110 protein-coding genes and 1 CRISPR repeat array are annotated in these 115343 nt (G+C 41.9%); of the genes, 79 read left to right on the top strand and 31 right to left on the bottom strand.

All coding sequences use genetic code 11. The annotated features are described in order from the left end of the window. Positions 1–382 precede the first annotated feature (382 nt). Positions 383–1561, top strand: coding sequence for a sulfate adenylyltransferase (sat, locus tag H6G14_RS12360; RefSeq protein WP_190567689.1), 1179 nt, complete (start codon positions 383–385; stop codon positions 1559–1561). A gap of 140 nt (positions 1562–1701) precedes the next feature. Next, positions 1702–3843 (top strand): caspase family protein, encoded by a 2142-nt coding sequence (locus H6G14_RS12355; protein ID WP_190567688.1) that lies wholly within the window; start codon positions 1702–1704, stop codon positions 3841–3843. Between the two features lie 37 nt (positions 3844–3880). Here H6G14_RS12355 and H6G14_RS34015 read toward each other — a convergent pair whose 3' ends face one another. Further along, on the bottom strand, positions 3881–4012 hold the full coding sequence (locus tag H6G14_RS34015; RefSeq protein WP_277884313.1) for a hypothetical protein: 132 nt from the start codon (positions 4010–4012) through the stop codon (positions 3881–3883). On the opposite strand from H6G14_RS34015, the gene H6G14_RS12350 reads away from it, so the two are divergent. Next, positions 4006–5244, top strand: coding sequence for a molybdopterin molybdotransferase MoeA (locus H6G14_RS12350; protein WP_190567687.1), 1239 nt, complete (start codon positions 4006–4008; stop codon positions 5242–5244). The genes H6G14_RS34015 and H6G14_RS12350 overlap by 7 nt on opposite strands. A gap of 59 nt (positions 5245–5303) precedes the next feature. Here H6G14_RS12350 and H6G14_RS12345 read toward each other — a convergent pair whose 3' ends face one another. The 3 genes from H6G14_RS12345 to H6G14_RS12335 all read right to left on the bottom strand — a co-directional run bounded on the left by H6G14_RS12345 (position 5304) and on the right by H6G14_RS12335 (position 7559). Further along, entirely contained in the window at positions 5304–5606 is a 303-nt protein-coding gene (locus H6G14_RS12345; protein WP_011319163.1) for a TMEM165/GDT1 family protein, read from the bottom strand. 20 nt (positions 5607–5626) lie between these two features. Further along, a complete protein-coding gene (locus tag H6G14_RS12340; protein ID WP_190567686.1) occupies positions 5627–6043 on the bottom strand; it encodes a TMEM165/GDT1 family protein in 417 nt (138 codons plus the stop codon). A gap of 340 nt (positions 6044–6383) precedes the next feature. Continuing rightward, the gene (locus H6G14_RS12335; RefSeq protein ID WP_190567685.1) at positions 6384–7559 is read right to left on the bottom strand and encodes a baeRF7 domain-containing protein; all 1176 of its coding nucleotides are present in this window, start codon (positions 7557–7559) and stop codon (positions 6384–6386) included. A gap of 252 nt (positions 7560–7811) precedes the next feature. Here H6G14_RS12335 and H6G14_RS12330 point away from each other — a divergent pair, with 252 nt between their 5' ends. Both H6G14_RS12330 and H6G14_RS12325 read left to right on the top strand, forming a co-directional pair. Beyond that, positions 7812–8636, top strand: a complete 825-nt coding sequence (locus H6G14_RS12330) for a segregation/condensation protein A (protein ID WP_190567684.1) — start codon at positions 7812–7814, stop codon at positions 8634–8636. A 387-nt stretch (positions 8637–9023) separates the two neighbouring features. Next, the gene (locus tag H6G14_RS12325; RefSeq protein WP_190567683.1) at positions 9024–10193 is read left to right on the top strand and encodes a nucleotidyltransferase family protein; all 1170 of its coding nucleotides are present in this window, start codon (positions 9024–9026) and stop codon (positions 10191–10193) included. A 63-nt stretch (positions 10194–10256) separates the two neighbouring features. Here H6G14_RS12325 and speA read toward each other — a convergent pair whose 3' ends face one another. Continuing rightward, the gene (speA, locus tag H6G14_RS12320; protein ID WP_190567682.1) at positions 10257–12272 is read right to left on the bottom strand and encodes a biosynthetic arginine decarboxylase; all 2016 of its coding nucleotides are present in this window, start codon (positions 12270–12272) and stop codon (positions 10257–10259) included. Positions 12273–12450: 178 nt separating this feature from the next. Between speA and ndk the strand changes: the two genes are divergently transcribed. Then, a complete protein-coding gene (gene ndk, locus H6G14_RS12315) occupies positions 12451–12900 on the top strand; it encodes a nucleoside-diphosphate kinase (RefSeq protein WP_011320146.1) in 450 nt (149 codons plus the stop codon). Positions 12901–13019: 119 nt separating this feature from the next. Here the strand turns inward: ndk and H6G14_RS12310 are convergent, their stop codons facing one another. The 3 genes from H6G14_RS12310 to H6G14_RS12300 all read right to left on the bottom strand — a co-directional run bounded on the left by H6G14_RS12310 (position 13020) and on the right by H6G14_RS12300 (position 14872). Beyond that, on the bottom strand, positions 13020–13742 hold the full coding sequence (locus H6G14_RS12310; protein ID WP_190567681.1) for a TerC family protein: 723 nt from the start codon (positions 13740–13742) through the stop codon (positions 13020–13022). Between the two features lie 359 nt (positions 13743–14101). Next, complete coding sequence (locus H6G14_RS12305; protein WP_199326140.1) at positions 14102–14527, bottom strand: DUF4351 domain-containing protein; 426 nt, start codon at positions 14525–14527, stop codon at positions 14102–14104. 27 nt (positions 14528–14554) lie between these two features. Then, positions 14555–14872, bottom strand: a complete 318-nt coding sequence (locus H6G14_RS12300; RefSeq protein ID WP_190567680.1) for a helix-turn-helix domain-containing protein — start codon at positions 14870–14872, stop codon at positions 14555–14557. 530 nt (positions 14873–15402) lie between these two features. Between H6G14_RS12300 and H6G14_RS12295 the strand changes: the two genes are divergently transcribed. Then, a complete protein-coding gene (locus H6G14_RS12295) occupies positions 15403–16557 on the top strand; it encodes a pentapeptide repeat-containing protein (protein WP_190567679.1) in 1155 nt (384 codons plus the stop codon). 84 nt (positions 16558–16641) lie between these two features. Here H6G14_RS12295 and H6G14_RS12290 read toward each other — a convergent pair whose 3' ends face one another. From H6G14_RS12290 to H6G14_RS12280, 3 genes are read right to left on the bottom strand one after another with little or no spacing between them, the layout of a single operon-like run. Beyond that, positions 16642–18045, bottom strand: a complete 1404-nt coding sequence (locus H6G14_RS12290; RefSeq protein WP_190567678.1) for an NAD(P)(+) transhydrogenase (Re/Si-specific) subunit beta — start codon at positions 18043–18045, stop codon at positions 16642–16644. Continuing rightward, the gene (locus tag H6G14_RS12285; RefSeq protein ID WP_011320151.1) at positions 18042–18335 is read right to left on the bottom strand and encodes an NAD(P) transhydrogenase subunit alpha part 2; all 294 of its coding nucleotides are present in this window, start codon (positions 18333–18335) and stop codon (positions 18042–18044) included. Before H6G14_RS12285 ends, H6G14_RS12290 begins: the two co-directional genes overlap by 4 nt. Before the next feature lie 39 nt (positions 18336–18374). Further along, on the bottom strand, positions 18375–19544 hold the full coding sequence (locus H6G14_RS12280; RefSeq protein WP_190567677.1) for a Re/Si-specific NAD(P)(+) transhydrogenase subunit alpha: 1170 nt from the start codon (positions 19542–19544) through the stop codon (positions 18375–18377). 732 nt (positions 19545–20276) lie between these two features. Between H6G14_RS12280 and H6G14_RS12275 the strand changes: the two genes are divergently transcribed. The 7 genes from H6G14_RS12275 to H6G14_RS12245 all read left to right on the top strand — a co-directional run bounded on the left by H6G14_RS12275 (position 20277) and on the right by H6G14_RS12245 (position 24432). Then, the gene (locus tag H6G14_RS12275; RefSeq protein WP_190567676.1) at positions 20277–20789 is read left to right on the top strand and encodes a DUF2808 domain-containing protein; all 513 of its coding nucleotides are present in this window, start codon (positions 20277–20279) and stop codon (positions 20787–20789) included. A 146-nt stretch (positions 20790–20935) separates the two neighbouring features. Beyond that, positions 20936–21070 (top strand): 50S ribosomal protein L34, encoded by a 135-nt coding sequence (gene rpmH / locus H6G14_RS12270; protein ID WP_010997562.1) that lies wholly within the window; start codon positions 20936–20938, stop codon positions 21068–21070. A gap of 25 nt (positions 21071–21095) precedes the next feature. Further along, positions 21096–21518, top strand: coding sequence for a ribonuclease P protein component (gene rnpA, locus H6G14_RS12265; RefSeq protein WP_190567675.1), 423 nt, complete (start codon positions 21096–21098; stop codon positions 21516–21518). After that, positions 21505–21888: a PH domain-containing protein gene (locus H6G14_RS12260; protein WP_190567674.1), complete on the top strand. Its 384-nt coding sequence runs from the start codon at positions 21505–21507 to the stop codon at positions 21886–21888. Before rnpA ends, H6G14_RS12260 begins: the two co-directional genes overlap by 14 nt. Positions 21889–22094: 206 nt before the next feature. After that, positions 22095–23237, top strand: coding sequence for a membrane protein insertase YidC (yidC, locus tag H6G14_RS12255; RefSeq protein WP_190567673.1), 1143 nt, complete (start codon positions 22095–22097; stop codon positions 23235–23237). A 3-nt stretch (positions 23238–23240) separates the two neighbouring features. Then, the gene (locus tag H6G14_RS12250) at positions 23241–23759 is read left to right on the top strand and encodes a Jag family protein (protein WP_190567672.1); all 519 of its coding nucleotides are present in this window, start codon (positions 23241–23243) and stop codon (positions 23757–23759) included. A 163-nt stretch (positions 23760–23922) separates the two neighbouring features. Continuing rightward, positions 23923–24432 carry a YceD family protein gene (locus tag H6G14_RS12245; protein ID WP_190567671.1) on the top strand — a complete coding sequence of 170 codons (510 nt, stop codon included), beginning with the start codon at positions 23923–23925 and terminating at the stop codon, positions 24430–24432. Positions 24433–24726: 294 nt separating this feature from the next. On the opposite strand, the gene H6G14_RS12240 is transcribed toward H6G14_RS12245, so the two are convergent. After that, a complete protein-coding gene (locus H6G14_RS12240; protein ID WP_190567713.1) occupies positions 24727–26202 on the bottom strand; it encodes a site-2 protease family protein in 1476 nt (491 codons plus the stop codon). A gap of 276 nt (positions 26203–26478) precedes the next feature. Here H6G14_RS12240 and H6G14_RS12235 point away from each other — a divergent pair, with 276 nt between their 5' ends. Next, entirely contained in the window at positions 26479–27165 is a 687-nt protein-coding gene (locus tag H6G14_RS12235; protein WP_190567670.1) for an MBL fold metallo-hydrolase, read from the top strand. A gap of 150 nt (positions 27166–27315) precedes the next feature. On the opposite strand, the gene ctpA is transcribed toward H6G14_RS12235, so the two are convergent. After that, positions 27316–28569 carry a carboxyl-terminal processing protease CtpA gene (gene ctpA / locus H6G14_RS12230; protein ID WP_190567669.1) on the bottom strand — a complete coding sequence of 418 codons (1254 nt, stop codon included), beginning with the start codon at positions 28567–28569 and terminating at the stop codon, positions 27316–27318. A gap of 368 nt (positions 28570–28937) precedes the next feature. Between ctpA and petB the strand changes: the two genes are divergently transcribed. From petB to H6G14_RS12175, 11 genes are all read left to right on the top strand, one after another. Beyond that, positions 28938–29585, top strand: coding sequence for a cytochrome b6 (gene petB / locus H6G14_RS12225; RefSeq protein ID WP_010997571.1), 648 nt, complete (start codon positions 28938–28940; stop codon positions 29583–29585). Positions 29586–29757: 172 nt separating this feature from the next. Next, a complete protein-coding gene (petD, locus tag H6G14_RS12220) occupies positions 29758–30240 on the top strand; it encodes a cytochrome b6-f complex subunit IV (protein ID WP_011320162.1) in 483 nt (160 codons plus the stop codon). A gap of 323 nt (positions 30241–30563) precedes the next feature. Next, entirely contained in the window at positions 30564–31007 is a 444-nt protein-coding gene (locus H6G14_RS12215) for an ATP-binding protein (RefSeq protein WP_190567668.1), read from the top strand. A 455-nt stretch (positions 31008–31462) separates the two neighbouring features. Next, positions 31463–32467: a GDP-mannose 4,6-dehydratase gene (locus H6G14_RS12210; RefSeq protein WP_190567667.1), complete on the top strand. Its 1005-nt coding sequence runs from the start codon at positions 31463–31465 to the stop codon at positions 32465–32467. A 64-nt stretch (positions 32468–32531) separates the two neighbouring features. Beyond that, positions 32532–33701 carry a glycosyltransferase family 4 protein gene (locus H6G14_RS12205; RefSeq protein ID WP_190567666.1) on the top strand — a complete coding sequence of 390 codons (1170 nt, stop codon included), beginning with the start codon at positions 32532–32534 and terminating at the stop codon, positions 33699–33701. A gap of 52 nt (positions 33702–33753) precedes the next feature. Beyond that, positions 33754–34125 carry a hypothetical protein gene (locus H6G14_RS12200; protein ID WP_190567665.1) on the top strand — a complete coding sequence of 124 codons (372 nt, stop codon included), beginning with the start codon at positions 33754–33756 and terminating at the stop codon, positions 34123–34125. Positions 34126–34208: 83 nt separating this feature from the next. Further along, complete coding sequence (gene rpmI, locus H6G14_RS12195) at positions 34209–34406, top strand: 50S ribosomal protein L35 (RefSeq protein ID WP_190567664.1); 198 nt, start codon at positions 34209–34211, stop codon at positions 34404–34406. 26 nt (positions 34407–34432) lie between these two features. After that, complete coding sequence (gene rplT / locus H6G14_RS12190) at positions 34433–34789, top strand: 50S ribosomal protein L20 (RefSeq protein ID WP_190567663.1); 357 nt, start codon at positions 34433–34435, stop codon at positions 34787–34789. Positions 34790–34801: 12 nt separating this feature from the next. Beyond that, complete coding sequence (locus H6G14_RS12185; RefSeq protein WP_242053418.1) at positions 34802–35704, top strand: transporter substrate-binding domain-containing protein; 903 nt, start codon at positions 34802–34804, stop codon at positions 35702–35704. Positions 35705–35764: 60 nt separating this feature from the next. Beyond that, the gene (locus H6G14_RS12180; RefSeq protein ID WP_190567662.1) at positions 35765–36289 is read left to right on the top strand and encodes a tetratricopeptide repeat protein; all 525 of its coding nucleotides are present in this window, start codon (positions 35765–35767) and stop codon (positions 36287–36289) included. A 124-nt stretch (positions 36290–36413) separates the two neighbouring features. Then, positions 36414–38396: a primary-amine oxidase gene (locus tag H6G14_RS12175; RefSeq protein ID WP_190567661.1), complete on the top strand. Its 1983-nt coding sequence runs from the start codon at positions 36414–36416 to the stop codon at positions 38394–38396. Between the two features lie 211 nt (positions 38397–38607). On the opposite strand, the gene H6G14_RS12170 is transcribed toward H6G14_RS12175, so the two are convergent. Together H6G14_RS12170 and H6G14_RS12165 are read right to left on the bottom strand one after the other, a co-directional pair. Further along, on the bottom strand, positions 38608–40080 hold the full coding sequence (locus tag H6G14_RS12170) for an ATP-binding protein (protein ID WP_190567660.1): 1473 nt from the start codon (positions 40078–40080) through the stop codon (positions 38608–38610). After that, positions 40077–40751 carry a winged helix-turn-helix domain-containing protein gene (locus H6G14_RS12165; protein WP_190567659.1) on the bottom strand — a complete coding sequence of 225 codons (675 nt, stop codon included), beginning with the start codon at positions 40749–40751 and terminating at the stop codon, positions 40077–40079. Before H6G14_RS12165 ends, H6G14_RS12170 begins: the two co-directional genes overlap by 4 nt. A 146-nt stretch (positions 40752–40897) precedes the next feature. Between H6G14_RS12165 and H6G14_RS12160 the strand changes: the two genes are divergently transcribed. After that, a complete protein-coding gene (locus H6G14_RS12160; RefSeq protein ID WP_190567658.1) occupies positions 40898–41470 on the top strand; it encodes a hypothetical protein in 573 nt (190 codons plus the stop codon). A 35-nt stretch (positions 41471–41505) separates the two neighbouring features. On the opposite strand, the gene H6G14_RS12155 is transcribed toward H6G14_RS12160, so the two are convergent. The 3 genes from H6G14_RS12155 to H6G14_RS12145 all read right to left on the bottom strand — a co-directional run bounded on the left by H6G14_RS12155 (position 41506) and on the right by H6G14_RS12145 (position 43766). Continuing rightward, a complete protein-coding gene (locus tag H6G14_RS12155; protein WP_190567712.1) occupies positions 41506–42246 on the bottom strand; it encodes an isoprenyl transferase in 741 nt (246 codons plus the stop codon). Between the two features lie 134 nt (positions 42247–42380). Next, the gene (locus tag H6G14_RS12150) at positions 42381–43313 is read right to left on the bottom strand and encodes a ferritin-like domain-containing protein (RefSeq protein ID WP_190567657.1); all 933 of its coding nucleotides are present in this window, start codon (positions 43311–43313) and stop codon (positions 42381–42383) included. Positions 43314–43436: 123 nt separating this feature from the next. Beyond that, the gene (locus H6G14_RS12145; RefSeq protein WP_190567656.1) at positions 43437–43766 is read right to left on the bottom strand and encodes a low molecular weight protein tyrosine phosphatase family protein; all 330 of its coding nucleotides are present in this window, start codon (positions 43764–43766) and stop codon (positions 43437–43439) included. A gap of 125 nt (positions 43767–43891) precedes the next feature. On the opposite strand from H6G14_RS12145, the gene H6G14_RS12140 reads away from it, so the two are divergent. Together H6G14_RS12140 and H6G14_RS12135 are read left to right on the top strand one after the other, a co-directional pair. Beyond that, positions 43892–44161, top strand: coding sequence for a hypothetical protein (locus H6G14_RS12140; RefSeq protein WP_190567655.1), 270 nt, complete (start codon positions 43892–43894; stop codon positions 44159–44161). A gap of 389 nt (positions 44162–44550) precedes the next feature. Beyond that, positions 44551–46926 (top strand): tetratricopeptide repeat protein, encoded by a 2376-nt coding sequence (locus H6G14_RS12135; protein ID WP_190567654.1) that lies wholly within the window; start codon positions 44551–44553, stop codon positions 46924–46926. Positions 46927–46957: 31 nt separating this feature from the next. Here the strand turns inward: H6G14_RS12135 and H6G14_RS12130 are convergent, their stop codons facing one another. From H6G14_RS12130 to H6G14_RS12120, 3 genes are all read right to left on the bottom strand, one after another. Further along, positions 46958–47164, bottom strand: coding sequence for a hypothetical protein (locus H6G14_RS12130; protein WP_190567653.1), 207 nt, complete (start codon positions 47162–47164; stop codon positions 46958–46960). 4 nt (positions 47165–47168) lie between these two features. After that, positions 47169–47546 carry a GIY-YIG nuclease family protein gene (locus H6G14_RS12125; RefSeq protein ID WP_190567652.1) on the bottom strand — a complete coding sequence of 126 codons (378 nt, stop codon included), beginning with the start codon at positions 47544–47546 and terminating at the stop codon, positions 47169–47171. Between the two features lie 120 nt (positions 47547–47666). Continuing rightward, positions 47667–47813 (bottom strand): hypothetical protein, encoded by a 147-nt coding sequence (locus tag H6G14_RS12120; RefSeq protein ID WP_190567651.1) that lies wholly within the window; start codon positions 47811–47813, stop codon positions 47667–47669. 69 nt (positions 47814–47882) lie between these two features. Between H6G14_RS12120 and bchB the strand changes: the two genes are divergently transcribed. The 5 genes from bchB (at position 47883) to H6G14_RS12095 (ending at position 56319) form a co-directional block, all read left to right on the top strand. Next, positions 47883–49409 (top strand): ferredoxin:protochlorophyllide reductase (ATP-dependent) subunit B, encoded by a 1527-nt coding sequence (bchB, locus tag H6G14_RS12115; protein ID WP_190567650.1) that lies wholly within the window; start codon positions 47883–47885, stop codon positions 49407–49409. A gap of 366 nt (positions 49410–49775) precedes the next feature. Continuing rightward, positions 49776–52373, top strand: coding sequence for a PAS domain-containing hybrid sensor histidine kinase/response regulator (locus H6G14_RS12110; protein ID WP_190567649.1), 2598 nt, complete (start codon positions 49776–49778; stop codon positions 52371–52373). Positions 52374–52542: 169 nt separating this feature from the next. Further along, the gene (gene pabB / locus H6G14_RS12105) at positions 52543–54687 is read left to right on the top strand and encodes an aminodeoxychorismate synthase component I (RefSeq protein WP_190567648.1); all 2145 of its coding nucleotides are present in this window, start codon (positions 52543–52545) and stop codon (positions 54685–54687) included. A 69-nt stretch (positions 54688–54756) separates the two neighbouring features. After that, positions 54757–55746, top strand: coding sequence for a DNA polymerase III subunit delta (holA, locus tag H6G14_RS12100; RefSeq protein WP_190567647.1), 990 nt, complete (start codon positions 54757–54759; stop codon positions 55744–55746). Positions 55747–55845: 99 nt separating this feature from the next. Then, positions 55846–56319 carry a DUF4168 domain-containing protein gene (locus H6G14_RS12095; protein WP_190567646.1) on the top strand — a complete coding sequence of 158 codons (474 nt, stop codon included), beginning with the start codon at positions 55846–55848 and terminating at the stop codon, positions 56317–56319. A 141-nt stretch (positions 56320–56460) separates the two neighbouring features. Here H6G14_RS12095 and H6G14_RS12090 read toward each other — a convergent pair whose 3' ends face one another. Then, positions 56461–56844, bottom strand: coding sequence for a nuclear transport factor 2 family protein (locus tag H6G14_RS12090; RefSeq protein WP_190567645.1), 384 nt, complete (start codon positions 56842–56844; stop codon positions 56461–56463). A 140-nt stretch (positions 56845–56984) separates the two neighbouring features. After that, positions 56985–57572 (bottom strand): helix-turn-helix transcriptional regulator, encoded by a 588-nt coding sequence (locus tag H6G14_RS12085; RefSeq protein ID WP_190567644.1) that lies wholly within the window; start codon positions 57570–57572, stop codon positions 56985–56987. 431 nt (positions 57573–58003) lie between these two features. Between H6G14_RS12085 and H6G14_RS12080 the strand changes: the two genes are divergently transcribed. From H6G14_RS12080 to minE, 8 genes are all read left to right on the top strand, one after another. Then, positions 58004–58960: a homogentisate phytyltransferase gene (locus H6G14_RS12080; protein WP_190567643.1), complete on the top strand. Its 957-nt coding sequence runs from the start codon at positions 58004–58006 to the stop codon at positions 58958–58960. A gap of 4 nt (positions 58961–58964) precedes the next feature. After that, positions 58965–59432 (top strand): tetratricopeptide repeat protein, encoded by a 468-nt coding sequence (locus H6G14_RS12075; RefSeq protein ID WP_190567642.1) that lies wholly within the window; start codon positions 58965–58967, stop codon positions 59430–59432. Between the two features lie 53 nt (positions 59433–59485). Continuing rightward, positions 59486–61039, top strand: a complete 1554-nt coding sequence (cobA, locus tag H6G14_RS12070; protein ID WP_190567641.1) for a uroporphyrinogen-III C-methyltransferase — start codon at positions 59486–59488, stop codon at positions 61037–61039. 140 nt (positions 61040–61179) lie between these two features. Beyond that, positions 61180–61845, top strand: a complete 666-nt coding sequence (locus H6G14_RS12065) for a hypothetical protein (protein ID WP_190567640.1) — start codon at positions 61180–61182, stop codon at positions 61843–61845. A gap of 131 nt (positions 61846–61976) precedes the next feature. Continuing rightward, positions 61977–63302 (top strand): four-carbon acid sugar kinase family protein, encoded by a 1326-nt coding sequence (locus tag H6G14_RS12060; RefSeq protein WP_190567639.1) that lies wholly within the window; start codon positions 61977–61979, stop codon positions 63300–63302. 80 nt (positions 63303–63382) lie between these two features. Further along, on the top strand, positions 63383–64483 hold the full coding sequence (gene minC / locus H6G14_RS12055) for a septum site-determining protein MinC (RefSeq protein ID WP_190567638.1): 1101 nt from the start codon (positions 63383–63385) through the stop codon (positions 64481–64483). Between the two features lie 45 nt (positions 64484–64528). Then, a complete protein-coding gene (minD, locus tag H6G14_RS12050) occupies positions 64529–65335 on the top strand; it encodes a septum site-determining protein MinD (RefSeq protein WP_010997606.1) in 807 nt (268 codons plus the stop codon). Between the two features lie 32 nt (positions 65336–65367). Then, a complete protein-coding gene (gene minE, locus H6G14_RS12045; RefSeq protein WP_190567637.1) occupies positions 65368–65661 on the top strand; it encodes a cell division topological specificity factor MinE in 294 nt (97 codons plus the stop codon). Between the two features lie 226 nt (positions 65662–65887). Here minE and H6G14_RS12040 read toward each other — a convergent pair whose 3' ends face one another. Continuing rightward, the gene (locus H6G14_RS12040; RefSeq protein WP_190567636.1) at positions 65888–67162 is read right to left on the bottom strand and encodes a hypothetical protein; all 1275 of its coding nucleotides are present in this window, start codon (positions 67160–67162) and stop codon (positions 65888–65890) included. Positions 67163–68063: 901 nt separating this feature from the next. Here H6G14_RS12040 and fmt point away from each other — a divergent pair. Further along, positions 68064–69068, top strand: a complete 1005-nt coding sequence (gene fmt / locus H6G14_RS12035; protein WP_190567635.1) for a methionyl-tRNA formyltransferase — start codon at positions 68064–68066, stop codon at positions 69066–69068. On the opposite strand, the gene H6G14_RS12030 is transcribed toward fmt, so the two are convergent. Together H6G14_RS12030 and H6G14_RS12025 are read right to left on the bottom strand one after the other, a co-directional pair. Further along, a complete protein-coding gene (locus tag H6G14_RS12030; protein WP_010997611.1) occupies positions 69051–69419 on the bottom strand; it encodes a DUF6464 family protein in 369 nt (122 codons plus the stop codon). The two genes, fmt and H6G14_RS12030, sit on opposite strands and share 18 nt — an antisense overlap. Before the next feature lie 218 nt (positions 69420–69637). Continuing rightward, on the bottom strand, positions 69638–70384 hold the full coding sequence (locus H6G14_RS12025; RefSeq protein WP_190567634.1) for a DUF6683 family protein: 747 nt from the start codon (positions 70382–70384) through the stop codon (positions 69638–69640). 394 nt (positions 70385–70778) lie between these two features. On the opposite strand from H6G14_RS12025, the gene psaC reads away from it, so the two are divergent. The 10 genes from psaC to cas5 all read left to right on the top strand — a co-directional run bounded on the left by psaC (position 70779) and on the right by cas5 (position 83136). Then, positions 70779–71024: a photosystem I iron-sulfur center protein PsaC gene (psaC, locus tag H6G14_RS12020; protein WP_010997613.1), complete on the top strand. Its 246-nt coding sequence runs from the start codon at positions 70779–70781 to the stop codon at positions 71022–71024. 310 nt (positions 71025–71334) lie between these two features. Beyond that, entirely contained in the window at positions 71335–73236 is a 1902-nt protein-coding gene (gene glmS / locus H6G14_RS12015) for a glutamine--fructose-6-phosphate transaminase (isomerizing) (protein WP_190567633.1), read from the top strand. Between the two features lie 110 nt (positions 73237–73346). Next, positions 73347–74189 (top strand): TnsA endonuclease C-terminal domain-containing protein, encoded by an 843-nt coding sequence (locus tag H6G14_RS12010; protein ID WP_242053417.1) that lies wholly within the window; start codon positions 73347–73349, stop codon positions 74187–74189. A gap of 22 nt (positions 74190–74211) precedes the next feature. Beyond that, complete coding sequence (locus H6G14_RS12005) at positions 74212–76446, top strand: Mu transposase C-terminal domain-containing protein (RefSeq protein ID WP_190567632.1); 2235 nt, start codon at positions 74212–74214, stop codon at positions 76444–76446. Continuing rightward, entirely contained in the window at positions 76433–78103 is a 1671-nt protein-coding gene (locus H6G14_RS12000) for an AAA family ATPase (RefSeq protein ID WP_190567631.1), read from the top strand. Before H6G14_RS12005 ends, H6G14_RS12000 begins: the two co-directional genes overlap by 14 nt. Then, positions 78081–79061 (top strand): TnsD family Tn7-like transposition protein, encoded by a 981-nt coding sequence (locus H6G14_RS11995; protein ID WP_190567630.1) that lies wholly within the window; start codon positions 78081–78083, stop codon positions 79059–79061. The genes H6G14_RS12000 and H6G14_RS11995 overlap by 23 nt, the downstream gene beginning before the upstream one ends. 237 nt (positions 79062–79298) lie before the next feature. Further along, on the top strand, positions 79299–79913 hold the full coding sequence (cas6, locus tag H6G14_RS11990; protein WP_190567629.1) for a type I-MYXAN CRISPR-associated protein Cas6/Cmx6: 615 nt from the start codon (positions 79299–79301) through the stop codon (positions 79911–79913). Positions 79914–79933: 20 nt separating this feature from the next. Further along, positions 79934–81469, top strand: a complete 1536-nt coding sequence (gene cas8a1, locus H6G14_RS11985) for a type I-MYXAN CRISPR-associated Cas8a1/Cmx1 (RefSeq protein WP_190567628.1) — start codon at positions 79934–79936, stop codon at positions 81467–81469. Positions 81470–81527: 58 nt separating this feature from the next. Continuing rightward, positions 81528–82502 carry a DevR family CRISPR-associated autoregulator gene (locus H6G14_RS11980; protein ID WP_190567627.1) on the top strand — a complete coding sequence of 325 codons (975 nt, stop codon included), beginning with the start codon at positions 81528–81530 and terminating at the stop codon, positions 82500–82502. Position 82503: 1 nt separating this feature from the next. Next, positions 82504–83136 carry a type I-MYXAN CRISPR-associated protein Cas5/Cmx5/DevS gene (gene cas5, locus H6G14_RS11975; protein ID WP_190567626.1) on the top strand — a complete coding sequence of 211 codons (633 nt, stop codon included), beginning with the start codon at positions 82504–82506 and terminating at the stop codon, positions 83134–83136. Between the two features lie 276 nt (positions 83137–83412). Next, positions 83413–84094: direct repeats of the CRISPR family, unit length 36 nt; unit sequence GTGCTTTAACATTAGATGTCGTTAGGCGTTGAGCAG. Positions 84095–84142: 48 nt separating this feature from the next. Here the strand turns inward: cas5 and H6G14_RS34010 are convergent. Beyond that, on the bottom strand, positions 84143–84277 hold the full coding sequence (locus H6G14_RS34010) for a hypothetical protein (RefSeq protein WP_277884312.1): 135 nt from the start codon (positions 84275–84277) through the stop codon (positions 84143–84145). Positions 84278–84321: 44 nt separating this feature from the next. Next, positions 84322–84558, bottom strand: coding sequence for a hypothetical protein (locus H6G14_RS11970; RefSeq protein WP_199326138.1), 237 nt, complete (start codon positions 84556–84558; stop codon positions 84322–84324). A gap of 179 nt (positions 84559–84737) precedes the next feature. Between H6G14_RS11970 and H6G14_RS11965 the strand changes: the two genes are divergently transcribed. After that, positions 84738–86756 carry a TnsD family Tn7-like transposition protein gene (locus H6G14_RS11965; RefSeq protein WP_242053416.1) on the top strand — a complete coding sequence of 673 codons (2019 nt, stop codon included), beginning with the start codon at positions 84738–84740 and terminating at the stop codon, positions 86754–86756. A gap of 42 nt (positions 86757–86798) precedes the next feature. On the opposite strand, the gene H6G14_RS11960 is transcribed toward H6G14_RS11965, so the two are convergent. Both H6G14_RS11960 and H6G14_RS11955 read right to left on the bottom strand, forming a co-directional pair. Next, a complete protein-coding gene (locus tag H6G14_RS11960) occupies positions 86799–87101 on the bottom strand; it encodes a hypothetical protein (RefSeq protein ID WP_190567625.1) in 303 nt (100 codons plus the stop codon). A 132-nt stretch (positions 87102–87233) separates the two neighbouring features. After that, the gene (locus tag H6G14_RS11955) at positions 87234–87497 is read right to left on the bottom strand and encodes a helix-turn-helix domain-containing protein (RefSeq protein WP_242053415.1); all 264 of its coding nucleotides are present in this window, start codon (positions 87495–87497) and stop codon (positions 87234–87236) included. 350 nt (positions 87498–87847) lie between these two features. Between H6G14_RS11955 and H6G14_RS11950 the strand changes: the two genes are divergently transcribed. From H6G14_RS11950 to H6G14_RS11835, 25 genes are all read left to right on the top strand, one after another. Beyond that, entirely contained in the window at positions 87848–89479 is a 1632-nt protein-coding gene (locus H6G14_RS11950; RefSeq protein WP_190567623.1) for an SAM-dependent methyltransferase, read from the top strand. Positions 89480–89608: 129 nt separating this feature from the next. Next, complete coding sequence (locus tag H6G14_RS11945; protein WP_190567622.1) at positions 89609–91945, top strand: eCIS core domain-containing protein; 2337 nt, start codon at positions 89609–89611, stop codon at positions 91943–91945. Positions 91946–92130: 185 nt separating this feature from the next. Then, entirely contained in the window at positions 92131–92421 is a 291-nt protein-coding gene (locus tag H6G14_RS11940) for a hypothetical protein (RefSeq protein WP_190567621.1), read from the top strand. Next, positions 92411–92794 carry a toxin-antitoxin system TumE family protein gene (locus H6G14_RS11935; RefSeq protein WP_190567620.1) on the top strand — a complete coding sequence of 128 codons (384 nt, stop codon included), beginning with the start codon at positions 92411–92413 and terminating at the stop codon, positions 92792–92794. Before H6G14_RS11940 ends, H6G14_RS11935 begins: the two co-directional genes overlap by 11 nt. A 290-nt stretch (positions 92795–93084) precedes the next feature. Then, on the top strand, positions 93085–95190 hold the full coding sequence (locus H6G14_RS11930; RefSeq protein WP_190567619.1) for an AAA family ATPase: 2106 nt from the start codon (positions 93085–93087) through the stop codon (positions 95188–95190). A gap of 659 nt (positions 95191–95849) precedes the next feature. After that, positions 95850–96509 carry a Pvc16 family protein gene (locus H6G14_RS11925; RefSeq protein ID WP_190567618.1) on the top strand — a complete coding sequence of 220 codons (660 nt, stop codon included), beginning with the start codon at positions 95850–95852 and terminating at the stop codon, positions 96507–96509. A gap of 4 nt (positions 96510–96513) precedes the next feature. Then, the gene (locus tag H6G14_RS11920; protein ID WP_190567617.1) at positions 96514–96852 is read left to right on the top strand and encodes a hypothetical protein; all 339 of its coding nucleotides are present in this window, start codon (positions 96514–96516) and stop codon (positions 96850–96852) included. Positions 96853–96965: 113 nt separating this feature from the next. Then, a complete protein-coding gene (locus tag H6G14_RS11915; protein ID WP_242053414.1) occupies positions 96966–98654 on the top strand; it encodes a phage tail sheath family protein in 1689 nt (562 codons plus the stop codon). A gap of 129 nt (positions 98655–98783) precedes the next feature. Further along, positions 98784–99857 carry a phage tail sheath family protein gene (locus tag H6G14_RS11910; protein WP_242053413.1) on the top strand — a complete coding sequence of 358 codons (1074 nt, stop codon included), beginning with the start codon at positions 98784–98786 and terminating at the stop codon, positions 99855–99857. A 22-nt stretch (positions 99858–99879) separates the two neighbouring features. After that, a complete protein-coding gene (locus H6G14_RS11905; protein WP_190567615.1) occupies positions 99880–100332 on the top strand; it encodes a phage tail protein in 453 nt (150 codons plus the stop codon). 17 nt (positions 100333–100349) lie between these two features. Further along, positions 100350–100712, top strand: a complete 363-nt coding sequence (locus tag H6G14_RS11900; protein WP_190567614.1) for a phage tail assembly protein — start codon at positions 100350–100352, stop codon at positions 100710–100712. A gap of 20 nt (positions 100713–100732) precedes the next feature. Continuing rightward, positions 100733–100885 carry a DUF6760 family protein gene (locus H6G14_RS34215; RefSeq protein WP_338421191.1) on the top strand — a complete coding sequence of 51 codons (153 nt, stop codon included), beginning with the start codon at positions 100733–100735 and terminating at the stop codon, positions 100883–100885. Positions 100886–100887: 2 nt separating this feature from the next. Continuing rightward, positions 100888–101376 carry a phage tail protein gene (locus H6G14_RS11895; RefSeq protein WP_190567613.1) on the top strand — a complete coding sequence of 163 codons (489 nt, stop codon included), beginning with the start codon at positions 100888–100890 and terminating at the stop codon, positions 101374–101376. 39 nt (positions 101377–101415) lie between these two features. Beyond that, on the top strand, positions 101416–103161 hold the full coding sequence (locus tag H6G14_RS11890; protein ID WP_190567612.1) for a hypothetical protein: 1746 nt from the start codon (positions 101416–101418) through the stop codon (positions 103159–103161). Beyond that, positions 103158–103838 carry a CIS tube protein gene (locus H6G14_RS11885; RefSeq protein WP_190567611.1) on the top strand — a complete coding sequence of 227 codons (681 nt, stop codon included), beginning with the start codon at positions 103158–103160 and terminating at the stop codon, positions 103836–103838. The genes H6G14_RS11890 and H6G14_RS11885 overlap by 4 nt, the downstream gene beginning before the upstream one ends. An 8-nt stretch (positions 103839–103846) precedes the next feature. Next, a complete protein-coding gene (locus tag H6G14_RS11880; RefSeq protein ID WP_190567610.1) occupies positions 103847–104917 on the top strand; it encodes a phage late control D family protein in 1071 nt (356 codons plus the stop codon). Continuing rightward, positions 104914–105597 carry a phage baseplate assembly protein V gene (locus H6G14_RS11875; protein WP_190567609.1) on the top strand — a complete coding sequence of 228 codons (684 nt, stop codon included), beginning with the start codon at positions 104914–104916 and terminating at the stop codon, positions 105595–105597. The genes H6G14_RS11880 and H6G14_RS11875 overlap by 4 nt, the downstream gene beginning before the upstream one ends. A 92-nt stretch (positions 105598–105689) precedes the next feature. Then, on the top strand, positions 105690–105917 hold the full coding sequence (locus tag H6G14_RS11870; RefSeq protein WP_242053412.1) for a hypothetical protein: 228 nt from the start codon (positions 105690–105692) through the stop codon (positions 105915–105917). A gap of 22 nt (positions 105918–105939) precedes the next feature. Further along, complete coding sequence (locus H6G14_RS11865; protein ID WP_190567607.1) at positions 105940–106323, top strand: GPW/gp25 family protein; 384 nt, start codon at positions 105940–105942, stop codon at positions 106321–106323. Between the two features lie 8 nt (positions 106324–106331). Continuing rightward, a complete protein-coding gene (locus tag H6G14_RS11860) occupies positions 106332–109709 on the top strand; it encodes a putative baseplate assembly protein (protein WP_190567606.1) in 3378 nt (1125 codons plus the stop codon). 14 nt (positions 109710–109723) lie between these two features. Then, entirely contained in the window at positions 109724–110692 is a 969-nt protein-coding gene (locus H6G14_RS11855) for a baseplate J/gp47 family protein (protein ID WP_190567605.1), read from the top strand. Continuing rightward, positions 110685–111404 carry a phage tail protein I gene (locus H6G14_RS11850; protein WP_199326137.1) on the top strand — a complete coding sequence of 240 codons (720 nt, stop codon included), beginning with the start codon at positions 110685–110687 and terminating at the stop codon, positions 111402–111404. Before H6G14_RS11855 ends, H6G14_RS11850 begins: the two co-directional genes overlap by 8 nt. A gap of 43 nt (positions 111405–111447) precedes the next feature. After that, complete coding sequence (locus tag H6G14_RS11845; protein ID WP_190567603.1) at positions 111448–113334, top strand: hypothetical protein; 1887 nt, start codon at positions 111448–111450, stop codon at positions 113332–113334. An 85-nt stretch (positions 113335–113419) separates the two neighbouring features. Next, on the top strand, positions 113420–113791 hold the full coding sequence (locus tag H6G14_RS11840) for an endonuclease domain-containing protein (protein ID WP_190567602.1): 372 nt from the start codon (positions 113420–113422) through the stop codon (positions 113789–113791). Positions 113792–114025: 234 nt separating this feature from the next. Next, a complete protein-coding gene (locus tag H6G14_RS11835) occupies positions 114026–114265 on the top strand; it encodes a hypothetical protein (RefSeq protein WP_190567601.1) in 240 nt (79 codons plus the stop codon). Between the two features lie 377 nt (positions 114266–114642). Here H6G14_RS11835 and H6G14_RS11830 read toward each other — a convergent pair whose 3' ends face one another. Beyond that, the gene (locus H6G14_RS11830) at positions 114643–115203 is read right to left on the bottom strand and encodes a hypothetical protein (RefSeq protein ID WP_242053411.1); all 561 of its coding nucleotides are present in this window, start codon (positions 115201–115203) and stop codon (positions 114643–114645) included. Positions 115204–115343: the final 140 nt, after the last annotated feature.

The raw sequence follows: 115343 nt of genomic DNA, 5'->3' as shown, positions 1-115343 counted from the left end.
TATAATTCACGAAAAAACTAAGGTAGAATAATGCTAATTGAATAATTATTTTTAGTAGATAAATTCTGTACAACTGACTGTTTTAACAAAATCATACATGGTAGATTTCTACGTATAACAAACTTTTTTCCATAAACAAAACAGGAAGACTCCTGAAAAATACATAAAAAATTTCCTAATCACAGCACAACACGTTTCAGTTAGAACTAAAAAGCTAATTTTGTGTGGGTTGCTTTCAGGAACGAAACTTAAACTATGATTCGAGTTGGAAAACACGCTGTCATTTCCCAAGGAGACAAACTTTTTTTTCTCTGTACCAGCATTTTGATAAGTTAGTACATAGTTTGCAACAATTGTAGTTATCGCTAAGAGGGGATTGAAGTTGAGTCAGCATCCAGATGCCATTGCCGCGCACGGTGGACAGTTGGTTAATCGCGTAGCCACACCAGCACAAAGAGAAGATTTTGTTTCCAAAGCTGAGTTTCTGCCCCGCGTACAACTTGACGAACGGGCAGTTTCCGATTTAGAAATGATTGCGATCGGTGGTTTTAGCCCACTCACAGGGTTTATGAACCAAGAAGACTACGATCGCGTGGTTTCGGAAATGCGCTTGGCTAACGGTCTTGTATGGTCGATACCAATTACACTATCTGTCAGCGAAGAAGTGGCTTCCTCTTTACAGGAAGGTAGCCTAATTCGTCTGGATAATCCCGCAGGTGACTACATCGGGGTTTTGCAACTCACGCAAAAGTATCGCTACGATAAAACCCGTGAAGCCATCAACGTCTACCGCACAGATGATGCCAAACACCCAGGTGTGCAAGTGCTTTATAACCAAGGCGCTGTAAATCTGGCAGGTGATATATGGTTACTGGAACGCAGTTCTCATCCTCTATTCCCTGACTATCAAATTGACCCAGTTGCTTCACGGCAGATGTTTAGAGACAAGGGTTGGAAAACCATAGTCGGCTTTCAAACTCGTAATCCCATTCACCGCGCCCATGAATACATTCAAAAGTGTGCCTTAGAAACCGTGGACGGTTTATTTTTACATCCCTTGGTAGGCGCAACCAAAGAAGATGATATTGCTGCGGATGTGCGGATGCGTTGTTATGAAATTTTGCTAGAACACTATTACCCCGAAGATAGGGTGATATTGGCAATTAATCCTGCTGCTATGCGTTACGCTGGCCCCCGCGAAGCGATTTTCCATGCTTTAGTTCGCAAAAACTACGGCTGTACCCACTTTATTGTTGGGCGAGATCACGCGGGAGTTGGTGACTACTACGGAACTTATGATGCTCAATATATCTTCGATGAGTTTGAGCCTGGTGAGTTAGGCATTGTGCCAATGAAATTTGAACACGCCTTCTACTGTACCCGCACAAAACAAATGGCGACCACCAAAACCAGCCCCAGCAGACCAGAAGAACGGGTTCACCTGTCGGGAACTAAAGTTAGAGAAATGCTGCGTCGCGGTGAATTACCACCACCAGAATTTTCTCGCCCTGAAGTAGCAGCCGAATTGGCGCGGGCTATGCGAGTACAGGTATTAGCGTAGAAATTAGGGACTGGGGAGTGGGGATTGGGGACTGGGTGATAACAACTGTCAACTGTCAACTGTCAACCGTCAACTGTCTTTACACTCCAGTCCTCAGCCCTATAAGCTGTTAGCTGACGAGCTGAGGACTGATTGTTTTTATGAAACGTCGGACTTTTGTACAACGGATTGGCTCAATACTGGCGGTGTTGGGTGTTGCTGAAACTGAGTGGTTAACGATGAATAATCACTATTATCAAGCCTTAGCACAACCTACACCACGAAAATTAGCATTATTAATCGGTATCAATCAATATCGGAAAAGTTCTTCACTGAGTGGTTGTCTGACCGATGTGGAATTGCAAAAAGAACTTTTAGTGCATCGGTTTGGCTTTCAAGCTGCGGATATTCTGACGTTAACAGAGGAACAAGCAAGTAGAGAATTTATTGAAGCAGCTTTTTTAGATCACCTGGTCAAGCAAGCTAAACCTGGCGATGTGGTGGTTTTTCACTTTAGCGGCTACGGTACTCAGTTACCAGTGGAATCGGATACGCTACAAAATGCTTTAGTGACAACTGATGAAAATCAAGAACCACAGGATTCTCAGATAGCTAATTATTTATTAGAAGATACATTATTATTGTTGTTGCGATCGCTCCCTACAGATCATGTCATAGCAGTGCTGGATACTAGCTACACTGTTCCTGCTATCAACCAGCCAGCAGGTTTAAAAATCCGCGCCCGTCAAGAGTCACCTGGAACGCGGTTAACAGCCACAGAACTCGATTTCCGCCGACAAATCAAACCCCAAAATCCTGAATTTAGCCCGGCTGTTATCCTATCTGCCACATCAGACCCCCAGCAGTCGGCTAGGGAAATATTAATGTCTGGGTTTAATGCAGGTTTATTCACTTATGCTTTAACACGACAACTTTGGCAGTCAACACCAGCAACAACAATTAGAGTCAGTCTCTCCCATGTGGCAAGTTCTATCCACCAATTGGGAAGTAAACAGCAACCCAAGTTATTAACTAAGAAGAATCAACAAGGAGTAGTGACTGTTGAAAATTTACTATTAGATAGCCATGCTGGTGCAGAAGGAACGATTCTGGCTATAGAAGAAGATGGAAAAACAGTGCAAGTATGGCTAGGTGGATTACCTGCACAAGTTTTAGAAAATTACGGGGCTAATTCTAGATTTACTCTAGCAACTGGAGAGCAGTTAACATTGCGATCGCTTATGGGATTAACAGCTAAAGCCCAATTCTCTAAAGTGACGGAGACAATTCCCCTACAAGTAGGGCAACTTATTCAAGAGACTGTACGCGTATTGCCCCACAATCTTAATTTGATATTAGCCTTAGATACTAAACTAGAAAGAATTGAGCGAGTAGATGCTACCAGCGCATTTGCTAGCGTTGGTCATATTTCCACTGTAGTTGCAGGAGAACAACCAGCCGATTATTTGTTTGGGAAACTGCCACAAACCCCCAGCCGCTACGGTCTGTTTACTTTGGATGGTGAACTAATTCCCAATACAGATGGGGGAGTTGGGGAAGCTGTGAAAGTAGCAGCCCAGCGATTATCATCAAAATTATCCACTCTTCTGGCAGCTAAGTTATGGCGACTAACAGAAAATCAAGGATCTTCCAGATTGCCCGTCAAGGTAAACTTAGAGGTTGTTAATAGCATATCGTCACAGGCAGTACTGCAAAGAGGAACCACAAGGACAAACACTAGTGAAACCGCTACAAAAAAATCACTCCCCACTCCCAACCCCCCACTACCAATTCCCATCATCCCTATTGGTAGCCGGATACAATACCGCATCCAAAACTTAGGCGATCGCCCCATATATTTTATGCTGTTGGGATTAAAGAATAATCGTAGTGCGATCGCTTTTTATCCTTGGCAAACTCCCCAAGAACCCAACAATCCAGAAAATCAACCCCAACTTAAACAAGTAGTTATTGCCCCACACGAAACCGTAACTCTACCGCAAACAACACCAACATCAGGCTGGGTAACTTCCGGCCCTGCTTACGAATGCGAACACCAACTGATTTTTAGCACAGCACCCTTTAACGCCACCCTAGAAATCTTAGATAATGCCAAATATTCCACAGCCGACCAACAACCGATAGCTACATTAATCAATCCTTTAGAAGTGGGACAAGCGCTACTAAAAGATTTACATAACAGTAGTGCAGTCAAAACAGAAACAACCACCACAGCTACAGATTCTTATGTATTAGATATAAATAACTGGGCAAGTCTCAACTTTAGTTTTCAAATAGCGTAAATCAATTCAAAATTCAAAATCAATTGATATCAATTCTCTATGAGGTTGCGCCAAATAAACCATCTGTAGAGACGCGATTTATCGCGTCTTCACCCAATGATGTATTGCAATCATTAATTGAATTGGTATAAGTTAAGAAAAACCCCAACACCCCTACACCCCATGCCATCAGTCAGGGATGCAGCAGATATTATTTTCAATCTAGTACCAACCCTAAATAGTCAACAGGACACAGAAATTGTCGATTTATGGGCAGCAAATGGACGCATTTTGGCAACGCCTGTAAATAGCCCCCTAGATTTTCCTCATTGGGACAATTCCGCGATGGATGGCTACGCGGTACGTTATGAAGATGTACAAAACTCCAACGCCGAACAGCCAGTTAGCCTAGAAGTTGTTGCAGAAATTCCCGCAGGCTATCAACCCAAATTTACCCTACAACCAGGACAAGCAGCCCGAATCTTTACTGGCGCAGTTATGCCCAGTGGTGGGGATACTGTAGTTATGCAAGAGAAGACACGCCCAGAGAATAACCGCGTGTTTATCCTCACAACACCAAAACCAGGGGAATTTGTCAGACTGAAAGCAGCTTATTACCAAGCCGGGACACAATTATTACCAGCCAATACTCAATTAAATGCAGCCGAAATTGCTATATTAGCGGCTTCTCAATGCCCACAGGTAAAAGTTTACCGCCGTCCTCGTGTAGCAATTTTTTCTACTGGGGATGAATTAGTAACACCTGACCAGCCATTACAACCAGGACAAATTGTTGATTCTAATCAGTATGCCCTAGCAGCTTTAGTCAAGCAAAGTGGTGCAGAACCTATATTATTAGGCATTGTTAAAGACAACCCAACAGCCCTTGAAGAAACCATCACCAAAGCCATAGTCAACGCCGATATAGTCATTTCCTCCGGCGGCGTTTCCGTAGGTGATTATGACTACGTTGACCAAATTCTAGCTTCCTTAGGGGCTAAAATTCACATCCGTTCTGTGGAAATGCGCCCAGGCAAACCCCTCACAGTCGCCACTTTCTCTACACCCCAAGCCCCCATTTATTTCGGTTTACCAGGAAACCCTGCGGCTGTTTTGGTAACATTTTGGCGATTTGTGCAGCCAGTAATTCGGAAATTAGGGGGATTAGCTAAAGGTTGGGAACCAGTATTTGTAAAAGTGCGATCGCATGATGAGTTACGCTCAGACGGTAAGCGCGAAACTTATATTTGGGGAAGTCTGCATCTAATCGATGGATTATACGAGTTTCACAAAGCTGGTGGTAGCCATAGTTCTGGTAATTTGATCAATCTAGCTCAAACTAACGCTTTAGCTGTTTTACCACCAGGTGAAACATTCATTTCATCAGGAAAAGATGTATTAGTTTTACAACTACCAATTTAAAGACAAAAACAGACTGTATAGTCCAATTACCAGTTACCAAAATCCCTTGATCCTAAAAACTATAGCGTCTGTTCAGAATCTGATGTTTCTTCATTATTGAAAAACAACAGCCGGGCAGCGAGAATGGCAAATCCTACAGCAGCGATCGCTTTTAATATTCGGGTAGGTAATAATTCTGACACTGCACCCCCTGCTAACGCGCCTAATAAACTAGTTAATAAAAGTGCGCTAGCAGTGCCGAAAAATACAGCTTTTACAGACTGACCACGACCAGAAAGAGCGATCGCTGCTAGTTGGCTTTTGTCACCTAATTCCGACAACAAAACCGTAATAAAACTGAGTCCTAAAAGATGCCAATCCATAATATTAGGGGTATTTATAATTATCCGTGAAAGATATCCCAAAACAAAGTGAGGGAGATAAATAGCAGCATGATTCCGGCTGATTTATCCAAGGTTTTGGGGCTGAAGCGTTTAGAGACCCAACTACCCAGGAGTACACCTAACAAACTTGTAGTAATTAATGCTGCTCCCGAACCAAGAAACACTACCCAAGGTGAATGAGACTCTGCACTCATCAACAAAGTTGATAACTGGGTTTTATCACCAATTTCTGCCAGAAAAATAGTCACAAACGTAGTAGCAAATACAGCCAAAGCTGGTTCCTGCTTTTTAGGACTATCCTCAACTGGCTCAATAATTGCGGTAGCCAGATGGGACTGAATGCTTTCTTCTATTTCTGGCTGGCTGATAGTCGGATTTACGCCAGTAAGGGCAACAGGTACAGAGTCGAGTTTCACAGGCAGTAGATTTATTACTAGATGTTTTTCATATTCTTCTCATTTTCTCAGATTGTTGTAATAAATTGCAACTGTACCAAAAAAAAATGCAGCTTTTTCGTGATTCGGTTAACTGATTGTATTCACTACGGTTAACAATACTAATTCCCAAACTTAAAGACATTCTGGAACAAGATATGGGTTAACGATCGCCACTTGATGCGATCGCTAGCCAAAAATTTTGGCGTTATGGTACTATCTGCAAAATCTGTTGGCAATTTTGCAGAGAAGCAAGCTGCTCATTCTCAATGAAATTACTGCAATACCACCAAAGATATTTTATACAACACCACAACGCTGATTAATATCGGAAAATAGCTGCTATTGCTTTACCATCAGGCATTTGTTCCAGTTCAACTGCATACACCGTACCACCATTCAATAGTGTATGAATTGCTGCAAAATCTAAAATGTCTCCATCTTCTGGCTGTGGTTCTGGATGTAACTCTACAGTCAGTGTCTCTGGGTCAAATTTACCCCAAATTTGTTGCCCTACTGGGACAATTAATGAATCAACTCTCTGGTAATAAGCGGCGGAAATGATTTCTTTAATATCACTAGAGGCCGTACCAGTTTCCTCTCCGGCTAGTTGTTGGTAAAGTTCTATCGCTTCTTGTTCTGACTGATGAAACAGAGGCTCCACAATTTCCCAAGCTTGGGCGTGTAATTCTTCTGCTTGAAAAAGTTCTGGTCTTTTAGTAATGGCTTGTTCCTGGAGATAAGGATAAGTATTTGCCTCTCGATAAATAGGATGGAGATATTCAACACCCGCCAAAATTAAAGGTGCTGTTTCATTGTTTAGTTTTTCATGTAATGCGGCATCAACAGCGTGGAAGTATTGCAGAATGCCTTCTTGGGGCTGGTCTTGGTCTGGACTACCTTGCCCGTGAAATGCCCCTGGTTGCGATCGCGTAAAAGGATTATTGCTGCTACCTTTAGATGTAGCAATGCGAAATTGCCCTTCCTTCTCGGTTTCGTCGTACATCAAAACTTCATCAACGCTCTTAGGCATATTTTCCACTTCTACCTCATTGAGGCCAGAACGTGTTCCCTCAAAAAATTTGATATCCTTTTGACTAAGAGCGAGGATGTAGAATTTCCCATCACTGTTAATTAAATGCAGTAACGGCTTGAGATGAAATTGATTGCTCACAACTACCAATTCTTGACACTCTATCGGCAGACTGTAATAACGAAATATCTGCGGCGAAATAAAAATTGCTAATCCGTGGTCTTGATTTTCCCAAAATTCTGCCTGATCTAGTTCCTGAATTTGTTGCAGTAAATTTTTAACTTCACTAGGGGAAATCTCCAATTCTTGCAAACGTTCTTCAGCCTCACGGACTAAATTTTTAAATCGGATAGGATTTTGGCGAATCTCCGGCCCAGCTTTCTGCATAGGCATATAAAGAGATACACATGGTGTTTGAGATTTTTCAATTAAAGTTCTTAACTCATCAATAGATAGTAGAGTCATATGGTGAAATTCCTATCGTCGGTAATTAAAGCTCAACAATGTATATTTATTTCAAAGCTTTAAACCCGAAAGTTCATCTTTCTTTTGATGAAAAATTAGCTATCATATACACCATTCTGTAGGCGGAGAAAAAAGTTCTTCTCTGTACTTATATTTAAAAAGTACTTTTTACTACAGATACCCAGAGGCACAAACAGAGACATTTTCTTCTCTGTAAACCTGAGAGCAAAAATTACACCATCGGAAATCAGAATGGATGCTTCCGAGCTATTAGAAACGATTACTCTCTTAATTGAGCAAGCAGAACAAGGAGAAATAGATCCTTGGGATGTCAAAGTTATTGAAGTGATTGACCGTTATTTAGAATTAATGACACCAAAGACCACTGCCAGAGGTTATGAATCTGACTTGTCTCAATCTGGACAGGCTTTTTTATCAGCCTCCATGCTGGTATTATTCAAGGCCAATACCTTAATGCAATTATCAACAGCAGAAGATTTAGAAGATATTGAGGATGGTCTATTAGCAGAGAATGGAGATAGCTTATTCCATCAAACCCATCGTTTACCCTTAGAGCGAGTTTTACGACGGCGACCCGCCGCCATGCCGCCACCAAAACGCCGTGTCACCTTGCAAGAGTTGATCGCCCAATTGCAAATCATGGCGAACCAACTCAAACTAGTACAAAAAGTTAGTAAACCGGAACGTCCCAAACGTCAGCCTACTGTCAAAGCTATGCGGGAAGCGCTAGAGTTAGCGCACCAAGAAAATTTGACGGAGGTAGCTGGTGAACTGGAACAAGTACTGCATTTTTCTGCCAAAGAACTGTTGTTAGAACAAAATTACTTAAATTTAGAACAACTCGTACAATTGTGGACTCAGACAAAGCAATCACACCAATTATCAGCCCATGAGTCCGTAAACAGTCATCTAGTTAGCGTATTCTGGGCTTTATTGCTATTATCGGCACAATCGAAAGTAGAACTAGTTCAAGAGGAATTTTATCAAGAAGTGAGAATTCGCTTGCTTTCAGATTCTGCAAACACCTATCAATCTTTGGAGCAACCAATAAACTGAACCAATTGGGAAAGTTTATATAGAAGCTTCTGTGAATTTACAGACTGTTGCATCAGTAAACCCAAAAATCCGATTAAATTAAAAAGATAACTGATTGCTTGTCATCTAACCGTACTAGGACTTACGTATGGAGAAGAAAAATCAAAGCTTTGGGCAAGAGGTGCAGAGGTATAGGGGTTCAAAATCCTCACACCCTCACACCTCTATACCCTCACACCCTTCCAAGGTGAAAAGTCTTATTGCCTAAGTCCTAAATACTTCTGGTTGCAATAAACTGTAAATTCCTGTTATCCCTGTTGTCAGGGGTTACTTAGAGCAGAATAAAAAACTGATGATTAAGTATCAAACAATGAAAGTAAACTGGCTTGTGGTTGAGGAATAAACTTTATGAAAGCGATGATTCTCGCAGCAGGTAAGGGTACTCGCGTTCGTCCGATTACCTATACCATTCCCAAACCGATGATTCCCATCCTGCAAAAGCCAGTGATGGAATTTTTACTGGAACTTTTACGTCAACATGGTTTCGACCAGATTATGGTCAACGTCAGTCATTTGGCTGAGGAAATTGAAAACTATTTTCGTGACGGTCAACGGTTTGGTGTACAGATTGCCTATTCTTTTGAAGGCAAAATTGATGATGAAGGTAAGTTGGTAGGGGAAGCAATAGGTTCTGCTGGAGGGATGCGTCGCATCCAAGATTTTTCACCATTTTTTGATGACACCTTTGTGGTGTTGTGTGGCGATGCTTTGATTGATTTAGATTTGACGGCAGCAGTAAAGTGGCATAAATCCAAAGGCTCCATTGCTACTATCATTACCAAAACTGTCCCCGCAGAAGAAGTTTCTAGTTATGGTGTGGTCGTCACCGATGAGAATAGTCGGGTTAAAGCTTTCCAAGAAAAACCGTCGATAGAAGAAGCACTCAGTACTAATATCAACACAGGTATTTACATTTTTGAGCCAGAGGTGTTTAATTACATACCTTCTGGTGTGGAATATGACATCGGTGGTCAACTATTCCCCAAACTGGTAGAAATTGGTGCGCCCTTCTATGCGATCGCAATGGATTTTGAATGGGTAGATATTGGTAAAGTACCAGACTACTGGCGGGCGATTCGTGGCGTGTTACAAGGGGAAATCAAGAATGTGCAGATCCCCGGTCATGAGGTTGCCCCTGGTATCTACACTGGCTTAAATGTGGCGGTGAATTGGGACAAAGTAGATATCACTGGCCCGGTTTACATTGGTGGTATGACTCGCATCGAAGATGGGGCGAAAATTGTCGGCCCGGCGATGATTGGCCCCAATTGCTGGATATGTGGTGAAGCCACTGTTGATAATAGTGTCATCTTTGAATGGTCACGATTAGGTCATGGAGCCAGGTTAGTAGATAAACTGGTGTTCGGGCGTTACTGTGTTGATAAAACAGGCGCTGCTATTGATGTACAAGCTGCCGCGTTAGATTGGCTGATTACCGATGCCCGGCAAACACCGCCAGAACATACCCCAGTGGAACGGCAAGCGATCGCCGAATTGTTGGGAACAAATGCAACTTAGTCAATAGTCAATAGTCAATAGTCAATAGTCAACGATGGACTTTAGACTATTGACTATTGATTTTTAACTATTTAAGTATGTGTATCTTCTGAGACTTTGTTCGTAAGTCTGGAGTAAGCGCTGGGATTCGGCTAAGGTAATGCGCTTTTCTTCTAACGCCCGCTCGCAACGTTGGCGGATATTTTCTACCATGTCCTCGGAGTCATATTGGACGTAGCTCACCACTTCACTCATGGTATCGCCTTTGACTACGTGTTCAATTTGGTAGCCTTTGGGTGTTAATTGGATATGAACGGCGTTGGTATCACCGAATAAGTTATGTAAGTTCCCCATAATTTCCTGGTAAGCACCATTGAGGAACATTCCCATATAATAGGGTTCTCCCGGTTGGAAGGGATGCAGCTCTAGCACAGATTTGACATCCCGTAGATCGATAAAGCGATCAATTTTGCCATCACTATCGCAGGTGAGGTCTGCTAAAATTCCTCGCTGCGTTGGTTCTTCATCTAGGCGATGGATGGGCATAATTGGGAACAGTTGATCGATCGCCCAGCAATCTGGTGCTGATTGAAACACTGAAAGATTAATGTAGTAGATGGAAGCCATGATTTTTTCTAGGTCTTCCAACTCATCAGGTACGTAATCGTGCTGACGAATAATGTCTAAAATTTTTTGACAACAAGCCCAGTAAAGACGTTCAGCTTTGGCTCGTTCACGCAGGCGTAAAATTCCCAAGTTAAAGCGGCTAATGGCTTCTTCCTTGAATTGGGTAGCGTCGTGGTAGAACTCTTGATAGTTCTCTTTGTTGATGGATTGATAAGTTTCCCACAGGTAATTAATAACTGGGGATTCACCTTCTTTTGGTGGTTCTGGGTTATCGCGGGGGACATCACTAGTACTGAGAACATCGAAAATGAGTACTGATTGATGGGAGGCGATCGCTCTACCACTTTCACTAATCAGTGTTGGTACGGGAATTTGTTTCTCTGCACAGGTATCTTTTAACTCTGCCACGATGTCGTTGGCATAGTTCTGCATATTGTAGTTCTTGGAGGCGTAGAAGTTAGTCTGAGAACCGTCATAATCCACACCCAAGCCGCCGCCAACATCCAGGTATTTCATATTAGCCCCCAAAGATGCTAATTCTACGTAAATCCGGCTAGCTTCTTGGATGGCATCTTTAATCACATTGATGGCGGAGATTTGCGAACCAATATGGAAGTGCATTAATTGCAAAGAATCCAGCAAGTCAGCATCACGTAACTTATCAACTGCTTGGATAATTTCGGGAATTGTCAAGCCAAATTTAGCGCGATCGCCTGTGGATGTACCCCAGCGTCCCATTCCCTGGGTGCTTAATTTTGCCCGTACTCCCAAAATCGGCTTAATACCTAATTGGTGACTAGCCGCAATCACTAAATCGACCTCTTCTACCTGTTCTAGGACGATAATTGGTGTTTGGCCTAGTCTTTGGGATAACATGGCCGTTTCCACATACTCCCGGTCTTTGTAGCCGTTGCAAACTAGCAAAGATCCAGGGGTATCTAATAAAGCCAAAGCAATCATTAACTCCGGCTTGGAACCAGCTTCTAAACCAAACTGATGTGGCTTGCCAAATCTCACTAAATCTTCAATCAAATGCCGTTGCTGGTTGCACTTGACAGGAAATACGCCACGATATACACCAGGGTAATTGTAGCGAGCGATCGCCTTGGCAAAACAAGCGTTTAAACGTTCAATACGATCCTCTAAAATATCCGAAAAACGAATCAGTAAGGGTAAACCCAAACTGCGTTGTTTCAAAGCATTGACCAATTCAAACAAGTCCAAAGAACCGCCGCGATCGCCTTTGGGAGAAACAGTAACGTGACCAGCCGCATTAATCGAGAAATAAGGCTGTCCCCAACCTTCAATCCGGTATAAAGCTTCGCTGTCTTCAATCTTCCAAGCGCGAGATACATCTCCTGGCGCATTCGTTGGTAGCAGCTTTTTCTGCTTGTGATTTTTCCCCTCCAACTTGTTTGCGTTGGCTGGTACTTTTACCACCTCGTCAGATGTAGCAGTTGACTCAACACCCATTTCTTCCTGACCTCTGTGTTTCACCCACGAATAAACAATTTAACGCATTCGTATAAGAACTGATATGCACTCAGAGATAATTTCTGAGATAAACTCTGATTGGTCAGTAGTTAATTGTTGACTGTTGACTGTTGACTGCTGACCAAATAAAAATTTTATTAAGTTTTGGGAGATAGTTTTGGAACGCACATTCTTAGCAATTAAGCCTGATGGCGTACAGCGTGGACTGGTTGGAGAAATTATCCGTCGCTTTGAAACAAAAGGTTTTACCCTTGTGGGTTTGAAGTTCCTCCAAGTCAGTAAAGAATTGGCTGAACAACATTATGGCGTACACCGCGAAAGACCATTCTTTCCTAGCTTAGTGGAATTCATTACCTCTGGCCCGGTGGTAGCGATGGTTTGGGAAGGTGATGGCGTGATTGCTTCTGCGAGAAAAATTATTGGTGCGACCAATCCTCTGACAGCAGAACCCGGAACAATTCGGGGCGATTTTGGCATTAACATCGGTCGCAATCTCATCCACGGTTCTGATGCGCCAGAAACCGCACAAAAAGAAGTAAGCCTATGGTTTACAGATGCAGAATTAGTCAATTGGCAACCCCATTTAACACCTTGGTTGCACGAGTAATTAGTTAGAGAGTGGGGAGTACTGAGTAGTGAATTCGGTAAGGAGCCATTAATTCTTAGTTCTTAGTTCTTAATTTTGAATTTTGAATTTTGAATTTTGAATTGGCTCCCCCAGTCCCCTTACTTCGATACTTCACTTTTTTCCACTTCTACTTGTGGTGATTCAATGACAGTTCGCTTGGAAAAGCCCCAGGTAAATATTAGGGCGATCGCCGCAATCATTAACCATTCTGGTGGGACAAAATCATCGTTGACGACCTTCAATAACAGACGCAAACCTACTAACGCTACAGTGATATAACCTGCGTCTTCTAGATTTTCAAATTCATCTAACCAACGAATAAATAATCCTGCCATAAATCGCAGGGTGAAAATACCAATAGTTGTCCCAGTGATTACTAGCCAAGTTTCTTGAGATACGGCGATCGCTGTTGTTACGCTATCCAAGGAAAAGGCTAAGTCGGTAAATGCAATCACAGGTATCGCTTGCCACAAGTTAGCAAAACGCGGGCCGTGGTGATGGTCGTCTTCAGTTTCTTCTGAGGTAAAGTGTTGAAATACAAGCCATAGCAGGTAAGCCGCACCCAGAAGTTCAAATTGCCAGAACTTTTGTACCTCAGTGGCAGTCAACAACAAGGTTATTCGCAGCACATAGGCGACAACCAAACCAATGTTGAGGGCTTGGCGTTCCAACTTCTTGTCTTCTAACCCTTGGGCGATCGCAGCGAGGGCGATCGCGTTATCTGCTGATAGTACCGCCTCTAGTAATACTAATATCAGCAGGACTATAGAGGCTTCAACGCTGAAATGAAAGTGCAGGTAGTCAAAAATTTGGTCTAGCATTCCAGATTTCTCAAGCAGTGAAAATTAAAAATTAGCAGGGATAGCCAATCTCGTATAAGAAAGTGCAACAAATTGCTACTTTTATCCAGCTTAACCTGTAGGGGGTGAGTTCTGGTAAGTCCAGAATCTAAGCGTTAGTGTGGTTTACCGCAAGTCTCACTTTTTTAGTTCACCCAGAGGCGCGGAGAACACAGAGAAATCATGAATCAATGCAAAATTCAAAATAAATTAGAAAAGCGTTATCAAAAATAAAATAGTTTAAAAATTTTTTTCTTAAACATTAGCCATTATTTTAAATCTGACTCACTCGTCAAATTAGCGATCGCTTTTTCCACAAACTACAGAGAGCGCATAATGAATTAAAAAGAGCGATCGCATGGTGAAATATAATCTGACTGCTGCTGTTGCAACCAAGTTACTAAATCAGCTTCAGTAGAAAAATCTAGTAATGCTTCAGCTAAATCCTCTAACTGAGTTAACGATAATCCCCGCACTCGCTCTTGTAATTCAGGGGTAATATCACCAATTCGTCTTGTTAATTGACGCTGGATTACTTTTAATTCTCCTTGTTGTATTCCTTCCTCCATCCAACTAGTAACGATCTGCATAACTACCTCTTGTTGAGTTGGTTCAAATTGTGCAATTTCAGACTGAAAAATTTCTGTTTCTTGGGCATTTAGGCGTAGGTAGGTGTCAATAAACCCAGAAATTAACTGCATCCGTGCTGCATCTAACTGCAACATAGCTAAAAGACGTAGACACTCAGATTTTACTCTTTGGTGCAATTTGTTAAATTTTTCGAGCCAAAAATTTTAATACAGCAGACTGTTTAACCCACGATTCTTTACCAAGTGCAGTAGCTTAAGAGATGCCCCAGTAGGCCGCTTTTGTCCTATTTCCCATTTTTGAACTGTTGAAGTACTTATATTCAAAATGCGTGCAAAAACAGCTTGACTAACTTGAGATGATTCCCGTATTTCCTTAATTTGTAGTGGTTCTAGAGGCTCAATAGGAGGTAGGCATAGGTGTTCAAATTCGCGCAATGTAGTTTGATTCATTAGTCCAGCTTTGTGTAGGTCTTTCGCTGTCTCATGAACTGCTTCAAGAATTGCTGATTTCTTCTGACGCATTACAAATCACCTCTATTAACGCATTGATACTTTTTGCCTGCTCAAGCTCATCTGATGTATAAGCCAGTAATTGCTTGGATAACATTAGAGTAAAAATAGCATAGACACAGCTGCTCAGTATTGGCTCATTGCTGAATTTAACGTGAGTTCGACGGAACCTAACCTCAACCCCTTCCCTTGTAGGGAAGGGGCTAAAAGTGGAGAATTTATATCTCTGGGAAGAATAAGCCGATGAACTTCCAAAAGAAGGTAGTTAATAGTTTTTTAAACAGGCGACCGTGGTCTATCATGATTAAATTTGTATCATGTCACACCCACGGTAAGCATTGCCGTTTTTAAAGAATTATGGAGACGTAAAGTAAAGAGGGAACATTAAAGGTGATACCTGTAGTAAATTTATGTGCTTAAATTTTACTGCACAACCAATATGTTCAGATGGAATTATGCCAAGATAAATAGTAAGCATAATATCAATGCTTAAAGGATAAATTACTAAACTTTCATATTTAATATAAATCTTGTATATTTCCATGAATAAAATAAAAGATAGTAATAAATCTATATTCTTTCCAAAGCCAGAACTCATATTAGCTCTATTCGCAATTATTTGTATTTTAATAGCGATATTTGTTCCTCGCTGGATAGTTGGCGATGCAAAGCTTACTCGTACAAAGCGTTTTGAAATCGAAAATGCTTATCGTGTCACCATAATCCAGGGTTTCGGAGGATTATTTTTCCTGAGTACAGCTTATTTTACGTGGCGAAACTTAAAAGTTGCCGAGGGGAACTTAACAACCGCACAAAATAAACAAATAGCAGATGCAAAAGTTGCTGAATTAAACCTAAAAGCCATACAAGATAAACAAATAGCAGATGCAAAAGTTGCTGAATTAAACCTAAAAGCTACACAAGATAAACAACTTACAGAACGTTTTGCCAAAGCGGTTGAGATGTTAGGGCATCAAGATATTCATGTTCGCTTAGGTGCAATTTATTTACTAGAAAGAATTTCAAAAGATTCTGCTCAAGATTACTGGCAGATAATGGAAATTCTCACAGCTTATGTGCGAGAAAAGTCTCCTTATCAATACCCTTACAATACAGTAAACAACTTAGAAGACGAACCTTATGTTCCACTACCAACAGATATTCAAGCAGTTCTGACTGTTATTGGTAGACGTGAAGATCCTGAAACAAAAGAGACAATTTCTTTAGATTTGAGTGGCAGTAATCTTAGGGGAGCTAAACTTGGTTCAGCTAACCTAAAAAAAGTGGATTTTAGAAGAGCTAACCTCAGCTATGCTTACCTTGTAGAAGCAGAACTTGAAAATTCTATCTTTTATAAAGCTGTTATTAAAAAGGCTAACTTAGGAAAAGCCAAATTAAGCAATGCTGAACTTGGAGAGTCCAACTTATTTCACAGTATCCTTACTGGAGCCAATCTAACGGGAGCTAATTTAGGTAATGCTGACCTCAGTTACACAAGTCTTAATGAAGTTAATTTCAATGATACTGACTTAGTAGCAGCAAACCTTCTGGAGGCTCACTTATACAAAGCAGAAAACCTTTTTCCAACTCAAATTATCAACAAAGCTATTAATTGGGAGAAAGCCTACTATGACCCTGAATTTTGCAAACAAATAGGTTTAACAGACACAACTGTAATTAGTACAAATAATTTATAGCCTCGAAATAGTCTGTGAAAAAAACTTGCCCCAGAAGCATCACACCTCCAAGGCAAGTAAATCATCCAAATTATTGTTAATTTCCTAAAGTTGCTTCACTTCAGAAACTAACTTCGCCACCATATCTTTCGCACTACCAAAAAGCATCGTAGTTTTATCTTTGTAGAACAACTCATTATCTACACCGGCAAAACCTGCGCTCATTCCGCGCTTAATTACAATAGTGTGCTTCGCTCTATCTACTTCCAAAATTGGCATCCCATAAATTGGGCTAGCGGTATCACTGCGCGCCGCCGGATTGACTACATCATTCGCCCCAATTACTAAAGCCACATCCGCTTGCTCAAATTGGGGGTTAATATCTTCCATGTCATACAACTGGGTGTATGGCACATTTGCCTCGGCTAACAACACGTTCATGTGTCCGGGCATTCTCCCAGCAACGGGGTGAATGGCATACTTAACATCAACGCCCATCCGTTCTAATTGGTCTGCCAACTCTCTCACACTATGTTGTGCTTGAGCTACAGCCATCCCATAACCAGGAACAATCACCACAGAACGGGCATAACCCAACATCATCGCGCCTTCTTCGGGATCGATGCTGTGGACGCTTTGATCTGTTGCACCAGTAGCCCCAACACCACCAGTAGCGCTTCCTGAACCAAAGGCGCTGAATAGGACACTGAACAGGGAACGGTTCATGGCTTTACACATGATTTCCGTCAAAATTAAACCGGAAGCCCCCACCAATGCACCAGCGATGATTAACATATTGTTCATCACCACGAAACCAGCCGCCGCCGCCGCGATACCTGACAAGGAGTTCAACAGCGAAATTACCACCGGCATATCGCCCCCACCAATGGGGATGACGAACATCACACCCAAAACTAGGGAGACTGCAACGACTGCTAAGAATACAGGTAAGCTATCTGGTGTGACGATTAAATAGGCACTTCCTGCTAGATACGCACCCAAAAGCAAAAGGTTAAATGGTTGCTGCAAGGGAAAGGTAATTGGCGAACCGCTAATTAATCCTTGCAATTTGGCGAAGGCGAGGAAACTACCAGTGAAGGTGACACCACCAATCAACACATCCAACAACATGGAAATGTTGACATCTAAGGGTACAGGTGCGCCAGCATCCAGCAACCGCCAAAACTCAGCCACAGCAACTAACGCCGAAGCTGCACCGCCCAAACCGTTGAGTAAACCCACCATTTGGGGCATTTCTGTCATCTGGACTTTGTAGGCAGCGATCGCACCAATACCTGAACCAATCGCTAAACCTAACAAAATCATTTCATAATTGAGGACGTGCTGATCTAACATTGTGGCAACAATTGCCAACAACATCCCCACAGCCGCAACTACATTTCCGTTACGCGCTGTAGCTGGGGAACCTAATTTTTTCAACCCCAGAATAAATAAGGATGCAGCGACTAAGTACGTCAGCTGTATTCCAGTTGGTAAAAAGTCGCTCACGCCTTAATCTCCTTTTTCTTGAACATTTGCAACATTCTATCGGTAACGAGAAACCCACCGACTACGTTGACTGTCGCCAAAATCACGGCAATCAAACCCAGAATTACGGATAAATTGGTGTTTCTTTCTCCGGCTGCTACTATCGCCCCAATCACAGCAATGCCAGAAATTGCATTTGAGCCTGACATTAGGGGTGTATGTAGAGTGGGTGGTATTTTGTTGATGACTTCAAAACCTATGAATGATGCCAACACAAATACAAACAAAGCTGCAATTAATGCCTCTGTCATTTAAAACTCCTTAATTATTGAGAGGCTAGTCTCAAGTCTCTAATCTCTAACTAGTTGAGTAGCCGAAGCTTGTAACGCATCCTTGACGCGTTGATTGCGAATTTCCCCTGCATGGGTAATGCAAGCAGCATCAATGATGTCGTCTGTAAAATCTACTTGTAACGCTTTATCTTTAATTAGTAGTTGCAGTAAAGATGTGAGGTTTTTGGAATACAGTTGGCTGGCATGAACTGGCATTGATGAAGGGAGATTAATCGGGCCGATAATTGTCACCCCATTCCAAACAATATCTTTACCAGGATCAGTACAAGCACAGTTACCACCTTGTTCAGCCGCTAAATCTACAATCACTGAACCGGGTTTCATTTGTGCAACCATTTCTGCTGTAACTAACAGTGGTGCTTTTCTACCTGGGACTTGGGCAGTTGTAATTACTACATCAGAATTTTTGACGTGTTCCGCCACAACTTCCTGAGTGCGCTGTTTGCTGGCTTCAGAAATTTCTTTGGCGTAACCACCTTGGGCTGTGGTTTCTTCTTCGAGTTTGACTTCGACGAATTTTGCCCCCAAGCTTTGCACTTCTTCTTTTACAGCCGGACGAATATCAAAGGCTTCTACGACTGCGCCCAAACGTCTGGCGGTGGCGATCGCTTGCAATCCTGCAACACCAGCACCCATAATAAATACTTTAGCTGGGGCAATTGTCCCTGCGGCTGTTGTCAACATGGGGAAATACTTGGGTAACGCCGCCGCCGCAATTAATACCGCTTTATAACCCGCCAGTGACGCTTGTGAAGATAAAGCATCCATCGATTGCGCCCTTGTAGTTCTGGGGATCAGTTCCATACTCAAGGCTGTGACTTTACGATTCACCAGTTGTTGCGCCACTACAGGATTGCCCAAGGGATTCAGGAAGCTAATTAAAACAGCACCTTCCCTTAATAAATCAATTTCTAAGCGTCCATCTTCGCGTTCTTGCGGTGGGCTAACTTTCAACAAAACATCTGTTTCGCCCCATAATTTACCGGAATCGCTAACAATTGTCGCTCCTGCTGCTACATAGGCAGCATCATCAAAAAATGATCGCTCTCCTGCACCTGCTTCTACCCAAACCTCTAAACCTTGTTTTACCAATCGGGCAACAGTGTCAGGATTTAAGGCTACACGTCGTTCACAAACTTCAATTTCTTTAGCAACTGCTATTCTCATGAAATCTCCTGAAGATAAATACCTAATCTCTGCAAAGTCTGCAACTTTGCTTATGAGGAATGTCACTAAATCATGGCTCTTACTCCGAGCTATGAAAAATTGATTTTCCTTTTTGATTGAAACTTGAGCGTTCCCCTTGACTGTGGTGATGCAACAGACAAAGCTTTTCTGAGCATCTGGCAAATTTCCAATTTGCTGATAGTTGCCAATCGCTTACATATTGCAAATTCTATTTTGATACCCCAAGTTTTATCCTTCTCTTTAGCTTATTTTCGGGATTGCAAAATCTTTATGTCTCTTTTCTCTTACATACCGCAATATTCAGCAAACTTATATTTTTTCTAGCTTGATTATTTTCTAACAAATGTTTAGTTATTTTTTGAATGGTTATTGATATGATGCAAGCTGATTTTTACCAATCTATCTCAACTTAACAGGCGATCGCTAATTAGATAGCTCAATTTTTATAACAAACAACCTAAATTAAGATACACTTGTACATATTTAGAAACAAAATCACTTATTAAGTGTGTTTCTATTTACTTTAAGTACTAGTATTTTTACCAACAGTTGTGATTTCAGAAAAAATGGCACTTTTTGCCTCCACCGAACGTCTAAAGTGTATCACATAAAGCAAAAATGACAGAAACCTTACGTAAAACCTTGATTGAGTGCTTTTATGCGTAAGTCTCGTGATATCTATAAAATTAACTTGGTGGAGGAGCCTTAATTATGAAACGTTTACTTTCAGCTTTAGCCGTGACTAGTTGTGTAATAGCCGGCTTACCAACTATTACCTCGGCACAAAGTCTACCTGGATTTACATTGTTTAGTGGTGTTAAAAGCGAAAATCAGCTACCCTTTCGTTTAGATTTTGGTGGGCAGAGCAATAGCTGGGATAGATATATATTAAGGATTCCTGCCCAGAAAATGAAATTGGCAGCTGCTCAATTTGCCATTACCTACCCAGATTACTATAAAGGAAGTTTTGACACCAAAGATATTGAAATCAGAGTGGGAGGCAAAAAAGTTCCTGTATCCGAAGTGAAATGGGATAGAGAAGGTCGCCTGTTGGAGATTTTCCCCGAAGAGCCAGTACCAGCAGGTAGCAGAGTAGAGTTAGTCCTTTCCAATGTACGTAACCCAGCATTTGGTGGAACTTTTTACTTCAATTGTCAAATTCTCTCACCTGGAGATGTCCCCTTACTACGATACTTGGGAACTTGGATTTTAAGCATCAATTAATTGAGAGGTATAGAGGCAGTTAAGGGAGAAATGCTTACTCAGCAACCACTGCTCCCTAATTACTTCTTTATAGACTATTAGCTATCCACAGTGATAAGATAATAGATTGTGATTTTTTATAAAAAATCGTCTAAGAGGACAAAAGTATGCAGAGAACGCTCGGTGGGACAAACCGTAAGAGAAAAAGAACTTCTGGGTTCCGTGCCAGAATGCGGACTCCAGATGGCAGAAACGTCATCAGAGCCAGAAGAAAGAGAGGTCGTCATCGTTTGAGCGTGTAGGGTATTTTAGGCGCAAAGAATAGCTGTGGCATTGCCCAAAGCAAATCGATTAAAATCCCGGCATGATTTTCAGGCAGTTTTCCGAGAAGGGCTGAGACGAAACAGCTCACATTTCACATTGCGAGCATTAAAACCGTCATCTGCCAGAAAGTCTTCTTTGGATACTGCCACTCAAACCCAACCAGTAGATGAAGTACAAAATATACCTAGTACGCTGATTGGTGTCTCGATTAGTACCAAAGTTAGTAAGCGAGCGGTAGTGCGTAACCGCATAAAACGGCAAATTACGGCTGCTATGCAGCAATTATTGCCTAGATTAGCACCAGGGTGGAAATTAGTAGTAATTGTGAAGCCAACAGCCGCAGAAAGTAAGTGCGGAAGCCAGCAATTTCTGCAAGAATTAGAGCAGTTGTTGGCACAAACTGAGGTATTACATGGGCATTCGTGAAGAAGTTTATTATGAAGGCGGCCCCCACATTGGGGATCTAATTTTGAATATACTAGTTGGGCTAACTGTTGTAGGTATTCCCTTAGCAGTTGGAGCAATTGTGAGAGCATTATGGTTACGCTACCGCATCACCGATCGCAGAATATCTGTGATGGGTGGTTGGATGGGACGCGATCGCTCGGATGTAATTTATTCAGAAATTACCAAGATAGTCAAAGTTCCCCGTGGTCTTGGGATTTGGGGAGATATGGTAGTTACTTTAAGAAACGGTAGTCGTTTAGAATTGCGGGCTGTTCCCAATTTCCGCGAAGTTTATGACTACATTAATGAAAAAATTGCTGCCAGAAATCCTCAATATACTGCGAAGTAGGGAATAGGGAGTGGGGAGTAGGGAATAGAAGATTTGCTTATATAAAATAAAAAATTCAGAAAATTCCCCATTACCAAACACTACTCACTACTCCCCATTTATCATCTTGTGCGGCTATCCGTAGCAGAAGATAGTCGCATAGTCATCCCGATTTAGATAAATTAGATTCAGTTCAGTTTACAGTACCTCAGGTTGAATTCAGAATAATGGATTTTGGTATCGGGTTTCTCTCGAACAACGTAATGTTGCCGATCATAGACTTTTTCTATAGCGTTGTGCCGAGCTATGGATTGGCGATCGTTGCCTTAACATTGATAATCCGCTTTGCGCTCTATCCCCTGAGTGCTGGTCAAATTCGCAATATGCGGAAAATGCGAATTGTGCAACCCCTAATGCAAAAGCGGATGGCAGAAATTAAAGAGCGCTATAAGGATGACCCGCAGAAGCAGCAAGAAGAAATGATGAACGTCCAGAAGGAGTTTGGCAACCCCTTAGCCGGATGTTTACCGTTACTGCTGCAAATGCCAGTCCTGTTAGCTTTGTTTGCCACCTTGCGGGGTTCACCATTTGCTGGAGTTAATTACTCTGTTAACCTGCAAATCTTCCCCTCTGAGCAAATCGAACGCATCCAACCCCAAGCGTTCGCCACTCCCCCCCAAAATATTTACATTGCAGACGGGGAGCATACCAAAGTTACAGCCATCCTCCCTGGTGGTAATAAGTTAGCGGTAGGCGAAAAAACTAAAATTCAATATCAGACCCTTGACGGTAAACCATTCCCAGTTTTATTGGCCGAACACCCAGAGAGTAAACTGTCGCCTGAATGGAAAATTACCAAGGGTGAAGATCGAATTAAAATCGATGCCGAGGGTAATATAGAAGCCTTACAGCCAGGAGATGTCACCATTCAGGGTACAATTCCCGGATTAGCGGCAGATAAAGGATTTTTATTCATTGATGCTTTAGGTAGAGTAGGCGCAATCGACCCCGATAACACCATCCACTGGGATATCGTGGGAATGATCGTCTTCTTTGGTATCAGCCTTTACTTTAGCCAAATGCTTTCTGGGCAAAATTCTAGCGGTGGGAATCCCCAACAGGATACGGTCAACAAAATTACTCCTGTAATCTTTTCTGGGATGTTTTTGTTTTTCCCTCTGCCGGCTGGTGTACTCATGTACATGGTGATTGGTAACGTTTTCCAAACCTTACAAACCTATATCCTCTCCCGTGAACCTTTACCAGAGGAAATACAAAAAATTGTAGAAACTCAGGAAAAACAAGCGGTGGCTGAACAAAAGACATTACCTTTTGAGCCAAAAAGTTCCAAGAAAAAGACCACAGGTTGATAAATGAGCAACAATCCCATGCAGCGAGGTCAGCAGTGGTTACAATCACTGCTGGAACTCACTGGGGTATCAGCTGAGATTCACGGTAGTGTAGAAACTGCTCAATCTCACAACGAAGATTCCCAAGAAACAGATGGCTACTGGTTGACGATTGACGAAACCAATTTAAACCCACAGCAAGTTCAAACTTTAATTGGTGCTGATGGCTCTGTATTAGATGCAATTCAGTATTTAGTTAATTCCACTCTCAATATCAATCAACCCCAGGAAGGACAAGCTTCCTACACAGTAGAATTGAACGGTTATAGGGTTAAAAGACAAGCCGAAATTCAAGAAATCGCAGAAACAGCCGCCGAGCAGGTACGTTCTACAGGTCAAGAAGTGGAGATTAAATCCCTCAGTTCTGCGGAACGGCGTTTAGTACACACTTTCCTAAAAGACTTTGGCGATTTAGAAACCTTTAGCCGTGGTAAAGAACCCCATCGTCATTTAGTTGTGCGTCCGGCTGTGAATGAATTATGAGAGGCTAGAATTTAGAGGCTAGAGGTTAGAAAATACATATTTTACCTAGTCCCCAATCCCCAGTCTGCATATTTATTCTTCCTAAAAGCTAAACTAAAAATGGATTATCAGCAGAATTGCTGATAATTGACATAAATTCTTGTAATGATGTTTTACAGATCCTATGGACGCAATCTTTATTCCGCAGCTAACTAAAGCCCCGGAGCGGACAGAGGAAGTTCAAGTTAAAGAGTTTCTGCCAGGGTTGGAGACTTTGACACCTGTACGTGGCCTCGTCCGCGTACAGCATCATGGTAATTACCTGCAAGTTTCAGCACAGGCCGAAGCAATTATTACTTGTACCTGCAATCGCTGCTTACAGCAGTACAATCAGCGTTTAGCCGTAGATACTCAAGAAGTTATTTGGTTGGATGAGGCTGTCGAGCAAGAGCAAAACTTACCCTTAGAACGGGAAGTAGCGATGGAAGATTTGCTAGAGACCTTATCGCCTAATGGTTATTTTTATCCCAGCGAATGGTTGTATGAACAAATGTGTTTAGCGTTGCCACAACGCCAATTATGTGAAATTAATTGTCCGGGCATTTTAACTGATAATAGCGCTGAAAGTTCAGATCAAGGAATTGATAATCGTTGGTCTGGGTTGAAGGCACTGAAAAAACATTTACCTGGATAGTAATATTTTCCCATAGAAGCGATTAATCGCGTCTGTACAAAAGAGACGCGATTTCTAACAGTCGTCGTGATTGGTTCTGGAAACTAGTATCGGATTGAACCGATAGGTTTGATATTCTCTAGTTTTGAGACTTTAAAACTCATAGGAATGCAATCGCTCTTTGAGCCTAGAATCCCCCAAATCTAGCGTCCGCGCAGCGTCTCGTAGAGAAGTAGATTCGGGGGAGTATGTCAAAAATTAAAGTTCTCACTACTAACTTGCTTTATATGCAAAATAAATTATTCCTTGTGATATTTAGATTTGTAATAAATTAGCGATCGCCTCTGGCATTGGCAACACAATTATCACCAATAAAGCCATTGCCAACAAACCTAAAATATCGCGCTTGGTATCCAGTTCAGTCACATCATTTAAAGCTGGTTCATCGACTAAGGGAATGAACAATAAGATAATTGCCCATACGAAAAATTCAGATTGAACTAAAGATAGCAACAACAGCAACAGGCGGGCAATTTGACCGATAAACATAGCCGTTCTTTGCCCAAACATCGCATGGACAATATGACCACCATCTAATTGTCCCACGGGCATAAGGTTTAATGCTGTGACAATTAATCCCAAAAAACCAGCCACTGCGACTGGGTGTAAGTCAATCGCTAATTTTGCTGTTAAGGCACTTCCTAAAGCTAATTTAGCTAGTAACGCCACAAGAATTGAATATTTAGGATTCAGTGCGTCAGGGTTTAACAAACCAGTGTTTTCAGTCAAGGGAACCAAATCTGAATGAGCCAAACCCCAAATAACTAGGGGTAATGTAGCGATAAACCCAGCTAGAGGCCCAGCAATACCAACATCAAATAAAGCCTTACGGTTGGGAATTGGACTCCGCATTTGAATAAATGCACCAAAAGTTCCCAAGAAAAAAGGTATAGGGATAAAGTAGGGCAGGGTCGAGCGAATTTTATAAAATCTAGCTGTCAGGTAATGACCCATCTCATGGATACCCAAGATAGTCATTAAAGCTAAAGCATAGGGTAATCCCTGTAAAAGTAGTTTCGGGTCAGATTGTAGCCTTGTAGGGTCAATACCGGCGATTTTTACACCTACTAAGGTGGTTGTTACTAAAGTAGCTACTAACAGCAATAAAGCCAATCCTGGGCGTGTTAGTTGTTCAGATTTTCTCGTATTGGCTTTAGCAGCTTGGGTGTTGGGAACCAATACGAAGAACGGCTTACCATTAAAACCTTCTTGAAAGATGAGCAAGAAGCGATCGCCAAATTGAGCTTCAATGTTAGCTCTAATCTGCTGGTAAGCTTGAGTTGGTGTAGTTCGCAACTGCCCTCGGCAAATCACCGCCTGGGGTCTATACTCAATGTTTTGGACGTAGTAAATAGACCAGGGAAAACAGTTTCGCAGCTGGGTTTCTTCCGTGGGTTCAATGGGACGTACAGGCACTGGTTCTGCGGTAGGATGATTAGCCGATTGTGATTCTGTGGATTGGGGTGCAGTTTGTGTCTCCCTTGGCAATTGCCGTCCCCACTGAAACAAGAGCCAGTATAACAAAAGGCAGAGAATTGACGGCCAAAATATCAGTGCTGGCGGCGGCGGTTGTTTTACCCCATAAACTAGTGTCCATCCAGTTAAAACCAACGCAGGTGTCATCAACACCAGCCATAACAGCCAGATGGGTGTCTTGGTGATGTTAGCAACACTGCGCTGCACCATCAAATAAGTAGCTATTCCCAATAGGAGGAGAAACCAGAATGTCATGTTTTCTACAGTAATTTTGAAAGAAGCCGTGCAAGTAGTGTTAGCACCACAGCCACCGCTACAAAGCAAAGCAGACCAGCGACCCCAGATTTTTAGATAAAGCTCAACAAGGTTGATTAACTCTTTGCACGTCAGTTGTTTTTGGATCTGGTTTAATACCTCGTCCCTTGATTGGTTGGTTTTCACATATCGAAAACCACTGACCACTAACTACCGACGAAAACAAATTCAACTCTGTAACTATATTTTCACAACTCCTCAGGTTTGGTTTTTCTTATGTGTCCCTTACCTCAACAGCCTAGTCATATAACTAAGTCACCACGGGATGTCTTGGACGGTATTTTTGCTTTTCCACCAAATCGGGACACATTAGGGGGAACCTCTTATCTCATTGTAGGAAATGAAGGGAATATCCTCATAGATTGTCCCGCCTTAGATCAAACAAATTTAGATTTTTTGCGATCGCATGGTGGCGTAAGATGGTTATTTCTCACCCATCGCGGCGCTATTGGGAGAACAGCAGAAATTCAACAAAATTCTGGCTGTGAAGTTATTATTCAAGAACAAGAAGCCTATTTGTTACCAGGCTTAACTGTCACTACCTTCACTCAAGAACTCTCCATCACCCCCACAGTCCAAGTTATCTGGACACCCGGACACTCTCCCGGCTCCTCTTGCTTGTACTATAACTACCAGGGCGGTGTACTATTTTCCGGTCGCCATTTACTTCCCAACCAACAAGGCGAACCCGTTCCGTTACGCACCGCTAAAACTTTTCATTGGCCCCGACAAATTAAGAGCTTACAAACAATCTTAGAAACTTTTACCCCAGAAACCCTGCAATACATCTGTCCCGGTGCTAACACTGGTTTCCTCAGAGGTAAACGCTCCATAGACACAGCCTACCAGCGCCTAGCCTCTTTGGATTTAAAAGCTTTACTACAAACACAACCGCTAATTTAGCGCGGAGTCAGAGCGGAGGTTTCCTCCGTAGACGCGCAAGCGGCTTGCCGCAGGCATCTGAACTTCATAAGAGAGGGGCTGGAAACCCGGATGGCAGAGGAAATGAGCGAATTTTTCTCCCCTGCCCCCTGCTCCCTGCTCCCCAGCTTCTTAGCCTTTATTCCCAATCCCGGCTACTACAGAATTTTTACTCAACAGATCCAACGCTGCTTGATATTGCAAATCTGTTTCTGTGGCAATTTCATCGCGGGTGAGTATTTGCTGGGTCACAACTGTATCTGGTTTAATGCCTAACTTGTTTATATCTCTGTGATTAGGAGTTTCATACTTAGCAATTGTCACCGCCAAGCCAGAACCATCTGATAATTCAAATAAAGACTGGATTAAGCCCTTGCCAAAGGTAGTTTCACCGACCAACTGAGCGCGGCCATTATCTTGGAGTGCGCCGGCGAGAATTTCGCTAGCACTGGCGGTTCCCTGGTTAACTAAAATTATTAATGGATCTTCTGTCAAGGCCGGCCCAAAAGCTTCAAAGCTACCCTGAATACCTTGGCGATTGACGGTGTAGACAATTGTGCCGGAATCTAACCACTGACGGGCAATCTCAATGCCGGCTTGCAGTAAACCACCTGGATTATTACGCAAATCTAAAATGTAGGCAGCAGCACCTTTTTTCTCTAGACTAGAAATAGCGTGTGCTAATTCCATTGAGGCATTGGCATTGAATTGAGTGAGGCGAAGATAGCCGAAAGGTTTACCTTCTGGGGATGAACGTAATTCTGCCACAACAGGGTTAAGAGCGATGCGATCGCGCACTATTCTGATTTCTTTTTCCCCTTCTCCCTCACGTTCAATTACAAGCGTGACTAAACTACCTATGGGGCCGCGCATCCTGGTGGCTGCTTCGTCAAGAGTCAAATCTGTTGTGGAAATGCCTTCAATTTTCACAATGCGATCGCGTGGTTTAATACCCGCTTGATCTGCCGGCGAACCCGCAATGGGAGAAACTACTTCCAACTTTCCACTCTGGGGATTTAAGGCGATTTGTAAACCCACTCCGGTCAGTTCTCCAGAAGTACTAACCTGTAAGCTGCGGTATTGCTCAGGGTCTAAAAATCTCGTAAAAGGATCACCTAAAGTCTTGAGCATATTCTGAATAGCCCCATAAGCAGCTTTATGGTCTGTCAGGGGCTTTTCCAATGCCTTCTGTCTCACATTCGCCCAATTTTGATGGTTAAACGTCTCATCCAAATAAGAGCGATTGACAATTCGCCACACTTCCGAAACTAGTTTCTGTTCCTCCGTTAATGCTGTGGCTGGTTGAACTAATACTCCTACAGCCAAACTCAAAGCCACTAATAGCGAAAATCCTAGCCGAAAAAACTGTTTTTGCATGAACCCCATTTGCAGTTTTACCTCAACCGAAATTGCCTAGAATTGCCCAGTTGCACGATCAATAATGAAATCTATCTCTCGACTATGTTACTTTTTTTATAGAAGTGGTGCATTATTCTCATCAAGTTGTTAAGGCATCTGATATTAGTGCATCCCCTTTACCAAAAGGATTATGATCTACTTTGTACCCACCAATCGGGTTGGCTTGCAAAGAGAACGCAATATATTCCATATTTACAGAGTGTTAAGTTTGTGAAAACTCTTGACATTCTGCAAGAGTGAAAAACAGACGAAAAACTCCTCTTAAAAGAAAATCCCAAAATTGCCAATTGGGAGATTGAATCAACCGCAACCGATTTTTAGGAACTTGAGATTGTATGGCCAACGTTTACGACTGGTTTGAGGAACGCTTAGAAATCCAAGCAATTGCTGAAGATGTCACAAGCAAATACGTCCCTCCCCATGTCAACATTTTCTACTGCTTGGGTGGTATTACCCTAGTTTGCTTTCTAATCCAGTTCGCCACTGGATTCGCTATGACGTTCTATTACAAGCCAACAGTTGCTGAAGCTTACTCCTCCGTTCAATACATTATGAACGAGGTGAACTTCGGTTGGTTAATTCGCTCCATTCATCGCTGGTCTGCCAGCATGATGGTGTTGATGATGATTCTGCACGTCTTCCGCGTCTACCTAACTGGTGGTTTCAAAAAGCCCCGTGAATTAACCTGGGTAAGTGGTGTGATCCTCGCTGTCATCACCGTTTCTTTCGGTGTTACAGGCTATTCTCTACCTTGGGATCAAGTAGGCTACTGGGCTGTGAAAATCGTTAGCGGTGTACCCGAAGCGATTCCTGTAGTCGGTGTACTCATCTCCGACCTACTGCGTGGTGGCTCCAGTGTTGGTCAAGCAACCCTGACCCGCTACTATAGCGCCCACACCTTTGTACTACCTTGGTTGATTGCAGTATTTATGCTGTTCCACTTCTTGATGATCCGCAAGCAAGGTATTTCCGGGCCTTTGTAATCCAGCAACTAGTTTTCAGAGCCAGTAGTTTGTTTTAAACTGATGAAAAATCAGCAATTAAGACTCATAAGTCAAAAACACTAGTATCTGAAAACTGAGAGCTGTCAAAAAACCTCAATCAAGGTTTGATCAAGGCTTTAACTGAATTTTAAGCAGGAGAGCGCATTCAAAAATGGCTACACAAAAAAAACCCGATCTGAGCGATCCTACGTTAAGAGCTAAACTCGCCAAAGGCATGGGTCACAACTACTATGGTGAACCAGCTTGGCCCAACGACTTGCTGTATGTATTCCCAATTGTAATCATGGGTTCATTCGCTTGTATCGTGGCTCTAGCCGTACTAGACCCCGCTATGACAGGCGAACCAGCAAATCCTTTCGCTACACCACTGGAAATTTTACCAGAGTGGTATTTGTACCCAGTATTCCAAATTTTGCGATCGCTTCCTAACAAATTGTTGGGAGTATTAGCAATGGCTTCCGTACCCTTGGGATTAATCCTCGTTCCCTTCATTGAGAACGTCAACAAGTTCCAAAACCCCTTCCGTCGTCCAGTTGCAACCACAGTGTTCTTGTTTGGAACCTTGGTAACCCTGTGGTTGGGTATTGGTGCTGCGCTACCATTGGACAAATCTTTGACCTTAGGATTGTTCTAAGCTAGTCACCTAGAAGCTTCTTGACACCTGTAGGTTTCAGGAGCGTATATCTGGAAGTTATGATGTCTAATGACAAGTCACCATAAAGGTGTATGTAGTCGAAAATGTCATTCATATCAAGGATATGCGCTCCTGAAAACCCGAAACAGGTGTCAATTTTAGTGATAGGGGTTGCTGAGATAGAGTTCCTAGTGTTGACCAATGACTAATGACCAAATTAAATTTTTAGCTTTGGATGCAAAAAATCATCCCAAAACTAAAATAGACTAAAGACGATAGATTACATAAAATTCTTACTCATAATTACATGAAAGCTACGGTCAATGCTTGGCATCATGCAGCACGACCATCTAACAATTAAGAGCGAACTGAAGCTCCTTAACCAAGTACAACAATGGTTTGAGGACTTTTCCCTCAAATACCTGTTTCAACTCGGCTGGACAGAAGGTCAACTTTATCGCCTCAACTTAGCACTAGCAGAGGGCTTTACCAATGCAGTTCGTCATGCACATCGTGCTTTGCCGCCAGAAACGACTATAGAAATTGAGGTTAGTCTATGGATTAACAAAATAGAAATTAGAATTTGGGATCATGGTAACCCGTTTGATCCGGATGCGATCGCTGAACCAGTACCAGGTACTCTACAAGTGGGAGGCTATGGCTGGTTTCTCCTCCGGCGCTTGGCTGACCGTGTAGTCTACGAACGTAGCGAGGATGGTAGGAATTGTTTAGTCATAGTTAAGTATGCCAAGGAAGGGCAATATTAGGGGAGTGAGGGACGATGAGTAAGAATTTTTACTTAGGCACTTCCAGATAAAAAAATATTAAAAATATGCAAGATTTAGGATGCGCTACTTGCGACAAAACCTAAATACACTCAGAAATTATTCATAAGTAGCGCACCCTACCAAATCATCAATTTCGGAGGATTGATTTTTTGGTGTTTCCTTAAGTTGTCTAACTGATCCTCTTTATTTCGTGACTTCTTCACTTAACCTAAGTAAATAGCTGCAAGTTAAGAGAAATTTTGTATAAAAAATCATACTGATGGTAGTAGAGTTAGCATACGAGTTGCTGTTAATACTTTGTTAAAATTAGGCAAAATTATCGTGGGCGGGAAATTGAACTGAGATGTTAATCGGTAGATATCGTAAATGCTCAGTAATTTTTTCCTAGCCTGCTGTAGCTCTTTAGTGGTCAAAGAGGGGATGGGGAAGAGGATATGACTAAAACAGCCTTAGTTACAGGTATTACTGGTCAAGATGGCTACTATCTCAGCCATTTGCTCCTCAATCAAGGTTATCGAGTAGTGGGATTAGTATCACCACACCGCCAACCGAATTTGGCAAAGTTAGGGGATTTGGCAACCAAGGTAGAAATATATAATGTTGATTTGAGAGATCCTGTAGCATTGTTAAATGCGGTGGAGCAATTGCGTCCCCAAGAAATTTATAATTTGGCTGCGCCTAGTTTTGTTCCTGATTCGTGGAAAGACCCGTTGGGAACTTTGGATTTAATTACTGGGACGGCTACGAGACTGTTAGATGCAGTCCGACAGGTTGGTTTATCTACAAGATTCTATCAAGCTAGTAGTTCCGAAATGTTTGGGGATGTTTTATCTTCTCCCCAGGATGAAGAAACCACCTTTCGTCCCAAAAATCCCTACGCAGCAGCAAAGCTACACGCCCACTGGACGATGGTGCATCACAGACAGCGTTATGGCCTATTTGCCTGTAGCGGTATTTTATATAACCATGAGTCACCTTTACGCCCGCCTCAATTTGTCACGCGTAAAGTTTCTTTGGCTGCTGCATCCATTAAGTTGGGTTTAGTCCAGACTTTGGAAATGGGTAATTTAGATGCTAAACGCGATTGGGGATTTGCTGGCGATTACGTCAAAGCTATGTGGCTGATGTTGCAAGCAGAGGAACCAGAAGAGTATGTTATAGGTACGGGAAAACTACACAGCGTTAAAGAATTAGTGTCTATTGCTTTCGAGTCGGTGGGACTAAATTGGCAAAATCATGTAGTGATTAATACAGATTTGCTCAGACAAGACGAACATTTTCAGCTCGTAGCTAACCCTATCAAAGCTAAAAAGAACCTCGGTTGGGAAACGGAAGTTAGCTTTGAGGGACTTTTAGAGAAAATGGTGCAAACAGATGTAGAAAGATTACAAAGCGGTGCGATCGCCCAAGCACCAGAAGGAAAATTACTGGTAGATTAGGATACCGTAGCGCATTTGCACCCATAACCCTACTACCTCTAAAAATCAATAATAAAGAATCTCAATGCCAATTGATACAGTGGAAGAACAAATAAGTTTAGGCAAAACTTCCAATGAACAAGCCAACCATATCTTCTTGTTCTTAGAGGTTTTTAAGCAGGAAGGGGGAATTCAATCTTATGTCAAGGATATTTTTCGGGCGTATTCAGGCTTGAGTCAAGGTTATCAAGCAGAAGTGTTGTTATTACGGGATAGCCCTGACTGCTCAAACCCTTTTACATCCAATAATTTAAAATTTCATTACTTCCAAAATCAATCACCCCAAATAGGCAGAATCAAAATGGCTGGGGTGCTACTAAAATTTTTATTGCAGAGAAGACCACAGAGGGTCTTTTGTGGGCATATTAAGCTAGCAGTTTTAGTACAGACACTTTGCCAACCGTTAGGTATTCCCTACACTATCCTCACCTATGGCAAAGAATTTTGGGAACCGTTAAAAAATCAAGAACGCCGCGCTTTAGCCGCAGCAGAGGAAATTTGGACGATTAGTCGCTATAGCCGCGATCGCGCCTGTGCCGTTAATGGTATAGATCCTCATAAGGTGAAAATGTTGCCTTGTGCCATAGATGGCAATAAATTTACTCCAGGAGCAAAACAACCAGAATTAATCGAGAAATATGGCTTAACCGATGCCAAAGTATTAATGACCGTAGCACGACTTTGGTCAGGAGATATATATAAAGGCGTGGATGTCACAATTCGGGCATTGCCGAAAATTATCCAGGCGTTTCCAGAAGTAAAATATTTAGTGATTGGTCGTGGTGATGACCAACCGAGGTTGGCACAGTTAGCCCAAGATTTAGGTGTAAGCGATCGCGTGATTTTTGCAGGTTTTGTCCCTACTGAACAACTAATGGCACATTACCGCCTAGCTGATGCCTATATTATGCCTTCACAAGAAGGTTTTGGGATCGTTTATTTAGAAGCAATGGCTTGTGGTGTCCCGGTGCTGTCTGGTGATGATGACGGTTCGGCTGACCCCTTGCAGGATGGTAAACTGGGTTGGCGAGTTCCCCATCGCAACCCGGAAGCCGTAGCCGCAGCTTGTTTAGAAATTCTTCAAGGAGACGATCAGCGTTGTGATGGAGAGTGGTTGCGCGAACAGGCGATCGCACTTTTCGGAATGGATGCTTTACAAAAGCAGCTTTTGTCTTTAGTCCACAGTAAGAACTAATGACTAATGACCAAACTCGCTATCCTAGAAGGAGAGCAAGATAGTATTTAAAATGAGCCTTAACAATTCTCAATTGAATCTTTTAAACTTCCGCCCTTGGCTAACGCTGTTAGCAATTGCTTGGTTACTAGCTTCCTTGGGTTTGGGCTGGTTGGTAAATTCCTTGTTGATTATAGTGGGATTGTTGTTTTTAGCGCCTGTTGTGGCGTTTTTTGGGTTTCGCTGGTGGCTGGAACGCAATTTAGTATCTGATCAATGTCCCGTCTGTAGTTATGAATTTACAGGGTTAAATAATAGCCAGTTGCAATGTCCTAATTGCGGAGAAAACTTAACTGTACAAAAAGGACATTTTCAACGCTTTGCCCCAGAAGGCACAATTGATGTTACCGCCGTTGAAGTTCCATCCCAGCGATTGGAAGATTAAACAGTTGATATATTTGCTTGCCTCTCTAGCCAGAGGAACTTAATAGTATATAATGAGGGATTGTGTCGAATTAGAGCCAATCCATGCCTAAACTAAAAACACGCAAAGCCGCAGCCAAAAGATTCCGTGCCACCGGTACTGGTAAAATCGTGCGCCGCAAAGCTTTCAAAAACCACCTTTTAGAACACAAAACCACCAACAAAAAGCGCCAGTACTCCAAGATGGCAATTGTTAACGAGCGCGACGAAGAAAACGTGCGTTTAATGCTGCCTTATTTGTAAATTTGTAATTTTTTCAGGAATAAAATATGACTCGCGTAAAACGCGGTAACGTTGCTCGTAAACGCCGCAATAAAATTCTCAAACTAGCTAAAGGTTTCCGTGGTTCTCACTCAACTCTGTTTAGAACCGCTAACCAACAGGTAATGAAGGCACTCCGCAGTGCTTACCGCGATCGCAAAAAGAAAAAGCGCGATTTCCGCCGCCTGTGGATTACCCGGATTAACGCTGCTGCCAGACAACATGGACTCAGCTACAGTCAGTTAATCGGTAACTTGAAAAAAGCCGACATCCAACTCAATCGGAAAATGTTGGCACAATTGGCAGTCCTCGATCCTGCTAGCTTCGGCAAAGTGGCACAGTTGGCAATTCAAGCTAAAGGTTAAGGATGGTAACGGATGAATAACGGATGTAACAGATGGCAAATAATTAGTCGGTTACATCTGATATTATCCGCCACCATTATTTGCTTGATGATTTCGGCCACAGGACTTGTTGCATCTGCCGCCGAACTGCCAGAAATTCAGCGCCGAGGCTACATAACTGTAGCCGTGAAGGATAATTTGCCTTTGTTGGGTTTTAAAGACACTCAGGGCAATTTACAAGGCTTAGAAATTGATTTAGCAAAGCGTTTAGCGGCTGATTTGTTAGGTAAAGCCGATGCTGTAAAATTGCAACCCGTAAATAATCGCGATCGCCTATCTGTAGTATTTAATCATCAAGTTGATTTAGCGATCGCCAGAGTCACAGCCACAGAATCACGCTCACGCTTGGTAAGTTTCAGTGTTCCCTACTACATGGATGGCACTTACTTAATTACCAAAGACGCAACTGTACAGCAAATAAATGATTTAGCCAAGCGCAAAATTGCTGTCCTGAATAATTCCAGCACCATCGCCGAAGTACGTTACTACATCCCCAGCGCCGAGTTAGTGGGAGTTAATTCTTACCAAGAAGCGCAAGCAGCAATAGAAAATAATAACGTCGCCGCTTTCGCCGCCGATGGTAGCCTCCTGAGTAGTTGGGTTAGAGAAAATCCTCAATATCGCCTATTACCAACAAAATTATCCACAGCACCCTTGTCTGTAGTCATGCCCAAGGGATTGCAGTACGATGAATTGCGAAGAGAAGTTAACGAAGCGATCGCTCGTTACATCGCTCAAGGTTGGTTAAAAGAACGGATTAAATATTGGGGATTAGTCAATAGTCAGTTGTCAATAGTCAATAGTCATTACTTCCCCTGCTTCCCCTGCTTCCCCTGCACCCCTGCACCCCCCGCTTCCCCTGCCCCCTCCTCTTAAGAGTCCCTAAAAGACCCATAATAGAGATAGAAGACACTTTAATAATTTGATTTGAAGACAATGGATAACAGTCTAGCGGTTGTTTATCTCTCCGTGTTGGTGGGTATACTGGGATTTGCGGTTGTGAGTGTTTTCCGCCAGCTGTTCAAAACTCGTAAGCGTGAAAGTGCTTTATCTCGATTGCGTAGTAAGTTGAGTAAGGACAAGGGTACAGCTCAAGAATATTATGAGTTAGCTTGTATTTATTCAGAGAAGAAAGTGTACACACAAGCTATACCTTTGTTTCAAAAGGCTCTGAAAGCAGCCGAAGAAGAAGGAGAAGAAAATACTGCGCCTATTTACAATGGTTTGGGTTACGCTTACTTTGCTCAAGAGCAGTATGATTTAGCGATTCGTCAGTATAAGGAAGCGCTAAAATTTAAACCCGATTATGTAGTGGCTTTAAATAACTTGGGTCATGCGTATGAGCGCAAAAAATTGACTGCTCAGGCTCTGCAAATGTACGAAGAAGCACTCAAATTTGCACCCAATAACGCTACAGCTAAACGTCGTGCGGAATCTTTGCGGCGCTTAGTGACTGCTTGATGGTTTTAGATCCTAAGATCCCCGACTTCTTTGAGAAGTCGGGGATCTGTTTTAACTTTAATTCGGTTTTATATCTGAATTCTGGGAAATAAATAACTATAAATTTATTGCCAGATTTTCTAGAATGATGAAGCGGCTAAAGCTATTCTTCTTGTTAGCTATTACTATTATTATCTGCTGTGGTATATCACTGATATTAATAAAAACAGTAACAGCACAACAATCAATAATTTCCCATCCTTTGACAGCGTTGACAGAAGCGGAGATTAAAACAGCAGTTGCCTTAATTAGAAAGGAAAAGCCTTTAACTGACATGGCTGCTTTTCCCTTGATTACCTTGGCAGAACCGGATAAAAGCGCAGTTGTGAATTTTACACAAGGTCAATCGTTCGAGCGCAAGGCTTTTTTGGTAGTATATGAGCGATCGCAAAACAAAACCTATGAAGCTGTTATTGACCTGAGAACGCAAAAAATAGCGTCCTGGCAAGAGAAACCCCATGTGCAACCGGCAATTTTTAACTCAGAATATGAACTAGCACGAAATGTAGTGAAATCTGATTCCCGATGGCAAGAAGCCATGAAAAAACGGGGAATTACAGATTTTAATCAAGTACAGGTGAGTTGCTGGGCGGCGGGAATTTTAAGTCAAGAGGAAGCAGCAACAGGGGGGCGTTTGTGTCGGACTTTATTATTTTATCGCGGGGAACGCTGGAATTATTACGGCACTCCTATTGAGGGTGTAATAGCAACGGTTGATTTAAATAAAGGTACAGTCATCAATTTTATCGACCAGGGAATAGTTCCCATGTCCAAGGAAAATTGGAATTATGATTTAGAGACTTTAGGTAAATTACTCTCGCCCCCAAAACTCTTACAAATACTGCAACCGAAAGGAAAGAGTTTCCAAATTCAGGGTAATGAAATTAGTTGGCAAGGTTGGAAGTTTCGGTATGTGATGCACCCCCGTGATGGGTTGGTACTGTATCAAGTAACTTACAATGATGGTGAGAATATCCGACCAGTATTATATCGCGCCAGCTTATCGGAGATGGTTGTACCTTATGGCGATCCTGATCCTACTTGGTCATTTAGAAACGCTTTCGATGTTGGTGAATATAACTTGGGGTTACTAGCCAGCACAATGGAGTTAGGGAAGGAAATTCCCCAAAATGGCGTTTTACTTGATGCTGTGTTTGCCAATGAAGAAGGGGAACCCTATGTTATGCCTGGGGTAGTTGGTGTTTACGAACGGGATAACGGCATACTTTGGAAGCATTATGAGTATAATACCCAACGCAACGATGTGCGACGCGATCGCCAATTAGTCATTACCATCACGGCGGCGGTTGATAACTATGATTACGGTATTAACTGGATTTTCCACCAAGACGGCACTTTAGAAGTAGAGAATGATTTAACAGGTATTGTTTTGGTGCAGGGAACAGAAGCGGAAACCCAGCCTGAAGATAATTCCTATGGAAGGTTACTAGCTAAAAATATTTTTGGTGTCAATCACCAGCACTTTTTTAACTATCGCTTAGATATGGATGTGGATGGTCAAGCTAATAATGTGATGGAAATGAACGTGGAAAGTTTGCCGATAGGGAAGAACAATCCTATCGGTAATGCCATTGTGGTCAAAGATACCCCACTCAACACCGAAAAGGCTGCTGTCCGTGATTTGGATATCAAACACAGTCGGGAATGGATGATTGCGAATGCAGATAAGAAGAATGCTTTAGGGGTTGCCCCTGCATATATGTTAATGCCGGGAGGTAACACAGTGTTTTTCCCGGTGGAGGGGGCAAAAATTCGGCAGAAAGCTGAGTTTGCCACTCATCATGTTTGGGTGACTCAATATAAACCCGGTGAATTATATGCCGGTGGTAATTATCCTAATCAAGCACCACCAGGAAAAGGTTTACCTGAATACATTGCCGATGATGAATCTTTGATGGGTCAAGATATTGTTTTGTGGTACACAATGGGTATTACTCATGTACCTAAGCCAGAAGATTGGCCTGTGATGCCGGTTCATAAGCTTGGCTTTAAACTCTCTCCCAGAGCCTTTTTTAGCCGCAATCCGGCGATTAATTTAGGCGAGTAAGGGACTTTTAGATCAAAAAATCTCCAAATGTAGGGTGCGTGATACCAATTCAAAATTCAAAATTCAAAATTAAGAATCAAGACAGAACAAGCGTTTGAGGCTGTATATCTATCGCATTCTTTTTTCAAATTGGTGTCAGTATGAATAATTTCTTGGTATGGTTAGGTTTTTTTGCACTGACACACCCTACTAACTGAGGTGTGGGAGTATGTCACCGGAGTAAAGTCAGAGTCAACCTCGTTTGACCAGAATTTTCCGCATCTAAGGTTAAGTTACCACGATGGGCGCGGGCAATTTCACGGGACAGGCTGAGTCCTAGCCCGATGCCTTCTACTTTGCGTGTGCGGGCGGGATCACCACGATAGAAACGCTCAAACAGGCGATCGCGATCGCTTGGGGGAATGTCTGGGGATGAGTTGGTAATGGTGATGTGGATGGTAGTTGGTGTTTGATGAGCGTGAATTTTGAGCCAACCTTGGGGGAGATTGTATTTGATTGCATTACTCAACAGATTTTGCAACACTTGGATGAGTAGATCGCGATCGCCTTTTACCCGCAATTTCTCAGGAATCTCGATGTGTACACTCAAGTGGGGGGCGAGTAATTCCACATCCTCAACCATCTCCATTAATAACTCAGACATATCTACTTCCACTAGATACAAACTCATTTGTCCTGCATCGGCTAAGGACAACAGCAAGAGTTTACGCATAATTCCACTCAAGCGGCGGACTTCATCTAATAAATTACTTAAACGCTGTTGTACTTCTGAGCCGGGTTCTACCTGTTGTAGTGTGCGTTCCAGTTCACCTTGGAGAATTGTTAGGGGGGTTTTCAGTTCGTGAGCTGCATCAGCACTGAAGCGAGAGGCTTGGGTAAAACTGCTTTCCAGGCGTTGCAACATTTGGTTAAACACCTGAATTAGTTCCACAAATTCAACATCCGTCGTACCGATGGGAATGCGCTGATCTAGACCTTTGGCGCTCACCTGTTGAATTACAGCCGTTAATTGCCGAACCGGACGCAATGCGCTACCCGATACTAACCAAGCTCCAGAGGTAACTAGTAGCAAGGCGATGGGAATGGAAACAAGATATATATTGCGAATGGCTGCCATCTCTTGATTGACGGTTTGCAGACTGACAGCGATCGCAACCTGAGAACGGGGAAATTTAGTTGCACCAATTCGCCAAGCGCCGCTTGCTGTCTGTTGGGTGACAAATTGCGGTGGACGTGGGGGGCGCAAGGGAAGATTGGGTAAAGGCCGGGGGGGTTGTGGTTGATGCGCTAACTGGAGATTCTGAAGCAACAGGCGACGTAAGTCAGAGTCAGGAGAAGTTTGTGGGGATTCATAAAGTTGGTTGCCTTCTGCATCCAGTACCAACAGTACAATAGGTGTTTTTGCATTTCCACCAAAGGCGGAAGATAATAATTCTTCGTAACGCTGCCAAGGCTCTGGCATAGGTGGACGAAAATTTTCCCTAGTGAAAAATGTAGGGGGTTCTCTGGGTGGAAGTAAGTTTGGTGCTGCCCGCATCAGTTGATTTAACAGTTCTGCATCCAGGCGACTGAGTTTAGCATCGTAAATTTGCAACCAAGAGACTGCACTAAATCCTACTAGTGTAGTGCCAGCCAAAGCGGCAGATAACAGAGCAATTCGCAACCGAAAGGAAGGTAGTTTCATATTGGCTGACGGAAGCGATAACCCACGCCGCGAATACTTTCAATCCAGCCTGCTTCATCAACAGGGTCAATTTTTTTGCGAATTCGCTGAATACAAACATCTACGACGTTGGTATTAGGGTTAAAGTCGTAGCCCCAAACGTGTTCTAGGATTTGGGTACGGGTAAAAACACGCCCAGGCGATCGCATTAAATACTCTAAAAGATTAAATTCCCGGCTGGTGAGTTCGATCACTCGTTGATTGCAAGTCACTTCTCTGGTGATGCGATCAAGCTTGAGTGTCCCTATCACCAATAAATTTTGGCGATCGCCTATACTCCGACGCACCACAGCATGAATCCGCGCCACCAATTCCTCAACAAAAAATGGTTTGGCAATGTAATCATCAGCACCCAAATTCAAACCCGCCAGGCGATCGTCTAACTCATTCCGAGCTGTCAACAAAATCACCGGTGCATTCCGTCCCTTCTGCCGCAGTTGTTTGAGAATCGAGAGTCCATCTTTACCCGGAACCATGATATCCAGGATGATGGCATCATATTCGTTGTCTAATGCCCGCAGATATCCTTCATCACCGTTGTCGCAATAGTCTACGACAAATCCCTGTTCCTTCAGTCCAGCTTGGACGAAGTTAGCAATTTTTGCTTCGTCTTCGACAAAGAGAACGTTCACAAACTTTCATCACTTACTTATTAGTCCATTCTAAATTCGTTGTCGTGTCATGAAAATTACAAAACTGTAATTTAAAACCAGAGTGATCTGTAATTTTGGGTGGTTTAAATCAGAAATATCAACAGCCCATCATTTGGATATCAGTCATGAAAGTTCGTAACATCTTATTCGCCACAGCAATTCCTGTTTTAGTTGGTTTTATTTCCTTACATCAAGTAAACGCCGAAGTCCAACAAATCGCCCAAGCTTCAGAACCACCATCAGGACAACGCCCACCCCGCCCTGATTTCAAAGCGGCGGCGACAAAGTTGGGGGTGACAGAACAGCAGTTAAAAGATGCTTTGGGTGTGCCTGCCAATCCTCCTGGCGAAGGCCAGCGTCCACCCCGTCCTGATTTTAAAGCGGCGGCGGCAAAGTTGGGTGTGACAGAACAGCAGTTAAAAGATGCTTTGGGTGTGCCTGCCAAGCCTCCCGGTGAAGGCCAGCGTCCACCCCGTCCTGATTTTAAAGCGGCGGCGGCAAAGTTGGGTGTGACAGAACAGCAGTTAAAAGATGCTTTGGGTGTGCCTGCCAAGCCTCCCGGTGAAGGCCAGCGTCCACCCCGTCCTGATTTTAAAGCGGCGGCGGCAAAGTTGGGTGTGACAGAACAGCAGTTAAAAGATGCTTTGGGTGTGCCTGCTCATCCACCAGAAGGAAATCGTCCTGATACAACAAGATAGATCCAGTTGGTCTATGCCCTGCTGTGAGTGGTATATTAGGCTGGGATTAAAGCTTTAACTTGACCGAAACGGCGATCGCGTTTTTGGTAACTCAACAAAGCCTGATGAAATGCTGCTCTGTCAAAATCAGGCCACAGAATATCTGTGAAATACATCTCTGTATATGCCATTTGCCATAACAGAAAGTTACTTAATCGCATTTCGCCGCTAGTCCGAATCAATAAATCTGGTGGTTGAGTATCTACAGTGTAGAGGTGTTGTTCTACAATGTCTTCATTAACTGCATCTGCGCTGAGTTTGCCTTGTTGCACCAGTTCCGCCACTTGACGACAGGCTCTAGTAATTTCGTTGCGACTGCCATAGTTAACTGCAACCGTAAAGTGAATTGCTTGATTATTTAATGTCTCTGTCATTGAGCGTTCCATTTCTGTTTGCAGAGACTTGGGTAATGCTGACAAATCGCCAATGAAGGATATTCTTACACCTTCTCGGTGCATCTGGGATAATTCCCGGCGCAGTAATCGCTCAAACAACAGCATCAGAAAATCTACTTCTTCGATGGGACGCTGCCAATTTTCCGTAGAGAAGGCGTAGGCGGTGAGGGCTTTGATTCCCCAATCTTTACAGCAGCGCAAGAGTTCTTTGAGAGTTCTTGCGCCTTGGCGATGTCCGGCTATGCGCGGTAATCCTTGCCTGGTTGCCCATCTGCCGTTACCATCCATGATGACGGCTATGTGTTGGGGGATTTTTTGGGGGTCTAAGTCTGGGGGGATCATGTTGGTTTTGATGAGGGGATTTGGGGGAAGTTCACGCAGAGGCGCAGCGAAAAGTCGGAGCGCCGGCTTCCGGCGATCTGAACTTTTCAAGACAGAGACGCAGAGGAGAGGGGAAGGAGAGTATAGAGGGGTTATCAATTACTTAGTAGGTTGTTGAGATACTGGGGGGTAAGGGTGTTGTGCCATGTCCAGAGGCGGCGCATGGTTTGGGTGGATGTGTAGATGAGGGTGGCTTTGTTGGTGAGTGTCCAGGCGTTCCAGTTGAGTGTATTCATCATGCGGCGTAGGGTTCGCATGAGATTGTTACGTTGATAGGTTTGGGAACGGGTTTTGATGAGGGTGTGTCCTACACGGATGAGTCCTGTGTCGGGGAAAGCCCAAACTCCAAAGCCCCAGAATTTGGTCATGTGGTTGATTTCGTCTTTTGTGAGTTCTTCGAGAACGTCTTGGAGTGCGCCTGTTGTGTGCGCCATCAGCCACAGGTAAAGGCAGGTTGCACCGTATTCTGTGGCTACGCGGTGTAAGCCGTGGCGATAGAGGTCTTCTTGGGGGTCATTTGTGGGGAGGTAGCCTCTGATTGTGCGATGTTTGGGGGTGATTTTCTCCCCTGTTAATTGGGTGTAGATTTTGATTAATGCGGGTGTGTGTTGACGTTCTTCTTTTTCCCATAAACCAAGTTCTTGGAGTTCGCCATCTCCATCGACTGTTCCACCCACAAACCGCGCCATTTGGGGATGTAACTTTTCTAAATATTGCCGACTGGTTTGGGTATAGCCTCGAATGGGGGCTTCTGTGTCCATTGCACCTATCAGTATAGATAAAAATACTTCTGGTTCTATACCGATAATTTGGTTGCGGTTAATGGCTTGCCAGTCAATTGGTTTCCAAGGACGCGCTTGGGGATTGGCAAATTGTATCGGTAAATCTTGCAGGCGATCGCGTAGTATTTCGACTGCAATATATTTATCTATGAGGGAGCGAATACGGCTCTGTGTTTGCCAGTAGTGAGGATGAGCATAGCTTTGTGCCGCCGATGCTTCTAGTTGTGGGCTGGTGGTATCAAGCATAATTTTTATACTATGACTTCTATGCCCAATAGCCTAAGCGATCGCACTTTCTTTTGTCAGTCGGCTGAAGTCGGCAGTTTTATTTTATTTCAGTGGCAAAAGTCGGGTAAAAAATCGGATGTTTTAATATGTACCTAACAACGACAGCACTTTTTTCTTTAATATCTCAATTAAAGCTGGTTCCATATACTCAAATTCATCTGGTATATCTAAACATACGACTCTTTTATTTTTGAGGAAAGGCTGGAAATTTTGGGCTAATTTCCGTTTATGTATCTGCTCCATGACAAAAATAATATCAGCCCATTCGATAGCTTCTGAGGAAACTGGAACCTCTGCATAATGGTCTAAACCCGCCGAATCCGTTTCTAATCCTTCATATTCGGCAAATACAACCTCAGCAGTGGGACTACGCAATCTATTTTGACTACAAATAAATAAAATTTTTTTCATAATTATAAAGTCAGAAAATTCGAGGAAAAAGTTGCATTCATCGAATTTTATCCGAAATTTTAGATGAGAAATGCTTCAAAACAGGTGTGCGATATACTCTATGTAAACATTTCCTGGTAATGGTGATGAAGAATTTAGATATCGAGCTAGATGAAGAATATGCTGAAAAGCTGGCTTATATTCAACAGGAGGCAGAGCAAGATACAGTAGAAGCAATCAAGTCTTCTATTGATCTGCGCTATCAACAACTCCATCAACAAAAAACCAATCCTTTAGCTAAACTCAAGCAAAGTAAATTTATTGGCTGTTTTCAAGGAGAAGCTGACTTGGCTGCTAATTCTGAAGCTATTGTGCGATCAGCCATACAGGAAAATTATGATCATCGCGGATACTAGCTTTTTCGTAGCATTGGGGAACCAAAATGATCAGGCTCATCAACTAGCTGTACAAGTTTTGAATAGCCTCAATGAAGTACTAATTACTACTTATCCTGTCATTACCGAAACTTGTTATCTTCTTGCTAGAGGGGGTGGTAATAATGCTCAATTGATTTTTTTGAGAGAGGTTGCGGAGGAAGCAATAAAAAAGTCGGGGAAAAAGTCGGATTCATCGAATCTTCTCCGAAAGATGGGGCAGAAGAATTGTAGATTAATCTATAGTTCTCAAATCAAATATCAAATAAAAACTTTGAAATCCATGCTAAATGTGGCTTTCTTGATTTTGAATTTTGAATTTTGAATTTTGAATTTTGAATTTGTATAACTACCCTCGTCATTGCATAATAATGGACGCTGAAGCAGCATTAGCATGGTTAGACACCATAATTCCTGCTCAGACCGGGGAACGGTTGAGCGATTTGCAAAAAGTTATTGTTGTGCAGGTTTGGTTGGGTAGGAAATATTTGGATATTGCCCGTGCTTATGGTTGTACGGAAGGACACGCTAAGGATGCTGGCTCACATTTATGGAAACTGCTTTCTCAAGTACTGCGGGAGAGGATTACCAAGAGTAATTGTCGCGCTACCTTGGAACGGGTGCTGAGAAAAACTACGTCTATATCAGGTCTAATTGATTACCCAAAATTAAACCAACAACCTACACCTAAATTAGAGGATAGCAATTTTTTGGGTAGGGAGGAAGCGATCGCTCACCTAAATTCTCTGGTGAATCAAGGCTCAAAGGTGATTGTTATCCAGGGTGAGGGGGGTTTAGGGAAAACTACTCTCGCCCAACAATATCTGCAAACTCAGGGTTTTGAGTTGGTTTTAGAATTGCTGATGGCGAAGGAAACCCAAAACATCACCCCGGCGGAACGGGTGGTGGAGGAATGGCTGAAACAAGATTTTGGGGAAGAACCAGGGGTGGAGTTTGGGGTGACGTTGGGACGACTCAAGCGCCAACTCCACAATCGGCGGATTGGGGTGTTAATTGATAATCTGGAACCTGCATTAGATCAACAAGGTGGGTTGATTCCGCTTCACCGCAATTATGTAGAATTGTTGCGGATTTTGGCTGATGTTAGGGTGCAGTCGGTAACGTTGATTACTAGCCGCGATCGCCTATGTGAACCTGGGTTAAATGTGCATCATTATCGGCTTCCAGGTTTGGATCAAAGCACATGGCAAAAGTTTTTTAGTAACCGTGGATTAACTATCAACTTGCCTACCTTGCAACAAATACATCATACCTACGGCGGTAATGCCAAAGCAATGGGGATTCTCTGCGGGGCGATGCAGGAAGATTTCGGCGGGGATATGGCGCTTTATTGGCAAGAAAATCATGGTGATCCTTTAGCCGCAACTGACTTAAAGAATTTAGCGGTGAGTCAAATTAATCGTTTGCAAGCCCTTGATCCCCAAGCCTATCGCCTACTGTGCCGTTTGGGATGTTATCGTTACCAAGATATACCCACCATTCCCTCATCAGGACTGTTTTCTTTACTTTGGGATGTTCCCGCGTCTGAACATCGTCAACTTATTGCTTCCCTGAGAAATCGCTCTTTAGTGGAGTGTCATCAAGGGGAATATTGGCTACATCCGGTAATTCGCGCCGAGGCGATCGCGCGTTTACGTACTAGTGATGAGTGGGAAATAACCAATCACAAAGTTGCTGAATTTTGGACGGCTAGTGTTCCCAGAATCACCATATTTCAAGATGCTTTGCAAGCGCTAGAAGCATATTATCACTATATAGAAATTAACAAATTCGAGTTAGCAGGTAAGGTAATTCTCAAGAGTCGCAATAATCAATGGCAGCAGTTTTTGCCCTTGGGAAGTACACTGTATCGGATGGGTTTAATTCAGCCAATCATGACTGCTATCAATCAAGTCGTCAAGAATATTGGGCATGACCAAGACTTAAGTGAACTGTATAATATATTAGGTGATTTGTATTGGATTACAGGTGATATTATTCAAGCGATCGCCTGTCAGGAAAAAACCATCAATTTGGCAACACAAGCCCTGAAATCACTCGTACCGCAACCAGAGAATAAACATAAAGTCTACTATTTGAGAATGTTAGAAGTAGACTCTCTCTTAAGCGTTGGTCTTTATAAAATAGATTTGTGGGAACTAGAAGAGGCTGCCAAATTATTTCAACAAGTAATTTACCTAGCCCAAAATACAGACCATCATCGCTGGGCAGAAAAAGCTTCTGTATGTTTAGCTTTAGTAAATTCATACTTAGGCTTATGTGATGCTGCTTATTTATTAGCAGATGTAGCTTATCAAAACATTAAAAAAGAAGAAATAATAGAGACGGGAAGATTCGCTTATTTTATTCAAATCTTAGGTCAAACCTATGTTAATTTAGGAGAATTTACCAAAGCAAAGGAAATGTTTCATCAAGCGTTGACCTTTGCGGAAGAAAGCCATTATATGCAGGTAAAAGCAAAAACCCTGAATGGATTAGCAGAAATTCATCGCCAACAAGCAGATTATCCATTAGCCCTGGCTTATCATACAGAAGCAATCGAACTTTTAGATAAAATCGGTGCTAAATGTGACCTAGCCGAAACCTACTTTCAAATAGGTTTAACCTATCAAAAAATGGCAAAGTCTGATGCCAGCCAAAAGTATTTTTCTCAAGCAACACATTTATTTACAGAAATTAAAGCTCCTAATCAAGTTGCCAAAATTTCCAGAACTGCCAGTTTTTAGACCACCACTTCCCCTAAACCCACCTTTTAAGCTAAAGTCCACGTCCTGGCTGGCAATCTGCGAAACCTAATGCTTCTGTGTCCAGAAAACTGGCGATCGCCATTTCGATGACTGCTTCAATAGGATACTCGATTTCTGTGGCATGAGCAATGAGAGCATCTCGAATTCGCTCAGGTAGACGCTCTAAAATGACTTCGGCATCAACGGCAGAAAGTTGCTCGTGAAGTTTGGTTGCCATAGCTTCACCTTTGGGTTGGAATGTGGACATTATAAGGCGGTTCAGTAGCTCTCAGGATGATGGCTTCTAACTCCAATAGTAACCCAGGGTTCTCCCAGTAAGAAATTTCTTGCCAGGCAATCCGCACATCTTTATCTTGATACTGATCAAGCCACGCCCAGAGAAAAGCCTTGTGTCCACCACTGAAACGTCCCCGCAAACTCTTTGTTTTACCGATGTAGAGCAACCCATCATTTTTGTGCCTGATTGCATAGATACCGGGACGAGGAGGAATATCGTTAAATTCACGGTTTAATGGCTGGCATTGTTCAAACGGAGTAAAGGCGATTACATCTAGGATTCTCCGAGCTTGAGCTTGCAGTTCAGAGTCTTTCGTTGCCATGAAAACAAAGAGGCTAATTACACAGGATTTATGTTCCCACAAATTTTGTCCCAGCCTAAATATTGAGCGCCATCATTCAATTGAACATGAACAAATATTGATAACAAAATTTGCTGAACTTTAAGATTCATGTAATTTGCCAAGCCTGGAGTTGTTTCCAGTACAACCTGAATCATAATCAGGAAGTAGTTTTGAGCGAATCGCCACACCTAAAGACCCCGAAACACCCCACTTCATGGCGGCTACAAGTTTTGGGAAAATCAGCATCAACTAACTAATCAAGCACTTATAGTCCCGTTTTGATCATTATTCAAGTTTACAAGGGAGTAAAACATAATGAAATTGGCTTACTGGATGTATGCAGGCCCCGCCCACATTGGCACTTTGCGAGTCGCAACTTCATTTAAAAACGTCCATGCTATTATGCACGCGCCCCTGGGTGATGACTACTTTAACGTTATGCGCTCAATGCTATCGCGGGAGCGGGACTTCACACCAGTAACAACCAGCGTGGTTGACCGTCATGTTTTAGCCCGTGGTTCCCAAGAAAAGGTGGTAGATAATATTACCCGCAAAGATGCAGAAGAACACCCAGATTTAATTGTCTTAACTCCCACCTGTACTTCCAGTATTCTCCAAGAAGACCTAGAAAACTTCGTCGAACGCGCCCAGTTGGAGGCGAAAGGGGACGTGTTGCTGGCGGATGTGAACCACTATCGGGTGAACGAACTGCAAGCAGGCGATCGCACTCTCCACCAAATTGTTCAATACTATATTGAGAAAGCCCGCAAAAAAGGCGAACTCCCAGAAGGTAAAACCGCTAAGCCCTCAGTTAACATTATCGGCATTTCAACCCTGGGTTTCCACAATAACCACGACTGCACCGAACTCAAAAGGCTGATGGCTGATTTGGGAATTGAGGTCAACGCAGTCATTCCTGAAGGCGCTTCTGTCCACGAATTGAAGAATTTACCCAGAGCTTGGTTTAACCTTGTTCCTTACCGGGAATTGGGTTTAATGACAGCTAGTTACTTGGAAGCAGAATTTGGCACACCTTGTATAGATATTGTGCCAATGGGTGTAGTAGAAACTGCCCGTTGTATCCGTAAGATTCAGGAAGTGATTAACGCTCAAGGTGCTGATGTTAATTACGAAGACTATATCAACGAGCAAACCTTGTATGTATCCCAAGCTGCTTGGTTCTCCCGTTCCATCGACTGCCAAAACCTGACTGGTAAAAAAGCCGTAGTCTTTGGCGACAACACCCACGCCGCCGCCTTGACAAAGATTTTGTCACGAGAAATGGGGATTCACGTTGTTTGGGCAGGAACCTACTGCAAGTATGATGCTGATTGGTTCCGCGAACAGGTAAGCGAGTATTGCGATGAAGTGCTGATTACTGAAGATCATGGCGAAATTGGGGATGCGATCGCCCGTGTTGAACCCTCCGCCATCTTCGGTACACAAATGGAACGCCATGTTGGTAAGCGTTTAGATATTCCTTGTGGTGTGATTGCTGCACCCATTCACGTACAAAACTTCCCCATCGGTTACAAACCATTCTTGGGTTATGAAGGAACCAATCAAATTACAGATTTAATCTATAATTCCTTCACTTTAGGTATGGAAGACCACCTATTAGAAATATTTGGTGGACATGATACCAAGGAAGTAATTACTAAAGGTATTTCTGCTGAATCTGACCTGAGTTGGACAAAAGACGGCTTGGCAGAATTGAACAAGATTCCTGGGTTTGTGCGCGGAAAAGTCAAGCGCAATACCGAAAAATTCGCACGCGATCGCGGCTTCAAAGATATCTCAGCCGAGGTGTTATACGCAGCCAAGGAAGCAGTAGGAGCATAAACAAGTGCTGAGTAATGAGTGAATACTCATATTAGCGAAGTGTACTGAGAGCGGATAGGGCGCAGGGAGACATTATTTCTTAATTTTGAATTTTGTTGGCTTAGCCTTCTCTATGAGACGCTACGCGTTGGCGGTTAGCCTCTCATAAGAGATGCCGTAGGCTATTTTGAATTTTGAATTGATCACCTCCTTGTCCCTACCCATAGCTAGATGCAAACAATCTATATTTATCATTAGTTATATTTTGTATGTGAATTTTCTCTATATCTTGAGAGATATTGCTTTGTTAGTTGAAAAAACTCATACTCAATAAGACTTATGGAGTGCATACTACAAGATATATATTAATTGCGAGTTGTTTGCCAAATGTCAAAAGTGGATCAAGTCAACTATGAACTTGCTGATGAAGTAACAGCTTTACGACAACGTATAGCTGAATTAGAACAACTAGAAAGACAGTATCAGCTTAAGCAAATAGAACTTGAACGGCACATAGAAGATTTGCAAGCGAAACTAAGAACATTACACGCAGCCAATGTTGACATCGACAGCCATCTAGAACCTGTTACTTTGCAGCGACTCCAGCAAGAAATTTCTCAAAGACAAGAGGTAGACGCAGCTTTAACGGAAAGTGAAGAAAGATGGAAACTGGCTTTAGATGCTGCCAATTTGGGTTTTTGGGATTGGAATGTCCTGACTGAAAAAGTGGTCTGGTCAGAAAATCATGAGCTGCTATTTGGTTTAGTTCCGGGTAGTTTTGATGGTGCTTATGAGACGTTTTTGTCTTGTGTTCATCCCGAAGATAGGGAATCAGTCATGGGGGTTGTTAGTGCTTGCTTAGAAAACAAGACCGATTACTATGATGAATTTCGTATTGTTTGGCCGGAACAAAGCATACATTGGATTGCAGCTAAAGGTAGATTTTTCTATAACGAGCAAGAGCAGCCAGTACGAATGATTGGGGTTTGCATGGATATTACCGAAAGCAAACGCTCAGAAGAAAATACTCGACAATTAGCAACCCAAGTTCAGGAACAAGCAAATATCTTAAATGCCATCCTCGCTACATCTGTTGATCATATTTATATTCTAAATCGCACCGGACACTATCAGTATGTCAGTTATGGTGGTGCTGCTGTTTTGGGTCTTCATCCACAACAGATGATTGGTAAAACTGTGCGAGAAATTAATTTACCTCAAGAATTAATAGACAAGATAAATGGTCAATTTCTAGCGGTCATGAAAGCTGGAGAACCCATCAAAGACGAATGTGAATATGTAGCGGAAGATGGTACGCATTATTATGAATATATTTTGACACCGTTACGCAACGTTGACCACCGTATTGAAGGTGTGATTACAGTCTCGCGCGATATGACCGAACACAAACGCGCTGAACAATCTATCCGCAATAGTGAAGCCAGATTCCGCCGTTTGTTTGAGTCTAACTTGATTGGCGTAGCTTTTTGGAATGTGGATGGTTTTATTACCGATGCTAATGATGCTTATTTACAAATAGTTGGCTACACCCGCGAAGAATTTGACACCTTAGGTAAAATCAGTTGGCGAGAACTCACCCCTCCAGATTATGAACATTTGGACACCCGCGCGATCGCTGAAGTTAAAACCAACGGTATTTCTCGCATTTACGAAAAGCAATACATTCAACGTAATGGTAGACGGGTGTCGATTGTGCTGGGAATAGCTTTACTGGATGACTCTGATGAGCAAGGTGTGGCTTTTGTCCTAGATATTAGCGAACGCAAGTTGGCAGAACAACAACGCGATCGCCTATTATGTGCTGAGAGAATAGCCCGTAAAGATGCAGAAATCGCTAACCGCATCAAAGATGAGTTTTTGGCGGTTCTCTCCCACGAACTACGTACCCCCCTCAACCCCATTTTAGGCTGGTCAAAATTACTGCGTTCTCGTCAGTTTGATGCTGCAACTACAGACCGTGCTTTAGAAACTATTGAACGCAACGCTACACTACAAACGCAGTTAATTGAAGATTTATTAGATGTCTCACGTATCCTTCAAGGAAAATTAAGCCTCAATGTTTGTCCTGTAAGTTTGCCAATTGTCATTGGAGCAGCAATTGATACTGTGCGGCTAGCAGCAGAAGCAAAAGAAATTAAAATTCAAAATGTCTTTGACCCTGAATTGGGTGAAGTTATGGGTGATGCCAATCGTCTACAACAAGTAGTCTGGAATCTGCTCTCTAACGCAGTTAAATTTACATCACCTGGTGGTACAGTAGAAATCCATCTCAAAGCCGTTAATGATCAAGCACAAATTCAAGTAATTGACACGGGTAAAGGAATTACACCAGAGTTTTTACCTTATGTGTTCGATTACTTCCGTCAGGCTGATGGCACGACGACACGCAAATTTGGTGGCTTAGGTTTAGGACTAGCAATTGTGCGTCAAGTCGTAGAACTGCATGGTGGTACAGTTCAGGCCACAAGTCCAGGGGAAGGATTAGGGGCTACTTTTACGGTTAATTTACCACTCTCACCCAAACATGAAGCAATGAACCATGAGGATAAAAATCCTGTATCAGCTAACTTTCAACCCGCCACTCTTTCAGGCGTGAGAGTTTTGATTGTAGATGATGAACCAGACATCCGCGACTTAGTTACCTTTATTCTGGAAGATTATGATGTAGAAGTTATCGCTGTCTCATCGGCACAAGAAGCCCTAGAAGCCCTATCCCAATCTTTACCAGATATTATAGTTAGTGATATTGGAATGCCAGATGTAGACGGTTATATGCTGATGCGTCAACTCAGACAACGATCGCCTCAAGAAGGAGGCAATATCCCCGCGATCGCCCTCACAGCCTACGCTGGAGAAATTAATCAGCAGCAAGCCCTAGCTGCCGGATTCCAACTACATATATCTAAGCCCGTAGATCCAGATGCGTTAATTGAGGCGATCGGTAATTTGGTCAATAGTCAATAGTCAATAGTCAATAGTCAATAGTCAAGGTCATAATTCCGATTTAGCTGGAAAACTGCACGACGTTAGCGATCGCCTATGCTCTACTGTAGCTCGTCGCCTCAATTATAGTAGGACTTATGGGGTAGATAAATACCTGCGTGAGTGCAACTTCTGGTTATGTATTATTCAAATGGGCGATATCAAAACACTAATTATTGACAATTACGACTCTTATACTTTTAATCTCTACCAGATGATTGCTGAAGTCAACGGGGAGTTGCCCCTTGTTATTCATAATGACAAATTAGATTGGTATGAATTAAAACAACTTGTTTTTGATAATATAGTCATTTCTCCTGGGCCCGGTCGTCCTGAAAACCTTAAAGATTTCGGTATTTGTCAACAGATACTACAACACTATTTAGATGTTCCTTTACTTGGTGTTTGTCTTGGTCATCAAGGAATTGGTCATTATTATGGTGGCAAGATAATTCACGCACCAGAACCTCAACATGGTCGATTGAGTCATGTCTATCACAGTGGTGGTGATTTATTCCAAGAAATTCCTACACCTTTCTCTGTTGTCCGCTATCATTCTTTGCTGGTTGCTGAAGAATTGCCCAGTTGTTTAGAAAAAGTAGCATGGACTGAAGACGGGTTGGTGATGGGGTTGCGTCATCGTCATTTACCATTGTGGGGGGTGCAGTTTCATCCAGAATCTATCTGTAGCGAGTATGGATATAAACTTCTGGAAAACTTCCAAGGTATTACTGAAGGATTCATCCGCCAAAATGGTAGACCTCGCCCCAAATTAGAAAGCAAAATTTTCTCTATTTCGACTAATTCACCTACTCCAGCGCCACCCCAAGAATTTACTGTTTGTAGCCAAAAACTAGATTATTACCCCGATACAGAACAGGCGTTCGTCCATCTTTTTGGTGAATATCCTCATGCTTTTTGGCTTGATAGTAGCCTTGTAGAACCAGGATTATCCCGTTTCTCTTTTATGGGAGGAAGCGGGGGGATAAACAGTTTACTCGTTTCTTACTGCACCCAATCTCAAGAACTGACGATTACACAATCGGGTGAAGTAACACGCACTCAAGAGAATATTTTTGATTATCTCAAACGAGAAATTAATCGTCGCCGTTGCCCATCTGATGAGCTACCCTTTGATTTCAATTGTGGTTTTGTGGGCTACTTTGGTTATGAACTGAAGGCAGAATCCGGGTCTGAGTTAGAACATCCCTCGTCATTTCCCGATGCTATCTTGCTTTTAAGCGATCGCCTGATTGCTTTTGACCACCAAGAGCAAACCACGTACTTAGTTTACCTCGCCCCTGTAGATCAAATAGCGTCAGCCAAAGACTGGTTTGAGCTAACCGAGAAACGTCTGCGGACACTTCCGCCTCTTCCTCCCCTTGTGCCAAGTACAACATCTCACCCTGTGACTTTTCGTTTAAGTCGGTCATACCAGACATACAAAGATGATATTTCTAGATGTCTCAAAGAAATTCGTGAGGGGGAAACTTACCAAGTCTGCCTGACTAATCGATTATGCACAGACACAACTGCTGATCCACTGGCATTTTATCGCCGATTACGCCAAGTTAATCCAGCTCCCTACTCTGCTTTTCTGCGCTTTGGTGAAATGGCGATCGCCTGTTCTTCCCCGGAGCGATTTCTGCAAATTGACCGTCAAGGCTGGGTAGAAACCAAGCCGATCAAGGGTACTGTACGCCGGGGAGAGACTCCCGAAGAAGATTTTTTACTCCGGGAAAGTTTGCGTAGCAGCGAAAAAGAGCGAGCCGAAAACTTGATGATTGTTGATTTATTACGCAACGATTTGGGGCGAGTTTGCCAAGTCGGGAGTATCCATGTTCCCAAATTAATGGATGTGGAAAGTTACGCGACAGTGCATCAACTTGTCAGCACTATCCGTGGTTTATTATCTCCCGACATGGATGCAACCGACTGCATTCGTATGGCATTTCCCGGCGGCTCCATGACGGGTGCGCCTAAACTGAGAACGATGGAGATTATTGATCAACTTGAGCAAGAGGCACGGGGAGTTTATTCAGGGGCGATCGGTTTTTTGGGTGTAAACGGTACAGCCGACTTGAATATTGTCATCCGTACCGCCGTACTGACACCAAATCAAACTTCTATTGGTATAGGGGGTGGGATTGTCGCCCTCTCCGATGTGGAAATGGAATTTCAGGAAACTATCCTCAAAGCTGATGCTTTAATTCAGGCGATGCTCTTAACTGTTCACGGAGAATATCATCCCAGTCTTTACCGTATTTTAGGAATGCCCACAGAGGTTTTCTGTTGAGACTAGATATAAGGGTTTTCACTGATTTAAATTTCCAGACTTGCTGCTAAATTTCTTTGAGGTTTCCCTATGCCAATTTACGTTTACTGGGGCGAAGATGACTTTGCGATCGCCAAAGCAGTGACAACATTACGCGATCGCGTCCTTGATCCCCTGTGGACTAGTTTTAACTACACCAGTTTTCCCCCAGAAGACAGCGATGCAGCTATCCAGGGGTTAAACCAAGTTATGACACCGGTTTTTGGCGCTGGGGGAAGGTTAGTGTGGCTGATGAATACTAACCTCTTACAAAATTGTCCTGAGAATGTATTGGCGGAACTGACGCGCACTTTATCCGTAATTCCCGAAAATTCTTTTTTATTGCTTACCTGCCGTAATAAACCAGATGAACGCTTGAAATCCACAAAATTACTGAAGCAATCCGCCACTGAATTTCGAGAATTTCCCCTCATTCCACCGTGGAAAACGGAGTTACTGATCCAAGCTGTGAATCAAGCTGCTCAAACTGTAGGAGTAAAACTTACACCAAAATCAGCCGAACTTTTAGCAGAAGCTGTAGGTAATGATACACGCCTGCTTTACAATGAGATGGAGAAATTACGCCTATACGCTGAGGATAGCAATCGGCCTATTGAAGAAAATACTGTTACTCGGTTAGTCAGAAATACAACCCACAATAGCTTGCAACTAGCCGCAGCGATTAGAGTGGGCGACACAGCTAAAGCCTTGACTATTTTGGCTGATCTCATCAATGCTGCTGAACCAGAATTGCGGATAATAGCCACCTTAATCGGTCAATTTCGCACTTGGTTATGGGTAAAACTGATGGTAGAAAGTGGAGAACGCAATCCGCAGGCGATCGCCCAAGCTGCTGAAATCGGCAACCCTAAACGTATCTACTTTCTCCAGCAAGAAGTCCAATCACTTTCCCTCAGGCAATTAATTTCTTGTCTACCATTATTACTAGAGTTGGAGGTTACTGTTAAACAAGGCCGGGCTGAAATATCAATACTTCAAATTAAAATCATAGAACTTTGTCAACTATGCCAACGCATCTAAAAAATATTTTCATAGATGCTATGAGTTGCCGGAACTTATCACTCACAAAATAAATCAAAGTTACTAATATATCCTTGCTGTCTTTCTGTGTCAGACCTGATGAAGATGATAAATCAACCTTTTTACCGACGAACTAGTATGCAAAACTTACTTGTCAAAACTTTGTTTTTTGGCATTTTCACTAGTACTAGTTTGTTTATCAGTACTGTGAGCTTAAAAGCTAATGCTCAAAATCAATCGTTTAATAGTACGGAAATTACTGGTTATGCTCAAGCTGTATTAGCAATGGAGCCAGCCCGTCAACAAGCCTTTGGAGAAATTAAAAGAATTGTCGGTGATAGAGATGTTCCCAAGATTGTTTGTAATGAGCCAAATAGTATGAATGCTCTACCAGGTAAGGCTAGAGATATTGCTGTAAATTACTGTAATCATTCTCAAAAAATTGTTAGCGATTATGGTCTGACTATAGACCAATTTAATAGAATAACGCGGGAAATCCAAAGTAATAACAACTTAAAAAGGCAGGTTTACAATACATTAATTCGCCTACAGAAAAATACTAACTCTCAATAGTTAAAACCATGATTTCAGTTCGCCCTATTATCTTGGCGTGAATATTCTAAATTAGCATAAAGACGACAGTAAAAATTTTATTCTAGTTGTTTTTGATGAAGACTTTTCCCAAATAAAGGCGAAACAGATCAATGGCATTGTTCAGTTGTCGGTACTTAGCGTAACCACGCTTCCTGCAATCACTTTCCAGTTGTTTTCAAATAGCTTCCAAACCCTAAGATAGCGGAATTTGCCATTAATTTCTTGCCCTAAATAGTTTCCTTGTATCTCTACTGTGACGGCAACAACAACGTCGTCTCCGACTACACTTAGTATTAGCTCACTTGATTCAACTGTATGCAGGTTGATGTTTCCCGAACGGTAATTTTCCAGATCCATCGCTTTGGTTGCCGTTTCGCCACTTGGCCCGTTAAACAGAAGCTCGTCGTGAAGCAGTTTATCCAAAAGTTCCACATTATTGGTTTTCATCGCTGAGAGGAGATTTTTCTCGTTAGCAATGATCTGGGCTTTATGGGTAGTATCCATGCTGTTTGTTGTTTGATTTGACCAGAAAATGAAACTTTAACATTCTCACTGGGCTAAGGCCACAGTGATTCCAAAAATCTTGATTCATGAGTAAAAAACTGGATAAATAATTTTACTAATGAATTAAGATTTTCATTGATTCATTGGTGAACAGCTACGAATGCCTGGCGTTTAGCATGAATATTTTTCATGTGCTTCTTGACAGTATTGATAGTGATATAAAGCTGGGCAGCAATTTCTTTATAGCTATTATGAGAGCGATAAAGTCTCCAGATTTCAGCTTCTCTAGGGGTGAGATCGTATTTCCTGATTTCGGCGATCGCTGCATTTTTTAAAGATTCATACTGATTTTCAATGGTTACTAATAAACAAGATGTAATGAACCGTTCTAGCTGAACTAATCTGACGCGAACCCTTAGTGTATTTGATTTGTCGAGCATAATTTCATCAGATAAAATCAGATTTTTTTCAGGATATAAATTATGAGTATTTAGCAAGAGTTGGCACAATTTCCAAATCATCGGCGGAATAAGTTGAGAATCAAGACTACCTTGACTTATTCGGCAACATAAATCATAAGCTGACGCATTAGCATGAACTATTTCTCCGGCATTAGTCAAAATAAGAATGCCATCTTCTAGTCTTTCCATGACTTCTTGTAAAAAGTTGGCTTTCGTTTCTTTTGGTGAAGCTTCTATTGGCTCCGATGTCTTTGTGAAAGTCATCATAGATTTGTCTTAATTTTCGTAAAGTAAAAGAGTTGATAGAGTTGGTGAAAATAAATTCCAAAGCGTGAATTAATGTAAAGTTATTGTAGTTAAGTTGATACGAAGAATCTGCATCCTCAAATAAGGTCTTTTCACTCGGTTTTTCCATAGATTAACCTTGCGATAAACCTTTATTTGTCTATGCAGTTCTAGCTAAATTTGACGATGTTGTTAACAGTATCAATAAAATACAACTGTTCAATTCCCAATTTCGGACATATCTGCCAAAATTGGGTAGTGGGAGCCAAGTAAAATTTTTCCTTATATTCTCCATTGTCATAGGGAAGCGACGATGTATGTCTGTAAATAGCTGGTAAATGTTTGGATAATGGCAAAATTCTGTGACAATAGATGAACAGTAAGCCGGAATATCTACCTAATCCAAGCTACTTATGAACCAAAGTTCCCAAAACAGACCGTTGCGACCTAAACCATTGGAATCATCTTTTCAGTGGCTTTACGCTTTTTGGAAATTTTCCCGCCCACACACAATTATTGGCACGAGTCTCAGTGTTTTGGGCTTATATTTAATTTCTATCGCCGTCAGTTCCACAGGTTTCGCCCTGACGCAGATAAACTCCGTTTTAGGAGCATGGCTGGCTTGTCTATGTGGCAATGTTTATATCGTGGGGTTAAATCAATTAGAAGATATTGAAATTGATAAAGTTAATAAACCTCATTTACCTCTAGCGTCAGGAGAATTTAGCCGCAAACAAGGACAGATAATTGTAATTCTGACGGGAATTACCGCCATAGTATCAGCTTGGTTAAATGGCCCTTATTTATTTGGTATGGTGGCAGTGAGTTTAGCCATTGGTACAGCCTATTCTTTACCACCAATCCGTTTAAAACAGTTTCCTTTTTGGGCGGCTTTGTGCATTTTTTCAGTACGGGGAACGATTGTCAATTTAGGATTATATCTGCACTTTAGTTGGCTACTACAAAATAAACAATCAATTCCTCTACCTGTATGGATATTAACGGTATTTATTTTAATATTTACCTTTGCGATCGCCATCTTTAAAGATATCCCTGATATGGAAGGCGATCGCCTCTACAATATTACCACTCTCACCATCCAACTAGGGCCGCAGGCTGTATTTAATTTAGCGCTGTGGGTATTAACGGTTTGTTACTTGGGTATGGTGATAGTCGGTGTGTTGCGACTAGGTGCGATTAACTCCGTGTTTCTGGTCATAACCCATCTAGTTATACTCTGTTGGATGTGGATGCAGAGTTTAGCCGTAGATATACATGATAAAACGGCGATCGCTCAATTCTATCAATTCATCTGGAAGCTATTTTTCTTAGAATATTTAATGTTTCCCATTGCCTGTCTTTTAGCTTGAAACCATGTTAAACAATCTGCAATTAACTGATATTTTAGCGACTGTTGCCGTCCTTGTTAGTATCACATTCCTAATTTATTTCGCTGGAAAAACCTTAATTACTTCCAATTCATTTCAAAAAGGAGTTAATCTTTATCAACAAAAAGATTATCCAGGTGCAGAAGCAGCTTTCCGCAAAGTTATAGCTATCAACTCTACTAATGATGTAGTCCGCTTATTTTTGGGAGATGTTTTAAAGGAACAAGGTAAAGTCGCAGAAGCAACAGAATTATTTCAAGAAGTAATTCGCCGCAGCCCAAAAAATCCTCAAGGTTACTTACGTCTAGCAACCATTCTCATGCAGCAAGAAAAACAAGCAGAGGCTAAAACTAATCTGCAAAAGGCTCAAGAATTATTGCAAAAACAGCGTCAACCAGAAACAGCCAAAAGAGTTGCTAAATTATTAGAGCAAATGAATACTAAGACAAGCTGAGTAATATGAGTGATGTTTACGACGATGTTTCGCCTACGCAATAATCTAAAATTATGACTCAACAAAAGGGTAAAGTCTATCTTGTAGGTGCAGGGCCGGGAGATATAGCTTACCTAACGGTGAAAGCTAATCATCTTCTGGGTGCGGCTCAAGTGTTGGTTTATGATGCCCTAGTGGATGAGCAATTGTTGCAGTGCGTCTCATCTGATTGTCTCAAACTAGATGTAGGGAAACGTGGTGGTAAACCCAGCACACCACAAACGGAAATCAATAATTTATTAGTTAAGTTCTGCCAAGAAGGTGCATTAGTCGTCAGGTTGAAATCAGGCGACCCGTTTATTTTTGGACGCTGTACCTCTGAAATTGAGGCTTTGAAAGCAGCCGGTTGTGAATTTGAAGTAGTACCAGGAATTTCCTCAGCCATAGCTGCGCCTTTATTAGCAGGAATCCCGCTTACAGACCCGGTGATGAGTCGTTGCTTTGCAGTGTTGACAGCCCACGAACCAGAGGTTTTAGATTGGGAAGCGCTGTCGAGGTTAGACACCCTAGTGATATTGATGGGTGGAAAAAACCTCGCAGATATTGTACATGAACTTCTACGTAGAGAGCGATCGCATCTCACACCTATAGCTATTATTCGCTGGGCAGGAACCCCCAGTCAACAAATTTGGACTGGTCAACTGGGCGATATCCTCGAACAAACGGCTGGTTTATCTCTCTCTCCAGTAGTTATCGTCATCGGTGAAGTTGTCGGGCTACGCAAGTACCTACAACCTGAGAAAATATTTCCAGAGAACTCAACTACACCTATGTCCAGCAACCAACCTCTCACTGGAAAAACCATCCTCGTCACCCGTTCATCTGGTCAATCGAGTCAATTTAGCGATCGCCTAACCACACTTGGCGCTACAGTCATAGAAATGCCAGCATTAGAAATAGCACCCCCTTCTAGTTGGGAAGAGTTAGATCAGGCGATCGCTAATTTATCTCACTTCGACTGGTTAATTCTCACTTCCACCAACGGCGTAGATTATTTTTTTGAAAGGCTACATAACCAAGGTAAAGATACTCGTGCTTTAGCTGGGTTAAAAATTGCCGTTGTTGGCGAAAAAACCTCCCAAAGCCTGAAACAAAGAGGAATCCAAGCAGATTTTATCCCCCCTAACTTTGTGGCTGATTCCTTAGTAGAGCATTTCCCCGAATCACTACTAAATCAAAAAATTTTATTTCCCAGAGTCGAAAGCGGTGGAAGAGAAATTTTAGTTAAAGAACTATCAGCTAAAGGTGCAGAAATCATTGAAGTAGCGGCTTATCAATCATGTTGTCCTACTAGTATTCCCCCAGCAGCAGAACTAGCCTTAAAAAATCACACAATAGATATAATCACCTTCGCCAGTTCTAAAACTGTGCAATTTTTCCATCAACTTGTAGACAACATATTTCCTCACAATATCCCCAACACTTTAGCAGGAATATGTATTGCTTCCATCGGCCCCCAAACCTCAAAAACTTGTCATACCCTATTAGGTCGAGTAGATATAGAAGCTGAAGAATACACTTTAGATGGATTAACTCAAGCCATCATAAATTGGGCATTAAAACCCTAAAATCCTCACCAATGACCTAATATCCTCCGCGTTACTCCGCGCCTACCTCCCATCCCTCCGCGTTTAAAAAAGTTACGAATTGTCGCTCCAAACCACATTAAAATAATGGCACAACGCTCACCCCACAGGAGTATCCAGTTGTGCAGCCGGACTTAATGGGTTTAGAAATTAGTAAAGGAGAACTGAGACGCTTAACTGGGGTGTCACCAGAGAGAGTCCCTCGTCCTGGTGTGATCGCTAATCGTCAACAGCGCTCAAAATTTTGGCAGAATGAAATATCCTTAGTATTTGTCATATCTGTAGTCATTGTTGGGCTAATTTACGGCTTGATTATTCTGCCAACAATTGGTTCAGCAATTTCGTTAGGTATAATTTTATTCATTATAGTTGCAGTAGTGCTGTTACTAGGGCGATTGCTCTGGCAACGACTCCAAACCCCCAAAATACTTATAAAGCTTCTAGATGCAGTTGACCAATATCACGCCTTAATCGTAGCGGTGGATGTAAATGACCAGTTGGCAGTGTCTGGAGATTTAGATAATAGCCTGGATGATAGAGAACAAGTTATCACCACCCTGCAACTGTTACGAGAAGATTTAGTCCAAGCTTTGAAAACAGCGCGACTTTTGCGGGATAATAAAAAACTGCTTGCTAATCAACAAGAGCTATTTGTCAATAATGTCACCAATATTCAAGCCATTAAAGAAAATACTCAGGCTAGCGAATATGGTCAAATTATCAATCAATCATTGCAGATAGGTCTTGATGTACAAGCAGAATTGAGAAAACTACAATCGTCCCGTTAACCAAAATCAGTGCTGAGTCATTAATCGTGAGTAATGAGTGAGTAAGCCTTACTTGTTACTGATGTACTTGGTACAAGCCCCTTGTGGGCTGTCTTTTAACTCAGCACTCAACACCAGCACTCTTCATTTCTATGAGCAACAAACCAAAAATAATTGTCTTGGATGATGACCCTACAGGTTCTCAAACAGTCCATAGCTGTTTGCTGCTGATGCGTTGGGATGTGGAGACTTTACGCACAGGCTTGCGGGATGATGCACCGATTTTTTTTATACTCACCAATACCAGAGCTTTACCACCAGAATCAGCCGCATCTGTGACAAGAGAGGTCTGTCAAAACTTGAAAGTAGCGCTGGCTGCTGAAGGCGTGAATGACTTTCTAGTTGTCAGCCGTTCTGATTCTACGTTACGCGGCCATTATCCCATTGAAACCGATGCGATCGCTCAAGAATTAGGCCCATTTGATGCTCACTTTCTTGTCCCCGCCTTTTTTGAAGGGGGACGCATCACCCGCGACAGCATTCATTACTTAATTATTGATGGTGTACCTACCCCAGTTCACGAAACTGAATTTGCTCGTGATTCAGTTTTCGCCTACCATCACAGCTACTTACCTAAGTATGTAGAAGAAAAAACCAACGGTAGTATTAATGCTGATTCTGTAGAAAGGTTTTTACTCAGCGATATTCGTGCTGGAAGCTTAGAACGCTTACTCAAGCTTACAGGTAATCAGTGTGGTGTGGTGGATGGGGAAACTCAAGCTGATCTCAACCGTTTTGCAGTAGATGTCTTAGACGCAGCTAGTCAAGGTAAACGCTTTCTATTCCGCAGTGCTGCCAGTATTTTAACCGCTTTGGCTGCCCTACCCCCCCAACCCATCGCTGCCGAAAATATGGCTGAGTATGTGCGAAAAGGTAAACCAGGAGCCGTCATAGTCGGTTCTCATGTCAAAAAAACAACACAACAACTAGAAGCACTGTTACAAGTTGCGGGAACAGTGGGAATCGAAGTCAATGTGTCACGATTACTTGATGATCAGATAGATGCAGCTAATATACTGTTATCTGAAATTAAAACAAGTGTCGAGAAAGTACACGAATCTGGTAAAACACCAGTAGTTTATACGAGTCGTCAAGAACTCACATTTAAGGATGTTAAAACCCGGTTGGATTTTGGCATCAAAGTATCAAGTTTATTAATGGATATTGTCCGTAATTTGCCCCCTGACATTGGATTTCTCATCAGTAAGGGGGGAATTACTTCCAATGATGTATTAAGCACTGGATTAGCTTTAACTTCTGCCCGATTGCTTGGTCAAATTTTACCTGGATGTTCGATGGTGCTAACATCGTCTAACCACCCTCAATTTCCCGATTTACCAGTAGTTTTGTTTCCAGGGAATGTTGGTGACACTAACGCCTTGGGAAAAATTTATCAAAGATTAACTAAAAATACTTAAGTGAGGATGTTGTTGTAATTAGCAACTAGTTTAATATTGGTAATTACCGGGTCTGTCCCTCGTCTTTTGGCTGGTACCGCATGACTTCTGATTCTGCCATCCCCAATTTAGGGTCAAATTCTGCATTTTCGGATGCAGAGTCTAATTCTACCGTTGTCAATCCCAAGTCAAATTCTCCGTCTCCTGATGCAGAATCTAACTCGGTGATTCCTGATGCGGAACTAAATTCTGTTCTTCAGTATTTAAAGTTAAATGCTGAAGTTACTAATGTCGAGTCCGATGCGCCAATGGTGGATGAGCAGGTCAATTCTGCACCTGCTGAGATAAACTTACCCGACCTCGACTTAGATTTAGAACCGACTTCTCAAGCGACAGATGTCAACTCTAACTCTGGTTGGTTGAGTCTGAATTCTCCTGAGTCAGTGGTGGATAATAAAGTTAAAAATAATATCCAAGTACAATTAAAAACAGAAGCGGGACGACTACTAGTAGTTTTACCTACTGAAATACAAGTACCTGCAACCGAATTTACTTGGTCTGATATTTGGCAACAACTAAAGTTCCGTTTAAATGCAGGCGATCGCCTCCGTACCCGGAACACATCAGTACACCTAGTAGCGTACGATCGCCTATTAGATGGTAGACAACTGCAACAACTTGCAGAAACCTTCAATGAAGTGCAACTGCAACTTAAATCTGTGGCTACCAGTCGCCGACAAACGGCGATCGCTGCGGTCACATCCGGTTATTCTGTAGAACAATTACAACCAGAAACCGTACTCAGTTCAGAACCAAAAGCAACTTCCACACCCCAAGCCGACGCTCTCTATCTAGAAATGACCATCCGTTCTGGTGTGGAAATTCGTCACCCAGGCACAGTAATTTTATTGGGAGATATCAATCCAGGTGGTATCGTAGTGGCAGATGGCGACATTCTGGTGTGGGGTCGTCTGCGGGGAATCGCTCATGCTGGGGCTGCGGGTAATCGTGATTGTCTCATCATGTCCTTGCAAATGGAACCAACCCAATTGCGTATCGCTGATGCTGTAGCTAGAGCGCCAGAAAAATCACCGACGCAATTTTTCCCTGAAGTAGCACATATTACTTCTCAAGGAATACGCATCGTCAGAGCTACTGATTTTTCCAGAAACCAAATAAGTAAGATCAATCAGACACCATAAATATTTAAGATATTTGTCTAACCATAAATCCAGCACATAGTTATCATGACTCGCATTATTGTAATTACCTCCGGTAAAGGAGGGGTGGGTAAAACTACAGTTTCGGCAAACTTGGGGATGGCCTTAGCCAAAATGGGTCGTCAAGTCGCCCTAGTGGATGCGGATTTTGGTCTGAGGAATTTGGATTTGCTACTAGGACTAGAAAATCGCATTGTCTATACGGCAGTGGAAGTTCTTTCTAGAGAATGTCGCTTAGAACAAGCATTAGTTAAAGATAAGCGCCAGCCTAACCTCGTCCTCTTACCAGCAGCCCAAAACCGGACAAAAGATGCGGTAACGCCCGAACAGATGAAACTATTGGTAAACGCCCTGGCGCAAAAGTACCAGTATGTGATCATTGATAGCCCAGCTGGTATTGAAAACGGCTTTAAAAATGCGATCGCCCCAGCGAAAGAAGCCCTTATTGTCACCACCCCAGAAATTTCCGCCGTGCGTGATGCTGATAGAGTTGTTGGCTTACTCGAAGCCCAAGGTGTTAAGCGCGTTCACTTAATCATTAACCGGATCAGACCAGCGATGGTTCGGGCAAATGATATGATGTCTGTTCAAGATGTTCAGGAACTTCTGGCAATACCCTTAATTGGGGTGCTTCCTGATGATGAGCGTGTTATTGTCTCCACCAATCGCGGCGAACCTCTAGTATTAGGAGATACTCCTTCCCTAGCCGCCGTAGCCGTTGAAAATATTGCTCGCAGATTGGAAGGAGATACAGTTGAATTTCTCGACCTTGACGCACCCCACGATAGCATCTTCGCTCGTTTGCGGAGGTTGTTATGGACTAAGATTGTGTAACCTACTTTCCAATCTCTGCATACTTATTGGCAATGATCCTCGAATTATTAGACAAACTTTTTTTACGTACTCCTGACACCAGTCGTTCTCACGTCAAACGTCGTCTACAATTGGTGATCGCTCATGACCGTGCCGGCTTAGATCCCGAAACTCTAGAGAAAATGCGGAAAGAGATTTTAGATATCGTCTGCCGCTATGTAGAAGTAGAATCAGACGGTCTAGAGTTTGCCTTAGAAAGCAATCAAAGAACAACCGCCTTGATTGCTAATTTACCTATTCGTCGGGTAAAACCAGAGCTACCCGTGTTCGACGAAACATCACAGTAGATGTACTGTTTCTATGATTTATTAACGAGTTTGTCAATTGACAATATATCGTTAGATTATGCTGCTCAATAATTTATACTCAACAATGGTTTTGGGTGATTCCCCGAAAACCACAATATATACCTAAACTACATTTGGCATCATAGGATTATTAGCCTACCCCTTGGCAAAAAAATTCCCGTCATCAACAGTAGTGACAACGGGAATTCGTTATATTTGCTGCCCACTAGCGAGAAGCCACTTGTGGCCCCGCCCAGACTTGTGTCAGCTTATCACCATAAGTAATTGGTTGGTCTGCATCCGTTGTGGCGGCTGTTTTACCATCAATAGCAACTTTTACTAAAGGCCATTCTTCCTCACCCATTTCGCCAGCACGGAAGATTACATGATCTGGGTCGTTTTTACTCCAACCTAGTAACACAGCAATTTTTTCATGGTCATCTACTTCTTGAGCAGGAGCAACTGTATTAGTTTGATTCTTTTGGCGATCCCAAATGACGGCTTGATCTGTCGAATCCCCAGTGTTGAATATACCTTCAAACTTGCGTGCTAAAAAGCGATCGCTTTTTTCTGACCAACTCACAGGTACTAAAACCCCTATTTTGCCATCGCTGTCAGCTGGTTCTGCTGATACTTGCTGTGTGTCTAATAAAGGATCATTGGTAACAGTAGTAGCAGCCATCACCCGTAATTTCTTTGTTTGTCTATCTTCGACAAACAAAACACTATTCACTTTAGTGTTGTGCATTTCGGGTTTAACTTCAATTTGTACCCGGCTGTAAACAGCATACTTACCATCAGGAGAAACTACAGGCACACTGCGGTAGTAACGCACTCCCGAACCACCTCTAGAACCTATGGCTTCTTGAGTTGACAAAATCCATTGCCAAGGAATTGGATGAGGACTACCAATGGGATCTGCTTGCGCCTCTGCTCCCTCTTGGGGTTCATCTATTGATATGTCTGGAGTGGAGGCTGGTGTTGATGGTTTCAGACTGGATGCAACTTGACTCGCTACTAATGAATGAGCTTCAGACACTGCATTCAAAATCGCTTGATCTTTTTGTTTCAGGGATTGAACAGCTGATTTTTCACTCACAGGTAACTCTGTCGTGGGTGCAAGTTCAACTGCTGCTAAGAGTTTGTTTGTATGGGAGTATTTTTTCGCTACTAAAGATTCTAGGTTATCGGCTGGTAATATTTGTGATTTTTGGTCAACCACTATCTCCTGTGGAAAACCTGCAACTTCTCCAATTCTGGAGTTGATTTGACTTGCTGTTAAGACTTCCGCCAAATTTTGTTCACTAATAACAGCCGCTTCCTGTGGTACAGCGTCAGGTGTTTCTGCTTCCGTAGTGGTTTTAGCGATCGCCTTTGATGGCTTTGCTGAACTAGAATGACCTGATGCTACCACCAAGGGAGCAATCAACATGATAACAACAACATAATTAAGAAATGGTTGCACGCGGAACCATCCTGACAGCAAGAGGGGTTTAAGCATGGGTGGGACTCTCCAGAGGGGCGGTTGCTGTATGAGGCGCAAGTTTATTTGACTGAGGAAGCAGGCTGTTGATTACAGGTATAACAACAAACTCAAGGATTTAACTAGATTAAATGAAATTATTTTTTTAAATTTGCAGATTTTTACAAAAGTACAGTTTCATTCTTTACACCTTGTAATTCTAAAGTATCGGTTATTACTGAAAATTGCCAACAAAAAGCATCAGCAGATTTACTGCCGATTTAGGACTTAAAATAGGGACTTTGTACTCTTCAAAAACGAAGAGCATTGAAGGGATAATCTGAGCCACAGATTTCTGATAGCTCAAAATATAAACGATAGCTGGACTGTCCGGTTAGCGTGATTAACAGCGAGGCATAAAAAATTGCTCTGTTGATATTCCGCTACAACAGTACAGACCCTGATAATGGTTTAAGTGAGGCGTTACTTTGAAAATTGGGAAAGCTGACGCACAAGATATATTACCCGAAAAACCATATAATCATCTACCCTTAGATAGAAATTAATCTGGTATTTTTGAGTAAGTCCGCTACAATCTTAGCTAAATAGCTGAGAAAATAGCCACAGAAATTTGCTTGGTAGACGTTAGCTAAATAATTACAGTCACTAACTACACCGACAGTTATTAGCTGCCTAGATGCTGGTTAACTTAGCCACAAGTTTACCAAGAAAATCTTAGTTTTGCCACCGTATATTCAATTATTCATTGCCAATTAAAAGTGCCTATTTGGGTTATGAGAAGTGTTGAGGACAAAAAGTAGGCGAGATAGGGAGAAGATATACTGACAACTGTACGGGCGGGTTTATAAAGATCATCGTCCGAGAATGAGGATATCTGTAAACCCGCCCCTACTGACAACTGACTACTGACTAATAGCTAATGAAAATTGTATTTTTTGGTACACCTGAATTTGCTGTTCCTACTTTAGAAAAACTGTTACTTAATCAAGAATTTGAGGTTTTAGCCGTAGTTACGCAACCGGATAAGCGTCGGGAAAGAGGGAATAAATTAACACCTTCTCCTGTCAAGAATATGGCGATCGCTCACAATTTACCAGTATGGCAACCGGAAAGGATAAAAAAAGATACGGAAACTCTCAACAAACTTAAGGAATTAGACGCAGATGTGTTTGTTGTAGTGGCCTATGGGCAAATTTTGTCACAAAAAATCCTCAATATGCCCAAATTAGGTTGTGTGAATGTACATGGCTCAATTTTGCCCCAGTATCGAGGTGCTGCACCGATTCAATGGTGTTTATATAACGGCGAAACAGAAACGGGGATCACGACAATGTTAATGGATGCCGGTATGGATACTGGGGCAATGCTACTTAAAGCCACTACACCCATTAGCTTACTCGATACGGCTGATGATTTAGCCCAGAGGCTATCTGTGATTGGTGGAGATTTATTAATAGAAACCTTGTACAAGCTACAGCAAAAGGAAATTCAACCAATTCCGCAAGATAATGCTGCTGCCACTTATGCTTCTTTAATTCAAAAACAAGATTATGGTTTAGATTGGTCAAGGAGCGCGTTGCAACTGCACAATCAAATTAGGGGATTTTACCCAAATTGTACAACTACCTTCCGTAACCAACCTCTGAAGATTACAGCCTCCTTTCCCCTTGGTGCTGCTTACAGTGACGAGCTACCACCAGAATTACAAAAAATGTTGCAAAAACTACCTGATTTATCACAGATATCGGGTAACCCAGGAGAAGTAGTCAGCATAACCAAGGGAGTTGGTGCGATCGCTCAAACGGGTGAGGGGCTTTTACTTTTACGAGAGGTTCAGCTACCTGGCAAACGCCCCCAATCGGGCTGGGATTTTGTTAATGGTACGCGGCTGACGGTGGGGGAAGTGTTAGGAAATGGCAGCTAGTGAGGTTTCATAATAACGGCAGGACTCGCAAGGGCCGTGGGGATTGACTGCACAGCGAATGATTTCTGAGTGTGCATTAAATCTACAGGTGGCATCACCTACTACCCAACGCCCTGCTACTAAAGTTTTTTCTGATGGTCTTTGGGCAGACTGGACGTAAAGAGCTATATTATGCAAACGATAACGCCCCGATTTAAGTTGATATCTATGGCGGCGTTCTAGAACTGCGTAGGTGTTGCCTTCAAAATCTAGATAGTTTCCGGGTTGGGGTGTCCAGTCAAGTTGGACTTTACCGAGGGAGCGACGTGGATGCGTCAGAATCACCTCGGTTGGTAAAGAATCTGGCTCCATAAGTTTATGTGATGTGGTTTACATTATAAAAATAGTATCGCAGCAGCCTACCTTTGCTGATCCGACTTCGACTATAATTAATAACTCACTCTATTATTGAAAAATCTGTCCGTAGCGATCGCCTCACGCTGACAATCGCCACAAAATCAATACCATCTTTTGTAATACTCTTTTCGTCGCCTACTCCGTTCATATGGCTTCCCTAACCACGGGACGCTTTAGCGCAGTTCCAACCCCGTTGCCGTGAACCGCAACCGATCTGGTCGCACCCCCAAGGCAGTCTCAAGAGCTACCCCAGCAATATTGCGGTAGGTATTGAGTAACTCTTGGTCGTTCTGCTCGGTTGCTACGGTGTAACCTGCCAAAGGTAGTGTCGCCATGAGTACGAAGGTCTCATAGAGTTTTTGGCGCTCTTGGCTGTTCAGTGCTTTGAAGGCAGTTGAGGAACCGAAGGCAGCGTCGCTGTTTGCTTGGAGATTCATCAGCGCGGTTTCGGTGGGTTCTTCGCCGTAGTGTACCATGTAGCAAACCCCCACCAAATAGGCGAAGGCCATCGCCACGTTGTTGGGGCGGCCTAAACGCCGGGCTTCTGCCTCGAAGGCTTTAAAGCCCTCGGTGAAGGCTTTGGTTGACTGGCTTACTATAGTGGGATCACTGCTCAAACTGCGGGCGAACTGCGTCACCAGCAAGCGCTGCGAGCCTGGGCGGAAGGTGGTTTGTGGGGCAGCTTGGGCTTGGGTGCGGGCGGTGGCTTGGGCGCGCTTGCTGCTGTTGTTGCGCCGATTGATGCTGTTAAGATTTGACTGAGCTTGACGCACCAGTGCAGCATTTTTCTGAACGCTGAGGTAGGCGTTCATGTTGCTGAAGCTGAGGCTACTGGGTGCGCCAAACTGGGCTACAGCAGGTCTACCAGAGACAGCAGTGACGAGGGCGGTAATAAGGATGACTTTGATGGATTGGTTCATAGGTTTTTCTAACAGTGAACAGTGAGCAGTGAACACTCATCAATAAATATTTAAAATTTCGTTATAAATTTTTTTTCTTGGGCAAGCCATAGCAATCATCAAATAACTACCATAGACAACTAACTCAAATCACTTTTTTACTCTGACTTATGCTTCATATATATTTACACAAAGTATTGAGCATAGTTTAGTGAATGAGGTAAACACGCTGCTGTCATGTAGCTGATTTATAAGGAAAGAGAGAAATTCCGCAAATCGTAGTTTTTAAAAGTGTCTATTACATTGTTTAAAGTTATGTAGCCTTTTACTTACGGTGGATAAGCGACTGCGGTAAACTATGCCTTGATTATGATTCTTTCACAGAAAAGAACACTGGAAAGGAGCCGTTTTTTCAATGTCTCATACCGTAAAAATCTACGATACCTGCATTGGCTGCACTCAATGTGTCCGCGCCTGCCCTACTGACGTTCTGGAGATGGTTCCTTGGGATGGCTGTAAGGCTGCTCAAGTCGCTTCTTCACCCCGTACAGAAGACTGCGTAGGCTGCAAGCGTTGTGAAACAGCTTGCCCGACTGACTTCTTGAGCATTCGGGTTTATCTGGGTGCAGAAACAACTCGCAGCATGGGTCTAGCTTACTAAGGAATTCACTACCGATTCCTTTTTTGCTCACAATTAAGTGTCTCGATAGCAAGCCTCTTTAGCTTTGTAGGGTGGGTAGCAATGGCGTTCCGCTTGCCGTAAGCCATCGCCCATCCTACAAAATCATGAGAAATTTATAAAAATACCTAGTGGTTAAAGGAGCAATCTGCTCCTTTTTTTCTTGGGTGTGAAGTTATTAGTTCATTGTTGACTGTTGACTGTTGATTGCTGACAACTGACCACTGACAACTAACCACTGACAAATGACTATACTGGATTTAATTATCCTGAACAAAGGGTGGTGTGAGCAATGTGTGGCATCGTTGGGTATATCGGAACTCAAGCAGCAACCGAGATTTTGTTGGCTGGGCTAGAAAAACTAGAGTATCGCGGTTACGATTCCGCAGGTATAGCTACGGTTTGGGAAGGAGATGTGAATTGTGTCAGGGCAAAGGGCAAACTCCATAACCTGCGTTCTAAACTAGAACAGTTGGCTACTTCATCTCAAATTGGTATTGGTCATACACGCTGGGCAACTCATGGTAAACCAGAGGAGTATAACGCCCATCCCCATTTAGATACAGCCATGCGAATCGCTGTTGTCCAGAATGGGATTATTGAAAATTACCGCGAGTTACGCGACGAACTGAAACAGAAAGGACATGAGTTTCGTTCGGAAACTGATACAGAAGTTATTCCTCACCTTATAGCCGAATTTTTAAAAAACCTCCCTTCCCCAGCGCTTCCTACCTCCTCCTCTTCCTTATTGGAAGCAATACGCCAAGCTGTTAACCACCTGCAAGGGGCATTTGCGATCGCCGTCATCTCTGCTGACTATCCTGACGAATTGATTGTTGTCCGCCAGCAAGCGCCCCTAGTGATAGGATTCGGGCAAGGGGAGTTCTTTTGCGCCTCAGATACGCCAGCGATCGTTTCCCATACTCGTGCAGTATTACCCCTGGAGAACGGCGAAATTGCCCGTCTGACACCCCTGGGAGTGGAGATTTATAACTTTGCTGGGGACAGACTGAAAAAACAACCCCGCCTGCTCAACTTGAATCCCACAATGGTAGAGAAGCAGGGATTCAAACATTTCATGCTCAAGGAAATTTATGAGCAACCAGGAGTAGTCAGAGCGAGTTTAGAAGCATACTTTAATCCCGATATTAATACCGATGAATCCTTTACATCACCAATTAATTTGGGTTTATCTGAAGAAATTTATGCAGATTTAGAACAAATTCATATTGTCGCCTGTGGTACGAGTTGGCACGCCGCCTTAGTAGGAAAATATTTACTTGAACAATTAGCAGGAATCTCCACTCAGGTACACTATGCTTCTGAGTATCGCTATGCCCCATCACCGTTAACAGCTAATACATTAATTATCGGTGTTACTCAGTCAGGGGAAACGGCTGATACCTTAGCAGCCCTAGCGATGGAGAAAGAACGCCGCCAAGGCAAAGAAGCCAAATATCAAGCCCGACTCTTGGGTATTACCAATCGTCCAGAAAGTAGCCTTGGTCATCTTGTACCCCATATTATTAATACCCTGGCAGGAATTGAAATAGGTGTGGCAGCGACCAAAACCTTTGTTGCTCAACTGATGGCGTTTTATGCTCTAGCCTTGGATTTAGCCTATCATCGGCAAACAGTAGCGCCTGATAAACTCGCAGATATAATTCAAGGATTACGTCAGATTCCCAAGGAAATCGAAGCCACCTTAGAACGTCAGGAAAAACTAACAGAACATCTAGCCCATGAATTTGCAGAAACCCAAGACTTCATCTTTTTAGGAAGAGGAATTAACTTCCCCATTGCTTTAGAAGGGGCTTTGAAATTAAAAGAAATCAGCTACATTCACGCAGAAGGTTATCCAGCCGGGGAAATGAAACACGGCCCCATTGCATTATTAGATGCCAAAGTGCCGGTAGTGGCGATCGCCTATCCTGGTAGTGTGTATGAAAAGGTGATTTCCAATTCTCAAGAAGCCAAAGCCAGAGATTCGCGGTTAATTGGGGTAACACCAGTCAACGATGGCGAAGCAGCAGAAATCTTTAACGATTTGCTTCCTGTATCATCAGTCGATGAATTACTATCGCCAATACTTACAGTAGTACCATTGCAACTATTGGCTTATCACATCGCCGCCCGTCGCGGTTTGGATGTAGATCAGCCTCGGAACTTAGCAAAATCAGTGACTGTAGAATAAATAAATACGAATATTTAAGTAAATTGTGTACAACACTAAAAAAGTCGTATAACAAATAAAAAAGTTATATAATACATAAAAAAGTTGTACAATCTATCCTGTGGGTGCATATGCAAGCATCTACAGGAGTTTTTATGGCTAGAAGCAAGCAAGATTGGACGCAAGCCAAGTTTGAGCGTTACTGTAAGGAAGGTCGAGGTGAGGGTAGTGGCAAAGACTATAAGCCGTGGATAAAGATTCAGGACTTTCCCTCCAAGGGTCGCGTTTCCAGACCACCCGGTTGGAAAACAAAACGAGAACATCATCTATTTTCTGATAACGAGAAACGACTGTTTTACGTATTTGAGTGGTCAGATGCGATTGTCGATATCAGAGAGCAGTTTCCTCTACTTGATCTGGACTTAGCAATTAGTATTGCGGATGAAATGGGTATTAACTATCCCAAAGATCCGCAAAGCAATACGCCTCATGTTTTAACCACGGATTTTATGCTTTCTGTCAAGCAAAGTAAGAATATAGTTCAGAAAGCAAGAACATTTAAGCTAACTAAGGATTTGGGAAGTAAGTCGGTAGCTGAAAAATTTGAGTTAGAAAAACGTTACTTTGCTGCCAAAGGTATTGATTGGGGAATAATCACAGAAAAAGAAGTCCCTAAACAATTAGCTGAGAATATTGAATGGATTCATACTGCTTATAAATTAGAAGAAAATGCAGATATAAATCTTGAAGAATTACGTAACATCGCAAATATTTTAAAGTTTAGACTTCAGGAAAGTGATGCAAGTATCAATAAAATAACAACGGCTTTAGATAGGGATATGAATATAGAGTCTGGCACATCTCTCTATCTTTTTAGACACCTTCTTGCTAGGAAAGAAATCATTATGGATATGCTGATAACTAAAATATCTAGTTGTCCTTCTTCTAAAGAAATTCAAAAAATAATTTTTTAGAATATAGGACGAGGTATTTTGTATGATTCATGATTTGTTTGTAAATGACCTGATTGAATGGATTGATGAATCAGGTAATAACTGTATAGAACGAGTTCTCTGGATTGATGAAGGATATGTTATTGCCTTTGTTTATGATATAAACGCTAAAACTGGATTTCCAGAGGCTAGAAAAGTTTCAGAGATTAGAGAAGCTATTTCTGATGGTCGTGCCTTGAAGCTTAAATCAGACCCGTGGGCAAGAATAGTAAGAGATGAAGATTTATCAGAGAAAGAGAAAGAACTTAGAGATAGGGCTTGGCAAATAATTTTATTTATCGTTACTCAAGAACCCTCGATATACTATCGAGACTATAGAGGTAGTTTAGTTCAACAGGTTATCGAAAAATATAATGCAGGTAGAACTGAAGGTGAATTAGTACCAATAACTGTTTATAAATATCTAAGAAGATTTTGGCAGAGAGGTAAAAATAAGAATGCGCTCTTGCCTGATTATGCAAATTCTGGTGGTAAAGGAAAGCCTAAAGCTTCTGGAGATAAAAAGAGAGGAAGACCAAGAAAATACGCACAAGTTCCAGAAATTGGTATTGGAAGAAATGTTACAGAAGAAGATAAAAGAATATTTAGATTTGCAATTGCTAAATTTTATAAGAACTCCAAAGAGAATTTTTTAACAACTGCTTATGATTTAATGATTAAGGAATATTACGCGGAAGATTTTTATTACGATGATAATGGAGTCAAGAAAAGTATTTTAATTCCTCCAGATAAAAGACCTACATTTACCCAATTTAAATACTGGTACGAAATAGAACAAACTGATATCAGAAAAACTATAATATCTCGTAAGGGTTCGAGAAAATATGCCTTAGAAAATCGAGCCATTACCGGAACTTCCCAAATGGAAACTATTGGGCCAGGGTCTAGATATCAAATTGATGCTACGATCGCAGATGTATACTTAGTATCACTTTACAACCCCAACTGGATTATTGGTAGACCTGTTATATATGTGGTAATTGATGTTTTCAGTCACATGATAACAGGGGTTTACGTTGGATTAGAAGGGCCATCTTGGACAGGAGCAATGATGGCTTTAGCCAATACGGCCACAGATAAGGTAAAGTTTTGCCAAGAATATGGTATCGAGATTTATGAAGATGAGTGGCCATGCAGGCATATTCCTGATACCATTTTGGGCGACCGAGGTGAATTAGCAGGGATGAATGTAGAAACATTAATCCCTAATTTAGATGTTCGCATTGAAAATGCTGCTCCCTATCGAGCAGATTGGAAAGGATTAGTAGAAAGACAATTTCGTACCATTCATGGGTATGTAAAACCATTTGTTCCTGGTTATATAGATACTGACTTTAGACAGAGAGGAGGACATGATTATCGCCTTGACGGTAGACTTAACATAAATGAATTTACAAAAATAGTTATATTTTTAATTCTCCAGCATAATAATCATAATTATTTAAATAATTATGCTAGAGATGAAATGATGATTGCTGATGATGTTAATCCTATACCTATAGAATTATGGCAATGGGGAATTGCCAATCGTTCTGGTAGACTGAGAACTTTTCCAGAAGATATTGTCAAGCTAAATTTAATGCCCGCCGAAAAAGCAACAATTACTGCTCGTGGTATTAAATTTAAAGGAATGTACTACACTTGCGAGAAAGCAAGTAAAGAATTTTGGTTTGAAAAATCTAGAAGTAGTTTATTATCTAAGTCAGAGAAATCATTGAATGTTTCATATGATATTAGACAGCCAAACTTTATTTATTTACGTTCCCCAAATGGTAGAGAATTTGAAAAAGGTTGGCTTTTAGAATCGCAACAAAGATATTTAGATAAAAACTTTTATGACATTGATTATTTATTAGCATATGAAAAATTGCAAAATCAAAAAAATCAAGGTACCCGATTACAGGCAAAAGCTGATTTGATAGCCAATATAGAAAGTATAGTTAATCAGGCTAAAGAAGAGACTGAGGCAGTTTTAGATGATACTATAAGTAATAGACAAAAAGTTAGTGGCATTCGACAGAATAGAGCAGATGAAAAAAATGCTCGACGTAAAAATGAAGCATTTGAACTAGCAAAATCAGAAAGTACCAATGCTGATAATACTAAGAATCCAATAAACACTCAATCTGAAGATTCAGAGGCTTCAAAACTGTTACAGCCTGACCATATAGATTTACTCAAACGGAAAAGACAGGAGCGAAAAAGTGGAAAGGAATGAGGAAGAAGTTGTTAGTATTCCTAATGGACAATCAGCAGTTATTGCTAGGTACATAGATCAAAAACTGCCAGAATACAACAATAATCCATTAATTCAGGCATTACCTCCTATCCTATCAGTAGGAGAATTTATAGATAAAGTAGCCAGAGAACCAAATTTTGATGAACAAGAGAGAGAGCTAGAAGCACATTATAGATTTCATTGTATTGAGAGGTTATCTAGATATTTTGATCCTCAAAATAAAACTCTTGAATTACAAAAAGTTATTTGTACGCTTATCATGACAGGCTATCTGTCAAGGAACCTTTTAAAACCTGAATATGCAAATCGCTCTAGACAAATTTATAATGCAATAGGTAATGGAGGAGGTAAAAATTTAGAAAACTACGTTAATCTTCCTACATCTGCGTCCGGCTTAACTCTAATTGGCCCATCAGGTATTGGAAAGACTACAAATTTCAAAAATATTCTTGAGCTTTATCCCCAAATAATTTTTCATCCTGATTATAGTGTTTACCAAATAGTTTGGCTGCGGGTAGATTGCCCTAAAACTTTAAAGGGGTTATGTATAGATACTTTTGCAGGTATCGATAAATTGTTAGGAACTAATTTATTAAAGAAATTTAACCCAGCACGCACATCTGAAGATTATCTATTGGCTCAACTTGCACAAACAGCACACACTCATCATCTAGGAGTTTTGGTGATTGATGAAATACAAAATTTAGCAACTGCAAAAAGAAATAGAGACGAAATATTAAATTTTTTAGTAAAGCTCGATAATACTATTGGAATTCCAGTTATTCGTGTAGGTACGAATGAAGCCATTAGTTTTCTTCAAGGTAATCTTAGAAATGCTAGAAGAAATACTGGAGAAGGAAGTGCAATGTGGGATAGAATGGGGAATGATGATGAATGGTGTTACTTCTTAGAAGGAATATGGCGATATCAATGGACAAAAACACCTGTTGATTTTTCACATGAAATAAAAGAAGTTTTTTATGATGAAAGCCAGGGAATTATTGATATTGCTATAAAACTTTACAAAATGGTTCAATGGAGAGCGATTTCAATAGGTGACCAAGAAATTATTACGGTTGATCTGATTCGTCAAGTAGCTAAAGAAGGATTGTATTTAGTAAAGCCAATGCTAGATGCAATTAGGTTAGGGGACAGAGAGTGGATGATTAAATATAAGGATATTGCTCCTCTCGATATTACGGAATATCACAATAGATGTGTATCTGAGATTGATGCTAAAGATTTGACAGAGATTAAGAGATTAGCTAAAAAGCAGCAGAATCAGCAGAAAGTATCTCCGAAGCTCAATTATGTAATTAGTGAACTGTTGAAATTGGAAGTAGAATCTGGTAAAGCAAAGGAATGTGCAGAACAAATTGTTTATAGTCATGAAGATCCAGACATTCCAATTCCATCTTTAGTTAATAAGGCATATGCTCTTGCTTTGCAAGGATGTCAAGTAAATGAGAGTCTTGCTAAAACAAGTACCAGGAAAGCTAAATTAAAACCAAAGTACCAAGAGAATGATATGCGACGAATTGTTGAAAATGCCAAGAAAGACAAAAAATCTGCATACGAGGATTTGAAATTAGCAGGGATAATCAAAAATCCAGTTGAAGATTTTATCAATATTTAGCTTCTCAATGCTTAGTTTTTTCCCAACTCTGTATCCCGATGAACTTTTATATAGCACTTTAGCTAGATACCATATTCGGAGTGGAAATAAAAGTTTCAAGCAAACTGACTTAGAGCTATTCGGTTACAGTTCCCAACAAATATGCAAAATTACCTTAACTAATAATTTAAATTATTTAGTGAAAAACTTACCTTTACGCTCCCAGCAAAAAGTTGAGAATTTACTACAAAATCATACTTTATATCCCTTTTATGCAACTTTATTAATGCCGCAGGAGGCTTGGTTGCTGAAAAACTCGATGAGTAAAAAATTCAGTGGGTCTATACTAGATTTTGCTAAAGTGGCTAATAATTCTAGTGATGATTCAAAAAAATTTTTAAAATTTTGCCCTGAATGTTTAGAGAAAGATACCCAAAAGTATGGTGAACCTTACTGGCATAGAATACATCAAGTCCCTGGCATTTTAGTTTGTCCAATTCATCGTGTTGTTTTACACAATAGCTGTATAGAAGTTGAATCGAAAGGCATACATTATCATGCTGCCAGCATAGATAATTGTTTATTAGCAAATAATGTGAAAAAATTGACAAATAAAACTGTAGAAACACTTTCAACACTGGCACATGATATTAATTGGCTAATTCATAGCAGTTTTGCCTTTCAAGGTTTGGCTTGGCTTCGCGCTCAGTACCAGCGTTACTTATTGGATAAAGGACTGCTAAAAACCTTTGCTGGTGGCAAGTTTAAGTTTGATGATTATGGTTTTGCCCAGCTTATATATGAGTTTTATGGCCAAGAATCCTTAGAAGCTATCAACCCAAGGTTAGCCCAACATCAAGGTAAATATTTTTCTCACTGCTTGTTTGGATGTGACGTAAATCCAGCAATTGACCGCATAACTCATATCTTAATGATAAAATTTTTAGCAAATTCTATAGAAGAGTTCTTTCAGTCATAATCTTCATATACAAAATTTAACTAAATTAATAAAAAGCAATAATAACTAATCAAAATTATTTTTATTGATTATTATTTTAAGTATTTTCAGATTAGTGAATCAGGTAATCTAAGTAATAAGGTAGTTATTTCATACCTAGTTACATCTGCTTAAATCTGCCCTATAAAAATGGTTATTGATAGTAACTTAGTTACGCAGCTTCCCTCAGAATCATCTTCAAAGCCAAGAGAGCTTTTAATGTCTCAGCTTCCATACATGGATTTAACTTTTAGCCTTATGGGTGAGACATTACCTTTCGACCACGGCTATGAATTATTTTCTGCGATCGCCCACTTTGAACCCAAACTTCATACATTAGACACTCTGGGAATTCACACCATTGCAGGTATCCCCAAGGATGGTGTAATTAATCTAACCCAAAATTCTAGGCTTCGTATTCGGATACCAGTAAATCAAGTACGTTTGGTTTACCCATTGGCGGGTAAGTCCCTGAGAATTGGCAAGCATACAATTCGTTTGGGTATTCCCGACATATATTTGCTTCAACCTGCGGAGAAACTGCGATCGCGCATTGTGGTAATAAGAGGCTATGAAGAACCTGAAACTTTTTTAGTCGTAGCGCAGCGTCAGCTAGAGCAACTGGGTATCCAAGCAATCGTTAGCATTCCCACCAAAGCCAATGGTCAACCAATACGTAGAACTATCAAAATTAAGCGATTTACAGTCGTGGGTTTTGGATTAGAAGTTATAAATTTAAGCGATGAAGACTCACTGAGGTTGCAAATACATGGTGTAGGAGGAAAGCAAAAGATGGGTTGTGGACTCTTCATGCCCATTAAAGAAAAGCAATAGCAATTACTCGACAGCAGATAATGAAGACAGCAGCTAATCCCAAAATTCAGCTTAATCTCGGCGATCCTAGTATGACCTTATTGCATCGTGCTGGGGTTGCAGGACTTTGGATGACGCTCAAAAAATTGGAAAAAATCTATCCAACACCTGCTCAACGTATTGGCAATTTAACTTGGTTGCTAACTCCTCGCTATATCAGTCTTGACTGGGAAGGACAGGATTTCGTAGTTTTAGACTGGTTGCTGAAGCAATCATTTCAAATCAGTGATGAGGGTTTAATTTCCCTAACAGGGTTAGATTCTCAAAACATGGATATTCAAAATCAACTAATTATCCATCAAGGTATCACAGCAACTTTTACACAACATAATAAATTTTTTAAGTCTGCGGGTCAACAATCTAAGCAACTGATTATTGATGGTATTCAGCTTAGGGTTGATTATAAGAAAGCTGCTTCCTATGCTCATCAACATTTTGCTAAACATCTATGTGACGAATACGGACAATTTCTAGAAGAGCCAATTGGTATAAGGGGGTGGCTTTATCCAGGAGCAGTAGTTCGCCATTATGCTTTTAAAGAACAAACCGCATTTGAAGAAAAAGCAGAATATGCTCTAGCGTTGTTGTTCGCTCCTGTGGCTTGTCAATATTTTGTGCTGCGATCGCACACCGAACCGTCACATCCAAACTATGTTCTGGTTGTTCCTGAAGTAATTGATTTAGAACTTTATGCCCAGTATTTGTGGTGTTTGAGTAATTTAGATTATAAACATTTTCACGTATCTACCTTAGGAGATGCTGGATTAAAATTTCTTACTTATGAAACAACAAAAATGGCTACTTCCAATTTTTTAAACCGATGCAAAGTAGTTTGTTTTAGTACAAAAGTTTGGTCAGAACAGCAAAAAACTCGTGCCGAAATAGCAATCATAGAATTAAATTCTTCAGTGAGTTATCTTTATAAACTTAGTTGTATTTGTTTTCCAAATTGCCAATTTGTTTTATATGAAAATCAATATTTTTTAGTTACAAGTTTAATAAAGGGAATAATTGCTAATAATCTAGTAATGGGTTTTTCTTGGTGGGATAATTGGATTTCAATCATTAAAAATGATAAATCATTTAAACAATTTACTGATGAGTATACAGGCATTAATAAGATGATTCAGGACTCAGAATGGGATATAGAAGCTCAAAAGCTATTTATTCAAGCTTGTCATGAAGCTTTAAGGAAAATATATGCCAAGATTTATAGCAGAACAAAAGAAGGTGAATACGCTCAAATAGAACGAGAAAATACACGCATTTTATCTCAGTTAAAACGCTGCACCAATACTGACAATTTCCGAAAATTTATTGCAGAGTTTTGGGGAAGGGCGGGGCAAATAGCAATTCTGGAAGAACATTGGATGGAATTACTTCCATTGACTACAGGGATAGGCAATTGGAAAGTAGCCAGGGACTTAACTTTTATTGCAATGGCTAGCTACCCAAAGAATAAAATAACAGAGGTAGAGGTAAAACCATCACAAATATCTGAGCTAAATACTGAATAAACTTCATATTTTTTGATTTGATTAAGAACAAAATATTAATTGTTTAGGTAATGGTGGAATGTTTCATCTGTTTGGTAATATTTTGACTAATTATGGAACCGCCGCTAATAATCGTGGTGAAAATGAAGGTAATACAAGTACCTTACAAAAATTAATCTGGAAAGGTGAAGTTCACTCTGCTGTTTCATCTGAGGCAATTCGTTGGGCATTGCGATATTATTGGCAAAATGCTGGCTATCCTGTGAATAGAAGTTGGGATGAAAATGCTCAACCAGTACCGGATCACATCTGGCAAGATCCTAATTTCGATGATGTTCGCTTCATTGATGATGATGTCTTAGGATTTATGCAAGCAGAAGCAGCAAAAGTTGAAGCAGCAGTTGAATCCGAAGTTGAAATCCAGAACTCAACTCAAGATGAGGACAAAAAAATTTCTCAAGGTAAGGAGAAAGAAACTGCAAAACGTAAGCGGAAGGAAAAACCTAAAGGGAAAATAACTACTAGACGAGGTGTATTAGAAGTCACTCGTGCAGTTTCAACAATTCCTTATGCTGGTGATCTTACTTTCAATGCTATGAGTGGAAAGAAAGGACGAACATCTCTTTATTCTACAGAAGTTCATGCTACTCGATATCAATATGGCTTTGCATTAACACCCAATAGCCTCAAAGAGAAATCTCGCATTAATGCTGTCCTCGATGGCTTAATTTCTATCGGAGAAGTGGCAGGAAATCACGCTCGTTTTCTCTATGATTTTTCTCCCGATAGCATCATATTACGGTGGACACACGATTTCTCACCTCGGTTACTTTACTGTTTTGAAGAAGATGAACTTAGAAATATATCAACACCGGATTTAGTAAGGCGGGTAGAATCTGGAGATATAGACCCTAAAGAATTATGGATAGGAGGGGCAATTTATAGCACTCTGGAAGATTTAGGGGCAAATGTGTTTCCCGGAGTTAAGACAACAGTTGAAGCATTAAAACAGGTGATTACTCAAGATTTGCAGTTGTCGTTAAGGAGTTCATGATATGACGACAATTGCCTTAAAAGTAGAAGTTCCCATAGCTTGTTTTCGGCAGTCTCGTGCTAGGGAATATGGCGAAACTTACCCTGTACCACCACCATCGACAGTATATGGAATGTTACTATCTCTTGTTGGAGAAGTAGATAGATATAAACACTGCGGTGTGAAGCTGGCGATCGCACTTCTATCTGAACCAGAAAAGTCAACTGTTATTCGCACCTTTCACCGATTTAAGACGAAGAATATCCATGACTCTAAAAATAATAAACCTGATTATCAGGAGTTATTAACTAATATAGAATTTATAGTTTGGGTGGATGCTGGAGTAGATAAATCTAAACCAAATTTAGTGGAACGTTTAGAAAAGGCATTGACTAACCCGGCTTCTATTAATAGGTTTGGTGGATTATGTTTAGGTGAAAGTCGGGATTTAGTAAATGATGTTACCCTTTTACCTGAAAATTACAATACAGAATCAATGCGATGGTTAATTCGAGATGAATATGGGTTACTAACTTTACCTTACTGGGTAGACCATGTAGGTTCGCGGGAAACGCGATGGCTAAGTTACGAGATTCAGGAATGTCCAGTATTTCAACCACCTGAATTATCTTGGACTTCGGTTCAAAGTAATTAGAGGATATCTTTACTTTTGCAAGCACCTCTGCTTGGGAAATTTCAATACTATAGAAAGTAGCCTTAATTCGTTATTCTACAAGCCTTTTAGGGATTTTATATGCTTCTAGCGTGCTTGCAACTTCCTGGAATGCTCTAAATACAAGAGTTAGGAGTTTTTAAAACTTTGCTTTTGCTATGAATAGCTATTAATTTTTGCAACTTGGCTAACCTTAAAGAGTAAGTGCTTGTAAAATTGATGTAGAGCTTAGGCAAGTCAACAAATGTGGCGATCGCCGTGCTTTAACATTAGATGTCGTTAGGCGTTGAGCAGGGGAAATCCCGTGAACAGGTGTTGCAGAATTATTTGGTGCTTTAACATTAGATGTCGTTAGGCGTTGAGCAGACATTGATGATATCCCCAAACAAATATCCCAAGTTGTGCTTTAACATTAGATGTCGTTAGGCGTTGAGCAGTAATCTAGAACGGTTGCATCAAACCTATGAACCAATAACGTGCTTTAACATTAGATGTCGTTAGGCGTTGAGCAGCCCAAGGTATTCTCCAATGCTCAGGATTTTACCTTTCGTGCTTTAACATTAGATGTCGTTAGGCGTTGAGCAGTTGGTCAAACGCAAAATACATTGGACGTTGCTCAGGTGCTTTAACATTAGATGTCGTTAGGCGTTGAGCAGAATAACGATAAAGAGATCATTCAGCGTGCGCTCACTGTGCTTTAACATTAGATGTCGTTAGGCGTTGAGCAGACATGAGGAGCAGTAATAACAGTAACTCCATCCTCCGTGCTTTAACATTAGATGTCGTTAGGCGTTGAGCAGGAGATCCTTCCCCAGAGGAAATACAGCGACAATTGTGCTTTAACATTAGATGTCGTTAGGCGTTGAGCAGTTCAAGATTGAACATTTATTTTCTTAATTTAGTTGTGCTTTACCATTAGATGTCGTTAGGCGTTGAGTAGGAAGACTGTGCTACAAATAAGTTGTCAGTGAAGCCAAGATTAGCCCTATTAAGTATCATCATTCCGAGAAATTTTACTGAGAATTTTTTCCCACTGCTGAATCTGGTTCTGTATTTGTAATTGGGGATGGGCTTCCCCCCGCCGTAGGCGATCGCTCAAATCTTGATTATCATCAACAGACAAATCCTCACCGCTTAATCGCTCACGGTAAAGAGCAATCAGTTCGGTTAGGGCTTTTTTATGGCTTGCTGATCCTCCTGGGTCAGAGAACTCACATTGACTGGGATCAGCTTTCTGCCAATTCTCTCCACCAACTCAGACCGACTTAAATCCATGCTGTCGGCGATCGCATCTAATCCTTCAATCCCGCTAGGAGTTAGGGCTAGGTTAACTCGTTTCTTCACCTCATCGTACAGTTCTGGTACGTCTTTTTGACCCTTTTGCCCTTTCTTACCCATTGCCATCTAGTTTTTACATTCCTCCCAATCATAGTAAACATATTCAGCATTGAAGTTAAACATGAAAACTTTTTCCAACAGTTTAGGTATTGTGTAATGCCTAACTTGGCTAGATAATACAGGTATTGCGTAATGCCTAAATAGTTATTTTGTAGGGATATGAGTAACTAATCCCACCGTTTGGCTTGTCAACATCTAAACGGCTTACTTTTCATGGGCAATCATTAATTGCTGGTTATCTAATTCAAATTAATCAAAATCTGCTAAATGATTTGGTCATTTTTAACAACTATATGGTGAGTTTTTTCCCTCAACCTTATCCAGATGAAATTTTATATAGTGTTATTGCTCGTTATCACATTAGAAGTGGCAATACGAGTCCAAAAATTACACTTCAAGAATTATTTAATTCGCAATCTACTGTAGCAACAGTGGATTTACCATCGAATCTTAATAATTTAATTCAAAACCTACAATTTATCTCAAATTACCAAATTGAAGACTTGATATATAAACATACTCTCTACCCTTTATATAGCCCTTTTTTGCCTGTAAACAGGTCTAGTCAGGTACTGGAATCTATGAAAGGAGATTATGGGGGAGATATTCATACAAGAGCCGGAATTATGGCAAGCTCAATTACTATGCCTAAATATTTTAGGTTTTGTCCCACTTGCTGGGAAGAAGACTTAAAAAATTATGGAGAACCTTACTGGCATCGCATACATCAAACACCAGGGGTTTTAGTTTGTCCATTTCATGGTGAAGTTTTACAAGATAGTCTAGTTACCTTACACGGTTTTAATAAGCATGAATATTATGCAGCTAGTACAGAGAACTGTTCTATTACTAAAGAACCAAGTATTTTTAGTCCTGACACGCTGAACAAATTACTGGTATTAGCCAAAGATTTTTGGTGGTTACTCAATAGTGAAATACCTTGCCAAGAGCCACAATGGTTTCGTAAACAGTACACCAATCTGATGATTGAGCAGAGTCTTGCAACTGCAACTGGTCGAATTTACCAGAAAAAACTACTGGATCATTTTTTACTTTTTTATGGTCGAGAAATGCTCAGTGCCGTTGATTCAATGGTAAATCATAATGATTCAAGCAACTGGGTTACTAGCATTGTCAGGAAGCATAGGAAGTCTTTCCATCCTCTTAGACATCTGCTGATGATGCGTTTTTTGAAAACATCAGTAGAGGAAATTTTCAAACAAGAGACTGAATACAAGCCTTTTGGTGAACCCCCGTGGTTGTGTCTCAATGCTGCCGCAGAGCATTATCTACAACCAGTGATTACCAATTTAGTCATTACTTTATGCTGCGATACAAAAAAGCCTGTTGGTACTTTTTTTTGTGCTTGCGGAATGGTTTATTGCCGGACTGGGCCTGATGAAACGGATGAAGACAAACTTCGCATTGGTAAAGTCAAGGCATTCGGTCAGCTATGGGAGCAAAAGCTGAAAAAATTGGTGGAAGTTGAAAAGTTGGGTTTGCGGGAGACAGCCAGAAGATTAAATGTTGATGCTAGAACTATCAAACGCTATGTATCTCGTCTAAAACTGACAACTTATTGGCAGACTAGAACAGAAAATGACTCTGTAGGCTTACAGGAAGTACCAGAAATAGATCCCAATTTTGCAACTGAACTCAAATTAAAACACAGGCAAAATTGGATGGCTTTACAAGTACAGAACCCTGAAGCTTCAAAGACAACTCTGAGAAAACTAGTACCAGCCACCTATATTTGGCTATACAGGAATGACAGAGAATGGCTCAATCAAAACTCACCCACTTTACAAGTTGCCGTTCCTTCCGTTGTGAGAGTTGATTGGCATGAGCGAGATCAGCAAATTCTCGCTCAGGTTCAAGATGCAGTGCGATCGCTACTTAACGCTGAGATACCAGAGAGAATTTCTATTAGTAGGGTAGGAAAAACTATTGGTTTACTTGCATTACTCGAAAAGCATCTCGACCAGATGCCTTTAACAAAGGCTTACTTAGAATCAGTAGTTGAAACTGTAGAAGGATTTCAAATGCGCCGGATCAAGTGGGCAATCAAGCTGCTTGATGAATGTGGAGAAGAAATTATGCGCTGGAAGGTAGTCAGAGTTGCTGCTTTGCGAGAGGATTGCTCCCAAAGAGTCAGTGCATTTCTGGAAAGTGAACTTGAGAAAGCATACAAGAAAGAGAGGTGATTCAATTCACCTCTCCAAGTGATGGGATAAATGCTTTGTGTGTTAGGCCGCGTCGGCTACCAGTAAGCCATTCATAGCGATGATGATAATTTGCGCTGCTAAAGGAGTATCACAACGTGGTCTATCGTCGCTATTACAGGGTTGTGCTACCCATTTACCCTCCAGATTTTGGTAGAAAGTGCCGAGAAGTTGATAACCATTCCAAACTCGATAAAGTTCTCCAAAAACCTCTGACACCGAGTCGATTTCAATTTCTGGTGCTACTGGATCAGCAAGCTGGTCAATATACTCCTCAAACTCTGAGTCAGTCGAGGCTGAGTTTCTAAACTCATCTTGTACAATCATCTGAGTAACCTCATTGATGGGGTTTAACAAAAGGCGATCGCATTTCTCTTCCCGGAGGGGCGATCGCCTTTTTGATTTCAGATTTAATTTTAGCTACTAAAGTAACCAATATCAATATATATATGAAAAACTTTATTCAGTCACTTCCACCGTGCTAAGAAAATCCTTTAAGGAAATATCCAAAGCCAAGCAAACAGCCTCTAAGACTTTTATAGAAACACTCTCGGATTCGCCATACTCTAATTTTTTCAGGTTTTGATGAGAGCATTCCCCACCCTTAGCCGAAATTTCATCTACCAATTTCTGCCGAGACTTTTTACCACGCAGACGCTTTAAAACTTTTGCTCTGTCTTTATTCCAGGTTACAGAAACAACGTCTGCAACGTAAATATACATTTTAGTTTCTTTATTCCTTTCATTGCTCATATAATAGCTACAGCAGTAAACAAAGCTTATTGATTTCGGCTACTACAGTTTACAAATTATGGGAATAGAGGTAAGTGATCGCACAATAAACCTCAATCTGGTAAAGCTCAATCATGCCTGTTCTTTGGATGGGTTATACCAAGTAAAAGATGAATGGGGCTATTGCCACTAAGCAAAAATATCTATGCTTGTGGTGGATGTAGCGATCGCTCCGGTACTATTTCATGCAACTATTGTACAAAAGGCATTTTTCTCTATTTTTTAGGCTAGCTGGAAGTTTTAACTTAAATTCCTGAACAAATTGAGGTTTGGCTCGCTCTATGAGTTCTCCAGATATCTTGACAAATAATTTCGTTTTGGAACGGAATCAGAGGTTATCCAGTTCATTATTGTGGCAGCGTCAGCGAAATTTCTTTGATCGCCAGGGAGTGAAAGCCTGGAGTACGGGGACAGTGCCCCACTATATTACTAGCAATCCCTACACGGCTAGTGCTTATGGGAAGGTTGTGTTTGGCTTTCTCAGAGACTACGCTGCAACGCTGCGACAGGATGGGGAAGAAGCTTTCTCACAGCCATTGTATCTGATTGAGTTGGGGGCGGGATCAGGGCGGTTTGCCTATCATTTTTTGCGGCAGTTTTTAGCCTTACGCGATCGCTCCTTGCTCAAACATATCCCGATTCAATATATTCTCACCGATTTGGCAAAGCAGAATCGGGATTTTTGGCTATCCCATCCCCGCCTCCAGCCATTCTTTGAGCAAGGTGTTTTGGATGTGGCGGTGTTTGATGTGGTAAGGGATGACCAAATTCACTTGAGCAAAAGCGGAGCAGTGATTTCGGCAGAAACAGTGCAGCGTCCGCTAGTGTTCATGACAAATTATTTGTTTGATAGTCTGCCCCAGGATGTGTTTTATGTGGAAGATGGACAACTCTACGAACGCCTCATCACCCTGTCTTCTCCCCAACCTGAGCCAGATTGGGATGCACCGGATTTGTTGGATCGGCTAATTGTGGACTACGAAAACCATGCCATAACATCAGACTATTATGAGGAGTCTGGATTTAACCGGGTTCTGGCAGAATACCAGCAGAAATTAACGCAGACTTCGCTGCTGTTTCCCATTGCCGGATTGCGGTCTTTGCAAAGACTGAGCCACATCAGCAAGGGACAAATGTTGCTGTTGACGGGTGATAAGGGCTATTGTCGGGAGATTGACCTAGAAGGGCGCGGTACGCCGGGGATGAGTCGTCACGGAAGTTGTATTTCGTTGATGGTTAACTATCATGCAATGGCAAAGTATGTGCAGCACCAGGGGGGACAGGCGTTGACGGTAGCTCATCGCCATCGCAGTTTGTGTGTTTGTGGGTTCCTGCTGGGTAGCCATCCGCAAAACTATGGTGAAACTCGACAGGCGTTTTATGAAGCGATCGAGCAACGTAGCCCGGATGACTTTTTTGCCCTCAAGAAGGGGGTAGAAGGGGGATATAAAGCCTTTAACCTGAACCAACTGCTGGCATACTTGCGGCTGAGTGGCTGGGATGCCAATATTTTTTGGGGCTGTTTACCAGGGTTACTGGAGCAGGCGAAGTCGGCTACTAGGGAGGAAGGGGAGGAAGTGCGGTTGGCAGTAGAGCAAATTTGGGCGATGTATTATCCGATTGGTGAGGAGCAGGATATTGCTAATGGGTTGGCGCTGCTGTTGTTTGAGATTGGGGAGTATGAATCGGCGTTGAGTTATTTTGAGCAGTCGTTGAGTTTGAAGGGGATAGAAGGACACAAGCTGTATAATGTGGCGATGTGCTATTTGCATTTGGGTAACTGGGAAAAAGCACTGGCAGTTTTGGATCGGTTGCTGGAGATGGAGCCGGAGTTTCAGCCTGCGCGGGCATTGCGGATTAAGTTGAAAGCAGAGATTCGGAGTCAGATAGCAGAGAGGTCGCTGTCCGAATAAGCCTGGGGGTGACTGGTGTTAAATTTTGCAGTGTTCTAACTATTTTCAGCACTGATTTTGATGTAAAGTGCTGATTAGAACTGTGCCGTTGATTGAATTGGCAACCATTACCTTGGAGCAGGGAAACTTATGGCAGCAGGAAAGCAGGCTCGGCAACACTCGGAGCAAGATAGGCAGCGCAACGTAACCCAGACGGAACGGACTGCTGAACGGGATGGAATGTCTGCATTGTTTCCAGGGTGGCAGGTAATGCAAAGTGGACAGGACGATATTCCCACCGAGATGCAACAGACACTCGGTAATCGAGCGGTGGGGGAGTTGCTGAAGCCAAAGTCGCATCAACGGGGACAATTGCCGTTGGTGGTGCAGCCAAAGTTAACAGTGGGGGCAGCGGGCGATCGCTATGAGCAAGAGGCGGATCGAATAGCGGCGGCGGTGGTGGAACATATACATTCGCCTGCGGCTGCTACAGGAGATGGGCAGGCGGTGCAGCGGAGGTTGAAAGAAGATGAACTGCGAATGAAGCCCATGACGTATTTGCAGCGAGAGGCGATGGAGGAAGACGATGAGCTGCAAATGAAGCCACTGGTGCAGCGCGTGGGGGCTGAAGGCGGTGAGGTTTCGGCAGATTTTGAGAGCGAGATTAATCGTGCCCGTGGGGGTGGGCAGCCCTTAGCAACTGAGTTGCAGGCGAAGATAGGGCAGGCGATGGGGGCAGATTTTAGTAGGGTACGGGTGCATACGGATGAGCAGGCGGATGCGTTGAACCGTCGTGTGGGGGCGCGGGCGTTTACGACGGGGCAGGATTTGTTTTTCAAGTGGGGGGAGTATCAGCCAGGGAGTTGGGGAGGGCAAGAGTTGATTGCCCATGAGTTGACTCATGTGGTGCAGCAATCATCCCCATATTACATCCAAAGAGTTCTTTACGTTGGTAGGGCTACAAAGGAACCCGTTAGTGAAAAAGAGCTAGAGAAGGTAACAGCAAGCATCCATCCTTACCGCGAGTCTAAGCTCAAGCAACTAGCAGACGATGATAAGCCGCACAAGTTTGCAACGTGGGACGATGTCATCAACGATATTCCTATCAAACGATATAGAACTTATTTAGAGTATATCGAAGATGAATGTTTAGCAGAATTAAACAAGGCATGGGGAGAAGACTATAAAACGTGGAGACAAGCAGAGACAATGACGTTGGCATTGAAGGGCTATTTAACCGCAGATGAGTTATCGCAGTTTTACCAATGGCAGGGCAAGGTAAATACTATGAAAAGTATGCCCTACGCACATGCTGTTTATGAACGTCCTGTTTCGGCTATAGCTAAACCTCCGGTGTCGGCTAAGGCTGTAGTAGTCGATGATGATGAACCAGAATTGGGAATTGATAGAGAAGAGAAACCAAGTTCAGAAATAATAGGAAGTCGGGCTGAGAAACCATTAGTGGCAGCTAGGGCTGTAGTAGTCGATGATGAACCAGAACTGGGAATTGATAGAGAAGAGAAACCAAGTTTAGAAGTAATAGGAAGTCGGGCTGAGAAACCAGTAGTGGCAAGCGGTGAAACATATGGATCTACCAAGCCGACGAACATAGAGAAAATGAAACGGTATGGTAAGGAGTTATGGACCGGGTTAATGTGGATCAATGATACAGTAAGTGCAGTGGGTGCATGGCTGAAGTCAGAGGGAGAGGGGATGGTAGAAAGAATCGGAGATCCACTTCCAGAGATAGTGAACATTGCATCAAACATTCTAGGATTTGTTGACCTTCTCCGTGGAATCAAAATGTTGTATTCGTTGGTTAGCAGGATAAGGCTATGTATGGAGTTCAGAAAGCAGTCAACTTATAGCGACGAAGCAGTAAAGATCGGAGGGATGACATCGGAATATGCGGAAACTCTACGATACTCATCGAAAAAGATTCTGCGTTCAATATTGTCCATGACAGCAAAAACATTAACTCTCCTCAGTAGCGGAGTATCACGTATAGTGACTATTGCAACAGGAGGAATAACCGGAGTGGCAGAGGCAGTATTAAAAACAATAGGAAATGTACGATCTATCGTAGAAGTAGGATTCCGCTCAATAAAGGCGTATTACAAGAGAATTAAAGGAACAAAAGGAGTAAACAGAGGGAAAAAGGCGAAGCAGATATTAGAGGAAGCAGGACAAGGATCACTCTATGCGGCAACAATTATACAAAAAATGAACTTGCCGAGTCCACAGGACTTCCAGACAATCTACAAAGATAAAGTAGAACTCAAATTGCAGGAAAGTGATCCAGGGTACAAAGACTCGATATACGAAAGGCACGCCATACTATTGTTCTTGCACCACATAAAGTACACACGCACAAGAACCCCACAGGAAGTAATAGAGGTGATCAAGAATCAATATATGGACAAGAAAGAAGATGTAAAGCAGAGAATAGAGAGTATGATAGCGTATGAGCTACGCTCGTTTGTATAAAAACGGTTAAATATCCAGTGCGATCGCTGATTTTGTGAAGTGCGATCACTATCATGTAGAGTGCATTAACTGAAAGTACGACACCATAATTATATTGCTTTGACTTTTGGGCCATCGCTTAAAAATTCTGCTCCATCCCAAAGAATATATCGTAAACTCTACAATAGCAGTCAAGGATAAAGATAATGGCTGAACTCAAACTTAAGTCAAAAGATCCGGATTCCCTCAGACGAATTATTCAAAGTGCTTTGTCAGAAAGATTACAAAGTGTGACGGCAGGCATTAAAAGAACAGAAGAACGTCTTCAGGAATTTGAAACTAAATATCAATTATCAACACAGGAATTTATCACCCGCTTTAATAATGATGAATTATCCCATAGTTTTGATTTTGATGAATGGATCGGAGAAGCTCGAATGTTGGCACATTTACAACAAACAAAAGAATCAATAGAGGAGATTCATTTTGTTGATTGAAGACTATTTTCAGCAGATTCAGATTTTAATTGAATCTTCGCAAATACTTCAATCATTTAATATTGAACACGAAAAAAGAGGAATGTATGAAGGTTTTATCAGAGGAAAACTCGAATTTCCAGATAATTCATTGCTCCATTTAAGAGAATTTGTTTATGTAGAAATATCCATAAATAGAAAAATGTATAGTTATCAATATATGAGTTCAGAGAATAACCTAATTTTTCGCTATGACAATACTGAGCATCACCGGAAATTAAATCTGACTACCTTTCCTCATCATAAACATGATGGAAGTGAGGATAATGTTGTTACATCAAATGCTCCTTTTTTAGCTGAGGTGCTAAAGGAAATTGAAAAAATATTAGGATAAGACAATCCTGACGGGGGGAGAAGCGATCGCCTAAAAACTCTGCTCCTTTTTCATATATTACTCAAAAAATCACCTGTGGATTCGACAACAGCAGTGCGATCGCATGTAGAGACAGCAACTGAATGATATGGCGGTAAGACTCTAGGGTATCCATTGTAAAATTTAAAGCACGTGAATAAGACTTTCAGGTCAACTATTGTCGTTATGATTAATGGTTATGAGAAATGCGATCGCTAGGAGCAGTGTTTTTTGAGACAGAATCAAGGAATTGAGCAAAGGTAAGTGAATTCATGCCAGATGCTAACTCCATCACCAATCAACTGAACATTTGTTTCCTACGGCTCGACAACCTACTCGCCGATGCCCTCGTCAAAGCCGAGGCTACTCATAGCGGCACTGGGCATCTATACATCAGCCTCGAAACCGTCGAACATCTGCTCGATCGCCCGCCTGGTTCTCCCCATCTCTGGATACCTCAAACAAACGATTTCTCCCTTCTCCTCCCAGCCTTCGCCGATAGCTTCCAGCTTTCTCCTGTTGAACTCGATATTTTCCTCATCGCTCTCGCCCCGGAATTTGATCGCCGCTACGAGCAAATCTACGGCTACCTGCATGACGACATCACCCAAAAACGCCCCACCGTCGATCTTGTCCTCAATTTGCTCTGTCCGAATGCCGAAGCAAAACTAGCACTCAGAGCAGCCCTTGCCCCTCATGCTCCCCTGATTCGCCAACACCTTCTGCACCTGATTCCCGATCCTAAATCGGTTGAGCCTACCCTTTTAACCCATAGCCTAAAAGTTGACGATCAAATAGTCCGCTTTTGTTTGGGACAACTCCACCTCGATCCCCGCCTTGCCAACATAGGTGAAATTGTCTCCCCAACTCAAGCCTTATCTGATTTGGCAGTTGCTTCAGAAATTAAACAAACTCTACACTCTGCCCAACTGCAACCCGCCCCAAATTTTTACCTCTACGGCTCGCCCGATCTCTGCAAACAAGCGGCTGCTGCCATTGCCCACGAACTTAAGCGATCGCTACTGGTAATCAAGCTGCAATACCTCCAGGAGCAAAAACTAGAGCTACAGCAAATATTTGCACTTGCCTTGAGAGAAGCCCATTTCCACCAAGCGTTGTCCTACTTTGATGGGGTTGACACCCTTGGACAGACTGCTGATACTTACCAAGTCTACCAACTGCTGCGATCGCTCCAGAATTTGCCTCCCTTCTTCACCAATCACCAGAGCGATCGCCCTCCCATTCTCTTTGCCGGACGAGAATCCTGGCAACCAGCCAGCACAGGAAAACTAGGCGCGATCGTCGTTCCTATCCCCATACCAGACACTGCCCAAAGACAAAGTATTTGGCAACAGGCGCTGAGGAATACTAACAATCATCTGACTCCAGTTGATGTACTGTCCTTAGCCGATAGATTTCGCTTCAGCCCCAGCCAAATTGAGAACAGCGTAGCGATCGCCCGCCAAAAAGTGATGGGAAGGTCTGGTTCTGAAAGTGGAGCCGTTATCCTGGTGGAAGACTTGTTTGTAGGTGCCCGTGCCCAAGCTGGTCATGATTTGTCTACGCTTGCACCAAAAATTGACCCCCACTATACCTGGGATGATATTGTATTACCCAACAGACAGAAGCAGCAGCTCCAAGATATTTGTAATCAACTCCGGTATCGCCAGAAAGTTTATGCAACTTGGGGATTTGAGCAAAAGCTTTCCTTGGGAAAGGGAATCAATGTGCTGTTTGCGGGGCCTCCTGGTACGGGTAAAACGATGGCGGCTGATGTAATTGCCCATGACCTGGATCTCGATCTATACAAAATTGATTTGTCTCAGGTTGTCAGCAAATATATTGGCGAAACGGAAAAGAATTTGAGCAAAATTTTTACAGCAGCTACTAGCTCCAATGCTATTCTGTTGTTTGATGAAGCCGATGCCCTATTTGGCAAGCGTTCTGAGGTTCAGGATGCCCACGATCGCTACGCCAATATTGAAATTGGCTACCTGCTCCAGCAGATGGAATCCTATGAAGGATTAGCTATCTTAACCACCAATATGCGTAGCAATTTAGATACAGCCTTTAGTCGTAGGCTGCGAGCTATTGTTGATTTTCCCATTCCCAGTAATCAGCATCGTCGGCAGATATGGCAACAAATTTGGCCAGCCACCTTACCCAAGCAAATTGATGAGGATGCCCTTGACCTTTTGGCAGCTGAGCTAGATATTCCGGGAGCGCATATTCGTAATATCGCTTTAGCCGCAGCATTTTTAGCCGCAGCAGAGGAGAGTCCGGTAACAATGCTGCATATACTGCGATCGGCTGAACAAGAGTATCTCAAGATGGGACGCTTATTGTCTGTGCAAAAATTTCAGCAGTATATTCAGTAAATCATAGGCTGTATCCTAACCCAATCACCAGAAACTTTTGTGACTTTCATCTAGCTTGCAGCGATTGGGCTGACGGTGAGGTTTTTAGCATCAACTTTTATACTGTTTATTTATAATCTCTTCACAGATTAATCACCTTCCCTGTCTCTAATACCATTTCTCTAAATCCTGGCTACAGATCATTCTTCCCTTGCCCCCTGCCGTCTATGTGTAGGTTTATTTTGGAGAATTGGTATAAGTCTTTGCGCGATCGCCTATAGCTGTCTTTTGGAAAATTGGTATTAACTGTGTCACTTTTTAAACATCTTCCAAGAAAGGCTAAATCATGAAAATAAATGTAAAGCTAACTTGTTTTTTGGACTAAAAAGGAGAAAAATACAGAAATCTTAGGAACAGTGTATTTACGTAAAAAATAAAAAAGCCTAATTCTCTGGGCTTTAACTGGTAGTTAGAATTTCTAAACATGGAAATCATATTTTATTATTCTAACGAAATATGATTACCAGATTGAGTTATTGATTGTTTTTACTAACTAAGTTTGATTAGTGTTGATGTTCCCAAAGTTACTTTCTCTAAATAATGACGTTGGCGTAAGTTTCGTTAGGACTGATCATCGATAACCTGAGGGCAATGGTATTACCAATTAGCGATGAACATTTATGCTTGATGCCTTGGACAAAAGCCTTGAAAATCTTTTAAAAAAAGAGCTTGAACATTTCTCTTTGACAGGAATTTCTAGTTCATCGTCTAATGCGCCTACATCTAATACTGATGGTGGTCAGCACTTGGAAATTTCCTTTGAGGCTCCAGGATCTAATAATGGTCAAGGCAGTATAGGCATACATTTATTTCTCTATGATATTCAAGAAAATTTAGAACTTCGTAGCAATAATTGGTCATTACAACGTTCTATTCCTGAGAACGGTAATCCAGATAACCCAGTTATGGCAGTACGTTGGCGTGCTCCGGCACGAGTTGATTGTTCTTACCTGATTACGTGTTGGACTACACCCTCTAATGCCGCAACGGAGCATAAGATACTGGGCGAAGTCTTAAAAATTTTGCTGCGATATCCCCGCATTCCTAATGAATATTTAGAAGGTGAGTTAGTAGGACTAGAACCACCTATTAGAGCAGTAGCAATGCGACCTAGTCGGCTGCAAAGTTTAGGCGAATTTTGGCAGGCGACAGGTGGCAAGCCCAAAGCAGCTATCAATTATACAGTTACTATTGCAGTACCAACTGGGCAAGAAGAAAAAATTGAATTGGTCACACAAACCGAAACTAATTTTCACCTTAAACGTTCTGACAGGGGTTAACGCCATGCAAAGTTGGAAGCCGAACCCGCAAGATTGGATTGCGATCGCACGGGAACAAGGCGGTACGATACGACATCGGTTGTCTGTAATTGGTCAAGTAGTTCAAAATGTTTCGGTAGATAGCAAAAAAACAAACGAAAAAGAAGAGAAAGTAACTGTTGAAGAACCTGTTTGTTCAGCGATCATGAAACTATTTAAGGAGGTACAATCAACATCAGATAAATATTTCAATCAAACTCAAACTCAATCTGATTGTACATTTTATTTCAAAGATTTGCCTGAAGGGAATTACCGAGTTGAAGTTGAACTCTCAGATAAAAAGTATTCAAGTAATACCTTATAAAAAAAGATATTTAGTATTAAAAATGAATTTACATTTTTAAATTTGAAGATTTCCAATCCAGAGTCTTTAAAATAGCTAATCCTGCCTTTATTCATTATCTACGGAGACAGATTATGGTTTCATTTGATGTCACAAAAGCTCCTGGTGTTTACGTTTTTGAGGAAAAATCATCTGCTCCAATTGCTGGTGTAGGAACCAGTACAGCAGGATTTATTGGCATTATTTCATCTGAAAAAGTGGTGGCTAATTCAGAGAACAAAAGAACAACAAGTAGCGGAGCAGCTATAATTGGGGAAAAACTAGCGCAGGATATTACAGTTCAAATTACAGACAAAAATATTCCACAAGGTGCGCTAAGTGAGCTAAATGCAAAAATCATCAAAGCAAGCTCAAATGTTAAAACAATCACGGTAGAACAAATAGTAAATATTAGTGAATCTAATGATGCTAAATTGGACGAATTGATTGATAAACGTGTAAATGAAACTTTAACGCTTCATCTCGATGTAGAGAAACCAACTATATTAAAACCAGGAGATCCTATTTCTAAGACTTTTCAGGGCAAACTCAAACAAGCATTGGGTGATAAAATAACGATTAAAATGCAACAAGAATTACAAGTAGAAAATCAGGGAGAAGTGTCATTAGCCAATAAACTTCTATTAGTGCCTGTTAAGGTTGAATCTGCATCTATCACATATAAGAAGGATACTGTCATTGATGATGATTTAGCCAATTTGCTTGTAGAATTTCCTCCAATTAAAGGCGAGTCAATTAATTCTAAAGAGGCTAAACTCTGTACTAACTTTAGTGAGTTTAAGAAGCATTTTGGTGATTTCTCTGCCTTACTAGAACATAACCGCTTTGTCCATGCAGTATCTGGCTTTTTCAAAAATGGCGGCACTCGATGTTTTGTCATAGTAATTAATTCAAACGGCGAGATTAAAGATGCTCTAGAAAAATTTGAGGCGATTGATGAAATTGCCATCGTAGCGGCTCCAGGTATAACAGATTCAACGATCCTCTCAGAGATTGATATCCACTGCCGACAAACAACTCAAGATCGAGTCGCAATTTTTGATGGGCCAGAAAAATTGGACAACTTGGAGGGCTTTGAGCCAAATAAAGAAGTTAGTGTTGCAGACAAAAAATTAACATTACCCGCAAAATCAGATTACGCTGCACTATATTACCCCTGGATTCAGGTTTACGATTCAGCCAGCAATAAAAATATCAATGTGCCGCCTAGCGGTCATATTGCGGGAATTTATGCGCGGGTTGATAGTCAGCGAGGTGTGTTCAAAGCACCTGCCAATGAACCAATCTTTGGCGCTCTAGGTGTAGCTCACAAAATCAGCAAACGGCATCAAGATGGCTTGAACTCTCAAGGAGTAAACTGCATTCGGGAACTGAATGGCAGCATTTTGGTATGGGGTGCTCGTACCTGGGGTGGAAAAGATAATGGTGATTTCCAGTACATCAGCACGCGCCGCTTATTTAACTACATTCGTGAATCCATTGATGAAGGAACTCAGTGGGTTGTATTTGAGCCAAATTCCCCCGATCTGTGGGCGCGGATTCGACGAGAAGTCACTGCCTTTTTGACGACTGTTTGGCGTAGTGGAGCTTTATTTGGTAATACCCCTGAAGAAGCCTTTTTCGTGAAATGCGATGCCGAAACTAATCCCCCAGAAGAACGCAGGCTGGGGAAAGTTGTCGCTCAAATCGGGGTTTCTGTAGTAACGCCAGCAGAGTTTGTGATTTTCAGTTTGAGTCAACAAACAGGCAACGGTGGATCTTAGGCTGAAGGATAATTCAGTGTATTTTTCAATACCTTAGCCAAATTCATGATGCCTAATTTGTGATGTCTTATGTTGCGATCGCCCAGTCAAAACGGATCTTTCACCTCTCCAGGTGTGTATCTGGAGGAGATGTTCCTACCCCCACTCCCTGCATTTCTCACTGGAGTTCCTGTGTTTCTTGGGGTTGCTGATTTTAAAGAAAACAAAAATGGTGATGATCGCCAGCCTGTTAAATTGCGTCTTTGGACTGAATTTACATCAAAGTTCCAACAACTGGACAATAAGAGTTATCTTTACTCGGCTGTTCAAGGATTCTTCTTGAATGGGGGAATACAGTGCTATGTGTTACCTCTGTTGAGCAAAGACAAGCTCTCAGATGCACTGGAAATAGCAGAAGATATGACTGGCATTGATCTAGTCTGCGCTCCAGGATTTACAGACCCAAACGACCAACAAGCTATCTTAGAGCATTGTACCAAACTGGGCGATCGCTTCGCCATTCTGGATGCTCCACCTTCTCTAAATAGACCACAAGTTGATCTAAAAACCAATCTAGTAGGTTCTTACGGAGCAATCTATAGTCCCTGGATTCAAATTGAACAGGTGGCTAAATCTCAAAGCACTCAGTATGTTCCTCCCTGTGGGCATATTGCGGGTGTATATGCGAGGAGCGATCGCGAGTTTGGTTTCCATCGCGCTCCTGCCAACCTCATAATTGAAGGTGTTCTAGGTCTTGACCCAAATTCTGTACTTCAGAATACCAATGTTAACCAGATTCGCTCAGTACAGGGACGAGGAATTCGAGTTTGGGGTGCTGAGACTTTAAGCCCTGAAGACAACTGGAAGTTTATCAACGTGCGTCGGGTATTTATCACTGTCCAACGCTGGATTGAAACTACCCTAGCAGATGTTGCCTTTGAACCCAACGATTACAAGCTCTGGCTGCGTATTAAGCGGGAAGTGAGTACTTACTTGGAATCCCTATTTCGCAAAGGAGTTTTTCAGGGAAGAACCACGAAAGAAGCGTTTTATGTAAAGTGCGATGAGGAAACCAATCCCCTCAACCTACGCCAACAAGGGCAAGTCTTTACTGAAATTGGCATGGCCCCAGCAGCTCCTAGTCAGTTTGTTGTAGTGCGTCTAATTCATGACTCCACAGGGGTTAGTCTGATGCCTTCAGTGCCCTCAGAATCAAAAGTCTAAACGTTACAAAGAAGGTTTAAATATGCCTGCTATCAAACCTCCCCACCAACCCGATCCCTATTCTGGCTACAACTTTTATGTTGAGTGGAACGGCATTCTTCATGCTGGATTCCAGGAATGTTCTGGCTTAGGTTCTACCCAAAATGCTGGAGAGTACCGCGAAGGAACCGATCCGCCAACCAAGCGCAAGCTACCTGGATTAGTCTCTTACAGCAACATTACTCTGCGTCGGGGCATTACAAACAATGATGAGTTGTGGAAATGGCGAGAGAACGTCATGCGTACTGGCTTAGATCGGCGCAGTATTTCGATTGTGATGCTAGATCACACAGGTCAAGAAAAAATTCGCTGGAACCTGAGCAACTGCTGGCCGACTACTTGGAATGGGCCGAGCATGAATGCTACCAGTGATGAAACCGCGATTGAAAGCTTAGAGCTGGTGCATGAAGGGATATCAGTTGATACTTGGTCGTAATGGAGATGAATCTGGCTATGCAGCCCACCGAATTTGAATTTGTTCTTCCCCACGGCTTAATCGATGCCGAGGGAACAGTTCACCGCCAAGGCACGATGCGAATGGCGACAGCCTACGACGAAATTGCTCCCCTGCGAGATCCTCGCGTGCAGGCAAATCCTGGCTATTTGGTTGTCATTTTGTTGGCTAGAGTTGTGACTCGATTGGGAAATTTAGAGCAAATTACTCCTAAAACCATTGAGAGTTTGTTCTCGACGGATTTTGTCTATTTGCAGGATCTGTATCAACGCATTAACCAAAACGGGCATAGTCGCTTTCATGTCACCTGTCCCCACTGTGAGGGGGAGTTTGAAGTGGAGCCTGTGCCGGTGGGGGAGTAAGTTGCTACCCACTTGATCGCCTGCGACAGGAAGTAGCATACATTGCCTACCACTTTCATTGGTCTTATGACCAGGTAATGGCGATGGAACATCGAGAACGACAGCAGTGGGTAGCCGAGGTCGCCCAGATCAATCAGCGATTGAATGACCAAACAAATCAGCTTCGGAAATAGTCATGGTAAGTCTTAAACGTAGTGCCGCTTATAGTGCAGCTGGACAACTGCTCAACCAGATCAACCCCTGGATGAGCTACAACTTTTTTGTGGAAATTGAGGGGTTACTGGTGGGTGGCTTTACCGAAGTCTCTGGGATTAATAGTAAGATTAGCCTTCAAGAGTATGCTGAAGGCGGACAAAATAGTTTTACTCACCAATTTCCAACTCGGATTACTTACTCAAATTTGGTCTTGAGTCATGGGCTGACCTATATCGATTCCCTTTGGCAGTGGTATCAAGAGGTTAGTCAAGGTAACGTGATTCGGAAAAACGTCACGATTGTGTTGCTAAACCATATACAACTGCCGTTACAGACATGGACTTTCAAGGCGGCTTATCCCATAAGTTGGCAAGGACCCCGATTGAATGCGTTGAATGATTCCGTAGTGGCAGTAGAAAGCTTTGAACTGGTACACCAGGGTATTCAGCAGGAGCAGATAAGCTCTTAGCACTAATTCCCTGTCAAGCAATACGATAGTGAACTGAAAATGTCCCATTCCCCATCCTGGCAAGACTCAATTAACCCTCAATTGCTCCAGCGTTTAGCACGTCCCTTGGTGCAACCAGGGTTTATGGATCTGTCTTTAGGGTATCAATTGGTGAGGCGATCGCACCGCTTTACCCAACGTTTACCCCTGCTGGATTACGTAGGAAGACAGCGATCGCCCAAGCAGCAAGCTCTCAATACTCCACCTATCGTTTTTGCTACGCCAGTGGTTGCCACCTCTTCAACCACCGATAACAGCAATGCAAATATTCAGCATTCATTATCGCCATCAGTCAAAGAACTAACTCCCAAGGCACAGTCAGATTCACTACCGATCGTTCAACCAACTTTACCAGCCGTTCCCGCCGCAGCCGATGGGTTAATTCAGCGACAGATCATTCCTGGAACAACAAATCCCAATGGGGGATTTCAAACATCCGATTGGGAGTCTGCAACAAATTCCAGCAAAGCCAATATTGAGCATTCATTATCATCGTCAGTCAAAGAAATAACTCCCAAGTCACAGTCAGATTCGCTACCGATTGTTCAACCAAATTTAGCAGCAGTTCCCGCCGCAGCCGATGGGTTAATTCAGCAACAGATCATTCCTGGAACAACAAATCCCAATCAGGAATCTCAAACATCCGATTGGGCGTCTGCAACAAATTCCAGCAAAGCCAATATTGAGCATTCATTATCGCCGTCAGTCAAAGAACTAACTCCCAAGCCACAGTCAGATTCACTACCGATTGTTCAACCAACTTTACCAGCAGTTCCCGCCGCACCTGATGGGTTAATTCAGCGACAGATCATTCCTGGAACAACAAATTCCAATCAGGAATCTCAAACATCCGATTGGGAGTCTGCAACAAATTCCAGCAAAGCCAATATTGAGCATTCATTATCGTCGTCAGTCAAAGAACTAACTCCCAAGCCACAGTCAGATTCAGTACCGATTGTTCAACCAACTTTACCAGCCGTTCCCGCCGCAGCCGATGGGTTAATTCAGCGACAGATCATTCCTAGAACAACAAATCCCAATGGAGGATTTCAAAAGGTTATTGCCCCTCACTCATCTAGAGCAACAGAGAACAAAAGTCACCCTGCTTTTTCTAGTGCTGTCAGCGAAATACCTATTGTCAAAGTATCTTCCACTCTATCCAAACAATCAGTTTATAAACCTCAAGCATCTAACGCTGATGCGAGCGGAAAACTATTACGCAATCAATATTCCATCACTAAACAAGCTGTACCACATATACCATTAGTGGTACCTAAACAAAGAATATTAGAACCTAAGAAAAAAAAATCTATTCAGCACTCAGGAAGCTCTGAGGTGGTTAGAGTCTCTGAATCAATGCTGGTGCAATCTATTTCCTCAGATCAAGAAAATCCCGTTTTACCTCGCCGCATGATTTTAGCTGCTCCATTGGAAGCAACCCTTCCTGGAGTTCTGCAAACGCCATTAGTAGCCCACTCCAGCCATACTAACATTTCTCAATTAATAGCACCCCTGAATCAACAAAGGCTCACTGTCAATTCCTCAGAACCAAGCCAATCTCTGCCAAAAGTCTCAGCCGCAATAATACCGCAAATAGTCACACAATCCCCATTCCCAACAGAGGCAAACTATTCATCAAACCAAAAATCAAGTTCCATCAACATTGACCAAATTGCAGACCAAGTTGAACGCAAGTTAATGCGCCGACTGGTGGTTGAACGAGAGCGTCGGGGACAGAAAAGATGACATTTGCAAAACTAGAAATTTGGGCTGAAAGAGATCGTGTTGGCAATTACCAAAACGTATTTTCTGGCTCAGGGTTAGAACGAAAGCTTCCTGAGATTATGTTTAATCCTAGTGAAATTTCCTTTGAGAAGAAGGGGTGGAATCAAAAAGATAATCAAGCACTTGCTCCGACGGATGAGCTAATGTCACTCAACCTGAATCTGTTTTTTGATACTACCCTTACAGGCTACCCACCAGATAATGTACAACTCTACACTCGCAAGATTGTAAACTTGACCGAAAAACTATCGGGTTCAGACAGACCCCCTTTATGTCAAATCAAATGGGGTATGTTTGCTGGTCAAGGGAGCTTTATTATGCAGCAGGGTGTTTTGTTATCAGTGACAAAGCAACTCACTCATTTTATAGAAGATGGCACTCCTGTGAGAGCTAGGCTAAATTGTCAGTTTAGAGAATACCAAAGTCAGGATAAAAAAGCCAAAATTCAGAATCCAATTGACGATCCGATTCATGTAGTCCGGCAGGGCGAAACTCTAATTAGCATTGCTGCTCAAGAATATAACGACCCTACTTTATGGCGGCTAATTGCAGATGCAAATAACCTAAAAAATCCCCGTGGAATCACACCAGGGCAGGTGCTGACGATCCTCCCAAAACCTACAGAGAAGCGTACTTAGGAGGAACTATGGCAAATTTAACCAATATTCAACTTCTATCTCCTAGTTTTAAGTTTCTTATTCAAGGAAAAACCGTCGAAGGTGTAGCAGATACCGATATTTCTAGAATTTCAGTATTTGAAGATATTGATGTTCCTGGTATGGTAGAAATCTCCCTCAACAGTTGGGACTTAATTAATAACAAACTCACCTGGATAGATCATGCTCTATTTGATATCGGAAAAACCTTTGAAGTGCAAATGGGTTATGGCAGTCAATTAGGTAGTCTGCTTACTGGCGAAATCACCGCCCTAGAACCAGAGTTTGTGCAGAATGAAAATCCTAGAATAGTTGTCAGAGGACATGATTTTCGCCATCGCCTGATGCGCGGACAACAAACTCAGTCATTTACCAAACTTAAAGATAGCGACATTGCTCGGCAGATTGCTCAAAAACACGGCTTAACCGCAGATGTCAAAGATTCCCAGGTGATTCTCGAATATGTGTTGCAGCATAACCAAACCGATTTGGCTTTTTTGCAAAATCGGGCGCAGCGTATTGGCTATGAGGTGACTATCGACCATAAAAGCCTGAAATTTCACCCACGTTCTCATGCTTCCAAGCCAATACTCACACTTAAATTTGATGAGCAACTGACCGAGTTTTTCCCTCGACTCTCCAGTTTTTCTCAAGTGGGTCAGGTAGAAGTGCTGGGCTGGTCTCCCACCCAAAAGCAACCCTTGCGAGCTATGGCAGGGGTAGGTAAAGAAACCACCCGTATGGCAGGTAAGGCAACGGGTTCACAAGTTGTGAAATCAGTTTTTGGTGCGGCTCATAACAGCCTGGTAGATCGACCGATTTCCACGAAAGCTGAAGCCGAGCAGATTGCCGCAAGTTGGTTTAACGATATGGCACTTAGCTACATCGAAGGGGATGGGGTTTGTCTGGGTACTCCTGATCTCCATGCAGGTCAGGTGATTGACATAACTGGAGTTGGCAATCGTTTTAGCGGACAGTATTACGTCACCTCTGTTCGCCATACCTACGATCGCAATAGTGGATATAACACATCGTTTACGGTCAGGAGGAACGCATCATGATGGGTATGGCTTTATTAGCTGAAGAAGACCAGCGCGATCGCCTTTATGGTGTCATGATTGGCATTGTGACTAACAATCAAGATCCTGAAAATATGGGGCGAGTGAAACTCAAGTTTCCTTGGCTCTCAGACCGGGATGAAAGCTATTGGGCTAGGGTGGTAACTCCAATGGCTGGTGCTGGACGGGGGCTTTATTTTCTGCCTGAGGTGGAAGATGAGGTACTGGTGGCTTTTGAGCATGGTCAGGTGGAGTTTCCCTATGTGTTGGGCGCTCTTTGGAACGGAGTTGATAAACCACCTATCGATAATAAGAATGGTAAAAATAATCAGCGTTTAATTAAATCTCGCAGTGGTCACACCATCTTGCTAGACGACACTGATGGAGTAGAAAAGGTGATTATCCGCGATCGCACTAGTAAAAATGAAATCGTGATTGACTCTAGTCAAAACGCGATCGCAGTCAATAGCGAAAAAAACATCACCCTCAATACCAAAGGTACAATCACCCTCAAAACTAGTGGCGGTGATTTAGTCATTAACTGCAAAAATCTCAAGATTCAGGCTCAAGAGACTGTGGATATTCAGGCTCAGACCCAGTGTAAGGTGCAAGCCAATACTGCTATGGCTCTGAAATGTTTAGCTGGAGTCAAAATTAACGATGGGGCTCTGGAGGTACTCTAATGCCGGGATATATTCTACAAGCCAATACCCCAGTACTTTGCGCCCACGGCGGGCAGGCTAAACCGGCTGTACCCAATCCTCGGGTCAAGGTTATGGGGCAACCGGTGGTGACTCAACCCATACCCTATACCGTTTCTGCCTGCCCGTTGCCACCATCGGCTCCACCCGGCCCCTGTCTACTCGCTCAGTGGACTGTGGGGTCGCTGCGGGTGAAATCGATGGGACAACCGCTTGTGCTGCAAGATAGTCGGGCAGTTTGCATTCCTACGGGTGGCCCATTGAACATTCTGGTGACGCAAACACGGGTCAAAGCGATGTAGTGGAAACGAGAGGGCAAAATCAATGGCTGATTTTTTAGGAGTCGGTTGGACTGCTCCAGTTCAACTAATGCAAACAGGACAAATCGCTATGGCTAGAGAAGAAGATGCTATTCGTCAAGCGATTTTGATGATTTTGGCAACTGCTAAGGGCGAACGCATCATGCGCCCCGATTTTGGTTGTGGAATCCACGATCTAGTATTTGCGCCAAATACCCCTAGTACCATTGGTCAATTAGTCAGCGAGGTGCAGGATGCGCTGATTGAATGGGAACCCCGAATTGATGTGCTGGATGTAGATGCGCTGCCATTTCCTAGCGATCGCACTCGGATTCAAATTCAAATTAACTATCGGGTACGAACAACCAATAATCGATTCAATCTAGTGTATCCGTTTTATCTTCAGTAATGTGTCCTATGTCAGTACCACCGCCCAAAATTGATCAGCGAACTTACGATGAAATTGTTCAGCAAACCATAAAACTGGTGCAGGACTTGACTACATCGGTAGAGCCTTCTTTAGAAAATTTGCGTGATCGCACCTTAGCTGAGACTATTGTCAACTCACAAGGTCAAATCATTGCCACCAGAGGACGGCTTTTGAACACATCAGCAACATTTACAGAAGACGACTTAATCAAATTAATCCAAAGCATTAAAGAGATTTGTGCGGCTAAGAATGAACCAACGAAGGGAAAGGTAAAAGTTTATGGTTGGCAATGTAGTTCTACCCCTGACGCTGGGCTGGCTTTGATTCGCATTTTTGGGCGGATGGCAGCTTTGGTAAGCGATCGCCTTAACCAAGTGCCAGAAAAAAACTTTTTGGCGTTTCTTAATCTCATCGGGGCTAGATTAGTTCCGCCACAACCTGCCAGAGTGCCAATCACGTTTTATTTAGCAGAAGGCAGTACCACCGGAGCGATCGTTCCTACCCATACCCAGATTTCAGCTCCTCCAGCAGATGGTGAGGAGGATGAAGTGGTGTTTGAGACAGAGCAAGAACTGGTGGTTACTCCCGCAGTGATAGAGGCAGTTTGTGTTAAGGATGCTCAGGGAAAGAAGTGGAGCGATCGCACTCAGGCTGCAATCACCCCCAATACAGAATCGTTTGCAGTATTTAGTGCCGATAAATCAATAGAGACCAGTATTTACTATGCTTTTGATGATATTTTTGCGATTTCAGAAGAGAAGACTTTATTGATAGAAACAACTAAAACAACTAGCAATAATAAACCTGATTCTCAAGAGATGGCTGAAATTGCTGATTGGCAATACTGGAATGGAGAACAATGGGAATCATTACCATCTCAGGTTGATGAAAATAAAAAGAAAATTCCTAACAAAAAAGCGATTACCAAAAATTTGCATCCTCAATCTTACTTAGTAGAGGGGCAATCTAGACAATGGCTCAAAGCGCAATTGTTAGATAGTCAGACTCTTGATACTTTTCCTAAAAATATTAATGCAACTTTGAGCTATTCCAAAGCTCGACCGGATACTTGCTTTTATAATTCCATACCCATCGATTTTAACAAAGACTTTTACCTGTTTGGCGAGTATCCCAATCAATATGATGTTGTTTATATTGCTTTAGGTAGTTTGCCATCTCAGGGGAATTTAACGATAGAGCTTATACCCGAAACTAAAGATAGTAATTCGGTGACAGACTTATTAGCCAATTTAAACCTCCAGTGGTCTATTTCTAAGAAAAATAGTGGCTGGATTCCCCTTAAAAATACAAAGAATCTCCAATTTAATGAGATTCAATCAGATAAATCGGACAAAATTCAGCTTTCAACAATTGGTTCAACTGTTATTAACGGAGAAGAAAATATTTGGCTCAGGGCTATTATTAACAGCCAATCGAATAATAAAGCATCTTTAACATTTGCAGTATTAACCAAGCCTGTTGAGGCGAAACAAAAAGAAATAACTGTAACCTCAGTCAGGGGATTTGCACCTGGTGATTCTATTCAAATTCGGTCTGGAGATGATCAGGAAACTGTTAAGATATCAACTATTAAAATAGGAAATGTGCTGTCATTTGATACCGAATTACAGAAAACATACTCTTTAGGTGCAACTGTAATTCTTCAAGCATCTCAATCCAATAATTTAGTATTTAGCAGCTTAAAGTTGGAGTATAAGATTGAAGCCTATTATCTCACCCCTTCATATTACTATTCTGATTTTCGCTGCTTTACAGAAATTACTAACGCTACATCTGTATTGACAAATACTACTCCTAGTTTAGCACTTTATTTAGGTTTTAATCAATCCTTTAATAACCAATCAACTACCCTATTTTTTGAAGTGGAAACACCAAAGCTTTCAGAAAATAAAACAGTTGATAGTTTCTTAGCAGAGATTCAGTCTGCACAATTCGTCTGGGAGTATTCTGCATCCCATCAAACCCCCACTCAATGGAAGGAGTTTAGTGTGCGAGATAGCACCAATAACTTTTCTCAAACGGGGCTAGTGCAGTTTATTATTCCCAATGATTTTAGTAAAGCCTCGGAATTTGGCAAATCTCTTTATTGGCTAAGAGTTAGTAACAGAAATAGTAGTAGTTCCTATAATCCCCAACTACTTCAAATTCTGACCAATACCACCTGGGCTAGCCAAACCCTAACTCATCTTAACGAAATGCTGGGTTCAGGGAATGGTGAGCCAGGTCAATTTTTGCAAACCAGTCAGAAACCTGTTTTAAGCGGGCAACAGTTGGAGGTAAATGAAGGTAAATTGCCATCTCCTGAAGAAAGCAAACAACTAGAAGCGGCATCTGCTATCACCGGTGTTTACAATGATACGGGTCAACTTGAGGCGGTTTGGGTGCGGTGGCAAGAGGTGACTAATTTCTATGCCTCTGGTTCGCGCGATCGCCATTATATCTTTGACCGTCAGAGGGGAACTATCCAGTTTGGTGATGCTAAACAGGGAATGCCCCCACCCATTGGGCGCAATAATATTCGCATGGCGCGCTATCAAACGGGCGGTGGAGTGGGCGGTAACAGGGCGGCTCAAACCATTTCCCAACTGAAAACAACCATTCCCTATGTCGATCGTGCTGTCAATCAGTTAGATGCGGCGGGAGGAAGCAATGAAGAATCCCTAGAACAACTGAAAGAACACGCATCCAAACAACTGCGCCACCGTAATCGAGCCGTAACTGTACAAGATTTTGAAGATTTAGCTTATGAAGCATCAACGCAAGTGGCGAGAGCAAAAGCGATTCCAGCAGCAGCAAACAACACTTTTAACCCGCTAGATGATGCTAATTGGCTAGAAGTAAAAGATCATCAGAAAGAGAATCGCAATAATTTGGCTAAATACAACGCCCCAGAAATCAATGCAGGGAAAGTGACTTTGATTGTTCTGCCCCACAGTAAAGATGCCAAACCTGAACCCAGTTGGGGATTTTTACAACAAATTAAAACCTATCTCCAGGCTCGATGTGCCGCAACGCTTGATTTGCAGGTGGTTGGGCCACAATGGGTGGAAGTCATAGTAATAGTTACAGTTATTCCTGTTGATATTGGTCAATCCAATGCACTGCGGTTGGCAATTAGCCAACGATTAAAGCAATTTCTCCATCCCCTAACAGGTGGGTTTGATCGCAAAGGATGGGAGTTTGGGCGATATCCGCAAAAGTCTAGCTTATACAGGTTAATTGAGGGAATTACGGAGGTTGACCATGTACAAGAGCTATCTTTTGATTCTGTTACCCTCACACCTAACCAATTAATTTATTCTGGTCAACATGATATCACCTGTGTTTCAGATACTCGCTCTTAAAAATTAGTATTTCTATGACTTTACCACTCCCTAATTTAGACGATCGCACCTATGCCGACTTGGTAGAAGAAGCTCGTTCTCTAATTCCCCTAGAATACCGGGGATGGACGGATCATAACCCGACTGATACAGGCATCATTTTGATTGAGCTACTGTCATGGATTACGGAAACTGTTCTGTATCAGGTGAATCTGGTGTCAGACCAAAATACGGCGACGTTTCTCAATCTACTAAATCCAGAGGAGAAGCAAAACCTGAACTCAGAGGCTTTGCAGCAAAAAATCAAAGACACTATCCTCTCTCTCCATCAGCGTTATCGAGCAGTCACCCGTGAAGATTTTGAGAGGTTAGTGTTAGAAGATTGGCAGACGGCTAAAGAAAATAAAGACAAAGTAAAAATTATTCACGCACGCTGCATTCCTCTAAAAAACCTCACTTCAGTTAACCCAGCCAATCCCGAAGCTGGACACGTTAGTATAGTCGTCTTACCAGAAAATCTATTAGCTTTTGCCAAAAATAACAGTAATTCTATAGATAGAAATAACACTATTCAAAGTGAACTTAATAATAAATTGTGTGAACAGATTCATGATTTTCTCAGTCAGCGTAAACTTTTGACGACCAGACACCATGTTATAGAATCTGAACTCATCAAAATCGATATCAAAGCTCAAGTTTATTTGCAAGAAAAAGCATCACCTCAAACTGTTTCTAATTCTGCTCAAAAACAGCTTGAGGTATTTTTAGAAAATGCTGCTGATGGCAATGGTTGGCCATTTGGTCGCAGTGTTTATCTTTCTGAGATATATGGGATATTGGATGCTTTGACTGAAGTTGATTATGTTGATGGGGTTGAGATAAATAATAACCAAAATCTGACTAAAGTTGAATTGAAAAGTTATCAATTACCGCTTTTAGGAAAACTTAATCTGACTATTAATGTGAAAGATGGAAACGATTGGAAGGAGTTTAAAGATGCCTAGTAGCTATTCCACCTATTTACCAACGGCTTTACAAAACGATCCAATTATCGACGGCTTTCTGCAAGCTTTTGAAACGATTCTCAGTGGTTCAACGCCCGATAATAAGCCATCTATCATCACACAGCAGTCGCATCCCCCAGGTCTGGAAGCAGTTACTAGCATCATTTATCAATATTTTGACCCCGATCAAACCCCGGAAGATTTTCTTCCCTGGCTGGCGAGTTGGGTGGGGTTAAGTTTATGGGATGAGTGGGATGTTAAAGTGAAGCGATCGTTTATTCGCCAGATTGTACCACTTTACCAAAAACGGGGAACCAAAGAGGGTTTAAGCGGAATGTTGAAGCTTTACCTAAACTCTCCAAAAGAAGAAGTTAATATTTACGAGTTTGACCAGCCTGCTCATTATTTTCAGGTGCAGTTAACGCTAGGAAACCAAAATCTTCAGGAATACCGACGGAAGGAAAGAATAGCCAGAGCAATTATTGATCAGGAAAAACCTGCTCATACGTTTTATTCGTTCCAGATATTGATGCCTACCATGCAGATTTTTAAATCTGCTGACACAGCAAAAGCAAAAGGGAGCGTAATGCTCAAGCTGGGAGGGGAGGAGAGCTATGGCAATAGGACTATTTTAGGCAATCGCTCCGCTAGAGACATTAGTCAAGAAAAAGAGTCAACTTCAACAAATAGCAACTCTACTACTACACAGTAATTTTTAGACCGCAAATAATTTCAATAATTATCAGGACTCTCTTATGTCAGAAGACCTTTATAAACAACCGGATTACGTCACTAAACGCCTCCGCTATTTTGATGGACAGTTTTTAAGTGTCACAGATTTTATTGATGAGCAGAAATATCATATTGATCGCCAACGCAGGCTGGCAAGGTTTTTGCATATTTCTGGGGTTTTAAATGGGTTGGTGGTTGAAAAAGAAGGCACTAGTATCAAGATTAAGCCTGGTACTGCCATTGACCAACAAGGACGACAAATTTTGGTTCCAGAGGTGATTACAATTGCTGAGAATGATATCAAAACTAGTTCGGGAGTGGCTTTAGCTCAAAATCAGAGTCTTTTTTTAGTGCTAACTTACGCCGAAATAAAAATCGATGAACAGCAAGAGGTAGGAGCCAAGGATTCTACTCGATTTGAGGAGAAGGCAGAAGTTACATGGATGACTGACAATGATGCCAAGAATGCCGAAGGAGTTCAAATTGCTAAAGTCACCAAGAATGCTTCAGGTGCAATAAGTGTAGACCTTAGTGTTTGTCAATATTCAGGTTTAAAGGTGAAGGGCAACGTGGGGATCGGCACTCTTTCGCCTACAGCTAAGTTAGAAGTGGTGCAAAATGGTACTGGTAGTGTAGCTTACTTTGAGGGCAGTGAAAAGACTACAAGTGATGCCTTATATGTGGAGCAAAATGGCACTGGCAATGCCGCTTATTTCAAAGGTGGAAGTGGTGTAAAGATTGAGGGCAACCTCGAAGTTATAGGCACCACTAATTTAAGCCCTAGCCTGACTGCAAATAATAACAATGCAACCCTCACTGCTTTAAAGATCAGTCCAAGCTTTCAAGAAAACGGTAAAACGGGAGTCAAACAATATGGGCTGATTGTTGAGAGTGGGAATGTCGGTATCGGCACCACAAACCCAACAGAGAAATTGGAAGTCAATGGCGACATCAAAGTAAGTGGTCAAGTTTACATTGACAATTATGCTGCAAACCAATCCACTATATGGGAAATTTCTGTACAAGCAGCATCTGCTTATGAAATACCAGATGAGCTTGCTGCCGCGAACGACATGTATGACAAAACCGAACTTATTGCACCCCCACCTATCTTAAATATTGTCGGCGAAACAAACAATCTATTCGGCGATTCCACAAGAGGACTTAATACAATTATTATAGGTTGCTCAGGAATTAAAAAAAGGGGGTTTGATACCTATAATGATGGTGTTTCACAAGCTAATATTGCTTGGTCTAATTGGGCTGACTGGATCAATAGCAATGCGAATGATGAAGATATTGTAATAACTGCATCTCAAGACGCTTTGAGGAATGCGCCAGATGAAAATAATAATTCGGCTACTCAGCTGCTTAAAAGAATTAAGGCCAAGGAGGCTTTTGATGTGGAGAATAAAAATTTAAATTCTGTCAACAGATATCGCAGTGCTTATATTTTAATATTCATTAAAGGACAAGATACATGCAAAGAGACTAGCAAGAAATATACAACAAGTATTGAATTGTATAATCAAGATGTTCTTGCTACACTTGTAGTTAAATATAACGAACTTATCAAGAAGCAGTTGCTTAATTATGCTTTGGTTAGTCAAGAGAATGGTTTAAGACTAGTAAGAGGATCAATAAACTCTAATGGATATGTGAATGTGGGTAAAGGATTTTATGTCTTAAAACATAATCAAGGGGAGTATGCTATTTACTTTATGACTGGGTTTTCAACTACACCTACTGTTGTTGCAACACAACACTATTCAGGCAATAATAATTGGGGAGATAACACCAAGGATAACTGTGTTGTTACCTATGTAACTGTATCTCAATGCCGTATCATTTGCGGAAATGGTGATGGTAATAAAGCTGATAGAGATTTTGAGTTTATTGCAGTAGGATAGCTAGACGTATTAGTAGGGCAGTATTCCTATACTGTAAAAGTAGAAAAAATTATTGTCCCTTATTACTCTTACTCTTACCACCATCATGCGGGTTACAATCATTCCCTACAATCCCCTACTAAAAGAAAGAGCAAGAGAACTTCGCAAAAATATGACCCCCGGCGAAGTCACCCTTTGGAAACACCTGAAAGGAAAGCAAATGTGTGGCTACGACTTCGATCGCCAACGTCCCATAGATCAATTTATCGTTGACTTTTATTGTAAAAAACTGATGCTGGCAATTGAGATTGATGGTTCTTCTCATGATAGCCCTGAAGCGCAAGAACGGGATGGGGAAAGGCAAAGGCGTTTGGAGTCGTTGGGGGTGCGTTTTTTGCGGTTTCGGGAGGAGGAGGTTTGTTGTGATGTGGAGGGGGTTTTGCGGGTGATTGAAGATTGGGTTTTGACCCACCCCTAGCCCCTCCTGGGAGGGGAATGGGTTGCTGTGTTAAATAGGGGGGTAATTTGCGATTTTCAATATGGGGATTTGACCCACCCCTAACCCCTCCAGGGAGGGGAATAATTTGGACTTCTAACTAGGGGAATGGTTTGCGATTTTAAACTATAATTCACTAGTGTAAAAACCTCCGTATTTGCCCCTCTTGGGAGGGGTTGGGGGTGGGTATAACTCCTGTTTGGCAAAACAAATAATATGAAAGAACAACTGCAACAACGGCTACAACAACTTAAAACCGAATATGAATCTGGTCAAAAAATTCTACTAGAATTAGAAACAAGACAATCCAACCTCAGAGAGACCTTACTGCGGATTTCAGGTGCAATTCAGGTTTTAGAAGAAGCCTTGAGTGAAGCGGAAGCACCCAACTCTAGTGAGACTTTGCCTGTTACTGAAATCCCTGCAACGGCTCAAAGCATTGCTAACTCAGATTAACTTTATAGATGTGGTAGTCAAGATTACCTGATTTTTATGTTACGGAGCAAATATTGCGACTCTTAGGGGTAAATATTGCGATCGCCTTCAAGATATTCCTCATGGCCAGAAGTAGACGAGAGGAGACGCAAGCTAAGTTTGAGCTTTACCTCTTCATCTGTGATGACTGCTGGGAAAGGTTTTTAAGCAAATGATTCAAATGGAAATAAATTGCCTGAAAAGCTCATAGGGCATGGTTTTTATAAATTGTATAACTTTTTTATTTGTCAATATGACGAAGCCTTCGGAAATTATACAACTTTATTTTTTGAAGTTTAGGTGAATGCCAACTTAAATACAAGCTTTATAATCTCTAAAATTATACAACTTTTTTATATTTATACATTATCCTCCTGCACTTCTGGTAATACAAAAATATTTACTAGCTTCTCCGATTTTTCTACTTCTTGTCCTGGTACAGCAATACCAGCAAACTTAACATCATCAAACCAATTGACTAATTGCTGAAGATAGTTTTCCTTGGCAATCTGAAACCTTATACAATTATCTGTATTCTGAAAATAAGTTGTAACAAAAACCTCCATCCATGAATAAACATACTCAATTTTAATTTCTTTCATTTTTGAGTCAGCTAAAGCCGCTTTTTTGAAAACTTCAACTAAATAATCTAAATCAGGCTTTCCTTCATTTTTTAAAGGCCTCTGTAGCTCTGACAATCCTTGTTCTTTAAAAAAATTACATAAAAATTTTGGTATAAAGTCTGGTGGACAAGAATAAAATAATCGGCTTTCTTGCTTACAAGCTTCTATCGTTGCAGTTTTAATCGCCTTATCTAAATCACTAGGGTTAAGTTTGCTCGTAACACCACTCAGTAAAGCTTTAGAAACTTCTACTGTGACTAATTCTCCTACCCATGCACCAACCATTGCACCAATCATTATGATGGTCTCCACATAATTGATTTAAATGAATATAGCCTTTCTCAGTCTGGTGAAGTACAGTAACAAGAATGGGTAAACCAATTATAAATATCATTTAACGAAACTTGATTAAAAGCACTTTCAATTGCTTTTGCTAA

Origin of the sequence: Nostoc parmelioides FACHB-3921 (assembly GCF_014696625.1) — a bacterium.
Lineage (GTDB): Bacteria > Cyanobacteriota > Cyanobacteriia > Cyanobacteriales > Nostocaceae > Trichormus > Trichormus parmelioides.
This window is presented reverse-complemented; position numbering and strand designations above follow the sequence as displayed.

What these genes read in the sequence shown, in the direction of transcription:
- H6G14_RS12355 (WP_190567688.1), top strand. Translation starts at nt 1,702, where the DNA reads ATGAAACGTCGGACTTTTGTACAACGGATTGGCTCAATACTGGCGGTG.
- H6G14_RS12350 (WP_190567687.1), top strand. Translation starts at nt 4,006, where the DNA reads ATGCCATCAGTCAGGGATGCAGCAGATATTATTTTCAATCTAGTACCA.
- H6G14_RS34015 (WP_277884313.1), bottom strand. Translation starts at nt 4,012, where the DNA reads ATGGCATGGGGTGTAGGGGTGTTGGGGTTTTTCTTAACTTATACCAAT.
- H6G14_RS12345 (WP_011319163.1), bottom strand. Translation starts at nt 5,606, where the DNA reads ATGGATTGGCATCTTTTAGGACTCAGTTTTATTACGGTTTTGTTGTCG.
- H6G14_RS12335 (WP_190567685.1), bottom strand. Translation starts at nt 7,559, where the DNA reads ATGACTCTACTATCTATTGATGAGTTAAGAACTTTAATTGAAAAATCT.
- H6G14_RS12330 (WP_190567684.1), top strand. Translation starts at nt 7,812, where the DNA reads ATGGATGCTTCCGAGCTATTAGAAACGATTACTCTCTTAATTGAGCAA.
- H6G14_RS12325 (WP_190567683.1), top strand. Translation starts at nt 9,024, where the DNA reads ATGAAAGCGATGATTCTCGCAGCAGGTAAGGGTACTCGCGTTCGTCCG.
- speA (WP_190567682.1), bottom strand. Translation starts at nt 12,272, where the DNA reads ATGGGTGTTGAGTCAACTGCTACATCTGACGAGGTGGTAAAAGTACCA.
- H6G14_RS12310 (WP_190567681.1), bottom strand. Translation starts at nt 13,742, where the DNA reads ATGCTAGACCAAATTTTTGACTACCTGCACTTTCATTTCAGCGTTGAA.
- H6G14_RS12300 (WP_190567680.1), bottom strand. Translation starts at nt 14,872, where the DNA reads ATGCGTCAGAAGAAATCAGCAATTCTTGAAGCAGTTCATGAGACAGCG.
- H6G14_RS12295 (WP_190567679.1), top strand. Translation starts at nt 15,403, where the DNA reads ATGAATAAAATAAAAGATAGTAATAAATCTATATTCTTTCCAAAGCCA.
- H6G14_RS12285 (WP_011320151.1), bottom strand. Translation starts at nt 18,335, where the DNA reads ATGACAGAGGCATTAATTGCAGCTTTGTTTGTATTTGTGTTGGCATCA.
- H6G14_RS12280 (WP_190567677.1), bottom strand. Translation starts at nt 19,544, where the DNA reads ATGAGAATAGCAGTTGCTAAAGAAATTGAAGTTTGTGAACGACGTGTA.
- H6G14_RS12275 (WP_190567676.1), top strand. Translation starts at nt 20,277, where the DNA reads ATGAAACGTTTACTTTCAGCTTTAGCCGTGACTAGTTGTGTAATAGCC.
- rpmH (WP_010997562.1), top strand. Translation starts at nt 20,936, where the DNA reads ATGCAGAGAACGCTCGGTGGGACAAACCGTAAGAGAAAAAGAACTTCT.
- H6G14_RS12260 (WP_190567674.1), top strand. Translation starts at nt 21,505, where the DNA reads ATGGGCATTCGTGAAGAAGTTTATTATGAAGGCGGCCCCCACATTGGG.
- yidC (WP_190567673.1), top strand. Translation starts at nt 22,095, where the DNA reads ATGGATTTTGGTATCGGGTTTCTCTCGAACAACGTAATGTTGCCGATC.
- H6G14_RS12250 (WP_190567672.1), top strand. Translation starts at nt 23,241, where the DNA reads ATGAGCAACAATCCCATGCAGCGAGGTCAGCAGTGGTTACAATCACTG.
- H6G14_RS12245 (WP_190567671.1), top strand. Translation starts at nt 23,923, where the DNA reads ATGGACGCAATCTTTATTCCGCAGCTAACTAAAGCCCCGGAGCGGACA.
- H6G14_RS12240 (WP_190567713.1), bottom strand. Translation starts at nt 26,202, where the DNA reads ATGACATTCTGGTTTCTCCTCCTATTGGGAATAGCTACTTATTTGATG.
- H6G14_RS12235 (WP_190567670.1), top strand. Translation starts at nt 26,479, where the DNA reads ATGTGTCCCTTACCTCAACAGCCTAGTCATATAACTAAGTCACCACGG.
- ctpA (WP_190567669.1), bottom strand. Translation starts at nt 28,569, where the DNA reads ATGGGGTTCATGCAAAAACAGTTTTTTCGGCTAGGATTTTCGCTATTA.
- petB (WP_010997571.1), top strand. Translation starts at nt 28,938, where the DNA reads ATGGCCAACGTTTACGACTGGTTTGAGGAACGCTTAGAAATCCAAGCA.
- petD (WP_011320162.1), top strand. Translation starts at nt 29,758, where the DNA reads ATGGCTACACAAAAAAAACCCGATCTGAGCGATCCTACGTTAAGAGCT.
- H6G14_RS12215 (WP_190567668.1), top strand. Translation starts at nt 30,564, where the DNA reads ATGCTTGGCATCATGCAGCACGACCATCTAACAATTAAGAGCGAACTG.
- H6G14_RS12210 (WP_190567667.1), top strand. Translation starts at nt 31,463, where the DNA reads ATGACTAAAACAGCCTTAGTTACAGGTATTACTGGTCAAGATGGCTAC.
- H6G14_RS12205 (WP_190567666.1), top strand. Translation starts at nt 32,532, where the DNA reads ATGCCAATTGATACAGTGGAAGAACAAATAAGTTTAGGCAAAACTTCC.
- H6G14_RS12200 (WP_190567665.1), top strand. Translation starts at nt 33,754, where the DNA reads ATGAGCCTTAACAATTCTCAATTGAATCTTTTAAACTTCCGCCCTTGG.
- rpmI (WP_190567664.1), top strand. Translation starts at nt 34,209, where the DNA reads ATGCCTAAACTAAAAACACGCAAAGCCGCAGCCAAAAGATTCCGTGCC.
- rplT (WP_190567663.1), top strand. Translation starts at nt 34,433, where the DNA reads ATGACTCGCGTAAAACGCGGTAACGTTGCTCGTAAACGCCGCAATAAA.
- H6G14_RS12185 (WP_242053418.1), top strand. Translation starts at nt 34,802, where the DNA reads ATGAATAACGGATGTAACAGATGGCAAATAATTAGTCGGTTACATCTG.
- H6G14_RS12180 (WP_190567662.1), top strand. Translation starts at nt 35,765, where the DNA reads ATGGATAACAGTCTAGCGGTTGTTTATCTCTCCGTGTTGGTGGGTATA.
- H6G14_RS12175 (WP_190567661.1), top strand. Translation starts at nt 36,414, where the DNA reads ATGATGAAGCGGCTAAAGCTATTCTTCTTGTTAGCTATTACTATTATT.
- H6G14_RS12170 (WP_190567660.1), bottom strand. Translation starts at nt 40,080, where the DNA reads ATGAAACTACCTTCCTTTCGGTTGCGAATTGCTCTGTTATCTGCCGCT.
- H6G14_RS12160 (WP_190567658.1), top strand. Translation starts at nt 40,898, where the DNA reads ATGAAAGTTCGTAACATCTTATTCGCCACAGCAATTCCTGTTTTAGTT.
- H6G14_RS12155 (WP_190567712.1), bottom strand. Translation starts at nt 42,246, where the DNA reads ATGATCCCCCCAGACTTAGACCCCCAAAAAATCCCCCAACACATAGCC.
- H6G14_RS12150 (WP_190567657.1), bottom strand. Translation starts at nt 43,313, where the DNA reads ATGCTTGATACCACCAGCCCACAACTAGAAGCATCGGCGGCACAAAGC.
- H6G14_RS12145 (WP_190567656.1), bottom strand. Translation starts at nt 43,766, where the DNA reads ATGAAAAAAATTTTATTTATTTGTAGTCAAAATAGATTGCGTAGTCCC.
- H6G14_RS12140 (WP_190567655.1), top strand. Translation starts at nt 43,892, where the DNA reads ATGAAGAATTTAGATATCGAGCTAGATGAAGAATATGCTGAAAAGCTG.
- H6G14_RS12135 (WP_190567654.1), top strand. Translation starts at nt 44,551, where the DNA reads ATGGACGCTGAAGCAGCATTAGCATGGTTAGACACCATAATTCCTGCT.
- H6G14_RS12130 (WP_190567653.1), bottom strand. Translation starts at nt 47,164, where the DNA reads ATGGCAACCAAACTTCACGAGCAACTTTCTGCCGTTGATGCCGAAGTC.
- H6G14_RS12125 (WP_190567652.1), bottom strand. Translation starts at nt 47,546, where the DNA reads ATGGCAACGAAAGACTCTGAACTGCAAGCTCAAGCTCGGAGAATCCTA.
- H6G14_RS12120 (WP_190567651.1), bottom strand. Translation starts at nt 47,813, where the DNA reads ATGCTGATTTTCCCAAAACTTGTAGCCGCCATGAAGTGGGGTGTTTCG.
- bchB (WP_190567650.1), top strand. Translation starts at nt 47,883, where the DNA reads ATGAAATTGGCTTACTGGATGTATGCAGGCCCCGCCCACATTGGCACT.
- H6G14_RS12110 (WP_190567649.1), top strand. Translation starts at nt 49,776, where the DNA reads ATGTCAAAAGTGGATCAAGTCAACTATGAACTTGCTGATGAAGTAACA.
- pabB (WP_190567648.1), top strand. Translation starts at nt 52,543, where the DNA reads ATGGGCGATATCAAAACACTAATTATTGACAATTACGACTCTTATACT.
- holA (WP_190567647.1), top strand. Translation starts at nt 54,757, where the DNA reads ATGCCAATTTACGTTTACTGGGGCGAAGATGACTTTGCGATCGCCAAA.
- H6G14_RS12095 (WP_190567646.1), top strand. Translation starts at nt 55,846, where the DNA reads ATGAAGATGATAAATCAACCTTTTTACCGACGAACTAGTATGCAAAAC.
- H6G14_RS12090 (WP_190567645.1), bottom strand. Translation starts at nt 56,844, where the DNA reads ATGGATACTACCCATAAAGCCCAGATCATTGCTAACGAGAAAAATCTC.
- H6G14_RS12085 (WP_190567644.1), bottom strand. Translation starts at nt 57,572, where the DNA reads ATGATGACTTTCACAAAGACATCGGAGCCAATAGAAGCTTCACCAAAA.
- H6G14_RS12080 (WP_190567643.1), top strand. Translation starts at nt 58,004, where the DNA reads ATGAACCAAAGTTCCCAAAACAGACCGTTGCGACCTAAACCATTGGAA.
- H6G14_RS12075 (WP_190567642.1), top strand. Translation starts at nt 58,965, where the DNA reads ATGTTAAACAATCTGCAATTAACTGATATTTTAGCGACTGTTGCCGTC.
- cobA (WP_190567641.1), top strand. Translation starts at nt 59,486, where the DNA reads ATGACTCAACAAAAGGGTAAAGTCTATCTTGTAGGTGCAGGGCCGGGA.
- H6G14_RS12060 (WP_190567639.1), top strand. Translation starts at nt 61,977, where the DNA reads ATGAGCAACAAACCAAAAATAATTGTCTTGGATGATGACCCTACAGGT.
- minC (WP_190567638.1), top strand. Translation starts at nt 63,383, where the DNA reads ATGACTTCTGATTCTGCCATCCCCAATTTAGGGTCAAATTCTGCATTT.
- minD (WP_010997606.1), top strand. Translation starts at nt 64,529, where the DNA reads ATGACTCGCATTATTGTAATTACCTCCGGTAAAGGAGGGGTGGGTAAA.
- minE (WP_190567637.1), top strand. Translation starts at nt 65,368, where the DNA reads ATGATCCTCGAATTATTAGACAAACTTTTTTTACGTACTCCTGACACC.
- H6G14_RS12040 (WP_190567636.1), bottom strand. Translation starts at nt 67,162, where the DNA reads ATGCTTAAACCCCTCTTGCTGTCAGGATGGTTCCGCGTGCAACCATTT.
- fmt (WP_190567635.1), top strand. Translation starts at nt 68,064, where the DNA reads ATGAAAATTGTATTTTTTGGTACACCTGAATTTGCTGTTCCTACTTTA.
- H6G14_RS12030 (WP_010997611.1), bottom strand. Translation starts at nt 69,419, where the DNA reads ATGGAGCCAGATTCTTTACCAACCGAGGTGATTCTGACGCATCCACGT.
- H6G14_RS12025 (WP_190567634.1), bottom strand. Translation starts at nt 70,384, where the DNA reads ATGAACCAATCCATCAAAGTCATCCTTATTACCGCCCTCGTCACTGCT.
- psaC (WP_010997613.1), top strand. Translation starts at nt 70,779, where the DNA reads ATGTCTCATACCGTAAAAATCTACGATACCTGCATTGGCTGCACTCAA.
- glmS (WP_190567633.1), top strand. Translation starts at nt 71,335, where the DNA reads ATGTGTGGCATCGTTGGGTATATCGGAACTCAAGCAGCAACCGAGATT.
- H6G14_RS12010 (WP_242053417.1), top strand. Translation starts at nt 73,347, where the DNA reads ATGCAAGCATCTACAGGAGTTTTTATGGCTAGAAGCAAGCAAGATTGG.
- H6G14_RS12005 (WP_190567632.1), top strand. Translation starts at nt 74,212, where the DNA reads ATGATTCATGATTTGTTTGTAAATGACCTGATTGAATGGATTGATGAA.
- cas6 (WP_190567629.1), top strand. Translation starts at nt 79,299, where the DNA reads ATGTCTCAGCTTCCATACATGGATTTAACTTTTAGCCTTATGGGTGAG.
- cas8a1 (WP_190567628.1), top strand. Translation starts at nt 79,934, where the DNA reads ATGAAGACAGCAGCTAATCCCAAAATTCAGCTTAATCTCGGCGATCCT.
- H6G14_RS11980 (WP_190567627.1), top strand. Translation starts at nt 81,528, where the DNA reads ATGTTTCATCTGTTTGGTAATATTTTGACTAATTATGGAACCGCCGCT.
- cas5 (WP_190567626.1), top strand. Translation starts at nt 82,504, where the DNA reads ATGACGACAATTGCCTTAAAAGTAGAAGTTCCCATAGCTTGTTTTCGG.
- H6G14_RS11970 (WP_199326138.1), bottom strand. Translation starts at nt 84,558, where the DNA reads ATGGCAATGGGTAAGAAAGGGCAAAAGGGTCAAAAAGACGTACCAGAA.
- H6G14_RS11960 (WP_190567625.1), bottom strand. Translation starts at nt 87,101, where the DNA reads ATGATTGTACAAGATGAGTTTAGAAACTCAGCCTCGACTGACTCAGAG.
- H6G14_RS11955 (WP_242053415.1), bottom strand. Translation starts at nt 87,497, where the DNA reads ATGTATATTTACGTTGCAGACGTTGTTTCTGTAACCTGGAATAAAGAC.
- H6G14_RS11950 (WP_190567623.1), top strand. Translation starts at nt 87,848, where the DNA reads ATGAGTTCTCCAGATATCTTGACAAATAATTTCGTTTTGGAACGGAAT.
- H6G14_RS11945 (WP_190567622.1), top strand. Translation starts at nt 89,609, where the DNA reads ATGGCAGCAGGAAAGCAGGCTCGGCAACACTCGGAGCAAGATAGGCAG.
- H6G14_RS11940 (WP_190567621.1), top strand. Translation starts at nt 92,131, where the DNA reads ATGGCTGAACTCAAACTTAAGTCAAAAGATCCGGATTCCCTCAGACGA.
- H6G14_RS11930 (WP_190567619.1), top strand. Translation starts at nt 93,085, where the DNA reads ATGCCAGATGCTAACTCCATCACCAATCAACTGAACATTTGTTTCCTA.
- H6G14_RS11925 (WP_190567618.1), top strand. Translation starts at nt 95,850, where the DNA reads ATGCTTGATGCCTTGGACAAAAGCCTTGAAAATCTTTTAAAAAAAGAG.
- H6G14_RS11920 (WP_190567617.1), top strand. Translation starts at nt 96,514, where the DNA reads ATGCAAAGTTGGAAGCCGAACCCGCAAGATTGGATTGCGATCGCACGG.
- H6G14_RS11915 (WP_242053414.1), top strand. Translation starts at nt 96,966, where the DNA reads ATGGTTTCATTTGATGTCACAAAAGCTCCTGGTGTTTACGTTTTTGAG.
- H6G14_RS11910 (WP_242053413.1), top strand. Translation starts at nt 98,784, where the DNA reads ATGTTCCTACCCCCACTCCCTGCATTTCTCACTGGAGTTCCTGTGTTT.
- H6G14_RS11905 (WP_190567615.1), top strand. Translation starts at nt 99,880, where the DNA reads ATGCCTGCTATCAAACCTCCCCACCAACCCGATCCCTATTCTGGCTAC.
- H6G14_RS11900 (WP_190567614.1), top strand. Translation starts at nt 100,350, where the DNA reads ATGCAGCCCACCGAATTTGAATTTGTTCTTCCCCACGGCTTAATCGAT.
- H6G14_RS11895 (WP_190567613.1), top strand. Translation starts at nt 100,888, where the DNA reads ATGGTAAGTCTTAAACGTAGTGCCGCTTATAGTGCAGCTGGACAACTG.
- H6G14_RS11890 (WP_190567612.1), top strand. Translation starts at nt 101,416, where the DNA reads ATGTCCCATTCCCCATCCTGGCAAGACTCAATTAACCCTCAATTGCTC.
- H6G14_RS11885 (WP_190567611.1), top strand. Translation starts at nt 103,158, where the DNA reads ATGACATTTGCAAAACTAGAAATTTGGGCTGAAAGAGATCGTGTTGGC.
- H6G14_RS11880 (WP_190567610.1), top strand. Translation starts at nt 103,847, where the DNA reads ATGGCAAATTTAACCAATATTCAACTTCTATCTCCTAGTTTTAAGTTT.
- H6G14_RS11875 (WP_190567609.1), top strand. Translation starts at nt 104,914, where the DNA reads ATGATGGGTATGGCTTTATTAGCTGAAGAAGACCAGCGCGATCGCCTT.
- H6G14_RS11870 (WP_242053412.1), top strand. Translation starts at nt 105,690, where the DNA reads ATGGGGCAACCGGTGGTGACTCAACCCATACCCTATACCGTTTCTGCC.
- H6G14_RS11865 (WP_190567607.1), top strand. Translation starts at nt 105,940, where the DNA reads ATGGCTGATTTTTTAGGAGTCGGTTGGACTGCTCCAGTTCAACTAATG.
- H6G14_RS11860 (WP_190567606.1), top strand. Translation starts at nt 106,332, where the DNA reads ATGTCAGTACCACCGCCCAAAATTGATCAGCGAACTTACGATGAAATT.
- H6G14_RS11855 (WP_190567605.1), top strand. Translation starts at nt 109,724, where the DNA reads ATGACTTTACCACTCCCTAATTTAGACGATCGCACCTATGCCGACTTG.
- H6G14_RS11850 (WP_199326137.1), top strand. Translation starts at nt 110,685, where the DNA reads ATGCCTAGTAGCTATTCCACCTATTTACCAACGGCTTTACAAAACGAT.
- H6G14_RS11845 (WP_190567603.1), top strand. Translation starts at nt 111,448, where the DNA reads ATGTCAGAAGACCTTTATAAACAACCGGATTACGTCACTAAACGCCTC.
- H6G14_RS11840 (WP_190567602.1), top strand. Translation starts at nt 113,420, where the DNA reads ATGCGGGTTACAATCATTCCCTACAATCCCCTACTAAAAGAAAGAGCA.
- H6G14_RS11835 (WP_190567601.1), top strand. Translation starts at nt 114,026, where the DNA reads ATGAAAGAACAACTGCAACAACGGCTACAACAACTTAAAACCGAATAT.
- H6G14_RS11830 (WP_242053411.1), bottom strand. Translation starts at nt 115,203, where the DNA reads ATGATTGGTGCAATGGTTGGTGCATGGGTAGGAGAATTAGTCACAGTA.